The following is a 110,567-nucleotide window of genomic DNA, read 5'->3' on the forward strand; positions in this document are numbered from 1 at the left end:
TACTGCAGGGGGGACCCTGTGGGAGAGTAGGACGCCGCCGAACAATCATTGTGGGAAAGCCCCGCACCTTCTGGTGCGGGGCTTTTCTGCGTTCACGGGACTTTACGCAGGTCCTTGTGCCGGAGAGCCGAAACGGGTCAGGTAGTGCCAGACGCGCTTGAGGGCCTGTTCGTCGTAGCGGCCCGTGCGGGCGGCCTCGCCCAGGATGCGCGGGGTCAGGAGGTCGCCGACGGCGAGGGCGCAGCCGAGGTCCACGAAGTCCTGGCCGCGGTAGTCCGGGTGGCGGCGGAGCTCGGTGACCGTGAGGCGGAAGCCCTGGTGCCATTCCGTGGGGCAGGGGAGCTTCGCGGCGGCGGCCTCGACCTCGGTGCCGCGGTAGCTGGGGTCCAGGACGAGGGCGGCGACGTCGTGGTCCAGCCGTACCGGGGTGTGGACCTGGGCCTCGATGTAGTCGTCGAGCGTGTCCTGGTCGTCGGCCAGGGCCAGCGGGATCAGCGCCATGCGGTCGGCCACGCCGAAGGACTCGGGCTCCAGGTAGCTGTCCGGGTAGCAGAAGGTGGTGCGGGCCAGGGTTTCGGGGCGGAGACGGAAGTGGGCGGAGCCGAAGCGGGGAGCGGCGCCGGCCGGGTTGTGGCGGAAGTTGAGGGCGCCGTACACGGGGCGTTCCTCGGCGGGTGCGTCGTCGTAGGCGCCGCCGAAGATGCGGCTCTCCCAGAGCCAGCGGGCGCCGCCCGGGCGGGCGGTGAGGCCGCCGTTGCTGGTGCCCGTCACGAACTGCGAGCGGTAGACGCCTTCCTCGGCCAGTGCGGTGAGGATCGGGCGGTCGTCGCTGACGCGGTCCGGGTGGAAGTTGAGCGTGACCGTCAGGGTCGGGTCCATCGGGGGGCCGGAGGAGAGGGCGGTGACGTGGGCGAGGGCCCGGGCGTGCGGATGCATGGGTGCAGTGTGCACGAAGCGGGGGACTAGGATCCGCGATTATGGATCAGCATGTGGTGCGGGCCGTACGGGCCGACGAATGGCAGCAGCTCAAGGCGTTGAGGCTGGACGCCCTGCGGGACCCGGCGGCGCCGGTGGCGTTCCTGGAGACGCTGGAGCAGGCGGAGGCACGGCCGGACGGGTTCTGGCAGGACCGGGCGCGGGGGGCCTCGCAGGGGCGGGTCGCGCGGCAGTTCGTGGCGGAGGGGCCCGGCGGGGAGTGGGACGGCTCGGTGAGCGTGCTCGTCGAGGAGGCCGGGAGCACCGACTTCTTCGGCCTGCCCGTGGAGAAGACGCAGGCGCATGTGGTGGGGGTGTTCGTCCGCGCGGAGCGGCGGGGTGCGGGGCTGGCCGAGGCGCTGTTCACGGCGGCGGTGGAGTGGGCGCGGGGGCTGGAGGCGCCGGCGCCGGAGCGCATACGGCTCTTCGTGCACGAGGAGAACGAGCGGGCGGCCGCCTTCTACCGGCGGTTCGGGTTCGTGGCGAGCGGACGCGTGGTGGAGCTGGAGTCGGGGGCGGAAGAGCGCGAGTACGTCCTCGGGCGCTGAAGCGGGGTGCGTTCGCGTCAGCGGGGCGAGTCCAGGGGGGCGTCCGGCCAGCGGGAGCGGGCCTGTTCGCGGCTGCGGCAGAGCGCCAGCAGGGGGAGGGCCCCGTCGTGGAGGAGGTCCGGGAGCTGGGGGACGGGGGCGACGGCCGCGACGTCCTCCAGGACCAGGGTCAGTGGTGGGTCGAGCCGGCCGTGGGATGACCGTGCGGCCATGCGGCGGCCGTGCTCGACCACGTCTGCGGCGAGTGCGGTCAGGAGGGGCATCGCGCCCGGCTGGGCGCGGGGGTCCTCCCGAGGTTCGCCCAGCACGTAGAGGGTGCCCCCTTCGGCGGCGAACGATGCCAGGGTGAGGGAATCCGTACGGTTCGGGTTGCAGGCCTCGCGGATGTGGACCGAGGTCAGGCAGGACAGGGCGCGGGCCGTCAGCTGCTGCGCCTGGTCGCGGCGTCCGGGGTGGGCAATGAGCGCGCTCTCGAGTTCACCGGCGGCGCCGGGGGCCGCGCCGGGGTGGGTGCGCAGGGTGCGGACCGGGTCCTGGGCGCTGGTGCCCTGGGCCCAGCGGGCCAGGTGTTTGAAGGGGAGGCCGTCGAGGGCGGCGGCCTGGAGCCAGCTGCGCAGGAGGGTCTCGGCGGTGTCGGCGACGGCACTGTCCAGGCGGGCCTGGGGGCGTACGGGGGCCAGCAGGGCGACGGCCCGGGCGGCGGCGGTGTCGCGGTCGGCGCAGCCGTCGGCGGGGTTCCAGTGCATGCGGGCGGGGGTGTCGCACAGGTGGGAGGGGTCGTAGAGGAGGACCGGACCGAGTTTCGCCCGGGCGTCCTTGGTCTCCGACCACAGTGCGGGAGACGAGGTGATCACCAGGGCGGCGCCTTCGGCGGCGGCGAGGGCCTGCGTGGCGAGGCGGTGGCGTTCGGCCGGGCCGCCGTAGACGAGGCCGGCGGGCGGTGCGGCGGCCGGTGCGGCGGGCGGTGCCGGGGCGTAGCCGAAGCCGTAGCGGTAGGCGTCCCCGGCCGGTGCGGGGGCCTGGCCGGCGGTGGTGTAGCGGGCGGGGGTCGGTTTCCGGGGCGGGGCGGCCGGTGCGGGGACGGGGGCCGGTGCCGGGGCGGAGACCGGGGCGTGGGCGGCGGGCGGGGCCGGTGTCCGGTCGGGGGCCGGTGCCGGGCCGGGGAGCGGGGTGCGGGCCCCGGCGGGAGGTGCCGGCGCGGGGCCGGGGTGGTCCGCTGCCGAGGCCGGTGCCGGGGCGTCGGTGCGGGGACCGCCCGGTCCCTCGCCCGGCGGCGGGATGTGTACCGGTGCGGGGACGGGGTCGGCGGGGGCCGGCTGGTGTCCGGTGCGGGTGCGGCGGGCCCTCGTACGGGCCACGACGCCCATGGTGAAGATCGTGACGACCAGCAGGACCAGCAGCTGGCTGATGAACAGGCCCCAGAAGAGGCCCCATCCGGAGAGGGCCGCCGGGTCGGTGTCGGGCCAGGCCCCCGCGAGGTCGTGGGGTTGCGTTATCAGGGCGCGGACGGCCTCGGGGGTGCGGGTGAAGGTGACGGTGTCCGGCCAGGCGCCCTTGGTGAAGAGGGCGGCGAGGCCGGTGGCCGACCAGACCAGGACGGCGAGGCCGAGGAGGAAGGCCAGGAGGCCGACGAGGACCCCGTCGGGGACGCCGCCGGCGCGCGCGGGGGGTTCCGTACGTCTCGCGTCGGGCATGGTCAGGCCACCGTGGTCGCTGATCCGGGGCCGGAGCCCCGCTGGCGTTCGATGTACAGGGCTCGTTCCTCCGCTTCGAGTTCGGCGGCCAGCAGTTCCTCGGGGAGCTGCTCGGGGGTGGAGGACTCCGTCATGGCGCGGTCGGTGTAGACGAGGGGGCGTTCGGTTTCGGTGATCAGGTGTTTGACGACCTGGACGTTGCCGTTGACGTCCCAGACGGCGATGCCGGGGGTGAGGGTGGGGATGATCTCCACGGCCCAGCGGGGCAGGCCGAGGACGCGTCCGGTGGCGCGGGCCTCGTCGGCCTTCTGGGCGTAGATGGTGCGGGTGGAGGCCATTTTGAGGATGGCGGCGGCCTCGCGCGCGGCGGCGCCGTCGACGACGTCGGAGAGGTGGTGGACGACGGCGACGAAGGAGAGGCCGAGGCGGCGGCCGAACTTCAGGAGGCGCTGGAAGAGCTGGGCGACGAAGGGGCTGTTGATGATGTGCCAGGCCTCTTCGACGAGGAAGATGCGCTTCTTGCGGTCCGGCCGGATCCAGGTGTGTTCCAGCCACACGCCGACGATCGCCATGAGGATGGGCATGGCGATGGAGTTGCGGTCGATGTGGGAGAGGTCGAAGACGATCAGCGGGGCGTCGAGGTCGATGCCGACGGTGGTGGGGCCGTCGAACATGCCGCGCAGGTCACCGTCGACGAGGCGGTCGAGGACGAGGGCCACGTCGAGGCCCCAGGCCCGGACGTCGTCTATGTCGACGTTCATGGCCAGCGCCGATTCGGCTTCGGGGTGGCGCAGCTGTTCCACGATGTCGGTGAGGACGGGCTGGCGGTCCTGGATGGTCTCGACGACGTAGGCGTGGGCGACCTTGAGGGCGAAGCCGGAGCGTTCGTCGAGGCCGTGGCCCATGGCGACTTCGATGATGGTGCGGAGCAGCGCGAGCTGTCCGGTCGTGGTGATCGCCGGGTCGAGGGGGTTGAGGCGGATCCCGTCGTCGTTGGCGGCGACGGGGTCCAGGCGGATGGGGGTTATCCCCAGCTGCTGGGCGATGAGGTTCCATTCGCCGACGCCGTCCTCGCCCTGGGCGTCGAGGACGACGACCTGCCGGTCGCGGAAGCGGAGCTGGCGCAGGACGTACGTCTTCTCGAGCGCCGACTTGCCGTTTCCGGACTCGCCGAGGACGAGCCAGTGGGGGGCGGGGAGCTGCTGGCCGTAGAGCTGGAAGGGGTCGTAGATGTAGCCCTTGCCGCTGTAGACCTCGCGGCCGATGATCACGCCGGAGTCGCCGAGGCCGGGGGCGGCGGTGGGCAGGTAGACGGCCTGGGCCTGGCCGGTGGAGGTGCGGACGGGCAGGCGGGTGGTCTCGACCTTGCCGAAGAGGAAGCTGGTGAAGGCGTCCGTCAGCGCGGACATGGGATCTCGCATGGGCGGCACTTCCCTCCAGCTAGCGTCGGATGCCGGTGGCGAACGGCAAGGTGTTGACGAAGGCGCGGTGGTGCTCGCGGTCGCACCATTCGAGCTTCAGGTAGGACTTGCCGGCGGAGGCGCGGATGGTGCGCTTGTCGCGGGCGAGGGCTTCGGGTGAACGCGAGGACACCGTGATGTACCCGACGAGGTTGACTCCGGCAGCGCCGCTGGCGAGATCTTCACCCCTCTGGTCGAGGCGGCCGTGGGCGGCGATGTCGCGGGGGTCGACGGTGCGGTTCATCTTGGCGGCGCGGGAGGCGTCGGCCTCGTCGTTGGTCTTCTCGGTGAGCATGCGCTCGATGGCGATCTCGGTGGGTTCGAGGTCCATGGTGACGGCGACGGTGCGGATGACGTCCGGGGTGTGGACGAGGAGGGGGGCGAGGAAGTTGACGCCGACCGGGGTCATCGGCCATTCCTTCACCCAGGCGGTGGCGTGGCACCAGGGGGCGCGGGTGGAGGATTCGCGGGTCTTGGCCTGGAGGTAGGTGGGCTCCACGGCGTCGAGTTCCGCCGGCCAGGCGTTGCGCTTGGTCATGGCCTGGATGTGGTCGATGGGGTGGTCCGGATCGTACATGGAGTGCACGAGGGAGGACAGGCGTCCCTGGCCGAGGGGCTGGCGGACGCGGATGTCGGCTTCGGCGAGGCGGGCGCAGATGTCGGTGAGCTCGCGGGCCATGACGATGGCGAGGCCGGAGTCGCGGTCGAGCTTGCGGCCCTTGTGGCCGCCGGCGCGGGCGATGGCGTTGGCTTCGGCGGCGAGCTCGCGGGTGTAGTGCATGCAGGCGACGAGGTAGGCGCGGTGCTGCTCCGAGGAGGTGGAGACCATCGACTGGAGCTGGTCGTAGGAGTCGCGCAGCCAGGCCGGGGCGTGGGTGTCGCCGCGCTGGGCGACGTCCTTGGCGTGGGCGTCGGGGTCGGCGGGGAGGGTGCGGGCGAGCATCTGGAGGCGGGTGACGAAGCCGTCGCCGTTGGCGACGTGCTTGAGGAGGGTGCCGAAGCGGTCGACGAGGGCTTCCTGGTCCTCGCTGTCGCGCAGGCCGACGCCGGGGCCTTCGATCTCGATGGCGGCCGTGACGGTTCTGCGGTCGGCGTGGAGGAGGACGGCGATCTCGTCGGGGCCGAAGGGGGCGGCGAGCCAGTTGATGCGGCCGATGCCGGGGGGCGGGCCGATCTCGACCTCGCGGCCGTCGCCGGCGCGGGTGCCGGCTTCGACGGCGCCCGAGCGGTACGTCGTACCGCGCCGCAGGATGCGCTTGTAGCTGCGGTTGATCTCGAACCACCGGTAGAAGGTGCGGCCCTTGTAGGGGACGTACACGGCGGCGAGGGCGAGCAGGGGGAAGCCGGCGAGGCTGACGATGCGCAGGGTGAGGTGGGGGACGAGCAGGCCGCTCATCATGCCGAAGAAGGCGCCGGTGATGATCAGCGCGATTTCGCCGGTTTCGCGGTTCTTGCCGATGATCGCGTTCGGCCGGGCCCGGCCGATGAGATACGTACGGCGGGGCGTGACCGGGTGGAGCTGGTGGGACTGGGACGTCAACGCCCGTCACCTCCTGTGTTCCTCGTACTCGAGCCAGTGCGGGGCGGGGGTGCGGCGGGGGGGACGTTCCCGCCGCCGGAGCCGCTGCCGGAGCGGCGGCTGCTGTGGGCGGCCAGGCCTCCGGAGATCTGGTTGGCGTCGCCGCCGCCGGTGTTGCCGCCGCCGGCGCGGTGGGAGCCGCCGCGGCTGCTGTGGGTCTTGATGCCCTGGGAGACGAGGGAGGCCGGGGAGCTGATGACGGCCGCGGCCTGGGCGCCGTCGGTGGCCTTGGAGCGGTTGGTGCGGGCAGTGGCGATCTCGTCGCCGAAGCCGGGGACGAAGCGGTAGATCATCGCCGAGGCGAAGATCGCCAGGAGGATGATGGCGAGGCCGGAGACGACGGCGGAGAAGGCGTTGGGGCCCTTGTCGCCGGCGAGGGCTCCGGCGAGGCCGAGGACGATCACGATGACCGGTTTCACGAGGATGACGGCGATCATGATGCCGGCCCAGCGGCGGACGTGGCCCCACATGTTGCGGTCGACGAGTCCGGCGTAGACGACGGTGCCGAGGAGGGCGCCGACGTAGAGCAGGGCGGCGCGGATGACGAGCTCCAGCCAGAGCACTCCGGCGGCCAGGACGGTGACGAGGGAGACGACGACCAGCATGATCGGGCCGCCGCCGATGTCCTCGCCCTTCTTGAGGGCTTCGGCGAAGGAGCCGAAGAAGACGTCGGTCTGGCTGCCGGTGGCGGCGGCGATGACCTCGGTGATGCCGTCGGTGGCGGAGACGACGGTGTAGAGGATCAGCGGGGTGAAGGCGGAGGCGAGGACGGTCAGCCAGAGGAAGCCGATGGCCTCGGAGAGGGCGGTGCTGAGGGGGACGCCGCGGATGGCGCGCTTGGCGACGGCCAGCAGCCACAGGACGAGGGTCAGGACGGTGGAGGCGGCGAAGACGACGGCGTACTGCTGGAGGAAGGCGGGGTTGGTGAAGTCGACGTTGGCGGTGCTCTTGACCGCTTCGCTGAGCTTGCCGACGATCCAGGCGGCGGCGTCGGCGCAGCCCTTGGCGAGGGAGGCGAGGGGGTTGATGGCGTCCGGGGGGCTGTTCGGGGAGAGGCCGGTGCCGGGTGCGGTGCCGGGGGTGTTGCCGACCTGGCGTTCGCAGTCCTCCTTGAGCGGGCCGATGACGCCTTCGCACTTGGAGGGTGACGGGGTGGCGGAGGGCGAGCCCGAGGGGGTGCCCGACGGGGTCGGGGCCGGGCTGGGGGCGGCGTAGGCGCGGGCGGACAGCAGGACGAGCGCGGTCTGTACGGCGGCCAGGGCGGCGGCGGTACGGGCGGCCGCGCCGCGTGGTGCCCGGCTGGTCCTCGTACCGCTGTCGGGGCGGCGGCTACCGGGCATAGGTGAACCCTCCGAACTCCTGGACGGCCTTGCTGATGTCGTCGGACGTGGAGGCGGGGACGTCGCCGGGGACCGGGGCGGGGCCGTCCTGCTGGCTGTCGGAGGCGACCTTCCAGCCGTCCGCGGTCCAGGTCAGTTCGAAGGTCCAGGTCTTCCAGGTGGTGCGGACCGGGTTGGTGGACTTGGGGCCGGACATGCCGATGAGGCCGGTGTACCAGACGGCGACCTTGGCGGTGGTGGGGCCGTAGCCCTCGACGCGGGTGCCGACGGGGACGGCGCGGGTGACGAAGGTGCTGCCCTGGGGGGCGTTGCCGTTCGCGTCGAGGCCGAGGGTGGCGAGGAACGCGGGGGAGTAGGCCGCGTCCTGGGTGGCCTTGCGCCGTGCAGCGGCCTCGGGGGTGTAGACGCCGTCCACGAGGGCGTGCCGGACGTCCTTCTTGAGCATGCCGTCGGAGCCGAGGGCCACCGTGTAGTTGGCGGCCGCCGACTGGGCGCCCTGCTCGTCGTGGGCGAAGCCCGTGGGGACGCCGGCCGCCCTGCCGGTGACCGGGGCGGTGCCGGTGGGGGCGGTGCTGTCGGCGGCCGGGGGCTTGTCGGAGGACGGGGAGGCGTCGGGAGGGGGGTCCTGGGAGCGGTTCGCGAACGCGATGGCGGCGATCAGCAGGACCACCACCCCGACCACGGTGATCAGGCCGCGGGAGGAGCGGGGGGCGCGGCGCGGGCCGCCGTACGCCTCGGAGGGCGGGTCCGGGAGCCGGGTACGGGTCTGGCCCGTGCCGCCGACCTCGGCGTGGCCGCTGCCGCCGCCGTACTGGTCGTCGTTGCTCATTGCGTGTCCGCCCCCTCCGCGTCGTACGACGGTAGCGCTCGTTTCCGCTCTGGCGCGGTGTGGTGATTCCTCATCAGGGTGCGGCCGGGTGCGGCGCTCCGGCTAGACGGCCATCCCGTAGACGATCGTGAAGAGGGTGCCGAGGGAGCCGATGATGAAGACGCCGGTGAGGCCGGCCACGATCAGGCCCTTGCCCTGTTCCGCGCTGAAGGTGTCGCGCAGGGCGGTCGCGCCGATGCGCTGCTTGGCGGCGCCCCAGATGGCGATGCCGAGGCAGAGGAGGATCGCGACGGCCATGACCACCTCGATCATGACCTTCGCTTCGTTGCCGAGGCTGCCGAACGGCCCCCAGTTCGGGGCGATTCCGCCGATGATGGTGGTGATGTCGCCCTTTTCAGCTGCCAGGATCATGTAACTCACCGCCCCTGTAAGGGTAGTTCCGGTAGCCCGTGCCCGACGGCAGGGGTCACGCACTATCTTCGCTGATGAAACCGGCGCCGTCGTCGACTTGGCCGGTCTCTTTACCCGTTCTCTCGGCCCGCGCCCCGTATGCGCACCCTGAGCAGGTCACTCTGTGTATCACGGGGGGTGACGCCGGGCAATGATTGTCGGCCCGGCGTGCGCGGGGCCTTCCGAGGGCTGGCCGTTCGGACTAATCGGGGGAGTCCGGCGCGGCGGGGGAGCGTACGGAGGCGCGGGGGGCGCATCGGCGCCGGGCGGGCGCCGGTGGGGACGGCGGGGGCAGGGGGAACAGGGGGGACAGGGGCGACGGCGGGTTACGCGGGGAGCCAGTGCGCGGGGCGGGTGAGGTGTGCCGGGATGCGGGTGGCGGGGGTGCCGCGGGCGGCGCCCAGCTGGGGCTGCGTCAGGAAGAGGGTGTCGCGCAGGTCGGCGCCGCTCAGGTCGGCGTCGCGGAAGTCCGCGCCGATCAGGTCGGCGCCGCGCAGGTCGGCGCGGCTGAGGTCGGCGGCGATCAGGTAGGCGCCGCGCAGGCTGGCCCCGCGCAGGTCGGCTCCGGAGAGGCGGGCGCCCATCAGGTCGGCGCCGCGGTGGTTCTTCCTGCGGCCGGGGGTCTTGGCGCGGACCAGCTCGCTGGTCTTGAGGAGCAGGGCGTTGATCTCCTGGCGCAGGGCGGGGAGGTCGAGGGCGGTGAGGGTGGCGGCGTCGGCGCGGGTGAGGGCCTCGGTCTTGGCGAGGGCGGTGCGCAGGGCCGGGTGGAGGGGGGCGGCCGCGGGGCGGGTGAGCGCCTCGGCGGTGTAGAAGAGCAGTTCGTGCAGCTGCCGCATGACCGGGAAGGCCTCGAACATGGCCTCGCGGGTCTCGGGGTGGGCGCGCCAGTCGCGGCCCTCGAAGGTGACCTGGGAGATCTGCTGGCCGGCGCCGAAGCAGTCGAAGACGGTGCAGCCCTGGAACCCTTGGTCGCGCAGCCGGGTGTGGATGCCGCAGCGGAAGTCCGGCCGGAGGTTCCCGCAGGGGGTGCCGGCGGTCTTGTTCGCGGCGAAATCGGCGGACTTGGCGAAGGGCAGCGCGACGCAGCACAGGGCGAAGCAGGCGGAGCAGTCGGCCTGGAGGAGGGGCAGTGCGGTGGTGGACACCCCTCCATTGTGACCGGAGCGTCTTGATCCGTCGGGAGGGGGCGGCGAGCATCCGTACATGACAGAAGTGATCGCAGTCGCCGTCATCACCCTGCTCGCCGTGATCAGTCCCGGTGCGGACTTCGCGATGGTGGTCAGGAACAGTTGTCTGTACGGGCGGCCGACGGGCCTGTTCGCGGCGGCGGGGGTCGCGGCCGGGGTGCTGGTGCACGTGTCGTACACGATGCTCGGGGTCGGTCTGCTGATCGCCTCGTCGACCGCCCTGTTCACGGCGATCAAGCTGGCGGGCGCGGCGTACCTGGTGTGGATCGGGATCCGTACCTTCCGGGCGCGGGCGGAGCTGACCGTGGACCTGGAGTCGGAGCCGGGGCTGACGCGGGCGGGGGCGCTGCGGTCGGGGTTCTTGACCAATGTGCTGAATCCCAAGACGACGCTGTTCGTGGTGTCCACGTTCACCCAGGTGGTCGGCCCGGACACCGCGGCGTGGCAGCAGGCGGGGTACGGGCTGTTCATGTCGGCGGCGCACCTGGTGTGGTTCGGGGCGGTGGCGCTGTTCTTCTCCGGTTCGCGGCTGCGGGACCGGATGCTGCGGGCGCAGAAGACGCTGAACCGGGCGATCGGCTCGGTGCTGGTGGGGCTGGGGGTGGGGCTGGGTTTCGCGCGCTGAGCCGTGCCGGGGGTCTGGCCTCCCGGGTTACCTGTGGGTAACGTGCTGGGGCATGGATGCTGAGGACGGGTTCTACGAGCGGCTCGGTGAGGGCCGCTTCCTGGCCACGGAGGCGACGCGCGGGCCCTGGGATGCGGGCTCCCAGCACGCCGGCCCGCCGGCCGCGCTGCTGGGGCGGGCCGTCGAGGAACGGCCCGGGGCGCGGGCGGACATGAGGATCGCCCGGATCACGTACGAGATCCTGCGCCCGGTGCCGATCGGGGAGCTGGAGGTGACCGCCTCGGTGCTGCGGGCCGGGCGCGGCACCGAGCTGGTCGAGGCGGCCCTCGCCCCGGCGGGCGGGCCGCCGGTGATGCTGGCGCGGGCCCTGCGGATCCGGGTGTCCGGGGAGCCGGTGCCGGCGGTGGTCCCGGCGGCGGTGGTGCCGCCGCCCGGCGAGGTGGGGGTGACGCCGTTCTTCCCCGTGCCGTGGGAGACGGGCTACCACTCCTCGGTGGAGACCCGCTTCACGGAGGGCGCCTTCGCCGAACGGGGACCGGGGACCTGCTGGATGCGGATGCGGGTGCCGCTCGTGGCGGGGGAGGAGGTCCGGCCGCTGGACCGGGTGCTGGTGGCCGCCGACTCGGGCAACGGGATCAGCGCGGTGATGGACTTCGGCCGGTTCGTCTTCGTCAACGGGGACCTCACCGTCCACCTGCACCGCCATCCGGTGGGCGAGTGGGTGTGCGTGGAGGCGCGTACGAGTGTGGACGAGGCGGGGATCGGCCTCGCGGACTCCCGCCTGCACGACGAGAAGGGGCCGGTCGGAAGGGGCGCGCAGAGCCTGTTCGTGGCCCCCCGCTGAGGCCAACCCCCTTTCGGCGCAGGGGAGTCGGTATGGCACCCTCGACCGGATGGAGGCCCTGAGAGAGACCGACCCCGCCCACGTCGGGGCGCACGCGCTGGTGGCCCGGCTGGGGGCCGGAGGCATGGGGCAGGTGTACCTCGGGCGGTCCCCGGGCGGACGCCTGGTGGCCATCAAGGTGATCAAGGAGGAGATCACCGGCCATCCGGAGGCCCTCGCGCGGTTCCGCCGGGAGGCCGAGACGGTGCGTGCGGTGCGGTCGGCCTACACCGCGAACCTGATCGACGCCTCGCTGGCGGCCCCGCCGTACTGGCTGGCCACCGAGTACGTGGCCGGGCCGACGCTCGCCCAGGCGGTGGGCGGCTTCGGCGCCCTGCCCGCCGGCTCCTGCCGCAGGCTGTTCGCCGCGCTCGCGGAGGGCCTGGCGAGCGTGCACGCGTACGGGGTCACCCACCGGGACCTCAAGCCGCAGAACGTCATCCTGGGCGCTCAGGGGCCGCAGCTCATCGACTTCGGGATCGCCAAGGGCGTGGCCGAGACGGCCCTGACGCAGGCCGGTACCGCCCCGGGCACCCCCGGCTACACGGCCCCGGAGGTGCTGCTGCGCGGCGAGGCGGCGGCCGCGGCGGACGTCTTCGCCCTGGGCGCCACCCTCGCGTACGCGGCCACGGGCCGGGCCCCCTACGGCACCGGCGAGCCGACGGCGGTCAACTTCCGCGCGGTGCACGGCGAGATCGACGTCGAGGGCGTGGAGCCGGAACTGGCCGCGCTGATCAGGGCCTGCGTGGTGACGGAGCCGGGCGGCCGGCCCGCCCTGGCCGAGGTCATCCGCCGCTGCGCGGTGGACGCGGCGCTGGTCGACGACCCGGTGTACGCGGCCCTGACCGCCGCCGGCGGCGGGGCGGCGCGGGTGCCGGCGCTGCCGTCGACCATCGGTCCGGGGCTCGGCGCCGCCGGTTCCGGCTACGTGCCGACGTACGTGCCGGCACCCGTGCCGGCGGCCCCGCTGCCCGCCGGTACGGGGGCCCGCCGTGTCCCGCGCCGGGCGTCGGCGGCCGTCGCCGTTCTGGTGGCGGGGGGACTGGCCGCGGGCGGCTACCTGATGAGCGGGGACGGCGAGGGCGGGGAGGCCGGCGGAGGGGGGCGGGCCGCGTCTCCGCCGGGGGCCGGCGCCGGGCCGTCCGGGGGCGTGCCGTCCTCCGTCGGGCAGCCGGCCTCGAGCCCGCCCGTCCCGGCGGGGGTCGGCGCGCCGGGCGCCGTGCCCGACCACATCGAGCCGAACAAGGTGTCGCGGGACCTGTGGAGCGGTACGGGCGGCTGCAACCTGCCCAACGAGGAGCGGGCGGAGTTCCTGCTGGCGTCCGTCGTCGACGCCGACGATCCGCAGGCCCAGACGGTCACCGGCAAGGTCAGGATCCGGGTCTTCCTGAAGCCGTACCACACGGAGAAGGGCACCTATGCCGTCTCGGTCGGCGTGAAACCCCCGCACGAGATCGACGAGAGCACGCGGCGCCCCTTCGAGGCGGTCCGCGACTACAACCACGGCATCGGCTACACGAGCAGGCCGGTCGACCTCACGGACCCGGCGACCGGGGGTTCGGTGGAGCTCACGTATCCGGACGACTTCGTCACGGAGCTGGTGGACAACGAGGGGACGCGGAAGAAGTTCCCGGGCATCCCTACGGCCAACGATCCCGGTGACTGGACCGTGCTGGTGTACCGGGTCCGTGGGGTCCGGGAGTACAGCAGTGTCCACTGCACCGGCTTTCCGGTGAAATAGTGCCGGAACAGACTGGCGAATGCGCTGTCAGACGGCCCGCCATGAGGCAGTGTTGACGGGTGCGCAAGTTCTGGATGGCGAGCGGGATCGGGATCGGCGTGTGCCTGACCTTCGTCGCGCTGCTGGTCGCCGGCACCTATTCGGCGGCGGCGGGCATCGCGAGCGGTGCCCGGCAGGGCGCCGTCGGGCTGGTGAAGGGCGCGGTGCCGGCGGTCTACCAGCCACTGGTGGAGAAGTGGGGGAACCTGTGCCCCGCGCTCAACCCGGCGCTGCTCGCCGCCCAGTTGTACACCGAGAGCCACTGGAAGCCGGACGCGCTCAGCCATGCCGACGCGCGGGGCATCGCCCAGTTCATCCCGGAGACCTGGGCCACGTACGGGGTGGACGGCGACGGTGACGGGGACCGCGACATCTGGGACCCGACGGACGCCATCCCCTCGGCGGCCACCTACGACTGCCAGCTCGCCAAGGACGTCGCGGGAGTCCCGGGCGACCGGTCCGACAACATGCTCGCCGCCTACAACGCCGGCCCCTACCGCGTCATCAAGGCGGGGGGCGTGCCGCCGATCAGCGAGACCCAGGGCTACGTGAAGGCGATCCGCTCCCTGGAGAAGAGCTTCGCGCGGCCCGTCGCCCGGCTCGCCCCGACCCAGCAGGCCAGCGGCGCCATGTACTTCGCGCAGAAGCAGCTCGGGACGCCGTACCTGTGGGGTGGCAACGGGACGGCCGACCAGGACGGGCGGTTCGACTGCTCCGGGCTGACCAAGGCGGCGTACGAGAGCGTGGGGATCGAGCTGCCGCGCGTGGCCAACGACCAGTACAACGCCGGGTCGCACCCCTCGCGCGACGAACTCCTCCCCGGTGATCTGGTCTTCTTCTCCGACGATCTGACGAACTCTCGGGCGATCCGGCACGTCGGGATGTACGTGGGCGGCGGCTACATGATCAACGCTCCGTACACCGGGGCGGTCATCCGGTTCGACAAGATCGACACTCCTGACTACTTCGGGGCGACCCGGGTGACCAAGGACGGGGCCGCGGCCCTTCCGGAGCAGCCCGGGGCGACCCCCAAGCCTTAGCGACTCTCCGTGAAGCCCAGGCCCTGAGCTGCGACGACGAGTCACTCTTGGATAACGTTGGAGTGATCATTCGGTGGAGAGTGGAACGTCCCAGGCAGAACGGGCGTTCCATGGTCACGGGGGTTGATCGGCTGGGGGGTTGAAGGGGCGCACACCGTCGTGCGTCCGCAGGGGACCTAGGCAGGCAAGGGGCCGCGGCGCATGGCTGGACTCACGACCGGTGGGCCGAACGTGGATGTCAGCCTGCTGTACGGAATCAACGCCCTCTCCCGGCGCGCGCCGGACTGGTTCGACCGCGCCGTGGCCTTCGCCGGCTCGTACGGACTGCCGCTGGCCATGGTCCTGCTCGTGCTGTGGTGCTGGCGAGGCACCAGGCGGCAGGACGAGACGACCGCCGCCGAGTCGTTCGCCGCGCTCGTGTGGGCGCCCCTCGCCGCCGGCGTCGCCCTGCTGGTCAACGTACCGCTGCGTCAGTTCGTGGCCCGCCCGCGGCCGTTCCTCCAGCACGACGGCCTGGAAGTGCTCGGCGGCGCGGGCGCGCCCGTCCCCGGCTTCTCCTTCGTCAGCGACCACGCCACCCTCGGGATGGCCCTCGGCGTCGGCGTGTTCCTGGTCAACCGCCGGCTCGGGCTGGTCGGGATCGGCCTGGCGCTGGCCGAGGGGCTGTGCCGGGTGTACCTCGGGGTGCACTACCCGACCGACGTCATCGGCGGGTTCGCGCTCGGCACCGCCGTCGTCCTGCTGCTCGCCCCGCTCGCCATGGCGGCGCTGGCCCCGTTGGTCAGGGCCGTCGCGCGCGCGCCGCGCCTCGGGCGGCTGGTACGGGCCCCCGGGCGGGTGCTGGCCCGCCCCGTCGAGCTGGCGCAGCGCCCGGCCGAGAGCGACCTCGCCGCGTAGGCCCTCCCCGCCGGACGGCTCAGGGGTTCCAGAGGGCGAGCAGCAGCGCCACCAGCAGGCACAGCCCCGCGGCACCGAAGCACAGCCGTACCGCCACCGGACGCGGGCGCGGCGTCACGGGTCGCCGCCCTCGCCGCCCCCGCCCGGATGTTCCGGCTCCGTGCCGTCGCGGCGGTATCGGGAGCGCAGCCACAGCCCGGTGGCCACGGCCGCCACGGTGGTGGCCCCGATGGCGAGCGCCACGTCGGCCGGTCCGTCCGCCGACCCCACCGGGCGGGCCCAGGCCGCCGCGGCCGGGGTGAGCGCGAGCAGCAGGGCCCAGAGGAGGGCCGCGAGGGAGCGTGCGGTACCTGGCATGGAACCAGAGCAACCGCTCGCGGGGCCCCGGGCCAGCCGGGGCGGCCGAACGGACGAAGGGGCGCCGCGGCTACACCGAGGTGTGCCGGGTCGCGTCCCTGCGGGCCAGGTCACGGGAGCGGCGGGCCGGCCCCTTCCAGCCGCAGCCGCACACGGCCAGGCAGAAGGAGCCGCGTTCCGCGGTGCTCGTGGAGTGGCCGGCGGGCGGCTGTGCGGGTTCCGCGGGGTCCCGCGGCAGGGGCACAGCGGTAAGCGGAGCGAGCGGCGTCGGCTTCGTGTGCTGATCCACCCCTCCACCGTACCCGGGCCCGGCCCCGTCCGGTACGGCCCCGGGAGCCGGGCGGCCCGTTACGGGAAACCCCGGACCTCGTTAACCGGAGCGGGTGGGGGCCTCGGGCAAACAGCGGTCTCGCGTTGGGGGTTGGCAGGCGATGGTGGTGCACCAGCACAGGCGGCGGAGAAGGCGTGCGGGTGAGGCGGTGCTCGCGGTCTGTGCGGCGGTGGCCGTCGCGGCGCTGAGCGCGTGCGGAGCGGCGAGCGGCACGGACGCCGGCAGCGGCTCCGGCAAGGGCTCCCGCGGCGGTGACGGCCGGCCCCCTGGCGACCCGGCCGCCGCGGTCCGCGGCGCCGCCGACGCGCTGACCGCCGCCGGGAGCGCGAAGGCCCGTACGGCGATGGAGATGGCGACCGGCGGGACCCGGGTCACCATCCGGGGCGAGGGCGGGGTCGACTTCCGCAAGCGGATGGGCCAGCTGCTGGTGATGCTCCCCGCCGACGTGAAGGGCCAGGCCGAGCACCGGCCCATCACCGAGCTGCTCGTCCCCGGCGCGCTCTACATGAAGAACCGGGGCGCCGGCGTCCCCGACGACAAGTGGGTCCGCCTGGACACCGCCACGCTCTCGGACGGGAACCTCGTCACCGGCGGTGCCACCGATCCGGTGGCCGCGGCCGAGCTGCTGCGGGGCGCGCGGGAGGTGACGTACGTGGGCGAGACCGAGCTGGCCGGCACCAGGGTGAGGCACTACCGGGGTACGACGGAAATCGCGGAGGCCGCGCGGAGCGCCTCGCCGGGGACCAGGGGAGCCCTGGAGGCGGCGGCGAAAGGGTTCAGCAAGGACAGCGTGCCGTTCGACGCGTACCTCGACGAGGAGGGGCGCCTGCGCAAGGTCAGGCACCGGTTCACGTACGTCAAGAATGGCGTGATCGATGTGTCCTCCACCACGCTGCTCTACGGATTCGGGACCCCGGTGACCGTCGTATTGCCCCCAAGCGGGGACATTTACGCCGGGAAGATCGCCGAATAGCCGGCCGGGCGGGGTGAACCGGCGCCTCCGGGCCATGGCCCCGCTATCCGGAAATGGTCCATCCGTGTCATGCGCGGCCGGAGGCCCGCTCCCTAGGCTGGTATGCCGAGCGCCGACGGGCGAGGGCGGCAGAGAGAGGTGACACGCGTGACTCCCGCAGGCGGCATGACGGTGCAGGACCACGTGGCGCTCGCCGAGATCGAGCTGTGCGGTGAGCTGATCATCGCGGCCTCGGCGGCGGCCGAGGAGCGGCTGAGCCAGGACCGGATCGACGAGGTGCTGATGGGGATCCGCCTGTAGCGCGGGGCGCCGTCGGGCGGTTCCGGGCGGTTCCCGCGGCGCCGTCGCCGCGGGCCGCGCGCCCCCGTCCCCGTGCCGGCGCCCGCCGCGTCAGCTGCGCAGCAGGCGCGCGATGGCCTTCGTGGCCTCCTCCACCTTCGCGTCGATCTCGGTGCCGCCCTTGACGGCGGCGTCCGCGACGCAGTGGCGCAGGTGCTCCTCCAGCAGCTGGAGGGCGAAGGACTGGAGGGCCTTCGTACTGGCCGAGACCTGCGTGAGTATGTCGATGCAGTACACGTCCTCGTCGACCAGGCGCTGGAGGCCGCGGATCTGGCCCTCGATCCGGCGCAGCCGCTTGAGGTGCTCGTCCTTCTGGTGGTGGTAGCCGTGGACGGCTCCGGAGCCCTCCGCCTCGATGGTCGTCATCGGTCCTCCCGTGGTCCGGAAAGAGGGGTTATACCCCTCATGGGTATAGGGTACGTCGCCCGGGCCGGGGGGACAGGGGTCCGTGGCTCCCACTCTGCCTGATGGAGGACACTGGGGAACCGCCGGTTAGCCGTGGCCGGGGGATGCGCCTAGCATCAGCCTGACCGAATCCAATGCACCCCGAGGACCTCACGTGCGATTTCGTCTGACCCCCAGGGAGACGAGCTTCTACGACATGTTCGCCGCATCCGCGGACAACATCGTCACGGGCTCCAAGCTCCTGATGGAACTGCTCGGAGCGGAACACTCCGCCCGGGCCGAGATCGCGGAGCGGATGCGGGCGGCGGAACACGCTGGGGACGACGCCACCCACGCGATCTTCCACCAGCTGAACTCCTCCTTCATCACGCCGTTCGACCGGGAGGACATCTACAGCCTCGCCTCGTCGCTCGACGACATCATGGACTTCATGGAGGAGGCGGTCGACCTCGTCGTCCTCTACAACGTGGAGGAGCTGCCCAAGGGCGTCGAGCAGCAGATCGAGGTGCTGGCGCGGGCGGCCGAGCTGACCGCCGAGGCCATGCCGCACCTGCGGACGATGGAGAACCTCACCGAGTACTGGATCGAGGTCAACCGTCTCGAGAACCAGGCCGACCAGATCCACCGCAAGCTGCTCGCGCAGCTCTTCAACGGCAAGTACGACGCCATCGAGGTGCTGAAGCTCAAGCAGATCGTCGACGTCCTCGAAGAGGCCGCCGACGCGTTCGAGCACGTCGCGAACACGGTGGAGACCATCGCCGTCAAGGAGTCCTGAACCCCGTGGACACCTTTGCGCTGGTCGTGACCATCGGTGTCGCGCTCGGCTTCACGTATACGAACGGCTTCCACGACTCCGCGAACGCCATCGCGACCTCCGTCTCGACGCGGGCCCTGACCCCGCGCGCGGCCCTGGCGATGGCCGCCGTCATGAACCTGGCCGGTGCCTTCCTCGGCAGCGGGGTGGCCAAGACGGTCAGCAAGGGCCTGATCGAGACCCCGCACGGCAACAAGGGCATGTGGATCCTCTTCGCGGCCCTGGTCGGCGCGATCGCCTGGAACCTGATCACCTGGTACTTCGGTCTTCCGTCGTCCTCCTCGCACGCCCTGTTCGGCGGCATGGTGGGCGCGGCGCTGGGCGGCGGGACGGAGGTCATCTGGTCCGGCGTGGTCGAGAAGGTCGTCATCCCGATGTTCGTCTCGCCGGTCGTCGGTCTCGTGGCCGGTTACCTGGTGATGGTCTGCATCCTGTGGATGTTCCGCCGGGCCAACCCGCACAAGGCCAAGCGGGGCTTCCGCATCGCGCAGACGGTCTCGGCGGCCGGCATGGCGCTCGGCCACGGTCTCCAGGACGCGCAGAAGACGATGGGCATCGTGGTGATGGCCCTGGTCATCGCCGACGTCCAGGGCGCCGACGAGGCCATCCCGATCTGGGTGAAGGTCGCCTGTGCCGTCATGCTGTCGCTGGGCACGTACGCGGGCGGCTGGCGCATCATGCGCACCCTCGGCCGCAAGATCATCGAGCTGGACCCGCCGCAGGGCTTCGCGGCGGAGACCACCGGCGCCTCGATCATGTTCGGCTCGGCGTTCCTCTTCCACGCGCCGATCTCGACCACCCACGTGATCACCTCGGCGATCATGGGCGTGGGCGCGACCAAGCGGGTGAACGCCGTGCGCTGGGGCGTCGCCAAGAACATCATCCTGGGCTGGTTCATCACCATGCCGGCGGCGGCCGCGGTGGCCGCGGTCAGCTTCTGGATCGTGAACCTGGCCTTCGTGTAGCGCGCCGGAGCGGCGGAGCGCCGTCGCGCCGTAGTGCCGTACGAAAGCGGGCCGGCTCCCCCCACCCAGGGGGAGCCGGCCCTTTTCTTCCGCCCCGCGGCGGCACCGCCATGCAGCGCCGCGGGACGTCCAGGCGGGTTCCGGCGATCAGCCGAAGCGGCCCGAGATGTAGTCCTCCGTCGCCTGGACGGACGGGTTGGAGAAGATCCGGTCCGTGTCGTCGATCTCGACGAGCTTGCCCGGCTGGCCGACGGCGGCGAGGTTGAAGAAGGCGGTGCGGTCCGAGACGCGGGCCGCCTGCTGCATGTTGTGCGTCACGATGACGATCGTGAAGCGCTCCTTCAGCTCCCCGATCAGGTCCTCGATGGCGAGGGTGGAGATCGGGTCGAGGGCGGAGCAGGGCTCGTCCATCAGCAGGACCTGCGGCTCGACCGCGATGGCGCGGGCGATGCACAGGCGCTGCTGCTGGCCGCCGGAGAGGCCGGAGCCCGGCTTGTTCAGGCGGTCCTTGACCTCGTTCCACAGGTTGGCGCCCTTGAGGGACCGCTCGACGATGTCGGCGAGTTCGGCCTTCTTGTAGCTGCCGTTCAGGCGCAGGCCCGCCGCCACGTTGTCGAATATCGACATGGTGGGGAAGGGGTTGGGGCGCTGGAAGACCATGCCGACCGTGCGGCGCACCGCGACGGGGTCCACGCCGGGGCCGTACAGGTTCTCGTCGTCCAGCAGCACCTTGCCCTCGACGCGGCCGCCGGGGGTGACCTCGTGCATGCGGTTCAGGGTGCGCAGGAAGGTCGACTTGCCGCAGCCGGAGGGGCCGATGAAGGCCGTCACGGAGCGGGGTTCCACGGTCATCGAGATGTCGTCGATGGCCTTGTGGCCGCCGTAGAAGGCGGAGAGGCCGCTGACGTCGATTCGCTTGGCCATGAGGGTCACTTCGCTTTCAGTGGGTCACCGCGGCGGAGCCGCTGACGGGCTCGCTCTTAGCGACCGGTCTTCGGGGCCTTCCAGCGGGCGATGCCGCGGGCCACCAGATTGAGGATCATGACGAAGGCGATCAGGACGAGCGCTGCCGCCCAGGCCCGGTCGTAGGAGGCTTCACTGCCGACCTTGTACTGCTCCCAGATGTAGAGCGGGAGCGAGGACTGGGCGCCTTCGAAGGGGTTGCCGTTGATGAGCTGCGAACCGAAGACCAGCAGCATGATCGGCGCGGTCTCACCGGCGATGCGGGCCACCGCCAGCATGACACCGGTGGAGATGCCGCCGATGGCGGTGGGGAGCACCACCTTCAGGATGACGCGCCACTTCGGCACGCCGAGGGCCAGGGCGGCCTCGCGGAGCTCGTTCGGGACGAGCTTGAGCATCTCCTCGGTGGAGCGGACCACGACCGGCATCATCAGGATCGACAGGGCCATCGCGCCGGCGAAGCCGGAGGGGCCGAAGCCGAGCATCAGGTTCCAGGTCGTCAGGATGAACAGGCCCGCGACGATCGAGGGGATGCCGGTCATCACGTCGACGAAGAAGGTGACGGCCTTGGCGAGCCGGCCCTTGCCGTACTCGACCAGGTAGACGGCGGTCAGCAGGCCGATCGGCGCGGCGATCAGGGTGGCCAGGCCGACCTGCTCCAGCGTGCCGAGGAGGGCGTGGTAGACGCCGCCGCCCTGCTCGAAGCTGGTCACGCCGTTCATGGAGTGGCTCAGGAAGGCGCCGTCGAGGACGCCGATGCCGCGGCTGACGGTGGTGATCATCAGGGAGAGCAGCGGGACGACGGCGAGGACGAAGCAGACCCAGACGACGGAGGTCGCGACGCGGTCCTTGGCCTGGCGGCGGTTCTCGACGACCGCGCTGGAGGCGTACGTGATCCCGACGAACAGCAGGGCCGCGATCAGGCCCCACTGGATCTTGCTGTGCAGGCCGAGGACGAGGCCGGCGGCGGTGCCGAGCGCCACGGAGGCGACGGCGGTGCCGGCCGGTGCCCAGCGGGGCAGGCCGCCGCGGGTCAGTCCGGCGGGGGAGGAGGACCTGCGGGCCCCGGCGGGGCGCTGGTCCTGGAGTGCGTGGCTCATCAGGCGTTCGCCCCCGAGAAGTCCTTGCGACGGGCGATGATCAGGCGGGCCGCGCCGTTGACGAGCAGGGTGAGCAGGAAGAGGACCAGGCCGGAGGCGATCAGCGCGTCGCGGCCGAACTCGTTGGCCTCGTCGAACTTCGCGGCGATGTTCTGCGCGAAGGTGCCGCCGCCCGGGTTCAGGACGTGCAGCGAGATGAGGAAGCTCGGGGAGAGGACGGTCGCGACGGCCATGGTCTCGCCGAGCGCGCGGCCGAGGCCCAGCATCGAGGCGGAGATGACGCCGGAGCGGCCGAAGGGCAGCACCGACATCCGGATGACCTCCCAGCGGGTCGCGCCGAGGGCCAGGGCGGCCTCCTCGTTCATGCGCGGGACCTGGAGGAAGACCTCGCGGCTGACGCTGGTCACGATCGGCAGGATCATGATCGCGAGCAGGATGCCGACGGTGAAGAGCGAGCGGGCGACGCCGACCTGGGTCTTCTCGAAGACGTAGGTCCAGCCGAGGTACTCGTCGAGCCAGAGGTTCAGCCCGTTCAGCTGCGGCACCAGGAAGAGGGCGCCCCAGATGCCGTAGACGATCGACGGCACGGCGGCCAGCAGGTCGACGACGTAGGCGAGGGGCGAGGCGAGCTTGCGCGGCGCGTAGTGCGAGATGAACAGGGCGATGCCGACGGCGATCGGGACCGCGATGACCATCGCGATGATCGAGCTGACGACGGTGCCGAAGAGGAGGACGGCTATGCCGAAGACGGGGGGGTTGGCCGAGGCGTTCCAGTCGAAGGTGGTGAGGAAGTTCCCCTCGTTCTTCGACAGCGCGATGGTGGCCCGGTAGGTGAGGAAGGCGGCGATCGACGCCATGATCACCAGGAGCAGGATGCCGGAGCCCTTGGAGAGCCCCGCGAAGACCTTGTCACCGGCGCGGCCGGTGGACCTCGTGCTCGAGGAGACGGGCGGAGCCGCGTCTGTCTGGGTGAAAGTGGTGGAAGCCATGGTCTTTCCGGTCTGTGTGGGGGGCGGGCCCCCTGGCGGCGGTGCACCGGATTTCCCCCGGGTGGTGGGGGAGGGTCCCGGGTCCCGGGGCCGATCGGCGCAGGATCGGCCCCGGGCCGGGAGGGGTGTGGCTAGGCCAGCGACTTGATGACTTCGCGGACCTTGGTGTTGATCTCGGCCGGGATCGGCGCGTAGCCGTTCTCGGTGAGGACCTTCTGGCCCGCGTCCGAGGAGGTGTACTCGAGGAAGGACTTCACGGTGCCGAGCGTCTCGGGCTTGTTGCCCTTGTCGCAGACGACCTCGTACGTGACCAGGACGATCGGGTACGCGCCCTCGGCCTTGGTGGTGTAGTCGAGCTTCAGGGCCAGGTCGGAACCGGTGCCGGCGATCTTCGCGGCGGCGATGGCCTTGGAGGCGTTCTCCGGGGTGGCCTTGACCGGGGTGCCGGCCCCGGTGTTGACGTCGACGGTCTTGATGTTCTGGGAGGTGGCGTACGAGAGCTCGAAGTAGCCGATCGCGCCGTCCACGGCCTTGACCTGGGAGGCGACGCCGGCGGAGCCGGAGGCGGCCTGGCCGCCGGGGGCGGGCCACTTCTTGGAGGCCTCGTAGGACCAGGCGTCGGGGGCGGCGGCCTTGAGGTACTTGCCCAGGTTCTCGGTGGTGCCCGAGTCCTCGGAGCGGTGGAAGGCCTGGATGGCGGTGGAGGGGAGCGTGACGCCGGGGTTCAGCTTCTTGATCGCCTCGTCGTCCCACTTCTTGATCTTGTCGTTGAAGATGTTGGCGAGCGTCGCGGCGTCCAGGTTCAGCTTGTCCACGCCGGAGACGTTGAAGCCGAGGGCGATGGGTCCGCCGACCATCGGCAGGTTGACGCCCTGGCCGCCGGTGCAGATCTTCTTCGACTCCTCGACCTGCTCGGGCTTCAGCGCGGAGTCCGAGCCGGCGAAACCGACGGTGCCCTGGTTGAAGGCGACGATGCCCTCACCGGAGGAGGAGGACTTGTAGTTCACCTCGACGCCGGAGCAGGCGGCCATGTAGTTCTTCACCCACAGGTCGACCGCGTTCTTCTGCGCGGAGGAGCCGGAGGCGAGGAGCTTGCCCTTGGCGCCGTCGCACTTGACGTCGCCGGGGGCGGGGGCCGAGGCCTTCTTGGTGCCGTCGGCGCCGGTCTTCGTGTTGTCGTCCGAACCGCACGCCGTGAGGACCAGGGCGCCGGACACGACGAGGGCCCCGAGGGCGGAGGCACGAAGCCGGTTCTTGCGCTGAAGCTTCACTTTCGGGTGTTCCTTCCGAGGAGCCGCCGGCCGCTTTCTGTATCGGGGCGGCGTGCGAAGAGGACTACGGGGCTGTGGTGGTGCGGCGCCGCGTCTTCCCGGTCGGCTCGCACCGTGCACTACCGAAATTAGGCAGAACAGGTGAAGCCGTCGACCGCGCTTGGTGAACGGGGGGTGAACCGTGGCGGACGGCCTGGTGCGGATGGGGTGGTTTGCGTGGGGGCGTAATCGGTCGTTATCCACCCGTTGTGCCGCGGTTGCCCCTTCCCGGACGTGCGGGCGGGCGTGGCCGGATCCCGCCGTCGCGCCGGGCCGGGCCCGGCCCGGCCCCGCGAGGCGGGGGCGTGGACGGACGGCGGCGCTACGGGCGGAGGACGGCTCCGGCCGGGGCGGGGTGCCAGACCCGGTGGAAGGCGCGGCGGGCCGCCTCCACCGCGTGGCGCTGGTCGGCGTGCAGCACGCCGAGGGCGTACGCGGTCGCCGGGGCGATGCGCGGGGTGCGGGCGGCCGCCGCCGAGGCGGTGGCGGCCTCCGCGGCGTCCCGGTGCAGGTCCAGCGTCTCGCCCGCCGCCGCGAGCCGGGCCACGTCCCCGCCCAGGGCCTCCCGCGCGTACCGGTGCAGCCGCAGCAGGCGGCGTACCTCGTGCCAGGCGGCGTCCTCGTGCGCCGCGTACGGGGTGCCGTGCGCGGCGGGAAGGGCGGAGACGGCCCCCGCCAGGCGGGCGCCGGTGAGCTCCGCCAGCGGTTCCAGCACGTCCCCGGCCCGGCCCCCGGCGGCCACCGGGTCCAGCGGCACCTCCGAGGCCAGCACCGCGACCGCGTCCGCCACCGCGTGGAAGCGGGACGACCCGAGGGCCTGGAGGGTGGCCGAGTGCGCCCGCGTACGCGCCAGCGTGAGCCGGCGCTCCAGCAGGGCGCCCGCCCGGGCCGAGCCCACCGTGAGGGCGCCCGGGGCGCCCGCCCCGCCCCGCGGCGCGGGCAGGTCGGGGGAGCCCGACAGCCGCTGGAGGGCCTCCAGCAGCCGCGACAGCCGGGCGGCGTGGGCGTGCTCGTCGGCCAGGGTGGCCGACAGCCAGACCAGCTCCGTGCGCAGGGAGTCCGCCCAGCCCGTCTCGGTGACCGGCCGGAACGTGCTCAGCGAGCCGGCGATGCGGCGCGCCGCGCTCCGCAGGCCGTACGCCGCCCCGCTGCTCCCGGTGGAGTCGGAATCGGAGCCGCCCGCCGCGCCCGCGTCGTGCAGGCGCAGCGCGCGCAGGAAAGCGGTGGCCTGGGAGCGCAGGTACGCGCCGAGCACGTCCCCCGCGGACAGGTCGTCATGGTTTGGCAGAGCCACGCCGGCGCCTCCGGGCGTCTATGAGCATCTCCTGTACGTGCCGCAGCGGCTGGCCCTCGGCGTCGGTGCTGTGCCGGGTCCATTCGCCGTCCGGGCCCAGGTGCCAGGAGGAGGTGGCGTCGGACATGCCGGTCTCCAGCATCCGGTCCAGTGCCGCGCGGTGGGCCGGGTCGGTGACCCTGACCAGTGCCTCGATGCGGCGGTCGAGGTTGCGGTGCATCATGTCGGCGCTGCCGATCCACACCTCGGGTTCGCCGCCGTTGCCGAAGGCGAAGACCCGGGAGTGCTCCAGGAAGCGGCCGAGGATCGAGCGGACCCGTATGTTCTCCGACAGCCCGGGGACGCCGGGGCGTACGGCGCAGATGCCGCGCACCCAGATGTCGATGGGGACACCGGCCTGGGAGGCCCGGTAGAGGGAGTCGATGAGGGCCTCGTCGACGATCGAGTTCATCTTCAGGCGGACCGACGCCGGGCGGCCGGCCCGGTGGTGGTCGGCCTCCTTGTCTATGCGCGAGATCAGCCCGTCGCGCAGGGACTTCGGGGCGGTCAGCAGCCGGCGGTAGGTCTCGCGGCGGGAGTAGCCGGACAGCCGGTTGAAGAGGTCGGAGAGGTCCGCGCCGACCTGCGGGTCGGCGGTGAGCAGGCCGAGGTCCTCGTACAGGCGGGCGGTCTTGGGGTGGTAGTTGCCGGTGCCGACGTGGCTGTAGCGGCGCAGGGTGTCGCCCTCCTGCCGGACGACGAGGGAGAGCTTGCAGTGGGTCTTGAGGCCGACGAGGCCGTAGACGACGTGGCAGCCGGACTCCTCCAGCTTGCGCGCCCACTTGATGTTGGCCTGCTCGTCGAAGCGGGCCTTGATCTCCACGAGTACGAGGACCTGCTTGCCGGACTCGGCGGCGTCGATCAGGGCGTCCACTATCGGGGAGTCGCCGGAGGTCCGGTACAGGGTCTGCTTGATCGCGAGGACGTCCGGGTCTCCGGCGGCCTGTTCCAGGAAGGCCTGCACGGAGGTGGAGAAGGAGTCGTACGGGTGGTGGAGCAGTACGTCGCGCTCGCGCAGCGCGGCGAATATGTCGGGCGCGGACGCGGACTCCACCTCGGCGAGGTCGCGGTGGGTGCCGGCCACGAACTTGGGGTACTTCAGCTCGGGCCGGTCCAGGGAGGCGATGCCGAAGAGCGCGGTCAGGTCGAGCGGGCCGGGCAGCGGGTACACCTCGGCGGCGCTGACCTTCAGCTCCTGGACGAGGAGGTCCAGGACGCCGGGGTCGATGGACTCCTCCACCTCCAGGCGCACGGGCGGGCCGAAGCGGCGCCGCATGAGCTCCTTCTCCAGGGCCTGGAGGAGGTTCTCGGCGTCGTCCTCCTCGACCTCCAGGTCCTCGTTGCGGGTCACGCGGAACATGTGGTGCGCGAGCACCTCCATGCCGGGGAACAGCTCCTCCAGGTGCGCGGCGATGACGTCCTCCAGGGGGACGTAGCGCTGCGGGGAGGCCTCCAGGAACCGGGAGAGGATCGGCGGGACCTTGACCCGGGCGAAGTGGCGGTGGCCGCTGACCGGGTTGCGCACGACGACGGCCAGGTTGAGGGAGAGGCCGGAGATGTACGGGAACGGGTGCGCGGGGTCCACGGCCAGCGGGGTGAGCACCGGGAAGATCTGGTTGCGGAACAGGGTGAAGAGGCGGGCCTGCTCCTTCTCGGTGAGGTCGGGCCACCGGATGAGGTGGATGCCCTCCTCCGCGAGCTGGGGGGCGATGTCGTGCTGGAAGCAGGCGGCGTGCCGGGCCATGAGCTCGCGCGAGCGGGTCCAGATCAGGTCCAGCACCTCGCGGGGCTGGAGGCCCGAGGCCGAACGGGTGGCGACGCCGGTCGCGATGCGGCGCTTGAGGCCGGCGACGCGGACCATGAAGAACTCGTCGAGGTTGCTCGCGAAGATCGCCAGGAAGTTGGCGCGCTCCAGGAGCGGGGTGGCCGGGTCCTCGGCGAGCTCGAGCACCCGTTCGTTGAAGGCCAGCCAGCTGCGCTCCCGGTCGAGGAAACGGTTCGCGGGGAGCTCGCCGGTCTCGTCCTTGTCCTCGTACGCGTCCAGGTCGGCGTCGAGGTCGGGATCGAGGTCGACGTGGCCGACCACGCGGGCCGCGTGGGGGCGGTGGGCGGCTATGGAACCGATGCGGGGTTTGCCGGCGCCGTCGCCGGTGCCGTTGCCGCCGGTGCTGCCGCTTCCGGTCGCGGGGGTGTGAGACGGGTGCTGGGCGGGGACCCCGGCGGGGCCTGCGCTGGGCTGGTGGCTCATGACTCCATTCTTCCGCGCGCGCGGCAGGACAGGCGCGTCGGAAGTGTCTGCCGTCAGGCGGAGTCGGGGCTGCATGCCGGGAGACTCGCAAGCGCGTCTGAATGCCCGGTTAATGGCGTATGGCTTTCGGGGTCCGCCTGGGGCACGCGGCGGGGCGGGGCGCGCTGCCGCCGGGGGGCGTCCGCCCCTGTCCCGCACCCCGGGGAGGCAGGGCGGCGGGCCTTGCGGCGGGCTCGGGGCGTCCTTCCGGGGGGCCTTCCACGGCCTCCCGGAAGGCCTCGGCGGCCGGGGCTTCATATCCGGCATACGCGGTTCTGTCGGGCTTCTCAGCCGGGACTCAGAATGCTTTCATGATCCGCGGACAGAGTCGGATGCATGACCGAGAGCTTCCGCCGCGAAGGCGAGTACCCCCAGCAGAACCAGGAGAACGGCCCGGACCGCCACGGCGCGCCCTTCGGCGACGACTGGCTGCGGGGGCGCGAGCGGCTGGCAAGGGATGCCGGGGGCGGCGCCGGGGCCGGGGCCGGGGCCTTTCCGCCGCCGCCCCCGTACCCGCCGGCCGCGTCGGCCCCCGGCTGGCACGAGGCGCACCAGCCGCCGGTGCTCCGCGGCGAGACCCTCCCCGCCGGACCGCCCGCCGGACCCGCCGCCGGAACCCCCGCCGGGCCCGCGCACGCGGCCCGGGCCAGGCGTCCCGTCGCACTGCTCGCCGCCGTCGCCCTCGCGGCGGCCGCGGTCGGCGGCGGGACGGCCGTCGCCGTGCAGGAGTTCCTCGGGCGGGGCGCGGCCGCGGGCGGCGGCTTCAGCGGCACCAACGTCTCGCAGTCCGGCAACGGCACCGTCTCCGGGGTCTCCGAGCAGGTCAGCCCGTCCGTCGTCCGCATCGACACCCGCACCGGCTCCGGTCAGGGCACCGGGTCCGGCATCGTGCTCACCGCCGACGGCGAGGTCGCCACCAACAACCACGTCGTCAGCGGCGCCTCCGAGATCCAGGTGACGCTGAGCGACGGGAAGAAGTACCGGGCCGAGGTGGTCGGGACCGATCCCGGCAAGGACCTGGCGCTGATCAGGCTCCAGGGCGCGAGCGGCCTCAGGCCCGCCAAGCTCGGCGACTCCGACCGGCTCAAGGTCGGTGACGAGGTCGTCGCCATCGGCTCCCCCGACCGCCTCACCGGCACCGTGACCAGCGGCATCGTCTCGGCCCTGGACCGCGAGGTGAACGTGCCGAGGTCCGACGACCGGCAGCGGTCCCCGCAGCGGCAGCCCGGCGGCTGGCCGTTCTCCTTCGAGGGCCGGCAGTTCAACGGCGACACCGGCTCCAGCACCACCTCGTACAAGGCCATCCAGACCGACGCCTCCCTCAACCCCGGCAACTCCGGCGGCGCCCTCGTCGACATGAACGGCGAGATCGTCGGCATGCCCTCCGCGATCTACTCGCCGGCCGCCGACGGCGACGGTGCCGGCAGCGTCGGCCTCGGCTTCGCCATCCCGGTCAACACCATCAAGGCCGACCTCGGCTCCCTCCGGAAGGGGGGCACCGGGAGCGGCGGCACCGACAGCGGCGCCACCGGCTCCGGCACCTCCTTCTGACACCCTGGGACGTGCCCCGCGCACCGACCACCACCCTGGGGGACCCCACCATGTCCGCAGCCGCCACCACCGGCGCCGAAGGCGAACCGCAGCGGATCCTCGTCGTGGACGACGAGCCCGCCGTGCGTGAGGCCCTGCGCCGCAGCCTCGCCTTCGAGGGGTACGCCGTCGCGACCGCCGTCGACGGGCTCGACGCCCTCGACCGGGCGGCCTCGTACGCCCCCGACCTGATCGTCCTCGACATCCAGATGCCGCGGATGGACGGGCTGACGGCGGCCCGCCGGCTGCGCGCCTCCGGCAGCGTCACGCCGGTGCTGATGCTGACCGCCCGCGACACCGTGGGCGACCGCGTCACCGGACTCGACGCGGGCGCCGACGACTACCTGGTGAAGCCCTTCGAGTTGGACGAGCTCTTCGCCCGGGTCCGCGCGCTGCTGCGCCGCAGCGCGTACGCCGCCCCCGCCGCCGGCCGGGAACCGGACGGGGACCGCCTCGCCTTCGCCGACCTGCGCATGGACCCCGCCACCCGCGAGGTCACCCGCGGCGGGCGTCCGGTGGAGCTGACGCGTACGGAGTTCACCCTGCTGGAGATGTTCCTGGCGCACCCGCGGCAGGTGCTGACGCGCGAGCAGATCCTCAAGACCGTCTGGGGCTTCGACTTCGAGCCCAGCTCCAACTCCCTGGACGTGTACGTGATGTACCTGCGCCGCAAGACCGAGTCGGGCGGCGAGCCGCGGCTGGTCCACACCGTGCGCGGGGTGGGGTACGTCCTGCGCGCCGGCGAGGGCGGCCCCGAATGACGGGGCCGGCCGCCCGGTTCCGGGCCCTGCCGCTGCGCTCGCGGCTCGCGCTGCTGGTCACCGTCGCGGTGGCGGTCGCGGTGGCGGCGGTGGCGGGGGTGTCCTGGGTGATGGTCCGGGCGCAGCTGAACGACCAGCTCAACCGGTCGCTGAGGGGCACCGACCCCAACGAGCAGGTGCTGCGGACCCTGCGCGAGGGATGCGCGAACCGGCCGGCCCAGACCTCCCCCAACATCGCCGAGGAGCTGAACGCCACGGTCCAGATCGTCACCGCCGACGGCGGCCGCTGCCTGGTCGACGGCCGGCGCGACCTGCCGGTCACCCGGGCCGACCTGGAGGTCGCGGTGACGCCGAACGCCAGCAGGCTGCACGACGTGACGACCGACGACGGCACCGGCATGCGGGTCTACACCCGCTCCGCCAGCCTCGCCGGGGGCCAGCGCTTCGCGATCTCCATCGCCAAACCCCTCGCCGACATCGACAAGCCCCTGTCCACCCTGGCCTGGGTGCTGCTGCTGGTCTCCGGCATCGGTGTGGTCGGCGCCGGCGCGGCCGGGCTGTGGGTGGCCCGTACCGGGCTGCGGCCCGTCGACGAGCTCACCGGCGTCGTCGAGCACGTCGCCCGGACCGAGGACCTGACGGTACGCATCCCCGACGAGGGCGACGACGAGATCGCCCGCCTGTCACGGTCCTTCAACGCGATGACCGCCGCCCTCGCCTCCTCCCAGGAGCGCCAGGCCCAGCTGATCGCGGACGCCGGGCACGAGCTGCGCACACCGCTCACCTCGCTGCGCACCAACGTCGAGCTGCTCGCGCGCAGCGAGGAGACGGGCCGGGCCATCCCGCCCGAGGACCGCAGGGAGCTGCTCGCCTCGGTCAAGGCGCAGATGACGGAACTCGCCGCGCTGATCGGCGACCTCCAGGAGCTGTCCCGCCCGGACGCGGCCCCGCACGCCCCGCTCGGGGTGGTGGCCCTGCACGAGATCGTGGCCTCGGCCCTGTCGAGGGCCCGGCTGCGCGGACCCGAGCTGCGGTTCGGCTCGGCCCTGGAGCCCTGGTACGTACGGGGCGAGGCGGCGGCGCTGGAGCGGGCGGTGGTCAACCTGCTGGACAACGCCGTGAAGTTCAGCCCGCCGGGCGGCGCGGTGGAGGTCTCGCTGCACGCGGGCGAGCTGACCGTGCGCGACCACGGGCCGGGCGTCCCGCCCGAGGACCTCCCGTACGTCTTCGAGCGGTTCTGGCGTTCGGAGTCGGCCCGGGCCCTGCCCGGCAGCGGGCTGGGGCTGTCCATCGTGGCGCGTACGGCGGCCCGCTCGGGCGGCACCGCCGAGCTGCGCGCCGCCCCGGACGGGGCGGGCGGCACGGAGGCGGTCCTGCGGATCCCGGGCGCCCCGGCGCCGCCGCCGTCCTCGCAGCCCGCGGCGGGGCCGTCAGTTGTGCCGGATCAGTGAGGCGACCAGGCCGGAGCGGGTGTTCGGGAAGTCCATCGGGACGATGCCGAGGCCGGTGCGGCCGGCCAGCTCCGTGCCGTCGACGAAGGCGTGGACCTGCGGGTTGAGCCGGTCGGAGTTCCAGCGCGGGGGCATGTACGCGGCGGTGCTCACGTAGTTGACGAAGAGCTTGCCGGGCTGCTGGACCGCCTTGCGGAAGTGGTCCTCGATGCGGACGCGCTTGGCGAAGGGCTCGGTGTTGTAGTCGTCCTGGATGTCGAAGACGGAGCCGTCGCCGTAGCGCAGGCCGGGCAGTCCGGCGTTGTCGGCGAGGAGGACGACCTTGCCGCGGGCCTGCCCGAGGGAGGGCAGGGTGTCGGAGATGCGGAAGAGCGGGCGCCAGCCCCGGTTGTCGAGGTAGTCGTCGAAGACGGCGCGGAAGGTGGCGTCGCTGTCGGAGGAGTACTCCTGCTTGACCCGCATCAGCACCGTCTCAGAAGGGTGCGCGGCGAGGAAGTTCCAGCAGTCGGTGAGGACGTCGCCGAACATCAGGCCCTGGTAGAACGAGCCGTGGTGGATGGCGAAGGAGCCGCCGGTCACCCGGCAGCGGACGTCCAGGAAGCGGATCCCCGAGACGAGCTGCTCGGCGACCGAGGTGTTCTGGCAGGCGACGTACAGGCCGCCCTGGCGGGCTCCGGAGTCATGGGTGCCGGGGATGGTCATCCGCTGGAGGGCGGTGGAGTCGGCGAGGCCGGCCATCCAGTCCTGGGTGCCCAGTGTCCGGGCGGAGGCGGGGGCCGCCGTCCCGAGTCCGAGGAGCGCGCCCGCGCCCGCGGCCGTCGCCCCCGCCAGAAAAGCCCGCCGGTCCCATGCCATGCCCCGCCCCTTCGCCGATCCGGTGATGGGACCGGATTATGGCCTGCGGGACCCCCGTTTACTACCCGTCGGTAGACTCCGGTTCCTCCAGCAACTCCGCCATCCTGCGCAGCCCTTGGGTGAGCTCACGCCCCGTCGGGGCCTGTTCGGGGTCGGTCAGGGCCTGCACCATCACCCCGCTGAGCAGGGCCAGGTGCACGGACCCGAGGGCCCGTACGTCCTCCTCGGTGACGTCCTCCTCGGACACCCCGGCCAGCTGCGCCGCCACCATCCGCCGGGACCGGCGCTGGCCCTCGGCGAGGACCGCGAGCAGCTCGGGCGAGGACTGGGCGTGCACGAAGGCCTCGATGTTGGCGATCCACAGCCAGCGCGTGTCGAGGAAGTCGCGGCTCTTGCGGTCCCAGGTGTCGGCGTACCGCTCGGCCGCGGTGCGGCCCTGCCCGGCGAGCCGGCCGGAGCCGGCGGCCCAGTCGTCCATGGCGGCGAACAGCGCCTGGTTGAGCAGCGCCTCGCGGGATCCGAAGTGGTAGCCGATGGCGGCCATGCTCACCCCGGCGGCCGAGGCGATGTCGCGCACGGTGGTGCGCGCGTACCCCTTCTCCTCGAGGCAGCGGCGCGCGCCGGCCAGCAGGTCCTCGCGATTTCCCATGTCCCGGATGGTATCCGCGCCCCCGCGGCATGCCGCCCCGCTCGTGTTTGGGCAATCGTGCAAGACGAATGTATTGCGCGCTTGCCCAACTCCTGGCAGGGTGATGCCGTCGCCACACGGACCGCGGTCCACGAACGGGGAGAGCCGGAATGCGCCACACGCTGGACATCGAAGGACGCACACTGTCGTACCTGGACCCGGGCGGCAGCGGCCGTCCGCTCCTCGCCCTCCACGGCGGGATGTCCGAAGCCGCCGCCTTCACCGGCCTGGCCGCCGCCCTCGGCGACCGGTGGCGGGTCATCGCCCCCGACCAGCGCGGCCACGGCGACTCCGACCGGGCCCCCCACTACCGCCGCGAGGGGTACGTCGCCGACGCCGTCGCCCTCCTGGACCACCTCGGGCTCACCGGGCCCGTCACCGTCCTCGGCTACTCCCTCGGCGGGCTCAACGCCTACCACCTGGCCGCCGCCCACCCCGGCCGGGTCGGCGCCCTGATCGGCGTGGACGCCACCGTCGACATCCGCGTCCCCGCCGGGCCGCAGTGGTTCGACTTCCTCGAAGCCCTCCCCTACACCGCGCCCACCCGTGAGGAACTCCTCGCCGCCGTCGACCCGGCCGCCCTGCCGTTCGTCGCCGACGGGGTGCGGCCCCTGGCCGACGGGAGCGGCTGGCGGCTGGCCTTCAACGGCGAGGACATGCTCGACTCCATCCGCTCCTGCGAGGGCGACCACTGGGACACCTGGCTCGCCGGCACCTGCCCCGCGCTGCTGGTCCACGGCCGCCACAGCCAGGCGCTCACGCAGACCGTCGCCGACGCCATGGTCGCGCGGCGCCCGGGGACCTCGTACACCGCGCTCGACGGCGACCACTTCGTGCCCTTCACCGACCCCGAGGGCTTCCACACGGCCGTCGCGGCCTTCCTGGCGACCCTCTGACGACACCGCCGCCCCCTCCGGCACGGGGGTGCGGAGGGAGCGGCGGGAACACCCGGGGGGCGGAGGGTGCGGTGAAGCCGAGGGGGGCGGGGAAAGCCCGAGGGGGCGGCGGGCCGTCCGGCCCACCGCCCCCTCGGGACGCATCCGCGTACCGCTACTTGACGACCGTGATCCGGTCCGCCGCCGGCGGGGCGATCGGGCTCGCCGCCGTCGACTTCGCCAGGTAGGCGTTGAAGGCGTCCAGGTCGGACGCGCCCACCAGCTTGTTCTTGTGCTCCTTCAGGACGGTGAACCCGTCGCCGCCGCCCGCGAGGAACTCGTTCATCACGACCCGGTAGGTCCTGGCGGGGTCGATCGCCGCGCCGTTCAGCTTCACCGAGTCCACGACGACGCGGTCCGCGCCCGCCTTCGTCATGTCCAGGGTGTAGGTGAAGCCCTTCGACACCTGGAGGATCTTCGGGTTGGCGCCGTTGACCGGGCCGCTGACCTGCTGCTGGAGCGCGGTGATCAGCTGCGCGCCGGTCAGGTCGACGACGTTCATCAGGTTGTTGAACGGCTGGACCGTGTACGACTCGCCGTACGTGACGACCCCGTCGCCCTCCTCACCCGAGGCCTTGTAGGCCAGGTCGGAACGGATGCCGCCCGGGTTCATGAGGGCCAGCTGCGCGCCGCCCTTGTCCGCCGGGGCCGTGGCCTCCAGCTGCGCGTCCGCGATCAGGTCGCCGAGCGGCTTCTCCGGCGCGTCCAGCCCGCGGCCCGGGATGTCGGCCGAGATGTAGCCCATCGGACGGTTCGCCACCGGCGCGGCGAGCTCCTTCCAGCGGGTGATCAGCTCGGACATGTCCGGGGCCTTCGGCTGCTCACGGCCGACGACCTTGTTCACCGGCTTCGGCGACATGACCGGCGTACGGACGATGTCCTTCGTCGCCCGGTCGTACGTCAGCGTGGTGTCCGTGTACAGACGGCCCAGGGAGGCGGCCGAGGTGACCGTACGCGGGTTGCCCGCCGGGTCGGGGATGTTGCAGGAGTAGGCCTGGTGCGTGTGGCCCGTCACCAGGGCGTCGACCTTCGCGTCGACGTTCTTGGCGATGTCGACGATCGCACCCGAGATGCCGGCACCGGCGCCCGGCACGTCGCAGTCGTAGTTGTACGCGCCGCTCGCGGGCAGCCCGCCCTCGTGGATCAGCGCCACGATCGACTTCACGCCCTGCTTGTTCAGCTCGGCCGCGTACTTGTTGATCGTCTCGACCTCGTCGGCGAACTTCAGGCCCTTGACGCCCTCGGCGGTGACGACGTCCGGCGTGCCCTCCAGGGTGACGCCGATGAAGCCGATCTTCACCTCCCCCTTCTTCCAGACGAAGGTGGGAGACATCATCGGACGCTTGGTCTTCTCGTCCGTGACGTTCGCCGCGAGGTACGGGAACTGCGCTCCCGTGAAGGTCTTGCCGTACTCGAAGCAGCCCTCGACCGGGTGACAGCCGCCGTACGCCATCCGGCGCAGCTCGGCCCGGCCCTCGTCGAACTCGTGGTTGCCGACGCTCGACACGTCGAGGTTCAGCTTGTTGAGCGCCTCGACGGTCGGCTCGTCGTGGAAGAGACCGGACAGCATCGGACTGCCGCCGATCATGTCACCGGCCGCGGCCGTGACGGAGTACTCGTGGCCCTTGCGGGCCTCGCGCAGGCTGGTGGCGAGGTACTCGACCCCGCCCGCCGGTATCGCTTTGGTGGTGCCGTCTGCCTGACGTTCGCTCACGGTGCCGGAAGAGCCCTGCGGGGGCTCCAGCGTGCCGTGGAAGTCGTTGAACGAAAGCATCTGTACGTCGACGGTCCGGCCCTTGGGAGGCGTACCGCCACCACTCGCGGCACCGGCCGGCAGTGCGGCGGCGACCAGCGCGCCGGCACCCGCCGTGAGGGCGAGGGCGCCGAAGGTCAACCGGCGGGCCGAACGGGGCCGTTGTGGCTTCGCTGACATTTAGTCCCCTTTGTGGACAGCGAGACAAGTTGGGAGGTGCCTCGCAGCCTAAGGTCAACGCGCGTAGCACGACAGGGGGTGCCGGGTTGCGAGCTGGTTACGCACGCCCCCCGGCGGCGGCGCCGTAGGCTCGGAACATGACTGACGCAGCAGCGGCCCTGGAGCCGGGACGGCAGATTGAGATCCTCGAGGAACTGACGGAGGAGCAGGCCGACTCCGTACTGGAGCTGATCACGGAGGCGGCCCGCACCGACGGCACCACCGCCGTCTCCGAGCAGGGACGCCTCCAGCTGCGCGGCGGACCGCGCGAGGGGATCCGGCACTTCCTCCTCACCGACGGCGGCCGGCTGTGCGGATACGGGCAACTGGAGGACACCGACCCGGTGGAGGCCCCCGCCGCCGAGCTCGTCGTCCACCCCGCCCTGCGCGGCCGCGGCCACGGCCGCGCCCTGGGCACCGCCCTGCTGCACGCCTCCGGCAAGCGGATCAGGGTGTGGGCCCACGGCGGCAAGTCCGCCGCCCGGCACCTCGCGCAGGTGCTCGGCCTGACCCTCTTCCGCGAACTGCGCCAGCTGCGCCGCCCCCTGGGACCCGACGCGGCACCCCTGCCCGCGCCGGTGCTGCCGGCCGGTGTGACGATTCGCACCTTCGTCCCCGGCCAGGACGACGCCGCCTGGCTGGCCGCCAACGCGGCCGCCTTCGCCCACCACCCGGAGCAGGGCGCCCTGACGCAGCGGGACCTGGACGACCGGATCGCGCAGCCGTGGTTCGACGCCAAGGGCTTCTTCCTCGCGGAGCGGGAGGGCGAACTGGTCGGCTTCCACTGGACCAAGGTCCACGCCGAGGAGCAGCTCGGCGAGGTCTACGTGGTCGGCGTCCGCCCGGGCGCCCAGGGCGGCGGCCTCGGCAAGGCCCTGACGGCGATCGGCCTGCGCCACCTGGCGGAGTCGGGCCTGCCGACGGCGATGCTGTACGTGGACGCGGACAACCCGGCGGCGCTGGCGGTGTACGAGGGGCTGGGCTTCACGACGCACGAGATCGACCTGATGTACCGCACGGAGAGCTGAGCGGAGGCGGGGCGGGGGCGGTAGCCCCAGGGGCGGTGTCAGGGCTGGTTTGGGGGTTTCCCGTCAGTCCCATCGTCCTTCCGTGTCGGGCCGGCCCGTCAAGGGCGCTCCTTCGTCGCGTCGCTGCGCGATGGCCTTCGGCCACCCTTGACCGACCGTCCCGCCCCGGAAAGACAAGGACTGCCGAGAACCCCCCAAAGAAACGGGACGGTCCAGAGAAGAAGGACCCCCGTATCAGCGATGAGACGGGGTGGACGGGCGTCACCCCGCCGGGCATCCGGGCCCCTGACCGCCTGCCCCAGGGTCAGGAGCCTGGCCCTCTCGCCCCCCGCCGACCACAGCAGCGAGGGGGGCGGCCGGGCGCGTCAGATCGCTACGCGCTCCTCCCGGCATGGCGTCCGACGACCGTCCGGGGCTGATACCCGCACGAAATGACGATCAGGGCCCCGTCCGGGACCGGTGAGCGTGTCAGATCGCTACGGGCTTCTCGCATCCCGGCGTCTGACGGCCGTCTGGGGCCGGTCCGTGAGCAGTTGACGGCCGTCGTGGCTTCGCACGTGGGGGCCGTTGCCGTCGAGGGCGTCCAGGAGCCGGACGGCGTAGACCTCGGACATGCGCTCGGCCACCTCGTGTGGCGTGAGCCACTGGACCGCCGTGCTTTCGCGGGAAACGCGTTCTGTGCCGCCGGAAGGCTTGCAGCGGAAGACCAGTGCCACCACTCCAGCCGTGACGTTCTTGTACACACCGGTGAGGTGGTCCACCTCGACATGGATGCCGGTTTCCTCGCGTACTTCCCGGCACACCCCGTCCTCCGGGGTTTCCGTCAGCTCCAGCACTCCGCCGGGCAGCTCCCACATCCCGTTGTCAGCCCGGCGGATGGCCAGCAGTCGGCCGTCATCACGCACCACCACTCCGGCAACCGACACGGAGTGGCGCGGCGTTGACCTGCCCGACGGGACGCTGTTACTCATGTACATGAGCATAGGAGGAAGTGAAGGACCATGGGAGCAGCCGCAGGAGGAGACAAGGCGGTTCCTCGGTACTTGCAGATTGCCGAGGACATCATCCAGCAGGTTCGCACCGGCGTTCTGAAGCCGGGAGACCAGGTGCCGAGCGAGGCCGAGATGGCCGAGTGTTACGGCGTCTCGGGCGGGACGGTGCGCAAGGCGATGCTGGAGATCCGCGCCAGCGGTCTCGTGGACACCCGGCACGGCAAAGGGTCCTACGTGAAGGACCGGCCGCCGGTGCGCCATCGCTCATCTGATCGTTTCCGTCGCTCGCTCCGGCAGGGCGGCAAAGCCGCCTATCTGGCCGAGTCGGAGCAGTCCGGGGCCGCCGCGAAGGTCAGCGTCGTCTACATCGGGCCGGTCAAGGCCCCGGAAACAATCGCCCAGCGGCTTGGCGTGGACGTGGGGACTCAGGTGCTCGCGCGCCGTCGTTTGTACTTCCGCAACGGCATTCCTGTGGAAACCGCGACGTCCTACCTGCCGTGGGACGTGGTGCGCGACATTCCGGAACTCTTCGCCGAGAACCCCGGAGGTGGCGGGATCTATGCCCGCCTCGAGGAGCACGGCCACACCTTCGCCGAGTTCGTGGAGACCTTGCAGGCGCGGCCCGCTGCGAAGGCCGAGGCATCAGAGCTGGCTCTGAGCCCCGGAGCCACTGTGGTGCATCTGTTGAGAAACGCGGTCACCGACACGGGCCGCGTCGTGGAAGTCTGCGACACCCTCATGGCGGCTGACCAGTTCGTCTTCGAGTTCCGTATCCCGGCCACCAGCTGACGGTCACACCGCTTCCCTCAACCCGCTGTGAAGTCACCTTCACGGTGGGTTGACTCATGTATAGGAGTCGGCCACTCTTCTTCATGTCACTCATGTACATGAGTGAAGGAGTCCAACCTCTTTAGAGGAGCGGCCACATGTGTCAGGTCCCCGACCGCCCGGGAGGAACCTCATGTCTCCCGGGCATCGACGACTACACCCCCTCTGTGAGGGTTGTCGCGGCGATCGAGCCGAGCTCGGAACTGCTCGACCGGGCGCTGGCCGGCTGGGAGCGTTTCGTCAGCTCCTTCGAGGGGGCGTCCGGTGAGTGAGTGCTACGCGTACGTGCCCCACCGCCTCCTCCGCCGTCGCGTCCGCGACATCGCCTCGGGCGTCGAGGGCATCCTCATGGCGGTGATCAACGAGAACGTCTCGGACACCGGTGTCGAACGCTGGATGGAGCTCGCGTACATCCGTAACGCCTCGGGTCGTGAGTTCACCACGGCCGTGGGCAACGTCGAGCCCGCCTTCGACCAGCCCCAGACGGCCGTCAGACGCGGGGATGCGAGGAGCGCGTAGCGATCTGACGCGCCCCACCGCTCCCGGATGGGGCTCTGATCGTCATTTCGTGCAGGGATCGGCCCCGGACGGTCGCCGGACGCTATGCCGGGAGGAGCGCGTAGCGATCTGGTGCGTGGAGGTGGACCGCCGGGCCTCTCTGGGGGCCCGCATGTAGGACACGGTCAGGGCCCGGCCTACCCCGCCTCATCGCTGATTCCGGAGTCCTTCCCCTCTGGACCGTCCCGTTTCTTTGGGGGGTTCTCGGCAGTCCTTGTCTTTCCGGGGCGGGACGGTCGGTCAAGGGTGGCCGAAGGCCATCACGCAGTGACGCGACGAAGGAGCGCCCTTGAGGGACCGGCCCGACACGGAAGGACGATGGGACTGACGGGAAACCCCCAAACCGACTGTGACACCGCCCGAGGGGCTACCGCCTCCCCGACCCCGCGAGGCCTACCGGCAGCCGCAGCTGCGGCGGATCACCAGGGCCGACGGGAACTGCTTCAGGCGTTCGCGGCGGGAGCCCGCCACGCGGAGGGCGTCGTCCAGGACGAGGTCCACCGCCGCGCGGGCCATCGCCGGGCGGTCCGAGGCGATCGTCGTCAGCGGCGGGTCCGTGAGGGCGGCCTCCTTGACGTCGTCGAAGCCGGCCACCGCCAACTGCTCGGGCACGTCGATGCGCAGCTCCCGGGCGGCGCGCAGCACCCCGATGGCCTGGTCGTCCGTCGCGCAGAAGATCGCCGTCGGCCGGTCCGGCCGGGCCAGGACCTCCAGGGCGACCCGGTACGCGTCGTAGCGGTTGTACGGGGCCTCGATGAGCCGGCCCTCGACCGGCCGACCGGCCTCCAGCATGGCCCGGCGCCAGCCCTCGACGTGGTCGGCGACCGGGTCGCCGACGGAGGGGGTGTTCTCGATGCCGCCGATGCAGGCGACGTACTCGTGCCCGTGCTCCAGGAGGTGCCGGGTGGCGAGCTGCGCGCCGCCGATGTCGTCGGTGACGACCGCGACGTCGTCGATGGCCTCGGGCCGCTCGTGCAGCAGCACCACCCGTGCGTCCCACGCGTCGATCTCCGACGCGGCGCGCTCGCTCATGCCCTGGCTGACCAGGATCAGTCCCGACACCCGCATGCCCAGGAAGGCACGCAAGTAATGGACCTCTCGCTCGTCCCGGTAGTCGGAGTTCCCGACCAGGACCATCTTTCCGCGCTCGGCCGCGGCCTGCTCGACCGCGTGCGCCATCTCCGCGAAGAACGGCTGGCGGGCATCGGGGACGATCATGCCTATGAGGTCGGTGCGTCGGGACGCCATCGCCTGCGCGACCCGGTCCGGGCGGTAGCCCAGGTCCTTGATCGCGGCGAGTACACGCTCGCGCGTGGCCGGGGCGACCGGCCGGGGTCCGTTGTTGATGACGTAGCTCACGACGGCGGTAGAAGTACCCGCAAGTCGCGCTACGTCATCCCGCGTCACCTTGGCCACGCGCGGAAGTCTACGCGGGGTGACCTACCTCTGGGCAGGGTGTTTGGCCGACGGGATGGTCACAGGAGCTTCCTCCGAACGGGGGACGGCCTCCTCCGTACGGTCCGGGGCCTGCGCCGGAGCCTGCTTGGCGGCCGCCTGGGCCGCGGCCTCGGCGGCCGCCCGCTCCACCTTCTCCGGGGTGACGAAGCGGTAGCCGACGTTGCGGACGGTACCGATCAGGGACTCGTGCTCGGGGCCGAGCTTGGCGCGCAGCCGCCGTACGTGGACGTCCACCGTGCGGGTGCCGCCGAAGTAGTCGTAGCCCCACACCTCCTGGAGGAGCTGCGCACGGGTGAAGACCCGGCCCGGGTGCTGGGCGAGGTACTTCAGGAGCTCGAACTCCTTGAAGGTGAGGTCCAGGACCCGCCCCTTCAGCTTCGCGCTGTACGTCGCCTCGTCGACCGAGAGGTCGCCGTTGCGGATCTCCATGGGGGAGTCGTCCGAACCGAGCTGCTGGCGGCCGGTGGCCAGCCGCAGCCGCGCCTCGACCTCGGCGGGGCCGGCGGTGTCGAGGAGTACGTCGTCGATGCCCCAGTCGGCGGTGACGGCGGCGAGGCCGCCTTCCGTGACGACGAGGACCAGCGGGCAGCCCGGTCCGGTGGACCGCAGCAGCTGGCACAGCGACCGCACCTGCGGCAGGTCGCGGCGGCCGTCGACGAGGATCACGTCCGCGCCGGGGGTGTCCACCAGGGCAGGGCCCTCGGCGGGGGCCACCCTGACGTTGTGCAGCAGCAGGCCGAGTGCGGGCAGCACCTCGGTCGACGGCTGGAGGGCATTGGTCAGCAGGAGGAGAGAGCTCATGCCCGACCACCTGCCCTGGTCCGGCGGCCTTGCTCCTGTTTGCTTCGCTGGTCCATCACGTCGGTTCCTCCTCGGTCCCGTCGAGGACGTGCGTGGTACTGCTTCGTACGTCGTGCCTGGCAGCCGCCGCGTCCCCCGCGCCCTGGGGTCCGGATGGATACCTCTGTTCTCGGTCCGTTCAACGTGCTGAAAGCACAAAAGGACCCGGGGGCTACGTTGCCCGGATCCTCTACGCCGCCAGAATAGCCCACCGGCCCTTTCGGGGCCGAGGGCTGCCGTGCACCGCATTCTGTGGTTCGCGCCACGCCTTCCTCCTGCGTATGCCCTGGTTTCGCCGGATCGAGAGGTCCGCCGGCCCGCCCCGAGGCCCCTCCGGGCGCACGGACGGCGCGCGGAGGCACGCCGTGGTGACGGGCCAGAGGGGTCATCATGGAGGCCGACGGTAGAGAGCCGACGGAGCCGACCGATAGGAGCTGCAGTGGCAACCGGAACCATCCGCTACTGGGCGGCGGCGAAAGCCGCCGCCGAGACGGCGGAGGAGCCGTACTCGGCGCACACACTGGCCGAGGCGCTCGACGCCGTGCGGGACCGCCATCCGGGGGAACTCACCCGGGTCCTGCAGCGCTGCTCCTTCCTCGTGAACGACGAGCCCGTGGGCAAGCGCCCGCACGATGCCGTCCTGCTGACCGAGGGGGGCACCGTCGAGGTGCTCCCGCCGTTCGCGGGCGGGTGAGCGGAAACCGATGAGCACTCCCGAAGAACAGCAACAGCAACAGCAGCGGCAGCGGCAGCAGCAGGACGCCGAGCAGGACCCGTACGCGACGCAGACCTGGCAGTCCGACACGTGGGAGACCGGGTACCAGCCGGTGCAGCCGCCGCTGGGCTCCGTGCCCGGCCAGCCGGCCGCCCAGGCCCAGGCCCAGGCCGCGGGTCCGGGCGCGCAGGGGCAGTGGGGGCAGGGCGTCGGCGGCGCCGTGCCGTGGCCGGACGCCACCGGGGCCGGTGCGGCCGCCGCAGCCGAGACGGCGTACCTGCCGCCGGTACCGGCGCAGCAGCACCAGCCGGACCAGCACCAGCAGCAGCAGCACCAGCAGCACCAGCAGCCCGCCGTGCCCGACGGCTGGTTCCGCGACGAGCCGCAGCAGGCTCCCGCGCAGGGCGGCTGGGCCGCCGACGCCGCCGCGCAGACGGCGTACCTGCCGCCCGTGCCGGCGCAGCAGCAGCACCAGCCGGACCAGCACCAGCACCAGCACCAGCAGTACCACCAGCCCCACCAGCAGCCCGCCGTGCCCGACGGCTGGTTCCGCGACGAGCCGCAGCAGCAGCAACCGCACCACCAGCAGCAACCGCACCACCAGCAACCGCACCACCAGCAACCGCACCAGCCGCAGGCGCCGGCCGCGCCCTGGGCCGACGGCCCGGGCTCCGACGCCGCCGCGGAGACGGCGTACCTCCCGCCGGTGCGCGAGTCCGCCGGTGCCGCCGAGCAGACCGCGTACCTGCCGCCGGTGCCGGCGCAGGGCGCCGCGCCCGACGGCTGGTTCCGGGACGAGCCCCGGACCGCCCCCGCCGCCCCCGACTCCGCCGCCGAGCGGACCGCGTATCTCCCGCCGGTGCGGGAGCAGGGCCCCGCGTCCGGTGCCTGGCCCGCCGGGGCCTTCTCCGACGACGACGCCGTCGCGCAGACGGCGTACCTGCCGCCCGTGCCGGCGGAGTTCGAGCCGGCGGAGCCCGAGCCGGCGGAGCCCGAGCGCCGGCCGCGGTCCGGTCCGGCCGCCGAGTACTCGCCGCCGACCCTCGGCGGCAACACCCTGCGCGCCGTCGACCCCGCCCAGGCCCGCGCCGAGGGCCGGTCGCCGATCATCGACCCGGGACCGCAGTCGGCCATACTGACCGCCGCCCTGGGTCTGCTGATGGCGGGCGCGGCGGCGTTCGGCCAGTGGGCGCTGCTGGTCCCGCTGATCGCCCTCCAGGGGCTCACCGCGGCCGGCTGGTTCCGCCTCAACGGCATGTGGCCGGCCCGTCAGGGCATCGTCCTGGCCTTCGCGGGAGCGCTCGTCGCCGACGGCGCGGTGCTCGCGGTGGACCGTACGTACGGACCCGGCGCGATCATCGGCACCCTCGGGGCCTGGGTGCTGCTGACGCTGGTGCTCCAGCTGCGCAGCCAGGCGGACCCCGACGAGCGGATGTACGGGCTGATGGCGTCGGTGGCCTCCGCCGCGCTGGCCATCGTGTGCGCGGGCTTCCTCGCGGCGGACGGGAAGCCGGTGATCACCGGTGCCGCGGCCGTCGCGGTCGCGGTGTTCGCCCGGGCCCTGCCGCTGCCCACCGTGCCGTCCGTCGGCGTGTCGCTGGCCGCCGCGGCCGGTGCGGGCATCGCGGTGGGCGGACTGACCGGGCTCGGCGCCGGCGGGGCGCTGGTGGGCCTCGCGGCCGGGGTGTGCGCCCTGATCGGGCTGCGCGTGGCCGCGTACGACTACCCGTCCAAGTTCGTCCACATGACGGCCGGTGTCGCGCTGCCGCTGGCCGCGGCGGCTCCGGCCGTGTACCTCATGGGCCGCGTCGTCGGCTGACGCCGGGGCCGGGGGAGCCCGGGAGCCCCGGCGCTGATCCCGCCCTCACGGCCGGTCATGGTCCACTAGAACGCACGTACCGACTAGCAGGGGGAGGGGCACGTGCGTTTCCTACGTGTCGTGGTGATCATCGGCGTGGTGCTGGGAGGGCTGTTCGTGGGCGTCGACCGCTGGGCGGTCGGCTATGCCGAGGACCGGCTGGCCGACCGCGTCCAGGCCCACCAGGGCCTCGCGGGGAGTACCGAGGTCGAGATCCACGGCTTCCCCTTCCTGACCCAGGCGCTCAGCCACGATCTGGACCAGGTCGACCTGAAGGTGGCGGGCGTCGACGTCACCGCCGACGGCCGCAAGACGCGGCTCTCGGAGCTGAAGGCCTCGTTCCACGAGGTGAGGCTGAACGACAGCTACAGCGGCGGCACCGCCGCGCGGGCCGAGGGCACGGCGCTGATCACGTACGAGGACCTCACCAAGGCCTCCCAGAACGGCGTGGTCCTCACCTACGGCGGGGCGCCGAACAAGGTGAAGGTCACCGCGACCGTGGACTTCCTCGGCCGGACGGTCACCCGCAGCGTGGTGTCGACCGTCGCCCTGGTGGACTCCGGCAGCACCAAGGTCGTCCGGGTGCGCGCGGACTCCGTGCCGGGTGAGGGGATCCCGGGGATCGAGAGCGCCGTGCGCAAGCGGACCGACTTCGACCGCCGCATCGACGACGGGCTGCCGGCCGGGCTCAAGCTCGCGTCGCTGACCTCGGACGAGTCCGGCGTCCACCTCGCGCTGAGCGGATCGGACGTGTCCCTGGCCGGATCGTGAGACGACGTGGTCCGATCCGCAGGAGGACGGGCCGCACGAACAGCCCCGGAAGGCCGTGCGACGGCCGTCCGGGGCTTTCTCATCCCGCCATCCGGACGATCCTGTCTCGGTATATGACACGCCGGTGACAGGGCGGCCCGTTCGTCCCTACGATCCATGGCTATGAAGCATCAGCAGGCGGACCTCACGAAGCGGCGGGCAGTGGACCTGTGTCGCGTCGCCGCCATGCTCTGTCGCTCCATGTGAGGCGTGAGCCTTCCGCTCCGCCGGCCGGACCGACGGCCCTTCATCCCGCGTGACCGCACCGCCGCGCACCAGCCTCCCGCCCCCCGACGCCTCCCCGCGCAGGGCCGGAGCGCCGCACCCGGAACGCCACGCACCAGCACCGCCCGCTCGCAGCAGCCCCAGCACGGCCCCGCCGCAACTGCCCCGGAGGAGAACACCATGAGCCGCAGCGACGTCCTCGTAGACGCCGACTGGGTCGAGGCCCACCTGAACGACGCCAACGTCGTGATCGTCGAGGTGGACGAGGACACGTCCGCGTACGACAAGAACCACATCACCAACGCCGTCCGGATCGACTGGAAGCAGGACCTCCAGGACCCGGTCCGCCGCGACTTCGTGGACCAGGAGGGCTTCGAGAAGCTCCTCTCCGCCAAGGGCATCTCCAACGACGACACCGTCGTCCTCTACGGCGGCAACAACAACTGGTTCGCGGCCTACGCCTACTGGTACTTCAAGCTCTACGGCCACCAGGACGTCCGCCTCCTCGACGGCGGCCGCAAGAAGTGGGAGCTCGACTCCCGCGACCTGGTCGACGGCAAGGACGTCCCGAACCGCCCGGCCACCCAGTACAAGGCCAAGCCGCAGGACACCTCGATCCGCGCCTTCCGCGACGACGTCGTCGCCGCGATCGGCTCCCTGAACCTGGTCGACGTCCGCTCGCCCGACGAGTTCTCCGGCAAGCTCCTCGCCCCGGCGCACCTCCCGCAGGAGCAGTCGCAGCGCCCCGGCCACGTGCCGAGCGCCCGCAACATCCCGTGGTCGAAGAACGCCAACGACGACGGCACCTTCAAGTCCGACGAGGAGCTGACCGCCCTCTACCAGGCCGAGCAGGTCGACCTGGCGAAGGACACCATCGCCTACTGCCGCATCGGCGAGCGCTCCGCGCTCACGTGGTTCGTGCTGCACGAGCTCCTGGGCCAGGAGAACGTCAAGAACTACGACGGCTCCTGGACCGAGTACGGCTCGCTCGTCGGCGTGCCGATCGAGCTCGGCCCCAACAAGTAATCCGGCCGGGCACGCGACGCCCGTCCCCGTAGCAGCAGAACTTCTCCAGGACAGGACAGAGAACATGTGTGGAGCACAGATCGGCGGGCCCGACCTCGCGACGCTGAAGCCCGGTGAGACCGCGATCCAGGGCCAGGTGACCAAGGACGGTGAGCCCGTCAGCGGGTACGTCCGCCTGCTGGACTCGACCGGCGAGTTCACCGCCGAGGTCCCCACCTCCGCGACCGGTCAGTTCCGTTTCTACGCGGCCACGGGCTCCTGGACGCTGCGGGCGCTCGTCCCGGGCGCCCAGGCCGACCGCGCCGTCGTGGTCGCCGAGGCCGGCGGCGTGACGGACGTCGCCATCGCGGTCTGATACTCCGGACCGACAGCCGAACCGGCCGAAGGGCCGCACCCCAGGGGGTTGGACGCCACTGGAACGGGGTGCGGCCCTTCGCGCCGTCCGCGTCGGGGCCTACGCTGGAAGCATGTACGCGCGGCGCCGGCGGGCCTATCTCCTGCTGATGGGCGTATGCCTGTTCCTCTTCGTCTCCGCCTGGTCGTACGTGCGCCTGTTCTCGGTCGAGGCGGCGGTCGCGCTGTGCGTGGTCGCCATGGTCATCCCGCCGGTCGCGGCGATGGTCGCGAACCGGCGGGGGCCGGAGGACCGCTGGTGGGACGACCCCTCGGGCGATCCGAAGTCCGACGAGTGGTGGGACGAACTGGACGGGAAACGGCGCCCGGGGGACTGAGTCACTCCTCTATAAGAACGTAATAAGGATGCGTACAACGGGTCCCCGCAGCAGGGTGTCTTGGATGTGCGCGGGCGAACGATCCCGCGGCTCCAGTCCTGTGGGGGGACCCCATTTTGGAAATCGAAAACCGGGATCCGGGCACGCCGGAAACCAAGCCGGTTGACACGGTGATTCCGCCCGTATCCGTCCCGCCCGGTTCCGCCCCGCGCCGCCGCGGGCATACGACGCCCCTGCTCGCCGCGGCCCTGGCGCTGGGCGCGGCCGCCGGCACCGTCACCGGCTACGCGGTCCAGTACCACCGCCCGCCCACGCCCCTGCCGCCTCTGGCGCAGCAGAAGCTGGACTCCCCGAAGCCGCTGGCGCCGGACTACGCGACGACGGCGAAGACGATCAACGCCAACCGCTGGCACAAGACCGACGACGACCTCACGAAGCTCCTGATCGAGGCACCGGCCGGGGCGAAGGTCGAGGAGCGCGGCTATGTCGGCCTCGACTCCTTCGTGACACGTTTCGAGAGTCCGGATTCCGTCCTGCGCAGTTTCGCGAAGGACGGGATCCGCCGCGTCGCGACGACCCTCTGGACGAAGGACGACGTCCTGGTCGAGATCCGGCTGGTGCAGTTCCGCGACTTCTCCGGCGCGAACGGATACCAGAACAGACAAGCCGGCTACATGGACGACAAGGAGTACGCGGGCAACGCCGGCGTGGCGATTCCCGGCGTCCCCGCAGAACTCGGGCATGTCTGGGTGGCATCGGAAGTCCGTCAGGAACCCGGCTACCTCCCCACGCGCGAGGGGCGGGCCCTCGTCCGCCGCGGCGACATCGTCCTGGACCTCTACTACGTCGACACGCGCGGCCGCCGCTTCGCCGAGAACGACGTCATCGACCTGGCCAAGCGACAGCTGGAGCGACTGTGACCGAGCCGCAGACCGAAACGACGGCTTCCAAGACGGTGCGCACGGTGCGCCGCAGGAAGACGGCCGCCCTCGTCGCGGCTCCCGTCGCCGCCGTCCTCGTCGGCGGAGGGATCTGGGCGTCCTCCGCCCTCGCGACCGCCGACCGGACCGCGCCGACCGCCTACTGGGTCGAGGCCGGCGGGAAGCCGCCCGAGGCCACGAAGCCCGAACCGGTACCGGCCAACGCCCTCTCGGGCAGGCTGCTCCCGGTCCCGTCCGGGTTCGTCCTGGGACCAGACCTCGCGGGCGACGGGAACGACTACTACCTCTCCGGGGAGAAGGCCGTCGAGGGCCTCGAGGAGGCCCGCAAGGGTCTGTCCAGCTCGGAACGGAAGAAGCGTGACGACCTGCTGGCCGACCTCAGGCTCAAGGGCCTCGCGGGACGGAGCTACGTCGCCGACACCGGCAGTCCGGTGGTCGAGATCCGCCTCATGCAGGCCGACCCGCAGGCCGTGGGCAAGTTCTCCGAGGTGGCCAAGAAACTTCTCGACTACCCCGGCGGTGAAGGCGGCGCACCGCGGGTGGACGGCTTCCCGGACGCCAAGTGCTCCGGGCTGCCGGTGGGCGAGGGGAAGCGAGCGGGCAACTCCCTCTACTGCGTGGCCGTCCAGGGAGACGTGCTGGTGAACTTCCGCGCCTACGGGTCCACGTTCTCCGTCGACGGAATCGGCACCGAGTTCTCCTGGTCCGAAGCCACCGGGTTCCTCAAGAACCAACTGGCCCACCTGAAGGCCCCCGGGGAGTCCGCGTGACCGAGCAGAACATGCCCGCCGCCCCCCGCGACCGCCGAACCCCGCGCGCCGTGCTGCGCTGGACCGCCGCCGTCCTCGTCTTCGGCGTCGCCGGCGCGGGGACCGCGTACGGGATCACCCGGGCCGAGCGCACCGACGTGCCCGGACTGTCCACCCTGGACGACGGGCGGTGGACCTACCCACCACTGGTCAAGCCCAGCCTGCCCCCCGGCGCGGCGCTGCCCTTCGCCGCCGACAACAAGGACGGCATCCACTTCGCCGGCCTCACCCAGCTGCTCCTCCCGGCCCCGCTCGGATCCGCCCCGGACACCGGCCTGAAGCCGGAGAAGGACTCGGCGGTGAGCGTGGACACCTTCCTGGAGGAGTACGAGGGCTCCGCGCGCGAAGGGATGAAGCAGGGGCTCACCGACAACGGGCTGCGCCAGATCGCAGGCCGCGGCTGGACCACCCCGGACGGCACCCGCACCCGCGTCTACCTGCTGCGTTTCCACGCGTCCGGGTTGGCGGACACCTTCACCGGCTGCGGCCCCGACATGAAGCTGAACGGCGTCCACCCCCTCCAGACCGACGACGCCTGGGGCAAGGCCGGCGTCGCCGAGGGGGCGCCGGACCCCACCGGCGTCACCGTCCTGGAGGAACCCGTTCCGTCCGGCGACGAACAGACCAGGGTCGGGTGCGTCCAGTCGGGGGACATCCAGGCCGTGATCCTCCAGACCCGCAAGGGCGCGGCCGGGGCCGTCCCGCTGCACCAGGCCGTGATCCTCCAGCAGCAGCTGCTGAGCTGAACCGCAGGGGGCCGGTACGGCCCACCTCGCAGCGTGCGCCGGTCCCCGGGCCAGTAGGCTTGGGGACCGGCCCGTCCACCCGCACCGAAACCTCCGAGGAGCACCCCGTGCTTGAGGCAGTCTTCACCTCCCTGCTGGTCCTGGTCTGCGTCGGCGTACTCGCCTTCACCGCCCTGGCCGTCAAGAAGCTGTACCAGGGTCAGCGCTGAGCGTCCGCCCAGCCGACCGCCCCGGAACCCCTCCCACAGATCGCCTGAGCAGCCAAACATGATCCAGATCCCCTCCGACCTGAACCCGGGCCTCGTCCCCCTCGCCTTCCTCCTCGGCAACTGGGAGGGCGCGGGCGTCTTCGACTTCCCCGGTGAGGAGAAGTGCAACTTCGGCCAGGAAGTCGTCTTCAGCCACGACGGCCGGGACTTCCTGGAGTACACCTCCCACACGTGGGTGCTCGACAGCGAGGGCAACAAGGTGCGCCCGCTGGAGTCCGAGTCGGGCTACTGGCGCATCGACAAGGACCGCAAGGTCGAGATCGTCATGGTGCGCGACCAGGGTGTCGTCGAGGTCTGGTACGGCGAGCTCGCCGACCAGAAGCCCCAGATCGACCTGGTCACCGACGCGGTGGCGCGTACGGCCGCGTCCGGCCCGTACAGCGGCGGCAAGCGCCTCTACGGCTACGTGAAGAGCGACCTCATGTGGGTCGGCGAGAAGGCCACCCCCGACGTCGAGCTGCGCCCCTACATGTCGGCCCAGCTCAAGAAGGTCGTCACCCCGGAGGAGATCGCCGACATGGCGCGCAACCTCCCGGAGCTCCCCGAGGACGGCATCGCCTTCTTCCGCTGAGCGACGCACCCGGCACGGGCAGAGGTGAAGGGGACCGCGGGCTGACCGCGGTCCCCTTTCCGCGCTTACACTGGCCGGGTGGTGACCACCGACTGGAAGAGTGACCTGCGGCAGCGCGGCTACCGGCTGACGCCGCAGCGCCAGCTCGTGCTCGAGGCGGTCGACGCCCTGGAGCACGCCAGCCCCGACGAGATCCTGGTGGAGGTCCGCAAGACCGCCTCCGGGGTGAACATCTCCACCGTCTACCGGACCCTGGAGCTCCTGGAGGAGCTCGGGCTGGTCTCCCACGCCCACCTCGGGCACGGGGCCCCGACCTACCACCTCGCCGACCGGCACCACCACATCCACCTCGTCTGCCGCGAGTGCACCGGCGTCATCGAGGCCGACGTGGACATCGCCGACGCGTTCACCGCGAAGCTGCGCGCCACCTTCGGGTTCGAGACCGACATGAAGCACTTCGCGATCTTCGGGCTCTGCGAGAAGTGCGCGGCGGCCGGGCGCCAGGCGGGCACCGCGTAGCGGGGTCGTAGGCTGGTGGCATGACCAGCAGCCCCTTGCTCCATCTCCCCGGCGCCGTAGCGGCCGAAGGCATCGACGAGGGCGTCGCCGCCCACTACGGAGAGCTCTACGGCGAACAGCGCTCCCTCGCCGACGGCCGCGGCTTCGTCGACCTCTCCCACCGCGGGGTCGTCACCGTCACCGGAGCGGACCGGCTGAGCTGGCTGCACCTGCTGCTCACCCAGCACATGAGCGAGCTGCCCGCCGGACGGGCCACCGAGGCGCTGATCCTCTCCGCCCATGGGCACATCGAGCACGCGCTCTACCTCGTCGACGACGGCGAGACGGTCTGGGCGCACGTGGAGCCCGGCACCCGGGAGGCGCTCCTCGGCTACCTGGAGTCGATGAAGTTCTTCTACCGCGTCGAGGTCGCCGACCGCACCGACGACTTCGCCGTCGTCCACCTCCCGGCCGGCTCGATCGCCGAGGTCGCCAAGGAGCACGTCGTGCGCGAGACCGCGCACGGCCGTGACGTCTTCCTGCCCCGCGCCGAGCTGGAGGCCTTCGCCGCCGCCCACGGCCCCGCCGCCGGTCTCCTCGCCTACGAGGCCCTGCGCGTCGAGGCCCACCGGCCGCGCGTCGGCCTGGAGACCGACCACCGCACCATCCCGCACGAGCTGGGCTGGATCGGGACGGCCGTGCACCTGCAGAAGGGCTGCTACCGCGGCCAGGAGACCGTCGCCCGCGTCCACAACCTGGGCAAGCCGCCGCGCCGCCTGGTCTTCCTGCACCTGGACGGCTCCGAGGTGCTGCTCCCGGCGCACGGGACGCCCGTACGGCTCGCCTCGGACGGGGAGGAAGGGCGCCAGCTCGGTTTCGTCACCACCGCCGTGCGCCACCACGAGCTCGGCCCGATCGCCCTCGCGCTGGTCAAGCGGAACGTCCCGGTCGACGCCCCGCTGCTGGCGGGGAACACGGCCGCCGCGCAGGAGGTCGTCGTAGCGCCGTAGGGTCCGGGCCCGGCGGTCAGGTGCCGCTCAGATGTCGATGACGAGGGTGAACGGGCCCTGGTTCGTCAGCGAGACCCGCATGTCCGCGCCGAACCGGCCCGTCGCCACGGTCGCGCCCAGCGCCCGCAGCCGCGCCACGACCTCGTCGACCAGCGGCTCCGCCACCGGCCCCGGCGCGGCCGCGTTCCACGTGGGGCGACGGCCCTTGCGCGCGTCCCCGTACAGCGTGAACTGGGAGATCACCAGCAGCGGCGCGTCCACGTCGCTGCAGGACTTCTCGCCCTCCAGGATCCGTACGGACCAGAGCTTGCGCGCCAGCAGCTCCGCCTTCTCCGGGGTGTCGTCGTGGGTCACCCCCACCAGCACGCACACGCCCTCGCCGACGATCTCGCCGACCGTCTCGCCGGCCACGACGACGCTCGCGCCGTCCACCCTCTGCACCACTGCTCGCATACCACCTGTGTACCAGCTGTGCACCCGTCCGGGGCCGATCGGGTGGACGGAGACTGCGTCCGCACCACGGAGAGTGGCACCATGCACGCAGGCGGTGCCACCAGCACCGGTCGAGGGGACGGATACGAACGTCATGAACACTTCTGGTACCTCCGCACCTGCACCCGCGTCACCCGCGTCACCCGCTCCGGCACCCGCGGCGGGCCCCGCCGGGTGGCCTCCCGCGCAGCGCACCGGCGAGCCGCTGGGGCCGACCACCCCCGCGACCGCCCTCGGGCTGCCCGAGCTGCGCGCGCTGCGGCGCGACGCGCAGCGCGACGAGGCCGACCTGAGCTACGTACGCAGACTCCTGCAGGGCCGCATCGACATCCTGCGGGCCGAGCTCGCCCGCCGTACGGACCCCGAGGCGCCGGTGGTGGACCGGCTCTCGGAGATCCTCGCCGACGCCCCTTCCAGCCGCAGCGCCTCCGCCCGGCACGTCACCCTCGGGACCCCGCACAGCGAGGAGTACCGGCTGCTGGCGGCGGAGATGCTGTCCGACGTGGAACTCTCCGACCTGGAGGCGCGCACCGACGGCGAGCTGCACGAGGCGATGGGCCGCCTGGTCCGCTACGAGCAGCAGGTCTCGCGGCGGCGGCAGCAGCTCCAGCGGATGGCGGACGACTCCAGCGCGGAGATCACCCGCCGCTACCGCGAGGGCGAGGCGCAGGTGGACGACCTGCTGGCGTGACCCGGCGCGCGCGTGCCGGGGCGGTGTGCCCGGGGCACGGCCCGGGGGCACGGCCCGGGGGCACGGCCGGGGCCAGGGTTCGGTGCGCGGTGAAATTCGGGCGACCCGGCCGGTACCCGGCGGTTAGCGTGGCCGGTCATGAGCGCTGACGTGCGGCCGATCGCCGCATCCGAACTGCCCGCCTGGCTCACCACGCTGAACACGGGCTTCCTGACCCCCGGCACCCCCACGGAATCCGATGTGGCCCAGCGCGCCGCGAGCAGCGACCTCGCGCGGGTACAGGGGGCCTTCGACAAGGAGACCGGGCGGTGCGTCGCCACCTTCCGCTCCTTCGCCCAGGAACTGACCGTGCCCGGCGGTGCCGCCGTCGGGTGCAGCGCGGTCTCGAACGTGGCCGTGCTGCCCACCCACCGCCGCCAGGGCCTGCTGACGCGCATGATGGAGGCCGAACTGGCCGCCTCCCACGCGCGCGGCGACGTGCTGTCCACCCTGATCGCCGCCGAGTACCCGATCTACGGGCGCTACGGGTACGGCGCCGCGACCGTCCACGCCGAATGGGAGGTCGACGTGGCGCGCACCGGCCTGGACCGCGGCCGTCCCGCGCCGGTCGGCGGCGGCCGGATCGACCTGGCCGACGCCGCCGAGGTGCGGCGCGTGGGCCCCGCCCTGCACGAGCGGCTGCGAGCCTTCCGCCACGGCCTCGTCGACCGCGACGAGCGCTGGTGGAACCTGGCGACGGGCCTGGAGCAGATGTCCCACCGCCCGTACCGGGAGAAGATGTTCGCGGTGTACCGGGACGCGGACGGCGAGGTGGCGGGCCTCGCCGCGTACCAGGCCGACGACCACTGGACCGATGCCAAGACCCCGCTGAACACCGTCCAGGTGCGGGACTTCCTCGCGCTCACCCCGCAGGCCGAGCGGGCGCTGTGGCACTTCCTGTGCTCCATCGACTGGGTGCTGAAGGTCCGCAGCGGCAACCGGGCCCCCGACGACCTGCTGCCCGAACTGCTGCCCGACGCCCGTGCGGCCCGGCCGGTGTCGGCCGCCGACTTCCTGTGGGTGCGGGTGCTGGACGTCGTACGGGCACTGGGCGCGCGGACGTACGACGTGCCCGGGGTGCTCGTCCTGGACGTCGAGGACCCCACCGGTCCGGCGGGCGGCCGCTACCGGCTGGACGCGGGCGCCGGCACGTGCGCCCGTACCGGGGAGCCGGCCGGCCTGCGGCTCGACGTGTCCGCGCTGGGCTCCCTCTACCTGGGCGACGCGTCGGCGGTGCGGCTGGCCGCGCTGGGCCGGGTCGTGGAGCAGCGGCCGGGCGCGGTCGCGCTCGCCGACGCGGTGTTCCGGACCGCCCGCCGGCCGTGGTGCCCGGACGTCTTCTGAGGCCTATCGTCACCACCGGCCCCGGATGCCGGTGCCGTGCACAACAAGAGGATTGAGCTACGTGACATCGATAGTGGAACGGCTGCGCGCCGCGGGCTGCGTCTTCGCGGAGGAGGAGGCCGGCCTGCTGGCGGCCGCCGCCACCGACGACGCCCACCTGGCGGGCATGGTGGCCCGCCGGGTGGACGGCGAACCCCTGGAGCACGTCGTCGGCTGGGCGGAGTTCTGCGGGCTGCGCGTGGAAGTGGGCGCGGGGGCCTTCGTGCCGCGCCGGCGTACGGAGTTCCTGGTGGAGGAGGCGGTGGAGCTGGCCCGGCCCGGCGCGGTCGTGCTGGACCTGTGCTGCGGGGTCGGTGCCCTCGGCGCGGCGGTGGCGGCCCGGGTCCCGGGCGGGGTCGAGCTGCACGTGGCCGACATCGATCCGGCGGCGCTGGCGTACGCGCGGCGGAACGTGGCCCCGTACGGGGGCTCCGTGTGGGAGGGCGACCTGTACGCGGCGCTCCCCGCGGAGCTGCGGGGGCGGGTGGACGTGCTGCTGGTCAACGCCCCGTACGTGCCAACGGGGGAGATCGGGCTGATGCCGCCCGAGGCCCGCGACCACGAGCCGCTCGTCTCCCTCGACGGGGGCCCGGACGGCCTGGACGTCCACCGCCGGGTCGCGGCGGAGGCGTCGCGGTGGCTCGCGCCGGGCGGACACCTGCTGATCGAGACGAGCGCCCGGCAGGCCCCGCTGACGGCGTCCGCGCTGACCGGGGGCGGCCTCGAGGTGCGGGCGGTCACCTCGGAGGAGCTGTACGCGACGGTCCTCATCGGCCGGGCGCCGGCCGTGGCTCCGGTGCCGTGACCGGGCCCGATGGGCCGTCGCCGGCGGAGCGGTTCGAGGAGCACCGAGGCCATCTGAGGGCGGTCTCCTACCGGATGCTCGGCTCGCTCGGCGAGGCCGACGACGCCGTCCAGGAAGCCTGGCTGCGGCTGGACCGGACCGGCGCGAGCGGGATCGAGAACCTCGGCGGCTGGCTGACGACGGTGGTCTCGCGCATCTGCCTCAACCTGCTGCGCTCGCGCGAGCAGCGGCGCGAGGACCCCGTGGAGCGGCTGGAGACCCGGGTTCCGGACCCCCTCCTCAGCCCCGAGCGGCGGATCGACCCCGAGCAGGAGGTGCTGCTGGCCGACTCGGTCGGGCTGGCACTGATGGTGGTGCTGGAGTCGCTGGCGCCCGCGGAGCGTCTGGCGTTCGTCCTGCACGACATGTTCGCGGTGCCGTTCGAAGAGATCGCCCCGCTGATCGGGAAGTCCGCCGCGGCGACGCGGCAGCTCGCCAGTCGTGCGCGCCGCAAGGTGCGGGGGCAGGCGCCGGCGCCCGACGCGGACCCCGCACGGCAGCGTGAGGCGGTGGACGCGTTCTTCGCCGCCGCGCGGGACGGGGAGTTCGAGGCGCTGGTCGCGGTGCTCGATCCGGACGTGGTGCTGCGCTCCGACGGCGGTGGGGGCGGGGCGCTCACCGCCGTGCTCAGGGGCGCGCGGACGGTGGCGGGCCAGGCGGTCACGTACGGCGCGCTCACCCCGTTCGTACGCCCCGCGCTGGTCAACGGCGCCGCGGGCGTCGTGGTCGTGCGCAAGGACCGGGCCGTGTCGGTGATGGCCTTCACCGTCGTCGGCGGCCGGATCGTCGCGATCGACGTACTGTCCGACCCGGAGCGGCTGGCGCGGCTGGACCTGACGGCCCTGGAGGGCTGAGACGGGGCCGCCGCCCCGCCCCGGTCTCATACGGCCAGGGCGAGGGCGGCGGCCATCGGAGCGGCGTAGACCACCGGGAAGACGACGTGGGCGTAGTCGCGGGCGCGCAGGGTGGTGATGACCGCGCCGGCGAAGTACAGCACCAGGCCGGTACCGGCGGCGATCCCGATGGCCGGCACGGCGAACCCGGCGAGGAGGCCGACGGCTCCGGCGACCTTGGCGGCGCCGAGCCGGTTCCACCAGCCGCGCGGAACCCCGTACTGGACGAGGGGGCCGACGGTGTACGCGGCGCGGGCGAGGAGCGAGACGCCGGAGTGACCGGCCATGAGGGCGGCGACCAGGGTGACGACGGTGGCGGTGGTGGACATCGGGAGCTCCTTCGGGACGGTCCTGTCTGCTTCTGCATCCCTCTGACCCGCCGCCCCGCCCGGATGTGACAGCCCGCCGGAACTATTTTCCGGAGGTTTCCCCGGCACGGGCCGGCACGGCCGTCCTGCCGAGGAGTTCGGCGACGCGGATGAACCCGTCGCCGCCGTGACCGTGGCCGATGGCCCGGCGGGCCAGGCCCTCGGTGGCGCGCATCAGTCCGGCGTCGATGCCGTGCGCCTCGGAGGTGTGGATGATGTGGGCCATGGACGAGGCCGCCGAGGTCAGCGGGTTGATCGCGCCGGAGTAGCCGCCGCCGTCCACGTCCGCGGCCAACTCCGCGAAGAGCGGCGGCAGGATCGCGCCGATGCCCTGGGCGAACGGGGCCAGTTCCCCGGCGCTGACGCCCTCGGCCTTCGCCACCGCCAGGGCGTGGGCGTAGCCGGCCATCGCCGTCCAGAAGATGTCCAGCAGGGCGATGTCGTACGCCGCCGCCCGGCCGATGTCCTCCCCGAGGTGGGTGTGGGTCCCGCCGAGGGCTTCCAGCACCGGCCGGTGCTCGCGGTAGAGGTCCTCGGGGCCGCTGTGGATGAACACCGCGTCCGGGGTGCCGATGGTGGTGGCCGGGGTCATGATCGCGCCGTCGAGGTAGCGGATGCCGTGCGCGGCCGCCCAGGCGCCGCTCTCGCGGGAGCGTTCCGGGGCGTCGGCGGTCAGGTTGACGACGGTGCGCCCCTTGAGCGCGGCGGTGACGTCGTGGGGCCGCAGGACGGCATCGGCGGCCTCGTAGTCGACCACGCAGACCACGGTCAGGGCGCTCGCGGCGACCGCTTCCGAGGCGGACCCGGCGGCGTTCGCACCCCGTGCGACGAGTTCCCGGTCACGGCCGGGGGTGCGGTTCCAGACGGTGGTGCGCAGACCGGCGTCCAGGAAGGCGCCCGCGAGGGCCCGGCCCATCGGGCCGAGGCCCAGTACGGTGACGGTGGGCTGGTGGGTGGACGAAGACATGGCTCAACTCCCGTGAAAACATGAGTGGTACGCGTAGAAGGGGAGGCAGGGGAATGACGCGCAGCCGCGCCCAGGATCCGGACGTCTGTGGAGTGACCGCCGCGATCGCCGTGATCGACGGCAAGTGGAAGACGGCCCTGCTGTGGCTGCTGGAGGACGGCCCCCAGCGTCCGGGTGAACTGCGGCGCCGGCTGCCGGGGCTCAGCGAGAAGGTGCTGACCCAGGCGCTCCGCGAGATGGAGACCGACGGGATCGTGCACCGCGAGGTGCACGACGTACTGCCGTTGAAGACCGAGTACTCCCTGACCGGATTCGGCCGGGAACTCGCCGGGGCGGTGGCGGCCCTGTCCGACTGGGGGCACCGGCGCCTGGAAAGGCTCGCCGCTGCCCGCGCGGCTTCCTGAACCCCTTCCTTCCCTGCCGCCCCACCAGCTTCGCGCGGCGGCCGCGGCTCGCCAAGTACCCACAAAAAGGTGGGTACCTGGCGGGTGCTCAGCCCAGGACGAGCGGCAGCCTGGCGCCCAGCTCCCCGAGGGCGGCCGCCTCGGCGGCGGTGGCGGAGCGCCGGCCGGTGCCGACGAGCAGGGCGTCCTCGTCGGAGAACGACGCCGGGAAGGGCGCCCCGGCGATCCGCTCCAGCAGCGCCCGCGACCCGGCGAGGCCCTCGGCGGGAGGGCGCGGCGCGTGCGGGAGGTGCGCGACCAGGTCGAGGTGGTGCAGCGTCCACTCCAGGACGTACGCGGCCAGGTAGTCGCCGGCGGTGAGCACCTGGTCGCGGGTGGAGACCCGGGCGCGGGGGTCGGCGAGGCCCGCGGCGCGCCCGGCGGCGGAACCGACGTCGTCCAGGTGGAAGGTGAGCAGCCACGGCTCCCCGTACGCGGCGGCCAGCCGCACGGTCAGCGCGTCGAGCGGGTCCTCCCCGTCCGGCACCGCGCCGACCTCCCAGTAGCTCGCCGCGTCCCGGGTGGGCTCCGCGTCGGCGGGGGTGACGAGGGTGATCAGGACGTCCTGGGCGTCGATGACGAGGTGGCACACGAGGTCCCGTACGAGCCAGCCCCGGCAGCCGGAGGGCCGCGCGAAGTCCTCGTCGGAGAGCCCGTCGACCGCGGCGCGCAGCGCGGCCCACGACTGGGAGAAGAGGTCCACGCCCGCAAGCTAGCACCGGCCGGGCGCCCCGGGGCAGTGGGCGGGGCGGCGGCCGGTTGGAGTGGGAGCTATTGCTAGCAAGCGCTTGCAATAGTTAGCAAGGTGCGGCAGGATCGGAGCATGGCATCGCTCAACGTCGGAAACCTCGGCGAATACCTCCGTGAGCAGCGGCGGCAGGCCCAGCTCTCGCTGCGGCAGCTCGCCGACGCGGCGGGGGTGTCGAATCCGTACCTGAGCCAGATCGAGCGCGGGCTGCGCAAGCCGAGCGCGGACATCCTCCAGCAGCTGGCCAAGGCGCTGAGGATCTCCGCGGAGACGCTGTACGTGCAGGCCGGGATCCTCGACGAGCGGGACCGGGACGAGGTGGAGACGCGGGCCGTCATCCTCTCCGACCCGTCGATCAACGAGCGGCAGAAGCAGGTGCTGCTCCAGATCTACGACGCGTTCCGCAAGGAGAACGCGCTGGAGGCCGAAGAGGCCCCCGGCGAGAGCGCCGGCGACGACGCCGCGATGCCCCCTACGAATTGACTGTGATCCGGGAGGACCCGCACATGGCCATCGCCGATGACCTGAAGAAGACCCTCACCGACCCCACCCCCCTCTACTTCGCCGCCGGTACGGCCGACCTCGCCGTCCAGCAGGCCAGGAAGGTGCCCGCGCTCATCGAGCAGCTGCGCGCCGAGGCCCCCGCCCGCATCGAGGCCGTGAAGAACACCGACCCGAAGGCCGTGCAGGAGGCCGTCACCGCCAAGGTCACCGAGGTGTTCGGCTCGATCGACCCGAAGAAGCTCGGCGAGACCGCCCAGGACCTGGCCCTGCGCGGCGTCGGCGTGGCCGCCGAGTACGCCGTCCGGGCGAAGGAGACCTACGACAAGGTCGCCGAGCACGGCGAGCAGGCCGTACGGGCCTGGCGCGGCGAGGTCGCCGACGAGATCGTGGACATCGCCGAGGCCGTGGAGCCCGAGCCCGCCCCCGCCCCGGCCCCCGCCCCGGCGGAGGCCGCTGCCGAGGGCGCCGAGGAGGAGAAGCCCGCGGCGAAGAAGCCCGCCGCGCGCCGCGGCACGGCCAAGAAGGCCGCCGCCGAGACCGTCGAAGAGGCCTGAACGAGCGGAATGCGGACCGGGCACCCGGCGGGTGCCCGGTTCGTTGCCGTGGGGGAAGACGGCTCCGGCGGTAGCGTGGAGTCACTGGTGCCGGATGTGAGAAGGCGGTCGGGACATGCTGATGCAGGGGTTCGATAACGGGGTGCTCCCGTTGCTCGGCTACGCCATGCTGGCGCTGGCCGTCGTGGCCTTCGTGATGGCGCTGCTGGCGCGCGAGGACGCGTACCGGGCCGCCGACAAGCAGACGAAGACCTTCTGGCTGGTGATCCTCGGGGTGACCGTCCTGGTGGACTTCTTCCTCGGCATGCTGTTCCTGCAGATCGCGGGCCTGGTGGCGAGCATCGTGTTCTTCGTCGACGTGCGCCCCGCCCTCAAGCAGGTCTCGGGCGGCGGCCCGCGCCGCGGAGGCAGCAGCAGCGACGGCCCGTACGGCCCGTACAACGGCGGCCGCTGACCGACCCCGTCCCGGCGCCGCGCGGCCGGTCGCGCCGGTCGCGGTACGCGCGGGCAGTGCGGTACGGCGCGGTACGTGCGGTGCTAGCCCGCCGCGCGGGAGAGCAGGACCACGGCGACGTCGTCGGTGAGCTCGCCGCCGTTGAGGCGGCGGGCCTCGGTGACGGACGCCTCCAGCAGAGCCTCGCCGCTCAGTCCGCGCTCGAGGTGCCGGTTGATCATGTCGACCATGCCGTCCTGCCCGAGGCGCTCGCGGCCGTCGCCGACGCGGCCCTCGATGAGGCCGTCGGTGTAGAGCATCAGGCTCCAGGTGCCGCCCAGGTCGACCTGGCGGCGGGGCCAGCGGGCCCGGGGGAGCAGCCCGAGCGCCGGGCCGCTGTTCTCGTACGGGAGCAGCCGCGCGGGCGCGCCGGGCCTGGATATCAGCGGGGCCGGATGCCCGGCCAGGCACAGGCCCGCCCGCCGGCCGTCCGGGGAGATGTCCACCGTGCACAGCGTCGCGAAGATCTCCTCGCAGGGCCGCTCCACCTCCAGGACCTCCTGGAGCGTGGCGAGCAGGTCGTCCCCGCACAGCCCGGCCAGGGTCAGCGCCCGCCAGGCGATGCGCAGCTCGACGCCGAGGGCCGCCTCGTCGGGGCCGTGGCCGCAGACGTCGCCGATCATGGCGTGGACGGTGCCGTCGGGGGTGCGGACGGTGTCGTAGAAGTCGCCGCCCAACAGGGCCCGGCTGCGGCCGGGGCGGTAGCGGGCGGCGAAGCGGAGGTCGGAGCCCTCCAGGAGGGGCGTGGGGAGCAGGCCGCGCTCGAGGCGGGCGTTCTCCTGGGCGCGCAGTTTCGATTCTGCGAGCTTGTACTGGGCGACGTCGGCCCGCTTTCTCTCCACGGCGTAGCGGATGGCGCGGCTCAGCAGCCGCCCGTCGAGCTCGTCGCGGTAGAGGAAGTCCTGCGCGCCGACGCGTACGGCCTCGGCGGCGCGGTCGGCGTCGGCCTCGCCGGTGAGGACGAGGACGGCGTGACCGGGGGCGATGCGGAGGACTTCGCGCAGGGCGCCGAGGCCGTCCTCGCCGGGGCCGGGCAGGGCCAGGTCGAGCAGTACGCAGTGCACGTCGGGGGTGAGCAGCCGCGCGGCCTCGGTGAGGTTGCGGGCGCTGCGGATCCGGATCCGGTGGCCGTCGGCGTCGAGGATCTCGGGGACGGTGAGACCGCCTGCGGGGTCGTCCTCGACCACCAGCAGCGTCAGTGACGGCTGGGGTGCGGGACCGCTGTCCGTGGCGGGGATGTCCCTCTGCCGCGGTACGGGTACGGGCATGGTCTCCGGTTCCTTGCCTCCCCCCGAGGGTGCGCTCATGCGGCTGACCCTAGCGGGCGGGCACGGGCGAGCGGAATGGGAGCGGGGGCGGGCCGGCGTCATATGCCCCTAACGCGGGGGAAAACCGTTCGGCCGGGATGACCAACGTCACGCGCCCGCCGCACCCCGTCCCGCTCCCCGGAACACCGCGCTCACGTTCCGCAGCCACCCCCGCACGCACGGCCCCGCCCACCGCCCGCCCCGCCCGCCCCCGCCACGCGCCGCCCGGCCTGGCCGGGGCCGCCCCGGGGGGTGGGGGTCCGTACGCATCGGCCCGCGCCCGCGCCCGTGACGGCCCACGCCCGGGGCGACGCGGGGTCCCGGGGCCCCCAGGGCCCCGGGTGACGTTCACCGCCCGGCCGGGGCCTACGCGTCGGGGCGGACCACCGCCTTGATCGGCATCGAGCCCGCGCCCGCCATGGTCACCGTGCGTCCCGGGCGCGGGGCGTGCACCATCGCGCCGTCACCGACGTACATGCCGACGTGGCTCGCGTCGTCGAAGTAGATGATCAGGTCCCCCGGTCGCATGTCCTTCAGCGCGACCTTGGGCAGCAGCCGCAGCTGCTCCTGCGAGGTGCGCGGGATCCCCCGCCCCGCCGCCAGCCAGGCCTGCGAGGTCAGGCCGGAGCAGTCGAAGGAGTCCGGTCCCGTCGCGCCCCAGACGTACGGCTTGCCCATCTGCGCGGTGGCCCACTGCACGGCCCGCTTGCCCGCGTCCGTGGCGGCGCCGTTGACGTCCCTCATCGCGCCCGAGGACAGCCATGCCGTCTGCGCCTTGTACTGCGCTTCCTGTTCCAGCTGGATCAGCCGGGCCTTCTCCTCGGCCTCCAGCCTGTTCTCCAGGGCCTCCGCCGTCTTGATCTTCTCCTCGATCTGCTTCTTGGCGGCTTCCTTCTTGGCCCGGTTGTCCTCCATCTTCTGCCAGAGCGCGCCCGCCTCCTTGGCGTACCGCTCCAAATCGGTCTGGGTGCGGTTCAGTTCGGACAGCAGGTCCGTGGTGGCCTTCTCGCCCTGCCGCAACCGGCCCGTCCCGTCGAGGAAGTCGGCCGGGCTGTCGCTCAACGCCAGCCGCGCGCCCGGCGGCAGTCCGCCCGAGCGGTACTGGGCGCGGGCGGCGGCGCCGGCGCGGTCCTTCAGGGAGGAGATCCGGTCCTGGCCGGCCACCACCAGGTTGGCGATCTGGACGATCCGCTCGGACTGCGCCCTGGTCTCGCTCTCCGCGAGGTTGTACGCGTCGGTCGCGCTGCCGGCCTGGCGGTACAGGTCCTCGATCTCCTTGCGGACCTGCTCCAGGGACTTGGCGCCCGGCTCGGGCGCGGGGGCCGCCGGCGCGGCCGGGGCCGACGGGGCCGAGGGCGCGCCCGGAGCCGCGTACGCGGTGGTGGCGAGGCCCGGGGCCGCCAGTATCGCCATGGCGCACAGCAGCGTGAGAGCGGACACTCCCTGCCGACGCGACGACGCTCGCTTCACGGTCCCCATGGCTCCCCCAGGCGCCCCGGGTCAGACCGATGTCACCGGCCGGCGGACCGCCGACTGCCGTTCGCCGGCGGCCGAAGGCCGAGGCCGACGGCCGACCCACCGGAGAACGGCACGAATCGGGCCGGATCGGCCCGGACCGGACCGGACATCAGATCTGACTATCCATCAGTAACTTGGCACTGTCTCCGGGATGGTGCCACGACTCGGTGGATTGCAACACCCTCCGGATGCCCTTCCGATCATGACCAGTCACCCCCCGACCGTCCCAGCCGACTCAACGGACCGCCTCCGACGCCGGTTCCCCACCGCGCCAGGTTCACCCCGCCGGGCGCAACGCCTCCCAGCGCACCGTCAGTTCCCCCTGCCGCCAGCGCCCCGGACCGTCCGCCAGCGGCCAGTCGGCGGCCAGCGCCCGCGCCGTCCGGATCCACCGCTGCCGCGCCCCGTACGAGGCGTACGGCGCGGCCGCCGCCCACGCCCGGTCGAAGTCGCGCAGGAACGCGTACACCGGCTCGCCCGGCACGTTCCGGTGGATCAGCGCCTTCGGCAGCCGCTCCGCCAGGTCCGACGGCCGTTCCAGCGAGCCCAGCCGCGTCGCGAAGGTCACCGTGCGCGGCCCCTCCGGTCCCAGCGCCACCCACACGTGCCGCCGGCCGATCTCGTCACAGGTCCCCTCCACCAGCAGCCCGCCCGGGGCCAGCCGGCCGCAGAGCCGCTGCCACACCTCCGCGACCCGCTCCTCGTCGTATTGGCGCAGGACGTTCGCCGCCCGGATCAGCGCCGGACGCTCCCCGCCCTCCAGCGGCACCTCGAAGCCCCCGTGCCGGAAGCTCAGCCCGTCCCGTTCGTACGGCTTCGCGCCCGCCACCCGCGCCGGCTCGATCTCGATGCCGACCACCCGCACCCCGGGAGCCGCCTCCCGCAGCCGCGCCAGCAGCTCCACCGCCGTCCACGGCGCGGCCCCGTACCCCAGGTCCACCGCCACCGGCGCGTCCGCCCGGCGCAGCGCGGCCCCGTGCGCGGCGGCGATCCAGCGGTCCATGCGGCGCAGCCGGTTCGGGTTCGTCGTCCCGCGCGTCACGGTGCCCTCGGGGCGCTTCGGGGACGGCGGAGTGCTGCGGGAGACCATGCGCCGAGCGTATGCGGAGGGTGCGGCCAAGATAAAAACCCGGCAAACGGACAGGAACTTCCGGGCTCCCGGAATGCGGCGGACCGCCGTCCGGGTTGCACTCCTTGCAGGGCGCCGACCGCGCTCCCGCAGCCATGCCGCCCCACCGGCGCTGCCGACCCGACCGCCGGAGCGGGTCGCAGAGGACCGTCCGCCGCCGTCCGAGCGAGAGGAACTGCTCCCTTGAGCCAGTACGTGTCCCGTCTCGGCGGCAGCATCAGCGGCCGCATCGCCGCCGCCCGCGGTGGCCGTCCCGACGCCCCGCGCCTGCGCCTGCCCGCCGTCGGCCACCACCGCAAACCCCGCCGCGTGGCCATGCTCAGCGTGCACACCTCACCGCTGCACCAGCCGGGCACGGGCGACGCCGGCGGCATGAACGTCTACATCGTCGAGCTCGCCAAGCGCCTCGCCGCGATCAACATAGAAGTCGAGGTGTTCACCCGCGCCACCACCGGCGGCCTGCCCCCCGTGGTCGAGCTCGCGCCCGGCGTCCTCGTGCGGCACGTGGACGCGGGCCCCTACGAGGGCCTCGCCAAGGAGGAGCTGCCCGCGCAGCTGTGCGCCTTCACCCACGGCGTCATGCAGGCCTGGGCCGGCCACCGGCCCGGCTACTACGACCTGGTCCACTCCCACTACTGGCTGTCCGGCCACGTCGGCTGGCTCGCCGCCGAACGCTGGGGCGTACCGCTGGTGCACGCCATGCACACCATGGCCAAGGTCAAGAACGCCGCCCTCGCCGAGGGCGACACCCCCGAGCCCGCGGCCCGCGTCATCGGCGAGACGCAGATCGTCGCCGCCGCCGACCGGCTCATCGCGAACACCGCCGAAGAGGCCGAGGAGCTCGTCCGGCACTACGACGCCGACCCGGGCAAGGTCGCCGTCGTCCACCCCGGCGTCAACCTCGACCGTTTCACCCCCGGCGACGGCCGCGCCGCCGCCCGCGCCCGCCTCGGCCTGCCGCAGGACGCCGTGATCCCGCTGTTCGCGGGCCGCATCCAGCCCCTGAAGGCCCCCGACGTCCTGCTGCGGGCCGTCGCCGAGCTGGTCGACCGCGACCCCGCGCTGCGCGGGCGCCTCTTCGTCCCCGTCGTCGGCGGCCCGAGCGGCAGCGGCCTCGCCAAGCCCGAGGGGCTCCAGAAGCTCGCCGCCAGGCTGGGCATCGCCGACCTCGTCCACTTCCACCCGCCCGTGGCCCAGGACCGGCTCGCCGACTGGTTCCGCGCGGCGTCCGTGCTGGTCATGCCGTCCTACAACGAGTCCTTCGGCCTCGTCGCCATCGAGGCCCAGGCCACCGGTACGCCGGTCCTCGCCGCCGAGGTCGGCGGACTGCCCGTCGCCGTCAACGACGGGGTGACGGGGATCCTCGTACCCGGACACGACCCGGTGGACTACGCGCGCGAGCTGCGGCGCTTCGTCGACGACCCCGGGCTCACCGACCGCATGGGCGCCGAGGCCGCGCGGCACGCGCAGTTCTTCGGCTGGGACACCGCCGCCGGCGGAACCGCAGACGTGTACACCGCGGCCATGCACGATCACCGCCGTCGCGTACGCTCCCACCATGGCTGACACCGCCGCGATCATCGAGTCCACGCTGGCCGGCGCCGGGCTGAGCTGGGAGAGCCCCGAGCCGGGCTCGTACGTCGTCCAGCTGCCGGGCACGCGCAAGCTGAGCACCACCTGCTCCCTGCGGATCGGCCGGCACTCGCTGTCGGTCAACGCCTTCGTCATCCGCCACCCCGACGAGAACGAGGCCGGGGTCCACCGCTGGCTGCTGGAGCGCAACCTCAAGCTGTACGGGATGGCGTACGCGGTCGACCCGCTCGGCGACGTCTACCTCACGGCCCGGCTCCCGCTGTCGGTGATCACCCCGGACGACCTCGACCGCCTCCTGGGCACCGTCCTGGAGGCGGCGGACGGCGCCTTCAACACCCTCCTGGAACTGGGCTTCGCGAGCGCGATCCGGCGCGAGTACGAATGGCGCGTCTCGCGCGGCGAGTCGACCCGCAACCTGGACGCCTTCAAGCACCTGACCCAGCCGTCCCCGTCCTGACACCTCGCCGCGTGCGCGGTGCGGGCACGGGTGCCGGCGCGGCGGCGCCAGAGCCCGCCGAGGGCTCCGGGCACAGCCCGGCGCGGCCCCAGGGCGGAGAGGGGCCGGCCCCGCACACCGGGCCGGCCCGTCCCCCGGCGGTTATGCCTCCGAGGCGACCGCCACCGGGTCGGCGGGCTTCGCCACCGCGGGTGCCGCCGGCGCGGCGGGGCCAGAGCCTGCGGTCTCGGCCATCACCCCGGCGGTATCCGGGGCCGCTCCCGCAGCGGGCTTCGCCGGCGCGGCGGCGGCAGGGCCCACGCCGGCGCCCCCGCCCGCGGCCGCGACTCCGCCCTCCTTGGAGAGTCCCCGCATCAGGAGCCAGTACCCGGCCGCCGCCAGCGTGCCCAGTACGCCCGTGGCCGCCCACAGCCACCCCGCCCCGTACCGGTCGATCACGAAGCCGGCCATCAGCGGAGCCACCAGCGCCGCCACCGCCCACGACATCGTGTACATCCCCTGGTAGCGGCCCCGCCCGTGCACCGGCGACAGCCGCACCACCAGCCCCATCTGCGTCGGCGAGTTCACGATCTCCGCCAGCGTCCACACGCACACCGTCAGCGCGTACGCCCACAACGCCCCCGCGAAGGCCGTCATCGCGAACCCGTACCCCGCCAGCAGCGCCGAGGCCACCAGCAGCCGGCGCGGGTCGCGGTGCTCGATCCACCGCGTCACCGGGATCTGGAGGATCACGATCAGCAGCCCGTTCACCGCGATGACCAGCCCGTAGTCCCCGGGCGAGAAGCCCGCCCGGCCCATCGCCACCGGCAACGCCACCGAACCCTGCGTGAAGATCAGCGATATCACGAACGACAGCCCGACCACCGCCATGAACCGGCCGTCCCGCAGTACGGTCCCCAGCCCGATCTCCGGCTCCGCGTCCGCCGCCGCGCCGACGTCCGCGTCCTTCACCGGGCGCGACTCCGGGAGCTTCGCGAACACCAGCACCGCGCACAGCAGCGTCAGCGCCGCCTCGCCCAGGAAGCCGGCCAGGTAGCTGTACTCCGCCACCACGCCCGCCACCACCGAGCTGATCCCGAAGCCCAGGTTGATCGCCCAGTAGTTCAGCGCGAAGGCGCGTACCCGGTCCCGCTCCGGGACGATGTCCGCCATCATCGCGGAGACCGCGGGCCGCGAGGCGTTCGCGGCCATCCCGACCAGCCCCGCCACCGCCGCGATCGCCGCCGGGTGTTCCATGAACCCGAGCAGCGCCACCGACAGCCCCGTCGACACGTTCGCCGCCAGCATCGTCGGCCGCCGCCCCAGCCGGTCGGTCATGACGCCCGCCACCAGCGAGGACATGACCCCGCCCAGCCCGTGCAGGGCGACCACGAGCCCCGCGAACGAGGCCGAGTAGCCCCGGTCCAGGGTCAGGTACAAGGTCATGAACGTGGCGACGAAGGCCCCGAGCCGGTTCACCAGCGTGCTGGCCCACAGCCACCAGAACGCGGGCGGCAGGCCCGAGACGCTCTCCCGGGCGGCCCGGCCCCAACGGGCGGCAGCTGACATGTGGATTCCCCCGATGATGTAAGTGCCACTGGAACCCCCGGCACATTACGAGCGGGGTCCCCCGGCGTCCACTGAATTGACGCCGCCAGTCAATCGGAGGCCGCCTCCGGAGCCCCCGGGACCGCGCGCGGGCGCCCCACGGCGTCCACTAGGCTCGTACGCATGGCCGACGCACCGTACAAGCTGATCCTCCTCCGCCACGGCGAGAGCGAATGGAACGCGAAGAACCTGTTCACCGGCTGGGTGGACGTCAACCTCAACGAAAAGGGCGAGAAGGAGGCGGTCCGCGGCGGTGAGCTGCTCAAGGACGCCGGCCTGCTCCCCGATGTCGTGCACACCTCCCTCCAGAAGCGCGCGATCCGCACCGCGCAGCTGGCCCTGGAGGCCGCCGACCGCCACTGGATCCCCGTCCACCGCTCCTGGCGCCTGAACGAGCGCCACTACGGCGCCCTCCAGGGCAAGGACAAGGCCCAGACGCTCGCCGAGTTCGGCGAGGAGCAGTTCATGCTGTGGCGCCGCTCCTACGACACCCCGCCGCCGGCCCTCGAGGACGGCACGGAGTTCTCCCAGTCCGACGACCCGCGCTACGCCTCGATCCCGCCGGAGCTGCGCCCGCGCACCGAGTGCCTCAAGGACGTCGTCGTCCGCATGCTGCCGTACTGGTACGACTCGATCGTCCCGGACCTCCTCGACGGCCGCACCGTCCTGGTCGCCGCCCACGGCAACAGCCTGCGCGCGCTGGTCAAGCACCTGGACGGCATCTCCGACGCCGACATCGCGGGCCTGAACATCCCCACCGGCATCCCGCTCTCCTACGAGCTGGACGCCGACTTCAAGCCCGTCACCCCGGGCGGCACCTACCTCGACCCGGCCGCCGCGGCCGCCGCCATCGAGGCCGTCAAGAACCAGGGCAAGAAGTAACCCCGAAGCACGAAACAACCCCCCACCTGCCGTCTCCCGGCGAGTGGGGGGCTTCTCGTTGGGCTGGGGCCGTCTGTGGGCCGTCAGGCGCGCCGGGCCTGCCGACGGATGCGGATCTGCGCTGCGACCAGGACGGCCACGGGCAGGGCGGCGGCCGGGGGGACGTCGGTCCACGCGGGCAGGGCTGCTGCGCCCGCGCTGATGGCTAGGAACGGTAGTTCGCGTAGCGAGATGTCGATGGTCAAACCTGGGCGTGGCACCATGGAGCCCTCTCCTGATGTGCTGGTGTGTGTCGGCAATTGCGATGGTCGTGCAGCGCAAACGGAGCGAGAGCCGCCCCTGCCAGGGCGGCTCTCTTTTGCTGTGGTGACTTTACCGAGGGGTCTATCGGTGTCACAAACTCCCAGGTGGTGCGCGGTTAGACCTGTTAGGCATGTTGCGCAAACCGCTATTTCCGTCTAGAAGTTTCTAGAGGTTACTGGCAGTTCCTAGTAGGAGCGACGCCCCTGTTGAGGGGCCGTGGCCTACTGTGACATTTCTACTGTGTAGGTAGCGGTTCGCTCCTGAGTGGAGTTGCTAGCTAGCTCGCTAGCGGTGTGGCCGAAGCTTATATAGCTCGCGGACGGCCGCTTCTGGGTTTTCGACTTACCGGATACGGAAAGTCGGAAACCGATCCGCTAGGGCGTGCGTTCGTAGATCTGTGCTACCGCATTACGGGTCCGATCCCGACTGCTGGGCATCAGATGCGCATACACACGCAACGTCAGACCGGGGTCTGAGTGACCCAGGTATTCGGCCAGTGCCTTGATGTTTTCACCAGCATCCAGCAACACCGATGCGTAGAAGTGCCGGAGGGCATGCATGCCGTGCTCGTGAGCGGAGGCGTAGATCTCTTCCCCTCCTCCCGCTCTTCGATGACGCCCGCGGCTGCAAGGGCAGGCTTCCACTGGTCGGTGTTGAACATGCCCCGCCACACATGGCCGCCCAGCGGTGCGGTGAAGACGAGCCGCTTCGTCACCAGGGGTCCGCCGGCCACGCCCCAGGGCAGAGTGATGGAGACGGGCGGGCACCGCTTGATGTGGGTCCGCAGCGCATCAGCCACCGGGCCCGGCAGCGGGACGTCTCGGAGCTTGCCGCCCGCCGAGCAGGCCCGCGAGGTCGACCGGAGTGAAGTAGCGCTCAGGGAGAAGATGGGGCACGGTCACCACTCCTCTTGGACGTCGATCTGTGTCAGGGCTTCGCGGGCGGTCTGGCGGTTGAGCTGAATGTCGCGCGCGATGGTGGCGGCGAGGACGGCTTCGCCGGTGCTGTGGCCGTGGCCGGCGTACTGCCAGGAGGCCAGGACGAGCACCGTGTCCGGCTCGACGCCGTCGAGGCCGTGGGCTTGGTGTTCCTGGGCTGCGCGGTAGTCGGCGCGGGTCTGGCGGAGGGCGCCGAGGAGTGGTCGAGTACCGCCTCGACTTCGTGGAGAAGTGGCCCCCGAAGCCGAGCATGTGGGCCCAGGCCGCGAGCCGACGGTCCGGGTACAGCGGGTCCAGGTCGAGGGAGGCTTCGACCAAGCGGTCGGTGTGCGCCGGGACGTCGAGGAGGACGAGTGCCTCGCGGTTGCCGATCCGGCGGTCGAGGGTGCCGGTGTCCTCGGCGGCCTTGGTCGCGTACTTGGCGACGTACGAGGCCACGGCCTGTTCGGTGATGTCGGAGCCGTCACCGAAGACCTTGACGGTGCGGATGTCGAGCTGGGTGCCCCACCTGAAAGTGCGGGTCGGCTGGTCGCCCGCCGCCGGGACGGTGACCGAGGTGTAGGCATGCCCCACTGCGGCTCGGATCGAGCGGTCGAGGAGTTTGGTGCTGGCCCAGGAGGGCGGTGGGCTGGCGGGCCCGTCGGGTCCGTCGAGGCGGATCACGGCGTGGAAGCGGACGGCCCCGCGCTTCTGGAACTCGGCGACCTTGCTGTAGGAGATCCGGGCCACCTCCTTCAGCTCCCGCTGGGTCAGCCCGGCGTGGGCGGCGATCTCGCGGCGGAGCCGGGTGGTGAAGCGCTGCCAGAGCTGACCGGCGTGGTTGCTGAAGAGGACGGCGGCGGCGTAGTCGTACGTGGTCGGGTCGAGGGCGGTGCCCAGTTCGGCGGCGTCCTCCTGGTGGTGTGTGCCCTACTTCATCAAGGGCGATTCCGCCGCCAAGCCGGCGTCGCGCGCCCGTCACCCCGGGCCTGCGCTCCTGTCTCCGACCTGCTCTGGCCCGGCCGCCCGCCGCGCGCCACTGTGGCGCAGGGCTCGCTGGGGTGAACCGAGCCGATCCGTCGGCTGCCGGTCAGAACGAATGCCTCCGGAGGGGGCGCTCCGGCTCCGGGATGGTCGGGGCCGGTTTCTGCGTCTGCCGGCCGGTTCGTGGTTCGGGTGGGGAGCGACGGCCGATTCGCCACTTAGCTCCCCTGCGGCGAACAACCGGTCCATACTGATGCGACAGCAGACGATCTAGGGGGGACATGCCGAAGCAGCTTGCGCTCAAGGAGGAATCGGTGGGGCTTCAGGAAGAGATCGAGCAGCGCTCTCGGGAGATCCATACTGATCGATACAGTATGGCAATCAACGAAGCGCTTTCCATGTATGAAAATTCAGACCTGGAGATCCACCCAGAGTTCCAGCGGATTTTCCGATGGAGCATTCAACAGCAATCCCGTCTCATCGAGAGTGTCTTCCTCGGGATCCCTATCCCGCCAATCTTCGTGGCTGCACGAAAAGACGGGGTCTGGGACGTCGTGGATGGGGTTCAACGCCTCTCGACGCTCTTCCGCTTCATGGGGACCCTGCGAAATCCGGATGGAGAGATCGACAAACCGGAGCCGCTGATCGCAGGGGATTACCTGAAGAGCCTTGAAGGAGTCGTCTGGAACGACTCGCTCGTAGCTGCGTCACAGGTCGACCTCACCAGCCTGTCGGAGGCGCAGCAGCGTTTTTTTAAGCGCGCGCGACTAGATTTTCAGATCGTCGAGCACACTAGCGACGAACAGGCTAAATTTGACCTATTTCAGCGACTGAATAGCGGGGCGCACCTCTCGGAACAGGAGGCTCGAAACTGTCTCGCTGTAATGCTGGATCCCAGTTTCTTCCGGTGGCTCCAGCAGCTTGCCCTTCATTCAGACTTCTCGCAAACTGTTAGTATCAGTGAACGACAGGAGGAAGAAGCGTACGGAGTAGAGCTAGCTCTCCGATACCTTTCGATCGTCACTGCAGAACGTTCAGACCTGTCCGGGCTTTCTGACGTGAGTGAGTTCCTGACGTCCCGGATGCGCGGTTTCATCGAATCGTCAGATTTTGACCGCGATTTCGAGCGCAATCGTTTCATTGACATTTTCTCCTGGCTTAACGAGGCCCTGGGTGAGTCTTCATTCAAGCGCTGGGATCTGGCAAAGAACAAGTTCAGTGGCCGCTTCACCGTCTCCGCCTTCGAAGCGGTAACAGCTGGCCTAGGTCTCAACTACGGGCAGTGGAAGTTGCTCGAGAGCGGACCGCGCTCAGCCCTACTCCAACAGCGAGTTCGAGCAGTTTGGAACGACGAGACTTTCCAGAAGCGCACGGGCGCCGGAAAATCTGCTGACCTCAGGATCCCGTACATGTTTGAGGTAGGTCAGAAGGTATTCTCGTTGGGGGAGTAATGCGCACACTGAGCGAACTGCAAGACTCCCTCGACGAGGATCTGGCTTGGCGTCGCAGCGAACTGCATAGTTTCCTGGGAAATATTCGAAGGGTGCAAGCCGAAAGTACGGCTCAGCGGTCGCTGTGTAGAGCTGGAGTCCCTCTTCTGTATGCACATTGGGAGGGATACGCCAAACACTGCCTGTCAATCTACCTCCACTACGTAGGGCGCCGCCGCCTGACGTATGGTGAGCTGCATCCAGCATTTGTTGCCCTGGGGCACGAGGCGGCCTTGGAGTCCCAGGAAGGAATGTCCGCGACCAAGAAAATGGTGCGCAGGGTCCAGGCACTTCTATCGGAAGATGGCGAGCGCGCGAAGATACCTTGGCGGAAGGGTGTCGACACTCAATCCAACCTCAATAGCACGCGATGCTTCGATCTCTTCGAATCCCTAGGCCTCGACGCTTCGCCGATCGCAACCAAGGCAAGGCTGATCGATTACGAACTGTTGCGTGTGCGGAATGAAATTGCGCACGGGCAATATTTGAGCATTGGTGCCGCCTCATATGAAGAACTTCATCAGGAAGTTCTAGGAATTATGGACTTCGTTCGCAACACGGTAAGTGCGGCTGCCGAAAATCAATCTTACCGGCGAATTTGACCACCAGTCATAGGTGTGCACACGGCTATTCGTGGATCGATGAAGCTCGATGAGGCGCGCTCGCGCCCATGACCTGGGGAAATGAGCGAGACGCACGGGCCTTCGGAGTCGTGTGCGCAACACGGCAGGGCGGCCCTGTGGAGTGGCTCGGCTAGTGGAGCGCTGGCGGGCGGCGAAATTCTTCGGGGTCGCTGAGGGGGGAGAGGCGGTGGCCGCAGTTCTGGGCTACTCGGACGGCGGCGCGGAGGCACAACGGTGAGGGCCCCGTCCGGGTCGGACGGGGCCCTCGCGGCTGGGTGGCCGGGTCAGCCGCCGCACTGGCACGGGGCGCCGGACTGGCAGCCGCAGCCGCAGCCCGAGCCGCAGCCGCAGGCCGCGAGCAGCGGGAGGCGCAGCGGCTCCGGACGGGGCGGCTGCTCCTGTTCCGGGGTGATGGGGACAGGGCTTTCGGGCATGGTGCCTCCTCGCAGGCGGCGTACGGGAAGTCGTGGTGCCTTCGCCTCATTCATGCCCAGCCGTACGGGCGCGTCAACGGCGCATTGGGGCGTGCCGCGCGCCAGGGGTCAGACGCCCTCGGCCGGCGTCGGCTGCTGGAGCTCGTCCGCGTGCTCGCCCGTCACCAGGTACACCACGCGCTTCGCCACCGACACGGCGTGGTCCGCGAACCGCTCGTAGTAGCGGCCCAGCAGGGTCACGTCGACGGCCGTCTCGATGCCGTGCTTCCAGCGGTCGTCCATCAGGTGCTGGAACAGCGTGCGGTGGAGCTGGTCCATCTCGTCGTCGTCCTGCTCCAGCTGGAGGGCGAGGTCCACGTCCTTGGTGATGATGACCTCGGCCGCCTTCGCCATCAGGCGCTGCGCCAGCTGCCCCATCTCCAGGATCGTCGCGTGCAGGTCGCGGGGGACCGCCCGCTCCGGGAACCGCAGCCGCGCCAGCTTCGCCACGTGCTGCGCCAGGTCGCCGGAACGCTCGAGGTCGGCGCTCATCCGCAGCGAGGTCACGACGATCCGCAGGTCGGTGGCGACCGGCTGCTGCCGGGCCAGCAGCGCGATGGCGCGCGCCTCAAGGTCGTGCTGGAGGTCGTCCACCTTCTGGTCGGCGGCGATGACGCTCTCCGCGAGCTTCAGGTCGGCGTCCAGCATGGAGGTCGTGGCCCGCCCGATCGCGGAACCGACGAGCCGGGCCATCTCGACCAGGCTTTCTCCGATCGAGTCCAGTTCCTCGTGGTACGCGTCGCGCATGGTGTCCCTCTCTTGCTTGCCTGCTTGCCTGCTCGCCACTCTCGTGGGGACCGTTCGGCCCCACGCTGACACGTTCGGACGCGAACGCGTCCGTCTCCGGCACCGCAAGTGAATCAGCCCCGTCGTCAGGGTGAACTCTGGGCGACGACTGTTCGAGGTGCCACCCGAACGGCTGTGGAAGTGTCCCCGGGCCTGCTTAACCTGGATCCATGGACGTGAACGCGGCGGTCGCCGCAGCTGCGGCGACCGCCGGTCTCTGTACCGGTGTCATCGCCATGCTGGCGTTCCGCTGGAGCGAGCGCGACCAGGCCCGCCCCACCCGGAGTTCCATGCGCCCCGACATCAACGCGGTGCTCCCGCCGGGAGTGGACACGGTCCTGTCGGTGCTCCGCTCCTCCGCCGTCGTCCTCGACGAGGGCGACGCGGTGGTCAAGGCCAGCTCGGCCGCGTACGCGCTCGGGCTGGTCCGCGGCGGCAAGCTGGCCGTGGAGCCCATGCTCCACATGGCCCGCGACACCCGCCGGGACGGCGAGATACGCCAGATCGAGCTCGACCTGCCCCGGCGCGGCACCGGCCGCGGTGAAGCCCTCGCGGTCTCGGCCCGGGTCGCCCCGCTGGGCTCCCGGCTGGTGCTGCTGCTGGTCGAGGACCTCACCGAGGCCCGCCGCATCGAAGCGGTGCGCCGCGACTTCGTCGCGAACGTCTCGCACGAGCTGAAGACCCCGGTCGGCGCGATCTCCCTGCTCTCCGAGGCGGTCATGGACGCCGCCGACGACCCGGAGGCGGTCAGCCGCTTCGCGGGCCGCATGCAGATCGAGGCCACCCGCCTGATCAACCTCGTGCAGGAGCTCATCGACCTCTCCCGGGTGCAGAACGACGACCCGCTGGAGGACGCCGAGCCCGTGCGGGTGGACACGCTGGTGGCGGAGGCCATCGACCGGTGCCGCCACACGGCCACCTCGAAGCAGATCACCATGGCCGCCGGAGGCACCTCCGACCTGCGCGTCTGGGGCAACCGCGGCCAGCTGGCCGCGGCCCTGGGCAACCTGGTGGAGAACGCCGTCAACTACAGTCCCGCCCGCACCCGCGTCGGCATCGCGGCGCGCAGGGTGACGGCGCCGGGCGGAGACTTGATCGAGATAGCCGTGACCGACCAGGGCATCGGCATCCCGGAGAAGGACCGCGAGCGCATCTTCGAGCGCTTCTACCGCGTCGACCCGGCCCGCTCCCGCGCCACGGGAGGAACCGGACTGGGCCTCGCGATCGTGAAGCACGTGGCGGCCTCGCACGGCGGAGAGGTGTCGGTATGGAGCTCCGAGGGCCAGGGCTCCACGTTCACCCTGCGGCTCCCCGAGGCGGCCGCGCCGGCCCCGGCGGCCGCCTCGGGGCCCGCCACACCCCTGCTTGACCCAGAACCAGTCATCCCTGCCCCGGAGGTCCTTCCGTGACCCGAGTGCTCGTCGTCGAGGATGAGGAATCCTTCAGCGACGCCCTGTCCTACATGCTGCGCAAGGAGGGTTTCGAGGTCGCCATCGCCGCGACGGGGCCCGACGGGCTCGACGAGTTCGAGCGCAACGGCGCCGACCTCGTCCTCCTCGACCTGATGCTGCCCGGCCTGCCGGGCACGGAGGTCTGCCGGCAGCTGCGCGGGCGCTCCAACGTCCCCGTGATCATGGTGACCGCCAAGGACAGCGAGATCGACAAGGTCGTGGGTCTGGAGATAGGAGCCGACGACTACGTCACCAAGCCCTTCTCCTCCCGGGAGCTGGTCGCCCGCATCCGCGCGGTCCTGCGCCGCCGGGGCGAGCCGGAGGAGGTGACGCCGGCGGCCCTGGAGGCGGGTCCCGTACGGATGGACGTGGACCGGCACGTGGTCACCGTCGCCGGGGCCAAGGTCGACCTCCCGCTGAAGGAGTTCGACCTGCTGGAGATGCTCCTGCGCAACGCGGGCCGCGTCCTGACGCGCATGCAGCTGATCGACCGGGTCTGGGGCGCGGACTACGTCGGGGACACCAAGACCCTGGACGTCCACGTCAAGCGGCTCCGCGCCAAGATCGAGCCGGACCCGGGCGCGCCGCGCTACCTGGTCACGGTCCGCGGCCTGGGCTACAAGTTCGAGCCGTAGGCCGCCCGGCGGACCGGGAGGTCCGTGACACGGGGGAGCGCACGGGGAAGGCCCCGGCCGCATCGCGGCCGGGGCCTTCCCCGTGTCACGGCGCCGCTCGGGCGCTCAGTGCCCGGCGCTGCGCGACGGCGAGGCGGACGCGGAGCCCGACGGCGTGGCACCGGCGGCCGGGGAGCCGGAGGCGGCCGGGGCGCCCGACGCGGCGGGGGAGCCCGACGCGCCCGGGGAGGCCGGGGCCGAGGGGGAGCCGGACGGGACGGGGCCCGGCGCGGCGGCGGGGGCCTCGGTCGGTCCGTAGCCGGCGTACATGCCGGTGGCCGGGACGACGAACGCGCCCAGCTCCACGTCGCCCGCGGTGCTCAGCTGGAAGACGACGTCCTGCACGTTGCCGTTCTGGACGGCCTCGCGGCCGCCCTCGATGACGGCGGAGGCGTTGCCCTTGCCGCCCAGCACCACGGAGCCGCCGGCGGGCACGGTGATCTTGCCGGAGCCCTCGGCCGGCTTCAGGACCACCTTGGACTTGCCACCCTTGAGGGTGATCCCGTCCAGGGTCTGGGCCTTGCCGCCGGAGTTGAAGAGGGTCGCCGAGACGGCGGCCGGCCCCTTCTTGTCCTTCTCGCCCTTGGTGATCACCAGGGCGTTCTGGATCCTGATGTCGCCCTTGGTGACGGCGGCGTTGTCCGGCTTGATCTGGAGAGTCTGCGCGTCATTGCCCGCGCCGCACGCGGCGAGCGAGGCAAGGGAGAACACGACGGCGGTAGCGGCGAGAGCGCCGCGTCGAAGGCTGCGGCTCACGGCGGCGGCAACTCCTTGGACGTACGGACGGGACGGGTGGAGGCTCGGAGCGGCCGAGGTAAAGCCGCCCTAAGGGTGTGTCAGCGCGCTTAGGTTACCGAGCCGCCGCCCCGCCCCCGCACCCGACCCTCCGCAGCGCGCGCGCCGTGCCGCACCCGCCCCGTGATCTCGCATTCCGCTATCCGGTCCCGGCCCCCCGTGTGATCAATTCCGGGATTCCTTCGAACACGGCTCCGTGATCAATTCCAGATTGGGCCGGAACCCACCGCGTACGGGTGGCCGCCAGTCGAACGGAGTACGTCGGTTTCCGGTCCGGGAAACCGGCAAAACGGGACGTACGTCACACTCGTCGTCGTGTCCGCCAGGTGTAGCGTGGTCGTTTCGCCCGGTCCGCACAGCGCCTCCGACCTGCGAATACCCCCTTCCGGAAGCCTTCCGCAGCACGTTCGTGTCGCTGTTGTCAAGCCCCGAGATGTGCCCTGACCTGCGAAAACGCCATTCATAACAGTCAGTTCTCGTGTTACCCTGGATAGCCACGGAAGGGGTACCTGTCACATGACGTTCAAGGTTGGCGACACCGTGGTCTATCCCCATCACGGGGCCGCGCTGATCGAGGCCATCGAAACTCGCCAGATCAAAGGCGTGGACAAGACCTACTTGGTGCTCAAGGTCGCCCAGGGCGACCTGACGGTTCGTGTGCCTGCGGACAATGCGGAGTTCGTCGGCGTTCGCGACGTAGTCGGCCAGGACGGGCTGGACCGGGTCTTCGAGGTGCTCCGCGCACCGTACGCAGAAGAGCCCACGAACTGGTCCCGTCGTTACAAGGCGAATCTGGAGAAGCTCGCTTCTGGCGATGTCATCAAGGTCGCCGAGGTAGTGCGCGACCTGTGGCGTCGTGAGCGTGAGCGCGGTCTGTCCGCCGGTGAGAAGCGCATGCTCGCCAAGGCGCGGCAGATCCTGGTGAGCGAGCTCGCGCTCGCCGAGAACACCAACGAGGACAAGGCCGAGGCCCTCCTCGACGAGGTTCTTGCGTCCTGACGCTCGAACCGGCCACAGTGTGCCGCGGTGCCCGATGACCCGCCCTCTCTTACGAGAGGGCTGTTGCCGGGCGCTGCGGCATGTCCGCATCCAGCACCGCACACCGGCGCCGTCCCGCGGCGTCGGCCGCACACCGGCGCCACCACGCGCCGCGGTGCACCCCCTCGCCTCCACCCACACCCGTGTGGGTCACTCGCCACGCCCGGCCGCCGCCCGCGCCGGCTCCCGCTCCACACCCCGCGCTCTTCCCGCCGTACCCTGCGGGTGCACACCCGCACGGTCCCGTACCGGCGCGCCGGGTCCGGGCAGCCGGCTCGACCGGTCGTCACGGAAGGGGCGAGGGCGTCGCACCCGGCACTCCCGCCGACCAGCGCCGGGGGCATGCCCAAGGCCATACCCATGTCGGCCGAAGTCACAAACCTGGCTCGGAGCTACTGATGTCTGACGAATCCCGTCCCCACCGCACCGCCGCGGTGATCCCGGCCGCGGGCCGCGGGGTACGCCTCGGGCCCGGCGCCCCCAAGGCCCTGCGGGCCCTCGGCGGGACCCCGATGCTGATCCACGCCGTCCGCGCCATGGCCCGCTCCCGCGCGGTCGCCCTGGTCGTGGTCGTCGCCCCGCCCGACGGGGCCGCCGAGGTGCGCCACCTCCTGGACGAGCACGCCCTGCCCGACCGCACCGAGGTCCTGGTCGTGCCCGGCGGCGACACCCGCCAGGAGTCCGTGCGGGCCGGCCTGGCCGCCCTCCCGGCCGACATCACCTCCGTACTGATCCACGACGCGGCCCGCCCCCTGGTCCCCGTCGACACCGTGGACTCCGTCGTCGAGGCCGTCCGCGGCGGAGCCCCCGCCGTGGTGCCGGCCCTGCCCCTGGCCGACACCGTCAAGGAGGTCGACCCCCGGGGGCCCGGCGAGCCCGAGCCGGTCGTCGCCACGCCCGAGCGGGCCCGGCTGCGCGCCGTGCAGACCCCGCAGGGCTTCGACCTCGCCACGCTGCTGCGCGCGCACGAGGCCATCGCCGTCAGCGGCGAGGGCGCCACCGACGACGCCGGCATGGTGGAGCGCACCGGGGTCACCGTCGTGACCGTCCCCGGCCACGAAGAGGCCTTCAAGGTCACCCGCCCGCTCGACCTGGTCCTCGCCGAGGCCGTACTCGCCCGCAGGAGGGCCACCGATGTCTACTGACCTGCCCCTGATCCCCCTCGTCGGCATCGGCACCGACGTGCACGCCTTCGAGGCCGGCCGTGAGCTGTGGTGCGCCGGACTGCTGTGGGAGGGCGAGGACGGCCTCGCCGGCCACTCCGACGGAGACGTCGCCGCCCACGCCGCCTGCGACGCCCTCTTCTCCGCCGCCGGTGCCGGCGACCTCGGCGCGCACTTCGGGACCTCCCGCCCCGAGTGGTCCGGCGCCGCCGGGGTCACCCTCCTGGCGGAAGCCGCCCGGATCGTGCGGGCCGAGGGCTTCGAGATCGGCAACATCGCGATCCAGGTGATCGGCGTGCGCCCGAAGATCGGCAAACGGCGCGAGGAAGCGCAGAAGGCGCTCGCGGCGGCGGCGGGCGCCCCCGTCTCCGTCTCCGGCACCACCACCGACGGACTCGGCCTCACCGGCCGCGCCGAAGGGCTGGCCGCCATCGCCACCGCCCTCGTCTACCGGACGGACCGGGGCTGAGCGCGGCGCGGGGCCGCCCCGCGGGCGTCGCCGACGTCACCTCTTCGGCAACAAACCGTCCGGGCGCCCTCAAACGGTCGCGGGGCACTGCCGCAGGCGCACTACCCTGGATGCCGTGACTATTCGCCTGTACGACACCAGCGCCCGGCAGATCCGCGACTTCACCCCGCTCGTCCCGGGCTGCGTCTCGATCTACCTCTGCGGTGCCACCGTGCAGGCGGCACCGCACATCGGGCACATCCGGTCCTACCTGAACTTCGACGTCATGCGCCGCTGGTTCGCGTACCGCGGCTACGACGTCACCTTCATCCGCAACGTCACCGACATCGACGACAAGATCATCGCGAAGTCGGCCGAGCAGGGCCGCCCCTGGTGGTCCATCGGGTACGACAACGAGCTGGCCTTCAACACCGGCTACGACGCCCTCGGCTGCCTGCGGCCGACGTACGAGCCGCGCGCCACCGGCCACGTCCCCGAGATGATCGAGATGATGCGCGGCCTCATCGAGCGCGGCCACGCGTACGAGTCGGAGGGCAACGTCTACTTCGACGTGAAGTCCTTCCCGGGCTACCTCTCGCTCTCCCGCCAGGAGCTCGACAACATCCGTCAGCCGGAGTCCACCGGCGAGACCGGCAAGCGCGACCCCCGCGACTTCGCGATGTGGAAGTCCGCCAAGCCCGGGGAGCCTTCCTGGGAGACCCCCTGGGGCCGCGGCCGTCCGGGCTGGCACCTGGAGTGCTCCGCCATGGCGCACAAGTACCTGGGGGAGGCCTTCGACATCCACGGCGGCGGCCTGGACCTGATCTTCCCGCACCACGAGAACGAGATCGCCCAGGCCAAGGCCTTCGGCGACGAGTTCGCCCGGTACTGGGTGCACAACGCCTGGGTCACCATGTCCGGCGAGAAGATGTCGAAGTCCCTCGGCAACTCCGTCCTCGTCTCCGAGATGGTCAAGCAGTGGCGTCCGATCGTCCTGCGCTACTACCTCGGCACCCCGCACTACCGGTCGATGATCGAGTACAGCGAGGAGGCGCTGCGCGAGGCGGAGTCGGCGTTCGCCCGCATCGAGGGCTTCTACCAGCGCGTCACCGAGAAGGCGGGCGGGGCCGTCGAGGCCGCCGCCGAGGTGCCGCCGGCCTTCGCCGAGGCGATGGACGACGACCTGGGCGTCCCGCAGGCGCTCGCGATCGTCCACACCACGGTCCGCCAGGGCAACAGCGCGCTCGCCGCCGACGACAAGGACGCGGCCATCGCCCGCCTGTCCGAGGTGCGCGCCATGCTGGGCGTCCTCGGACTGGACCCGCTCGACCCGCACTGGGCGGGCGAGTCCGACCGCGGCGAGGACCTGCACGGCGCCGTCGACACCCTCGTACGCCTCGTCCTGGAGCAGCGCGAGTCCGCCCGCGCCCGCAAGGACTGGGCGACCGCCGACGCCATCCGCGACCAGCTCCAGCAGTCGGGTCTGGTCATCGAGGACGGTCCGGCCGGTCCGCGCTGGACGCTCGGCCCGCGCTGACGCCGGGCGCCCCGGTCCGACGCCGGTCGCACCGGCTTGGTGGCCGCCCGGCCGTCCGGGCGGCACACTCTTCATACGTACATATCGCAGCACGAACGAAAACAGGTAGAGGTCATGGCCGGTAACAGCCAGCGCAGGAACCGCCGCACGTCCAACAAGAAGGGCGCGACGGTCGGCAGCGGTGGCCAGCGGCGCAAGGGTCTGGAAGGCAAGGGCCCCACGCCCAAGGCCGAGGACCGCAAGAAGCACAAGGCGAACCGCATCGCCAACGCCATGGCCCGCCAGGCCGCCAAGCGCCGCCCCGCCCCCCGCCGCGGCGGCCCCAAGGGCACCAGCGAGATGGTGGTCGGCCGCAACTCCGTCTTCGAGGCACTGCGCGACGGCGTCCCCGCCACGACCCTCTACGTCCAGCAGTTCATCGACAACGACGAGCGCGTCCGCGACGCCCTCAAGCTCGCCGGCGAGCGCGGCAACATCAACCTGATGGAGGCCCCCCGCCCCGAGCTCGACCGGATGACCAACGGGCTCAACCACCAGGGCCTGGTCCTCCAGGTCCCGCCGTACGAGTACGCGCACCCCGAGGACCTCACCGACGCCGCCCACGACAACGGCGAGGACCCGCTGATCGTCGCCCTCGACGGGGTGACCGACCCGCGCAACCTCGGTGCGATCGTCCGCTCCGTCTCCGCCTTCGGCGGCCACGGCGTGGTCATCCCCGAGCGCCGCGCCGCGGGCATGACCGCCGGGGCCTGGAAGACCTCCGCCGGCACCGCCGCCCGCACCCCGGTCTCCCGCGTCACCAACCTGACCCGGGCCCTCCAGGAGTACAAGAAGGCCGGCATCGCCATCGTCGGCCTGGCCGCCGAGGGCACCCACGAGGTGCAGGACCTGGACGCCCTCTCCGGTCCGGTCGTCATCGTCGTCGGCTCCGAGGGCAAGGGCCTCGGCCGCCTCGTCGGCGAGAACTGCGACTACCTCGTCCGCATCCCGATGCCCGGCGGCGCCGAGTCCCTCAACGCCGGTGTCGCCGCCGGCGTCGTCCTCTACGAGGCCGCCCGCAAGCGCGCCCAGCGCGGCCGCGTCTGACCCGGACGGCCGCCGGCGCTTGATCCACCTGGCCCACGGGACATGACCCGTGAGCGTGTCGCCCCGCCCCTCACGGGCGGGGCGACTTGATCTTGACGGGTCTCGGACAGATCCCTCGTGTCAAGGCAGTGTCCTAAACACCCATCACTCGGTTAGATGAGTGTGGACACCAGAACGTCAGGGTTCGACGACCAGCCCGCGCTGAGCATGGTCAAGGTGCCGTGCGACCCCGCACAGGTCATCGTCAACCACGCCAGCTTCCGCGTGCGGCTCGCACCGAGCCCGAGCGCGCGTTCCAAGCCCGCGAATGCCCCCGGCCGCGCGCCCCTCCTCGGCGCCGCCGCCGTCGCGACCGCCGGAGCCACCCGCCGCCGCGCCCCCGTCGTCTGGAGCGGCAAGTCCGCGCCCGGCGACGCCGCGGCCATGGGAGGGCTCCTCCAGGCGGTGCGCGAAGCCGGCCGCGGCCACGACGACTACGACGGCGGAGCCGCCACCCAGACCATCCCCCGGGTCGACCTGGCACACGACCTGGTCGAGGACACCCTCGCCACCCCCACCGTCATCGGCCAGCGCACCTACGGCGACCCGGACGAGACGCGCCCCCTCGCCGCCGTACGCGACCTGCCGCGCCGGCCCCACCCGCCGTACGGGGGCCACGACGCCCACGACGGCGACCACCCGGGACCCGGCACCGGGCCCGAGAGCCGGCGCCCCGCCGCCGACGCCCGCGGCCAGGCCTCCTACTACCCGGGCCGCCGCATGAACCTCGGCGTCGTCCTGCTCCCCCTGCGCGTCTTCCTCGGCTTCATCTCCATCTACGCCGGCATGGGCAAACTCTGCGACCCCGTCTACTTCGACGGCGGCGAACGCGGATCCATGGTCACCTGGCTGCAGACCCTGCACCCCTGGGCCCTCGCCGAACCCCTGCGCGACTTCGCGCTCGCCCACCCCGTCGGAGCCGGACTCAGCGTCGCCTTCCTCCAGGTGATCGTCGGCGTGCTGACCGTCTTCGGCCTGTGGCAGCGCTTCGCCGCCTGCATCGGCGCCCTGCTCTCCGCCGCGCTCCTCATGACGGTCAGCTGGAAGACCGTCCCCGCCTACGACGCCCCCGACATCATCTACCTCGCCGCCTGGAGCCCGCTGATCATCGCGGGCGCTCCCGTCTACTCCCTCGACGCCCGCCTCACCGGCGAGGCGTGGCGCACCCTCGGCCCCCGCTCCGAGGTCTGGCGGCTGCGCCGCCGGGTCCTGCGGCGCGGTGCCGTCATGGCCACCGTCGTCTGCGGACTCACCCTGCTCATCGGCTCGCTCCTCGGCGGCGCCGTCCGCTCCTCCACCGTCGTCACCGTCCCCGGCCCCGGCGAGGCCCCCAGCAACTACCTCCCCGGCAGCCCCCTCCCGCAGGCCCCCGCCAAGCAGTCCGCCCCCGGCAGGCAGCCCTCGAAGCAGGCCTCGCCGTCGGCGACCCCCTCCGAGCCGGCCGCCCGGTCCGGCCGCACCGGCAGCAGCGCCCCGAGCCGCGACAGCTCCTCGACCGGCTCCGGAGCGCCCAGCGCCACGAAGACCTCCGGCAGCCAGACCCCGCGCAGCAGCACCCCGAAGCAGTCCAGTCCGCAGCAGCCGCCGGCCACCACCTCGGGTACCCGCAGCGGCTCCGACACCCAGACCAGGAAGCCCGGCCTCGTCGGCGGCCTCCTGGGCTGAGCGGCCCCGGCCGACGACCGGAGGGCCCGGCGCGCGTACGGCGCGCCGGGCCCTTCCGCGTGCCGGGGCACGGGGAGACGTAGCAGTACGGAAACGGCTCAGACGGCGCCCTGCGCCGCCAACTCCCTTGCCGCCTCGGTCAGGTCCTTCGCCGTGTCGATCGCCCGCCAGTAGGCCCCCTGCGGCAGTGTGAAGCCCGCCAGCCGCCGCTCCCGCGCCAGCCGGGGGAACGTCGTCCGCTCGTGGTCCCCCAAGTCGGGGAGCAGCGCGGTGAATTCGGGAGCGAACACGTACACCCCGGCGTTGACGGGATAGGGCGACGGCGGGGCCTCGATGAAGTCCAGCACCTGCCCGAACTCGTTCGTGTCGACCACCCCCCACGGCATCCGCGGCCGCGCCAGGGCCAGCGTCGCCAGCGCCTCCCGCTCCTCGTGGAAGGCGGCCATCTCCCGCAGCGGGAAACGCGTCCACACGTCGCCGTTGGTCGCGTACCAGGCCCGGTCCGGGCGGGGCAGCCGCCGCGCCGCGTACTTCAGACCGCCCCCGCGGCCCAGCGGCTCCTCCTCGACCACCGTCGTCACCCGCAGCGGCAGCGGAGCCCGCGTCAGCCACTCCTGGAGCACCTCCGCGAGGTGTCCGCACGACACCACCGCGTCGGTCACCCCCTCCGCCGCCAGCCAGGCCAACTGGTGCCCGATGATGGGCAGTCCGGTGCCCGGGATCTCCACCATCGGCTTGGGCCGGTCGTCCGTGTACGGCCGCAGCCGCGAACCCTGCCCGCCCGCCAGGACGACCGCCTGGGTGGGAAGGGCCGGGAACGCGGCCGCGTCATCGGTGGATCGGGGTGGCGCCGGGGCCGTGTCGGTCATGGCCGCCAGCGTAGGACCGGCCCCCCGGCCGGTCCGGGCAGGCGCGGCGGGCGGGTCAGCCCATCGAGGCGACGCCCGACGCGTACGAGGTGTCGCAGACGGGGCGCGCGTAGGACTGGGCCTTCGTCGGCCCGTAGGCCTCCACGGCGGCCCGCCCCAGGGCCCGCGCGATGCTCACGCAGTGCTCCGCCAGCGACGGACGGCCGTTCACCTCCTGCTGGAGGTGCGTGAGGACGACGCCCGGCTGCTCGCCCTGCTGGAGCTCACCGAGGAGCTTGTCGCGCAGCAGCTCGTGCGGCGCGGCCGGCTTCTTCGGGAGGGAGACGTCCTCGGCGGAGGCGGTCAGGATCTGGGAGGAGTGATCCGCCCAGGGGACCATGGTGACCGCGAGGGTCCCGGACAGGACCAGGACGACGGGCAGGACCAGGGCGAGGGAACGGCCGATACGGCGGGCAGTGTGGGTCACGAGGGCGAGAGTAGCGCTCGGTGAAGATTTGGCGACATTCAGTCACCCGGTCGGGGGATGGTTCGACGTGGTTTTTCGATTTATGGGTTGACGAGTGCGGCCGAATGGCCCGGTCTGCCGGGGTTCGTGGAGCCCGCCGCCCGCAACTGCCGCGGCGGGGGCGCCCCTTGGCGGAGCGCCCCCGTGACTCGGACGGTCGCGCCCCTACTTCGACAGCCGTGCGCCGGAGGAGGTGGAGAAGACGTGGATCTCGTCGGCGCGCGGCACCACGTGCAGCGACGAGCCCTTCTCGGGCACGTGGCGGCCGTTCACGCGGACCACGATGTCCTGGCCGTCGTGGCTGCCGTAGACGTAGCCGTCGGCGCCCAGTTCCTCGACCACGTTCACGGTGATCGTCAGGCCGCCGGTGTCGCCGATGTCGAAGTGCTCGGGGCGCACGCCGACCGTGACGGTGCGGTCGCCCGCGTCGGCGGCGGCGGAGAGCGCGTCGCGCGACACCGGGACCACGCTCTCGCCGAACTTCACGCCGCCGTCGGTGATCGGCACCTCGACCAGGTTCATCGCGGGCGAGCCGATGAACCCGGCGACGAAGAGGTTCGCCGGCCGGTCGTACATGTTGCGCGGGGTGTCGACCTGCTGGAGCAGACCGTCCTTGAGGACCGCGACGCGGTCGCCCATGGTCATGGCCTCGACCTGGTCGTGGGTGACGTACACGGTGGTGATGCCGAGGTCGCGCTGGAGCGCCGCGATCTGCGTACGGGTGGAGACGCGCAGCTTCGCGTCGAGGTTGGACAGCGGTTCGTCCATGAGGAAGACCTGCGGCTTGCGCACGATGGCCCGGCCCATGGCCACGCGCTGGCGCTGGCCGCCGGAGAGGGCCTTCGGCTTGCGGTCGAGGTACTGGGTGAGGTCCAGCATCTTCGCCGCCTCCTCCACCTTGCGGCGGATGGTGGCCTTGTCCTCGCCGGCGATCTTGAGCGCGAAGCCCATGTTGTCGGCGACGCTCATGTGCGGGTACAGCGCGTAGTTCTGGAACACCATCGCGATGTCCCGGTCCTTGGGCGGCAGGTGCGTGACGTCGCGGTCGCCGATGCGGATGGCGCCGCCGTTGACGTCCTCGAGGCCCGCGAGCATGCGCAGGGAGGTCGACTTGCCGCAGCCGGAGGGGCCGACGAGGACGAGGAACTCGCCGTCCTCGATCTCCAGCTCCAGCTGGTCGACGGCGGGCTTGTCGCCGCCCGGGTAGAGGCGGGTCGCCTTGTCGAAGGTGACAGAAGCCATGGTGGTGAATCCCTTCTACCGGCAGGAACGTGCCGGACGATCCGAGTGGAAGGTCTAGTCCAGTCAGCTGGACTCCGGACGACGCTACCTGGCGGGGACGGCTCCTGTCAGCACTTCTGACGGCCCGGATGGTCCGGCGGGGCCCCGGCCGCTGCGCGTGTCGGGTGCCCGGGTGCGGCGCGAATGCGATGGCCCGGGGAATCGGGCGCTGTGTAGAGTGATGGCGGCTCCACGCGCAGCGGTCCCGCGGGTGGTGTTGTGCCGCCTTAGCTCAGTTGGCTAGAGCGCTTGACTTGTAATCTTGAGGTCGTCGGTTCGATTCCGACAGGCGGCTCCGCCCCAGGTCAGAGCGGTAGCGACCAAGGGGATTCGTACAGAGGCGGAAGGCTCCGGGTGATCACCCGGAGCCTTTTCGCGTGCCGTCAGGCGCGGCCCGAGACGCGGTCGGCGAGGCGGGCCAGGGGCGTCGTCGCCGGGCGCCCGGTGGCCGTTTCGCGGCGGTCCGCCGCGCGGTAGGCGGCGTAGAGGGCGTGGACGCCGAGCCAGCGGAAGGGCTCCGGTTCCCAGCGGCGGACGCGGTGGTGCACCCAGGGCAGGGACGTCAGGTCGGTGCGGTCGCCGAGGACCAGGTCGCGCAGGGTGCGGCCGGCGAGGTTGGCGGTGGCCACGCCGGAGCCGACGTATCCGCCGGCCCAGCCCAGGCCCGTGGCCGCGTCCAGGGTGACGGTGGCGCACCAGTCGCGGGGGACGCCGAGGACGCCCGACCAGGCGTGCGTGATCTCCGTGCCGGCCAGGACCGGGAAGAAGGAGAACAGGAGGTCGCGCAGCGAGGCGATGGTGGCCGGCTGGGTGCGGCCGTCGTGGTCGGTGCGGGAGCCGAAGCGGTACGGGACGCCGCGGCCGCCGATCGCGATGCGGTCGTCGGCGGTGCGCTGCGCGTACATGTAGGCGTGGGCCGTGTCGCCGAGGAGCGGGGCGTCCCGCCAGGCGAGCCGCTCCCAGACCGAGGGCGGCAGGGGCGCCGTGACGATCATCGAGGAGTTCATGGGGAGCCAGGTGCGCCGGTGGCCCTTGAGGGCGGCGGTGAAGCCCTCGGTGCAGCGCAGGACGTACGGGGCGCGGACGGTGCCGTACGGGGTGACGGCGCGGCGGGGGGCGATCTCGGTGACGGGGGTGGACTCGTGGACGGTGACGCCGAGGCGTTCGCAGGCCGCGGCGAGGCCCCGGACGAGTTTGAGGGGGTGGACGCGGGCGCCGTGCGGGGTCCAGCTGGAGCCGAGGGCTCCGGCGACGTCGACACGGGCGCGGGTGGCGTCGGCGTCGTACAGCTCGCGGTCGGTCTCGCCGAAGGAGAGCTCGGCGGTGTGGAACGTCTTGAGGCGGCCGAGCTGGGCGGGGGTGCGGGCGACTTCGAGGACTCCGCCGCGGTGGACGTCGGCGTCGATGCCCTCCCCGGCGGCGACGCGGATGACTTCGGCGACGGTGTCGTTCATGGCCCGCTGGAGGCGGCGGGCGGCGTCGTGGCCGTGGAGGGCGGCGTAGCGGTCGCGGCCGGCGATGCCGTTGTAGAGCCAGCCGCCGTTGCGGCCGGAGGCGCCGTAGCCGCAGAACCTCTGCTCCAGGACGGTGACGCGGAGGTCCGGGGCGGCGCGCTTGAGGTAGTAGGCCGTCCACAGGCCGGTGTAGCCGCCGCCGACGATGACGACGTCGGCCGTGGCATCGCCGGTGAGGGGGGCGCGGGGTGGCTGGTGGGCGGTGGCGCCGGTCGCGTACCAGAAGGAGATGCCGCCGTTGATCGTCATGGGGGAGTTGGTACCGGGGCTGCCGCAGGGGTGTCCAGGGGGCGGGGTGTCGCGTTTCGGGCGGAACGGCGGACGGCGTGGCCGGTGCGGGGGTGGCGCGGGGGGTGTAGGGCGGCTCGGGGGAGGCGCGGGCCGTGGGGCGGCGGGCCGGGTCGCTGTCAGTGCGGTGGGCCACGATGGGCGCATGGCGCGGAACGGGCAGGGAACGCGGGCGGGCCGGGCGACGGTGAAGGCGGCGCGGCTTCCGGAGGTGCGGTTGCCGGAGACGGCGGTGTGGGAGGGGGGTGCCCTGGAGCCGGACGGGGATTACGACGGGCTGGAGTTCGCGGACCTGGACCTGACGGGGCAGGACGCGGCCGGGGCCCGGTTCATGGACTGCGCGCTGCGGCGGTGTGCGCTGGACGAGGCCGGTCTCGCGAGGGCACGGGTGCTGGATTCGGTGCTGGAGCAGGTCCGGGGGGTCGGCACGGACCTGTCGGGGGCCTCGCTGCGGGACGTGGAGCTGGTGGAGGCCCGGCTGGGCGGGGCGCAGGCGCACGGGGCGGTGCTGGAGCGGGTCCTCGTACGGGGCGGGAAGATCGACTACGTGAACCTGCGCACGGCACGGCTCAGGGACGTGGTCTTCGAGGGATGCGTGCTGGTGGAGCCGGACTTCGGGCGTGCGGTGCTGGAGCGGGTGGAGTTCCGGGACTGTGTGGTGCGGGGGGCCGACTTCTCGGGGGCGCGGCTGTCGGAGGTGGATCTGCGGGGTGCGTCGGAGCTGGGGATCGCGCGGGGGGTGGAGGCGCTGGCGGGGGCGGTGATCAGCCCTGGGCAGCTGTTCGAGCTGGCCCCGGCGATGGCGGCGCAGCTGGGGGTGCGGGTGCTGGGGTAGCCGGGGCGGCGCGGCGCGGCCCGTGCGCGGGGTGCGTACGGGCCGGGCCGCCGGGGACGTCAGTGCTTCTTCGGCTGCTCGGCGTTGCGCCAGACGGTGAGGTCGACCGTGACGTAGTTGCTCGCGTCCTTCGTGTCCGACTTGCCGCGGTACGTCGCCACGGCGATGTGTCCGGCGTCGCTGAGCACGCAGATCTCCGACCCGTCGGTGAGCTGGTCGAGGCTGACCTTCTCGGTGTAGCGGGTCTCGGTGCGGCAGGTCTCCAGCGAGCCCTTCTGCGCGTTGTTCAGGACGACCAGCTTGCCGTTGTCGGTGCCGAGCCGCTTCTCGCCGAACAGGCTGTCGAAGTAGTAGTACAGGTCTCCGTGGCTGTACGAGACGCCGGAGCTGTTGCCCGCGGTGGGGCGCGGCGGGTTGTCGGCCAGCATGAGCTGGTAGTTGGCCGTCATGTTGATGCCCTGGTACGAGGCCGGGGCCGGGTCCGGGCGCTGCTGGTTCTTGTTCTGGGAGGCCCCGGGGCCGGGGGTGGCGCCGCGGCTGTCGCCGGTGGCGGCGCCGCCACTGCCCCTGCCGCCCTTGGCGGAGCCGTCCGGCAGCAGGGAGCCGATGACCGCGAGGCCGATGACCGTGCCCACGATCGCTCCGGCGATGATCAGCCCCTTGCGCCGGGAGGCCTGCGGGGCGGGCGGCGGGAAGCCGGTCTGCGGGAAGCCCGTCTGGTGGAGCGGCGGCGGCGTGGGGTGGCCGGGGGCGAACCCGGGCTGCGGCGTGGGGTACCCGGGCGCCGGGGTCGGGTAGCCGGGGGGCGGCGTGTGGTAACCGGGGGGCGGGGTCGGGTAGCCGGGCGGGACGGTACCCGGCGCCGGGGCGGCCGGCGCGGCCTGCGTCGGCGCGTACGCCACGCCCGCGGCCGTGGGGGGCTGGGGCGGCGCGGAGAGCTCCGTCGGGGTGGGCGCGGCGGCGGGCTGCGGCGGCGGGGTCCTGGCCGGTTCGGGCAGCCGGAGCCGTTCGGTGATGGAGCCGGCGACGTCCTTGGGGAGCCAGTCCTCGCCCTGGCGCAGCGGGTCGGGCGAGAGGCCGTGGCACATCTCGATGACCTCGGTGAGGGAGGGCCGGCCGGCGGGGTCCCGGCTCAGGCAGCGGGCCACCAGGGGCCGCAGCTCCTCCGGCAGGGCGCTGAGGTCGGGGTCCTCGTGCACGATCCGGTAGAGGACGGCGTGTGAGTTCCCGTCTCCGTAGACCGGGGCGCCGATCGCCGCGAAGGCGATGATCTGGCCGAGGGCGAAGATGTCGGTGGCGGCGGTGACCGCTCCGGCGGAGGCCTGCTCGGGCGCCATGAACGCGGGCGTGCCGACGTAGACGCCGCTGCTGGTCAGGGACGTGGCGTCGGCCGCGCGGGCGATGCCGAAATCGATCACGCGGGGGCCGTCGGAGGCGAGGAGCACGTTCGCCGGCTTCAGGTCGCGGTGGACGATGCCCGCGCCGTGGATGACGTGCAGCGCCTCGGCGACCCCGATGGCCAGCAGCAGGACGCTGCGCAGCGGCAGCCGGCCGTGCCGGATCACGGCGTGCGCGAGGGAGGGGCCGGGTACGTAGGAGGTGGCGAGCCAGGGCTGTGCGCCCTCGGTGTCGAAGTCGATGACGGGGGCGGTGTACAGGCCCTGCACCCGCTGGGCGGCCCGTACTTCCTGCTGGAAGCGCCGCCGGAACTCCGGGTCCTCGCTGAACTCGGGCCGGATCACCTTGAGGGCGACGGGCCGTCCGCCGAGGGTGTAGGAGAGGTACACCTTGCCCATGCCGCCCGCGCCCAGTACGGCCACGAGCCGGTAACCGCCCACCGTGGCCGGGTCCTCCGGCCTGAGCGGCTGGAAGAGCTCGGCTGAAGGTGCACCGCTACCGCTCATGAAAAACCGTCCCTTATCGGGCAGTTCACAGCCTGCCGACGCCCTGGAGCCACCGAGAGAGTACCGGACAGCCCCGCTCCTGGACGGGCGTGGTGCGAAGACCCTTCAACGGACCGGCAGGGGGCGGCGGCGCCGGTGGTGGCCGAGGGCGAGGGCGAGGATCAGGGGGCCCCAGAGGGCGAACAGGCCGCTGACGGTGAGGGCGAGGGCCCGCCACCAGCCGTTGGTGTAGCCCACGTCGGAGAATCCGGCGAGGTGGAAGACGCAGAGCACCCAGTCGACGAGGAGCCAGGTGAACCCGAGTCCGGCGAGGGTGGCGGGCACGGTGACCGCGTGACGGGGGATGCGACGGCCGCCGAGTACGGGGACCCGGGCGGGGACGGTTTCACCCCAGGGGCGTACGAGGCCGGCGCAGAGCAGGGCGAAGGCCTCGGAGAGCAGGCTGAGGGCGAGGACGTAGGGGACGGTGACCAGGAGCGGCTGCCCGGCGGGTGGCAGGTCCATGCCCATCTGGAAGCCGAAGCCGACGGGCAGCCTCCACAGGCACACCGGCAGGGCCAGCAGGGGCAGGAGGCGGGCGGTCGTCCGCGCCCAGCGCGGGACGGGGCGTTCGGTGGTGGCGTGGCTCATGCGGCCAGCCTTCCGGCCGCGCGGCGGCCCGACATCGGGCACGCGGGCGATCCGGCTCCCCCGGGCGGGGGAGGGGACGGCCCGGGCGGGTCCGGTCAGGCGGGTACGCGGGGGAAGCGCGACTGGAGGGTCCAGATGACCGGGTTGTCGGCGAGGCCCTCGTGCATGTCGACGAGGTCGGCGATCAGGTCGTGGAGGAAGTCGCGGGCCTCGCGGCGCAGCAGGCGGTGGCTGAAGGTGAGGGGCTCCTCCTCCGGGGTCATCCAGTCGGCTTCGATGTCGACCCAGCCGAAGCGGCGTTCGAAGAGCATGCGGTCGGCGGACTCGGTGAAGTCGAGCTCCGCGAACCGGCGGTCCGCGGAGCGGCTGCCGCGCGGGTCCTCGTCGAGCTGCTCGACGATGTCGCACAGCGCCCAGGCGAAGTCGAGTACCGGTACCCATCCCCAGGCTGTGGACACTTCCGTGTCCTTGTCGGTGTCCGCGAGGTAGACGTCCCCGCAGAACAGGTCGTGGCGCAGGGTGTGGACGTCCGCCGAGCGGTAGTCGGTCTGCGGGGGGTCGGGGAAGCGCCGGGAGAGGGAGTAGCCGATGTCGAGCACGCTCCCGATGGTGTCACGGGTGCCCCTCCGGCGGCGCGGGGGGCGGCCTCCGGCCCCTGCGGCCGCCGCCGGACCCCCGGCGCCCCCGGAGCCCCGGGCGCCGGGCGGGGCGCCGCCGACGCCGGGCCGTGGGCGGTGCCGGCCGTGAGCGGGGTCACGAGGGCAGCAGGCGCTGTTCCTTGGCCACCGCCACCGCGCCGGCGCGGGTGTCGACGCCGAGCTTGTCGTAGATGCGGCCCAGGTGGGTCTTGACCGTGGCCTCGCTGATGAACAGGGCCCGGGCGATGTCGCGGTTGCCCAGCCCCCGGGCCAGCTGGCCGAGGATGTCGAGTTCGCGGTCGGTGAGGGTGGGGCGGGTTCCGCGCATGTGGGCCATGACCCGGCTCGCGACGGGCGCCGACAGGGTGGTGCGGCCCGCCGCCGCCGAGTGGATGGCGGCGAACAGTTCCTCGGGCCGTTCCGCCTTGAGCAGGTAGCCCGTCGCGCCGGCCCCGATCGCCCGGGTGATGTCCGCGTCCGTGTCGTACGTCGTGAGGACCAGGACGTGTGGCGGGGAGGGGAGGGCCGTGATGCGGCGGGTGGCCTCGACGCCGTCGATGCCCTCGCCCAGCTGGAGGTCCATCAGGACGACGTCCGGCCGGAGCCTGGCGGCCAGCGCGACCGCCTCCTCGCCGCTGCCCGCCTCGCCGAGCACCTCGATGTCCGGTTCGCTGCCGAGGAGGGCGAGGAGTCCGGCGCGGACCACCACGTGGTCGTCGCAGAGGAGGATCGTGGTCATCCTGTGGGCTCCAGGGGGATTGAGGCCGAGAGGACGGTGCCCTCGCCGGGGGTGGATTCGATCGTCAGGGTGCCGCCGAGCTGGCGCACGCGGGCGCGCATCGCCGGGAGGCCGTGGCCGCGTTCGGGGCCGGCGCCGGCGGGGGCGGGGGCGGTGAAGCCGGCGCCGTCGTCCGCGACGTCCAGGACCACCTGGTCGCCGAGGAAGCTGAGGGTCAGGGCGGCGGTGTGCGCGTGCGCGTGTTCGCGGACGTTGGCCAGGGCGCCCTGGGCGATGCGCAGGAGGGCCGATTCGGTGCGGTCCGGGAGGGGCGCGGGTACGCCCTCCAGGTGGAAGCGGACCTCGACGCCGGGGCCGGCGTCCAGGGCGCGCAGGGCGTCGGCGAGGCCCGCGCCGTCGGCCAGCTCGGGCGGGGCCAGGTCGTGGACCAGGCGGCGGGCCTCGGCGAGGCCGCGGGCCGCGATGCCGGTGGCGGTACGGACGTGCGCGCGGGCGGTGGCCGGGTCGCTGTCCCAGGTGCGGTCCGCGGCCTGGAGCAGCATCTGCTGGCTGGACAGGTGCTGGGCCAGGGTGTCGTGGATCTCCATGGACAGCCGCTGCCGCTCGGCGAGGGTGCCTTCGCGGCGTTCGGTGGCGGCGAGTTCCCGGCGGGTGCGGATCAGGTCGTCGATCAGTGCGCGCTGGGCGCGGGCCTGGCGCTCCATGTGGACGAAGACGGCCGTGGCCAGGGCGGCGATGGCGGGCGGGGCCAGCAGGAGGTTGGGGTCGAAGGCGGTGGAGAGCCTCAGCTGGGCCGCCACGACGAAGACGGTCAGTACGCCGACCAGGACGACGGCGGCGCGCGGCGGCAGGGTGCGCAGGGCCGTGAAGAACAGCGGGACGGCGCACCAGGCGAAGCTCGGAGCGAGCACGACGAGGACGACCCAGGTGGCCACGACCAGGCCCAGCCAGAGCCGGCGGCGAAGGGTCGGGGGCGCGGGGGCGCCGGGGGCGGGGGAGGCCGGAGTGACGCCGACGGCGGGGCCGAGGACGTAGAGCAGGGCGAGGGCGATGCCGAGGGAGATCACCCAGGGGGTGCGGGGTTCTCCGGGGTGGCGGAGCAGGAACCGGGCCACCGAGGCGCCGAGCAGCAGGAAGAACGCGGCGTGCATGACGGCGGTGAGGGTGCGGGTGTCGGGGGCGGTCGCGGGGTGCCGGCTCACGGCGTGGCTCCTGGGGGTGGGCGGGGGTTTCCATGCTGCCGCAGCCCCGCCCGGACCGCGGCCCGGGCCCGGACGGATGCCCGGGCCCGGACGGATGCCCGGGCCCGGACGGATGCCCGGGCGGCAGGGTCCCCCGGCGCGCCGGTTCCGGTGCGCGGCGGTCCGGCGGGGTGGCGGGGTCGCCGTCCACCGGTGGTCCGCGCCCCTCCCGGGGCCCCGGTGGACGGTGCCCCCGGCCCGTGGACGGCGCCGGTGCGCTGCCGGTCCGGCCTCGCGCGGGGCGTGTGACCAGGGAAGCCGGGCGGCCCGCCCCGCCGCATCGGCCGATCGGATGATGCCCGGGTCAACCGGTGCGCCGGGCGGGGCGAGCCGGTACGGGGACGGCCCGGGGCGGGGTCGGGGGCCAGGCTTGGAGAGAGCCAGCCGACGACCCACCAGGAGCTGAAATGAACACCCGCACCCGCGTCCTCACCGGCACCGCCCTCGCCGTCGTCCTCGGCGCCGGCACCTTCGGCGCCGTCAGCGCGAGCGCCACCCCCGCCGCGCCGGCCAAGAAGGACTCCGACAAGAACTTCACCACCTCGACGCACCTCACCATCGGTGCCGCCACCCGCGCCGCGCAGGCCGCGCTGGAGGCCGCCGAGAAGGAGAACCAGAAGGTCACCGTCGCCGTGGTCGACCGCAACGGCAACACCATCGTCACCCTGCGCGGCGACGGCGCCGGCCCGCAGTCCTACGAGTCGGCGGAGCGCAAGGCGTTCACCGCCGTGTCCTGGAACGCGCCGACCTCCGTCCTCGCCGGCCGCCTCGCGCAGACCCCGAACCTGAAGGACATCCCGGGCACCCTCTTCCTCGGCGGCGGCGCCCCCGTCCAGGCGGACGGCGCGCCCGTCGCCGGCATCGGCGTCGCCGGCGCCCCGAGCGGCGACCTGGACGAGAAGTTCGCCAAGGCCGGCGTGGAGTCCCTGAAGCAGTAGGGTCCGGCTCCGCCGCGGGCCACCCCCTCGCGGGCCACCCCCTCGCGGATCACCCGCTTAGGATCGGCGCGTGGAACTCAAGCGCCTGGCCGCCCCCGCCGTCACCGCCCTGCTCGTCCTCACCACGGGATGTACGGGCGCGACGGTGCAGGGGCGGCCCGGCGCGTCCGGACTGCGCGACCCGTTCTTCCCCCGGGCGGGCAACGGCGGCTACCAGGTCGACCACTACGCGCTGGACCTCGCCTACGACCCCGCCGACGGGCTGCTGCACGGCACGGCCGTCATCACCGCCCGCGCCGGCCAGGGCCTCAGCTCCTTCAACCTCGACTTCAGCGGCCTCAAGGTCGAGGCGGTGGACGTGCAGGGTGCCGCCGCCCGGTACAACCGGACCGGCAACGAGCTGACGGTGCGCCCGGCCAAGGACCTGAAGAAGGGCGAGGTCTTCCGTACGACGGTTGACTACTCCGGGCGGCCGAAGCCGGTCGTCGATCCGGACGGGTCCGAGGAGGGCTGGATCACCGCCGAGGACGGTGCGGTCGCCGTCGGCGAGCCGGTGGGGTCGATGGGCTGGTTCCCCGGCAACCACCACCCGAGCGACAAGGCCGCGTACGACGTGACGGTTACCGTGCCGGACGGGTACGAGGCCGTGTCCAACGGGCGGCTGCGCTCCCGGCGGGCGACGGGGGACGGACGGACCGCGTTCGCGTGGCACAGCCCGGAGCCGATGGCGAGCTACCTGGCGACCGTCGCCGTCGGGAGGTTCAGGGTGAGCACCGGGCGGACCCCTTCCGGGGTGGAGGTCTACCACGCCGTCGACGGCGGTGAGGCGGCCGGCAGCGAGGCGGCGCTGAAGCGGCTGCCCGAGATGGTGGAGTGGGGGAGCGCCAGGTTCGGCCCCTACCCGTTCGGCACGGCCGGTTCGATCGTGATGCCCGCGGGGACCCTCGAGTACGCGCTGGAGACCCAGACCAAGCCGGTCTACTCCGGCGCGCCCGCCGAGGACCTGGTGCTGCACGAGCTGGCCCACCAGTGGTTCGGCAATTCCGTCTCGCCGAAGTCCTGGAAGGACATGTGGCTCAACGAGGGCTTCGCCACGTACGCGGAGTGGCTGTGGTCCGAGGACCGGGGCGGGATCACCGCGCAGCGCCGTTTCGAGGCGTTCCTGGCGGGTGACACCTCGGTCGACGCGCAGGCCGGGGGCGGCTGGGACGCCTTTCCGCCCGCCGCGCCGCCCGGCGCGGCCCAGGTGTCCGACGCGCCCGTGTACTACCGGGGGGCCATGGTCCTGCACCGGATCCGGCAGGAGGTGGGCGACGAGGAGTTCTTCGGTCTGCTGCGCGGCTGGGCCGCCGAGCACCGGCACGGCACCGCGAGCACCGCGGACTTCACCGCGTACGCGCAGCGGCGGACGGGCCACGACCTGAAGAAGGTGTGGGACGTGTGGCTGTACGGAGCGGGCCGTCCCCGCGCTTAGGGAGGGTCAGGCAAGATCCGGAAGAGAAGGCCTAGGCCCGGGCGCCGGCCGGGCCCCCGCCCGGAGGTCCGGGGAGGGGCTTCGGCCCGGCGGGCGGCGGTCAGACGTTGACGCCGAAGTCCTGGGCGATGCCGACGAGGCCGGAGGCGTAACCCTGGCCGACCGCGCGGAACTTCCACTCGGCGCCGTTGCGGTAGAGCTCGCCGAAGACCATGGCGGTCTCGGTGGCGGCGTCCTCGGAGAGGTCGTAGCGGGCGATCTCGGCGCCGCCGGCCTGGTTCACGACGCGGATGTAGGCGTTGCGGACCTGGCCGAAGTTCTGGCTGCGGTTCTCGGCGTCGTAGATGGAGACCGGGAAGACGATCTTGTCCACGTCGGCGGGGAGGCCGGCGAGGTTGACGTTGATGGCCTCGTCGTCGCCCGAGCCCTCACCGGTGCGGTTGTCGCCGGTGTGGACGATGGTCTGGTCCGGGGTGGACTTGTTGTTGAAGAAGACGAAGTGACCGTCGGAGACGACCTTGCCCGTCGCGTTGACCGCGATGGCGGAGGCGTCCAGGTCGAAGTCGACACCGGTGGTGGTACGGACGTCCCAGCCGAGGCCGACCGTGACGGCGCTGAGGCCGGGGGCCTCCTTGGAGAGCGAGACGTTGCCGCCCTTGGACAGGCTTACTGCCATTTTGACTGGTGTCCTTCCTCGTCACATGACCGCGATGTGGGGTCAAGCTACCGCTGCCGTTATAACGCGGGCAGGGGGCGCGAAGGTTCCACGGCCGCGGAAATGGGGTGACGCGGCGCGGGCGGGGGCCGATCATAGGGCCATGCCTGGTCCCCATGTCATCCGCGGTTCCGTCGTGCTCCCCGAGGCGGAGCTCGCCTGGCGGTTCTCGCGTTCCTCCGGGCCGGGCGGGCAGCACGTCAACACCTCCGACTCGCGGGTGGAGCTGATGTTCGACCTGGCGGCGACCGAGGCGCTGCCGCAGGTGTGGAAGGAGCGGGCGCTGGAGCGGCTCGCGTCCCGGCTGGTCGACGGCGTGGTGACGGTACGGGCCTCCGAGCACCGCTCGCAGTTCCGCAACCGGGAGATGGCGATGGTCCGGCTGGCCTCCCTGCTGGCGGAGGCCACGGCCCCGCCGCCGAAGCCGCGCCGGGCGACGAAGATCCCCCGGGGGATCAACGAGCGGCGCCTGCGGGAGAAGAAGGCCCGGGGCGAGACGAAACGGAACCGCAGCGGGCGCGACTGGTAGCGCGGCCGGCGCCGCCCGGCCTACGGGGCCAGGTGCCGGTAGCGGCCGCGGAAGTAGGTCAGCGGCGGGGCGTCCGGCACCGGGAGGCCGGCGGCGAGGACGCGGCCGACGACCAGGGTGTGGTCGCCCGCGGTGACGCGGGACTCGGTGCGGCACTCCAGGGTGGCCAGCGCGCCCGACAGCAGCGGCGCGCCCGACAGGGCGCCGCGTACGTACGGGACCCCCTCGAACAGCAGCCGGTCGCTGATCCGGCCCTTCATCGCGAAGCGGCTCGCGACCTGGAGCTGGCTGTCCGCGAGGAGGGAGACCGCCCACAGCGGCTGCTCGGCGAGCAGGTCGTCCATGCGGGAGTCCTCGCGCACGCTCACCAGCACCAGCGGCGGGTCCAGGGAGACCGACATGAAGGCGGTGGCCGTCATGCCGACGTCCTCGCCGCGGGGTCCGCCGGCGGTCAGGGGCGGCTCGTGCGCGGTGATCAGGCACACGCCGGCGGCCAGCCGGGACATGGCGGCACGGAACTCGTCGTTGCTCACCCCTTCAGGATGGGGGGTGACGGGCGGGGGAGCCGGGTCGGCGGGCGTCGTCTTGGGCACGTACCGAACGCTAGTCCCGCGCCGGCGCGGCGCACATCGGCCCCCGGTACCAGTCGCGCCCCGGACCGGGGTCCTAGGCCGTCTCTTCCGGGTCTTGTCTGACCCGCGTCGCCCGGCACCGCACCTCGCCGCGTTGTCGAGGCACCCGAGGACGTCCAGTGATCGGGAGCCCCTCCGCCTTGCGATGCACGGCACCGGACGACGCGGGCTTAACCGGCAAGATCCGAAAGAGCCGGCCAGTCCACGGTGCGAAAGTCGGCCCGTCCGGCGGCGGTTCCACGCCGCGGTGCGCGCCCAGGCCGTATCGTTTGCCGCCGGGAACGGGAGGGAGCGTTCCCACTCCACGGCTCCTCCTCGGCACGCCCTTGTTCATCTCATGTGACTTGAGTCACAGAGGGCAAGATTTGTTGACCCTGTGTACCTGCCGCACAGCTCACTGTGATTCAGTGGACGGGACACCGCAACGAAACGCCGATGACATACCTGGAGTTGCTGTCGAGGTCTCGGGGAGAGCGAGCAATGGAGACCGAGTCGGAGCCGTACGTCCGTCTTGCGACCTTGCGGCAGCTGCACCAGGCGGTGGCCGAGCTCAACACGGCGCGGAGCCTGGCGGACACCCTGCAGACCGTCGTGGACGGGATCGTCAGGGGCCTCGGCTACGAACTCGCCTGTGTCAACCTCGTACGCCCTGACGGGGATCTCGTGGTCGCGGCCTTCGCCGGCGACCCCGCCGCCGAAGCCCTCATCACCGGCCGCGTCGGCTCCCGCCCCGCCTGGGAACGCCGCCTGACCATGGGCGAGGACTGGGACGGCCTGCGCTTCATCCCGCACACCGAGGGCTGGGTCCTCCTCGAGGACGACGTCCCCCAGTGGCACACCGACGGGCCCGATCCGCGCTTCCAGGACGAGTGGCACCCCGAGGACCGGCTCTACGCCCCCATGTACGCGGCGGGCGGGGAACTGCTGGGCGTCATCTCGGTGGACAGGCCGCGCAACGGGCGGCGCCCCGGCGCGTGGGGGCGCGAAGCGCTCCAGATGTACGCCTTCCAGGCCGCCATTGCGATCAGCAACGCCAGGCTCCGCGCGAACATGCAGCGCGCGCTGGTCCGGCTGGAGCGGGAGCAGCAGGCGCTGCGCGCCAGCGAGGAGTCGTTCCGGCAGGCCTTCGAGTACGCGCCCAGCGGCATGGCCATCGCCGAGATGGGCGGCGACCAGCACGGCCGCCTGCTGCGCACCAACGACGCCCTGTGCCGCCTCCTGGGCCGGCCCGCCTCCGTGCTGCGCCGCTACTCCTTCTCCGACCTCGTCCACCCCGAGGACATCGGGACCCTGCTGCGCACCTCCGCCGAGGGCGGCCGCGCCGAGCTGCGCCTCGGGCGGCGCGACGGCACGTACGTCTGGGTCTCGCTGCGCAACTCGGTGGTCGCGGACGCCGCCGACGGGCCCCGCTTCCTGCTCACGCACGTCGAGGACATCGAGGAGCGCAAGCGGCACGAGCTCCAGCTCGCCCACCGGGCCAGCCACGACTCCCTCACCGGACTGCCCAACAGCGCCGAGCTGCGCTCCCGGCTCGGGGCGCGCCTGTGCCGGCGGCCCCAGTCGGTACGGGCCAGCGCGGTGGAGGCGCTGGACGCGGCGTACGAGGGCCGCCCCGGGGCGGGTGGTGCCGGCGAGCACGGCTTTCCGGCCGAGGGGCAGCAGCACGGGTACGGCGGCGGGTACCCCGCCGGGCCGGCCGCCGCGCAGACGGGCGACTCCTTCGACTTCCCCGGCCCGCTCCCGGGCCGGCCGGACGGCCCGTACGACCACCACGTGCACACGGTGGCGCCCGACGGCGACATCGACGACGGCACGAAGGGGCTCGCGGTGCTCTTCTGCGACCTCGACGGCTTCAAGTCGATCAACGACCGGTTCGGCCACCACACCGGCGACGCCGTCCTGATCGAGGTGGCCCGGCGGCTGACGACGGGCGTCAGGGACGGTGACACCGTCGCCCGGCTGGGTGGTGACGAGTTCGTCGTCCTCGCCGACGGGCTGGGCGCGGCCGACGCCGCCGACCTCGCCGTGCGGCTGCGCAACGCGATCATCCCGCCGATCCGGGTGGACGGCCGCGCGGTGCGCGTGGGGGCGAGTTTCGGGATCGGCTGGGCCAGCTGCGGGATGTCCGCGGAAGAGGTGCTGCGCTCCGCCGACCAGCGGATGTACATCGAGAAGCGGTCCCGTTCCAAGGCCCACCGGCGGGCCGGCTGATCACGCGGGCCGCCCGTGGGCGCACGTGTTCGGGGTAGGCTCCCGTGGGTCGAAAGGAGTGACCTGCGATGACGACGCCCGCGAACAACGGCCCGCACGGTGGGGCGAACAAGCCCGAGGACGATGACCCGTTCGGCTACCTCTACGCGGACGGCCAGGCCGCCGGAGCCACCCCGCCCGGTCAGGGCGGCGGATACGGCTACCCCGGCCCGACGGCCGGCGGACCGTCCGGTGCGCAGCCCGGCGTCCCCCGGACCTCGTACAACCAGGTGCGCACGGTCGGCGAGCGGACCTACGGCGGCCAGCGCGGCGCCGTTCCGCAGCAGCAGGCCCCGCAGGCCTACCAGGCCCAGTACCAGGCGCCCGAAGCCCTCCAGGCGAACGGCTACGGCGTCCCGCAGCAGCCGTCCGCGCCGACGGCGCACCACCAGCCCGTCCCGCCCCGGGGCGGCGGCCGCGGCGGTGGCTCCAGCCGCCGGGGCATGGTGATCGCGGCGATCGCGGTGGTCGCCGCCGTCGGCATCGGCATCGGCGCGGCCGTGGTCTTCGGCAAGAAGAACGACAAGGACGGCAAGAACCAGGCGACGGGCCCGACCCAGTCGGCGGCGCCCTCGCAGAAGTCCGATCCGGAGCCGAGCAGTTCGCCGCAGCCCTCGCAGGCCCCGCTGCCGAAGGCGGACGCCTCCGGTGCGGGCATGGCCCTGACGGGCGGCGCGGCGCTCCAGGCCACCGTGCCCGGCGCGAAGAGCGCGGGCGGCCAGTACGTCGGCAACTTCAACCAGACCGGCGCGGCCGTCACATGGACGCTGGACGTGCCCAAGGCGGCCCAGTACAAGCTGAAGATGACGTACGCGGTGCCCGGCAAGGACGCCAGCACCACGCTGACCGTCAACGGCGAGGCGCAGACCCGGCCGATAAACATGAAGAACTTCGCGCAGGCCAAGCCCGGTGAGTGGGGCTGGACGTACACGCACTCGCTGGTGCAGCTGAAGAAGGGCACCAACACGGTCAAGATCTCGTGCGAGACCGGCAACCAGTGCGAGATCAACATCGACCAGCTCTGGCTCGAACAGGGCTGACCGGCGCTGCTCCGGCGCCTGCGGCTACAGGGCCGTGACCTTCACCGACCCCCGTACCTCCTCGTAGGTGCGGGGGTCGAAGTCTCCCGCCGTCGGGGCGTGGACGGTGGCGGCGGAGAGGGCCACCGCGCGGGTGAGGCGCTCGGGCCAGTCCAGGCCCCGGGTGAGGGCGGAGAGCAGGCCCGCCACCGCGGAGTCGCCCGCGCCGGTGGGGTTGCCGCGCAGCGGGCGGGGCGGGGCCGCCTCCCAGGTGCCCTCGGGGGTGGCGGCGAGCAGACCGGCGGGGCCCAGGGAGGTGACCACGGCGTGGGCGCCGCGGCGGCGGGCGTCGCGGGTGGCGGGCAGCGGGTCGCGGGAGCCGGTCAGCTCCGCCAGCTCGGCGGCGTTTGGCTTGATGACCTCCGGCCGGGCGGCGACCCCGCGGCGCAGGGCCTCGCCGCTGGTGTCGAGCAGCACGGGGACGCCGGCCGCGCGGGCCGCCCGTACCAGGACCGCGTACGCGCCGACCGGCACGCCCGGGGGCAGGCTGCCGCAGAGGGCCACCGCGCGCGCCCCGGTGAGGAGTCCGGCGTACCGGTCGAGGAAGGCGGCCCATTCGGCGGCGGAGATCTGCGGGCCGGGCTCGTTGAACTGGGTGGTGTCGCCCGTGCTCTCGTCGACGACGGCCAGGGTGCGCCGGGTGGTGCCGGCGCAGGGGACGAGGGCGTCGACCACCCCGGGCGTGCCCGCCAGGAGTTCGCGTACGACCTGTCCGGCCGGGCCGCCGGCGAAGCCCGTCGCCGTGACCTCGTCGCCGAGCGCGGCGAGCACCCGGGCCACGTTCAGGCCCTTGCCGCCGGGGCGTTCGGTGACGCCGGTGACCCGGTGGGAGGTGTGCGGCAGCAGTCGCGGCACCCGGTGGGTGACGTCGAGGGCGGTGTTGAGCGTCACGGTGAGGATCATGGCAAGTCCCGGTCTCGGTGTGTGCCGGGATCATGCCAAATCGAGGGCGGCCGGCCCAGTCCCGCGGGCCGGCCGCCTCCGTCGTGCCGTGCGGACGGCCGCTTCAGGACGCCGGGCTGACGATCCATTCGCCGCGCCGCATGACGCCCTTGACGTCGAACGCCGCGTCGAGGACCACCAGGTCGGCGTACTTCCCGGGTTCCAGCGAGCCGACCTCGTCGTAGAGGCCCAGCAGCTTGGCCGGGTTGGCGGAGATCGCCTGGACCACGGACTCGACGGGCAGCCGGTCCACCGTCACCGACCGCTTGAACGCGGTGTCCAGGGTCAGTGTGGAACCGGCGATGGAGCCGCCCTCCACGAGCCGGGCGACGCCTTCGCGGACCTCCACCTCCAGCGGGCCGAGGTGGTAGGTGCCGTCGCCGAAGCCGGCCGCGTCCATGGCGTCGGTGATCAGCGCGACGCGGTGCGCGCCCGCGTGGTGGAAGGCCAGCTCCAGCATCGCCGGGTGCAGGTGGGTGCCGTCGTTGATCAGCTCGACGGTGACCCGTTCGTCCTCCAGCAGCGCGGCGATCGGGCCGGGGGCGCGGTGTTCCAGGCCCGGCATGGCGTTGTAGAGGTGGGTGGCGACGGTCGCGCCGGCCTCGATGGCCCGGCGGGTCTCGTCGTACGTGGAGTCGGTGTGGCCGATGGCGGCGATGACCCCGTGCTCGGCCAGCAGCCGTACGGAGTCCAGGCCGCCGGGGAGTTCGGTGGCGAGGGTGACCATGCGGGCGGCGCCGTGCGCGGCGTCGACCAGCTTGCGGACCTCGGCCGGGTCGGGGTCGCGCAGCAGGTCCTCCTTGTGCGCGCCCTTGCGGCAGGGGTTGATGAAGGGGCCCTCGAAGTGGATGCCGGCGATCTCGCCCTGCTGGGTGAGTTCGGCGAGCAGTCCCGCGCGGCGGGCCAGTTCGTCCAGGCCGCCGGTGACGGTGGAGGCGACGAGGGTGGTGGTGCCGTGTTCGCGGTGGGTGCGTACGCCCTGGAGGACCTCCTCGGCGGTGCCGGAGGTGAAGGAGGCCCCGCCCCCGCCGTGGTTGTGCATGTCCACGAAGCCGGGGACGATCCAGTGCCCGGACAGGTCGGTGACGTCCGCGTCCTCGCGGGCGCTGCCCGCGATGCGGCCGCCCTCGACGATGACGCGGCCGCCCGCCACGATCCCGGTGGGCAGCACCACCCTCGCGCCGGAGAGAACGGTGCTGTGTGCGCTTCCGGACATCAGGCAGGTACCTCCGTGGCGAGTAGGTCCCAGGCGAGCAGCCCCGCGCCCAGGCATCCGGCGGTGTCCCCGAGGGCAGCCGGAACGATCTCGGGCAGCCGCTGGAACGTCACGCGTTCCTCGACGGCGGTCCTCAGTGGTGCGAACAACGTTTCCCCGGCCTCGGCGAGCCCGCCACCGATGATCAGCGTGTTCGGGTCCAGCAGGGTGATGGCGGTGACCAGACCGTCGGCGAGGGCGCCGATGGCGGTCAGCCAGACCTCCCGGGCGGCCGCGTCCCCGGACTCGACGGCCTTGGCGCAGTCGGCGGCGTCCGCCGCCGGGTCGCCGGAGGCGGCGGCCCAGGCGCGGCTGACGGCGGAGGCGGAGGCCAGGGTCTCCAGGCAGCCGTGCTGGCCGCAGCCGCAGGCGGGGCCGCCGGGGCGGACCACGATGTGCCCGATCTCACCCGCGTAGCCGTGGGCGCCGGCCTCGATCCGGCCCGCGATGCCGATGGCGCCGGCGATGCCGGTGCCGAGCGGGACGAAGAGGAAGCGGTCGGCGCCCAGTCCGGCGCCGATGCGGCCCTCGGCGAGCCCGCCCGTGCGGACGTCGTGGCCGAGGGCGACCGGGATCCCGCCGAGGCGGGCGCCCAGCAGCTCGCGCATCGGTACGTCGCGCCAGCCCAGGTTCGCCGCGTACACGGCGATGCCCCGTTCGGCGTCGACGATGCCGGGGACGGCGACGCCGGCGGCCGAGGCGGCCGTGCCGAAGCGGTCACGGCCCAGGCCGAGGAGCTCGCGGGCGAAGTCCAGGATCGTCTCGACGACGGCTTCGGGGCCCCGCTCGCGGCCGGTGGCGCGGCGTGCCTCGTGCAGCAGGGTGCCGTCCGCCCCGATGAGGGCGGCCTTGATCCCGGTGCCGCCCACATCGAGGGCGATGACGTGTTTCACGGGTTTCACAGGTGACAGTCTCGCGTGCTCGGCGGGGAAAGGTCTAGTCCATTGGAGGGGATTGTTGAGCGGCCATACAAATCCGGGCCGCCGCCCGGACACGGTCCGGACACAGTCCGCGGCGAGCCCCGTTCCGGATGTGGAGGAGCCGCCAAAGTGGTGTAGACCTTACGTCGGATCGTACGTACAACCTGGGGTGGATCAAGAACTGTGAAGGGCCGTTACCTGAGGCCGGCGGCGACCGGCGCCGCGCTGTGCCTGACCGTGGCGACGCTGGCGGGCTGCGGAACCGTCTCCGGCCTCACCGGGGACAACGAGGTGACCCTGCGGGTCGTGGCGGCCGACTACGGGGACAATCCGCAGAACTCCTCCGCCGGCTACTGGAAGGACATCGCCGAGGACTTCGAGAAGGACAACCCCGGCGTCCACGTCGAGGTCAGCGTCTACTCCTGGTCGGAGGTCGACGCCAAGGTCGCCGCCATGGTCAAGGCCGGCAAGGCCCCCGACATCGCGCAGATCGGCGCCTACGCCGACTACGCGGAGGCCGGCAAGCTCTACACCGCCGACGAGCTGCTCTCCGTGAACACCGAGGCCGACTTCCTCGCCCCGCTCGCCGACGCGGGCAAGGTCAAGCGGGTCCAGTACGGCATGCCCTTCGTGGCCAGCACCCGGCTGCTCTTCTACAACCAGAAGCTGCTCGGCGACGCCGGGGTCATCCCCAAGGACGCCAACGCCTCCTGGCAGCCCAAGAGCTGGGCGGATCTGGAGGCGGCCGCCAAGAAGCTCAAGGCCGCGAACGTCCCGACCCCCTTCGCGCTGCCGCTCGGCCGCGAGGAGGCCCAGGCCGAGACGATGATGTGGATGCTCGCCGGCGGCGGCGGCTACACCGACAACGAGGAGGCGTACGCGATCGACTCCCCGGAGAACGTCAAGTCGCTGGAGTTCCTCCGCGACAAGATGGTCGGCCAGCAGCTCACCGGCCCGGTGGAGCCCGGCAGGCTGGACCGCCAGGCCGCGTTCGACGCCTTCACGCGCGGCGAGGTGGGCATGCTCAACGGCCACCCGACGCTCCTGAAGCAGGCCGCCGGCAAGGGCCTGAGGTTCGGCATGGTCGCCATGCCGACCGCCGACGGCACCGACCACTCCACGATGGGCGTCGCCGACTGGGTGATGGCCTTCAAGAACGGCCACAAGAAGGAGTCCGGGAAGTTCCTGGACCACCTGTTCTCCGCGAAGAACGTGACCGCCTTCACCAACCGGTACGACCTGCTGCCGGTCACCACCAGCGGCTACCGGGCCATGGCCGCCGGCACCGGCGGCACGGCCACCCAGCTGAGGACCTTCCTGAACGCCCTGCCCAGCGCCCGGCTCTACCCCGTCGGCAAGAAGTCCTGGGCCGGCGTCAGCGAGGACGTCAAGCAGAACATCGGCAAGGCCGTGCAGCCGGGCGGACAGCCCGCGAAGGTCCTGGAGGAGATCGCCACCAAGGCGCGCAAGGCGGACGGCGAACGCTGACCCCCGGCCCGCCGCACACCGCTCCGGCCCGCTCCGGGCCGGAGCGGGCCGGAGCGGTGTCGGTGGGCGGCGTTAATCTGGCCGTATGACGGACGGCGGCCAGGCGGGTGAGACGGCGGGGAACGGCGCGGCGGAGACGGCACACGGCCGGCTGACCGCCGCCGAGGCCGCCGTGCTCGCCTACGAGGGCCGCAGCTGGCCCGGTCCCGGAGCCAAGGAGCGGGCCGTGCGCGAGGGCCTCGGGCTCACCCCGGTCCGCTACTACCAGCTGCTCAACGCCCTCATGGACGACCCGCGCGCCCTCGCCCACGCCCCCGGCACCGTCCATCGCCTGCGCCGCATCCGCGAGGCCCAGCGGGCCCGGCGGTAGGGCGGGCCGGCCCCGGCTCGGGGGAAGGCTGGGCGACGCCGCGGCCGCCCCGGTAGGGTCATCCGTATGGGGAGCCAGCCGCACGACCTGCCACCGATGCCCGTGCCCGCCACCGCAGCCGGACGCGAGGGACTCGAAGCCCTCCTCCGCGCACCCCGCAGAGCCGTGATCGCCCTCGATTTCGACGGCACCCTCGCCGAGATCGTCCCCGACCCCGACCAGGCCCGCGCCCACCCCTCCGCCGTACCGGCGCTGGCCGCGCTGGCACCGCGGGTGGAGGCCGTGGCGGTCATCACCGGCCGGCCCGCCGGTGTCGCCGTCCGCCACGGCGGCTTCGCCGGGGTCCCGGGACTGGAGCACCTGGTGGTCCTGGGCCACTACGGCGCCGAACGCTGGGACGCGGTCACCGGCAACGTCCACGCCCCCGCCGAACACCCCGGAGTCGCCGCCGTACGGGCGGAGCTGCCGGGGTTCCTCGACGCGATCGGTGCGTGGCGCGGGACCTGGATCGAGGAGAAGGGCCGGGCGCTGGCCGTCCACACCCGCCGCGCCGAGGACCCGGCCGCCGCCTTCGAGGCCCTGCGCGAACCCCTCGCGGAACTCGCCGCTCGGCACGGGCTGATGGTCGAGCCGGGGCGCGCCGTGCTGGAGCTGCGTCCGCCGGGCACGGACAAGGGCGTCGCCCTGACCGAGTTCCTGGAGGAGCGGGACGCCGGCGCCGTGCTGTACGCGGGCGACGACCTGGGCGACCTCGCGGCGTACTCGGCGGTCGAGAAGCGGCGCGCCGAGGGCCTGCCGGGGCTGCTGGTGTGCAGCGGCTCGGCGGAGGTCCCCGAACTCGCGGCCCGCGCCGACCTGGTCCTGCCGGGCCCGGCGGCGGTGACGGCCTTCCTGGCGCGGCTGGCGGCCGCCCTCACTCCCTGACGGGCGGGGGCGCGGACCGCGCCCCCACCCGCCTCACCCGCGCAGCGCGTCCAGCTGGGCCGTGAACCAGGCCGTCGGGGGGAGGGCCGTCGCGGCCGCCGCCAGGCGCTTGGTGCGTTCCGCGCGCTCCGCCGGCGGCATGGTCAGGGCCGCGTGGAGGGCCTCGGCCGTCGCCGAGACGTCGTACGGGTTGACCGTCAGCGCGTCCCCGCGGAGCTCCCCGTACGCGCCCGCCCCGGTGGACAGCACCAGCGCGCAGCCCGCCTCCGACACCACCGGGATCTCCTTGGCGACCAGGTTCATCCCGTCCCGCACCGGGTTGATCAGCGCCACGTCCGCCAGGCGGTACGCGGCCAGGGAGCGGGCGAAGTCGTCCTCCACCGAGAGGAGGACCGGCTGCCAGTCCTCCGTGCCGAACTCCTCGTTGATCTCCGCCGCCAGCTCGCGCACCGACGCCGTGTACGCCCGGTACACCTCCAGGTCCTGCCGCGAGGGGTACGCGGACGCCAGGTGCACCACGCGGCCCCGCCACTCGGGGTGGACGGTCAGCAGCTCCCGGTAGGCCAGCAGGCCGCGCAGGACGTTCTTCGACAGTTCCGTGCGGTCGACCCGGACGATGGTCCTGCGGTCGCCGACCTCCGCCCTCAGCGCGGCCAGCTTGTCGTCGACCTCCGGCCGGTGCGCGAGCGCGCGCAGGTCCTCCTCGTCCACGCCGAGGGCGAAGACCGCGACGTCCGTCCGCTTGTGCCGCACCGGGCCCGTGGGGCTCTTGTCGACGTAGCGGGACTTCGACGGCTCCACCCCGGCGGGGAACCTGGGCTCGGCGATGCCCCGCTCGTCGTCCAGCTGCGCGCCGGCCATGAAGCTGTGCGCCCACGCCCAGGTGTGGAAGCCGACCACGTCCGCCCCGAGCATCCCCCACACCAGCCGGCTGCGGATGTCGTCCGGGAGCATCTCCAGGAACTCCCGCGAGGCCCACGGCGTGTGCGTGAAGTGCGCGATCCGCAGGTCCGGGCGCAGTTCGCGCAGGGCCCCGGGGACCAGGGCGAGGTGGTAGTCCTGCACCAGGACCGAGGCGCCCTCCGCCGCCTCCTCCGCCAGGGCCTCGGCGAAGGCCTGGTTGTACGCGGTGTACGAGTCCCAGCGGCGGCGGAACGCGGCGTCGAAGACCGGCTCGCGCGGGACGTCGTACAGGTGGTGGTGGGTGAACCAGAGCACGGAGTTCGCGATGCCGTTGTAGGCGTCGTCGTACACCTCGGGATCGATGTCCAGCATCCGGACGCCGGGCTCGGAGACGCCCCGGCGGACCGCCTCCCGGTCCGCGTCGGACAGGGCCGCGCAGATCCACAGGGCGTCCGGCTGCGCGGCGAGCGCCGCGGACAGGCCGGAGACGAGGCCGCCGCCGCCGCGCCGGGAGCTGAGGGTGCCGTCGGCGTCGAGGGCGTACGAGAGCGGGCCGCGGTTGGCGGCGACGAGAACCTGAGAAGCCATACGGGAAGCCATGCGGCGAACCTAGCCCGGCCGGTCCTCGCTCAAACGTCCGGTAATTGTCCGGTTCGTCACGTCCTGGCCGGCCGGGGGCTCACGCCACCCGCCGGACCGCGTACTCCTCGACCTCCAGCATCGGCGGCCGTTCCTCCGTGTCCACCGCGTAGGTGCGCGGAACGAACCCGTCCGGCCCCCGCTCGAACTGCGTCAGCCTCGGCCGCACCCGGGGGTGCCCCCAGCGGTGGCCGGGGGAGTGCCCGGCCGCGAGCCGCAGCTGCGCGGTGCGGTAGATCGCCGCGGCCATCCGGCCCAGCGCCTGCCCGTCCTGGTGCCGGTGCAGCCGGACCCCGACGTCCACCTGGGCCAGCGCGTCCAGCCCGACCGTGTGCAGCGCGTCCACCAGCAGGCCCAGCTCCACCCCGTACCCGACGGGGAAGGGCAGCCGTTCCAGCAGGGAGCGGCGTACGGCGTACTCGCCGCCCAGCGGCTGGACGAAGCCGGCCAGCTGGGGCCAGTGGAGGTTGAGCAGGGGACGCGCCACCAGCTCCGTGACGCGCCCGCCCTGGCCCGGGGCGTCGCCCAGCGGGCGGTCGTACATCGCCTTGACGAACTGCACCGGCGGGTCGGTCAGCAGCGGTCCGACGATCCCGGAGACGAAGGCCGAGTCGAAGTCCCGCAGGTCGGCGTCCACGAAGCAGACGATGTCCCCGGTGGTGGCCAGCAGCGAGCGCCACAGCACCTCGCCCTTGCCGGGCACGGCCGGGATCCGCGGCAGCACCGAGTCCCGGTGCACCACCCGGGCGCCGGCCCTCGCCGCGACCTCGGCCGTCCGGTCCGTGGAGCCGGAGTCGACCACCACCAGCTCGTCCACCAGGGGGACCGGGAGGCCCTCGATCAGATCGCGCCGGATCACCTCCACGATCTGCCCGACCGTGGCCTCCTCGTCGAGCGCGGGCAGCACCACGCTCACCGTCGTGCCGGACGCCCGTTTCCGGTCGAGCAGCCGGTCGAGCGGTCGGTCCGCGGCGGACCAGGAGCGGGCTGCCAGCCAGCGCTCCACGTCATCCAGCACTCTCAGCACTCCCTGGGCTTTCTCTGCGGCACGCGCCCGGCACCCGGCACGCACTCGGCACCCGG

The 110,567-nt window shown here is 72.5% G+C and carries 110 protein-coding genes, 1 tRNA gene and 2 pseudogenes; 61 read left to right on the forward strand and 52 right to left on the reverse strand.

Translation table 11 applies throughout. The features are described 5' to 3' along the window. Positions 1-102 precede the first annotated feature (102 nt). The gene (locus tag ACZ514_RS26550) at positions 103-936 is read right to left on the reverse strand and encodes a DUF3626 domain-containing protein (protein ID WP_469125849.1); all 834 of its coding nucleotides are present in this window, start codon (positions 934-936) and stop codon (positions 103-105) included. A 41-nt stretch (positions 937-977) separates the two neighbouring features. On the opposite strand from ACZ514_RS26550, the gene ACZ514_RS26555 reads away from it, so the two are divergent. After that, positions 978-1,523: a GNAT family N-acetyltransferase gene (locus ACZ514_RS26555; protein WP_468174247.1), complete on the forward strand. Its 546-nt coding sequence runs from the start codon at positions 978-980 to the stop codon at positions 1,521-1,523. A gap of 17 nt (positions 1,524-1,540) precedes the next feature. On the opposite strand, the gene ACZ514_RS26560 is transcribed toward ACZ514_RS26555, so the two are convergent. The 7 genes from ACZ514_RS26560 to ACZ514_RS26590 all read right to left on the reverse strand — a co-directional run bounded on the left by ACZ514_RS26560 (position 1,541) and on the right by ACZ514_RS26590 (position 10,020). Further along, positions 1,541-3,217: a type VI secretion protein gene (locus ACZ514_RS26560; protein ID WP_469125850.1), complete on the reverse strand. Its 1,677-nt coding sequence runs from the start codon at positions 3,215-3,217 to the stop codon at positions 1,541-1,543. Positions 3,218-3,219: 2 nt separating this feature from the next. Continuing rightward, positions 3,220-4,638: an ATP-binding protein gene (locus ACZ514_RS26565; RefSeq protein ID WP_468174243.1), complete on the reverse strand. Its 1,419-nt coding sequence runs from the start codon at positions 4,636-4,638 to the stop codon at positions 3,220-3,222. A 19-nt stretch (positions 4,639-4,657) separates the two neighbouring features. Beyond that, complete coding sequence (locus ACZ514_RS26570) at positions 4,658-6,217, reverse strand: SCO6880 family protein (protein ID WP_468174241.1); 1,560 nt, start codon at positions 6,215-6,217, stop codon at positions 4,658-4,660. After that, positions 6,214-7,596, reverse strand: a complete 1,383-nt coding sequence (locus ACZ514_RS26575) for a hypothetical protein (RefSeq protein ID WP_468174239.1) — start codon at positions 7,594-7,596, stop codon at positions 6,214-6,216. The genes ACZ514_RS26570 and ACZ514_RS26575 overlap by 4 nt, the downstream gene beginning before the upstream one ends. Further along, positions 7,586-8,425, reverse strand: coding sequence for a DUF8175 domain-containg protein (locus tag ACZ514_RS26580; protein ID WP_468174237.1), 840 nt, complete (start codon positions 8,423-8,425; stop codon positions 7,586-7,588). Before ACZ514_RS26580 ends, ACZ514_RS26575 begins: the two co-directional genes overlap by 11 nt. A 102-nt stretch (positions 8,426-8,527) precedes the next feature. After that, positions 8,528-8,836: a hypothetical protein gene (locus ACZ514_RS26585; RefSeq protein ID WP_008742356.1), complete on the reverse strand. Its 309-nt coding sequence runs from the start codon at positions 8,834-8,836 to the stop codon at positions 8,528-8,530. Between the two features lie 365 nt (positions 8,837-9,201). After that, the gene (locus ACZ514_RS26590) at positions 9,202-10,020 is read right to left on the reverse strand and encodes a pentapeptide repeat-containing protein (RefSeq protein WP_468174235.1); all 819 of its coding nucleotides are present in this window, start codon (positions 10,018-10,020) and stop codon (positions 9,202-9,204) included. A gap of 58 nt (positions 10,021-10,078) precedes the next feature. Here ACZ514_RS26590 and ACZ514_RS26595 point away from each other — a divergent pair, with 58 nt between their 5' ends. The 5 genes from ACZ514_RS26595 (at position 10,079) to ACZ514_RS26615 (ending at position 15,287) form a co-directional block, all read left to right on the forward strand. Further along, positions 10,079-10,687, forward strand: coding sequence for a LysE family translocator (locus tag ACZ514_RS26595; protein WP_468174233.1), 609 nt, complete (start codon positions 10,079-10,081; stop codon positions 10,685-10,687). Between the two features lie 52 nt (positions 10,688-10,739). After that, entirely contained in the window at positions 10,740-11,531 is a 792-nt protein-coding gene (locus tag ACZ514_RS26600) for a thioesterase family protein (protein WP_468174231.1), read from the forward strand. 49 nt (positions 11,532-11,580) lie between these two features. Then, entirely contained in the window at positions 11,581-13,311 is a 1,731-nt protein-coding gene (locus tag ACZ514_RS26605) for a serine/threonine-protein kinase (RefSeq protein ID WP_468702017.1), read from the forward strand. Between the two features lie 59 nt (positions 13,312-13,370). Beyond that, positions 13,371-14,390 (forward strand): C40 family peptidase, encoded by a 1,020-nt coding sequence (locus ACZ514_RS26610; RefSeq protein WP_468702015.1) that lies wholly within the window; start codon positions 13,371-13,373, stop codon positions 14,388-14,390. Between the two features lie 201 nt (positions 14,391-14,591). After that, on the forward strand, positions 14,592-15,287 hold the full coding sequence (locus ACZ514_RS26615; RefSeq protein ID WP_468174225.1) for a phosphatase PAP2 family protein: 696 nt from the start codon (positions 14,592-14,594) through the stop codon (positions 15,285-15,287). A gap of 114 nt (positions 15,288-15,401) precedes the next feature. On the opposite strand, the gene ACZ514_RS26620 is transcribed toward ACZ514_RS26615, so the two are convergent. After that, positions 15,402-15,644 carry a hypothetical protein gene (locus ACZ514_RS26620; RefSeq protein ID WP_468702012.1) on the reverse strand — a complete coding sequence of 81 codons (243 nt, stop codon included), beginning with the start codon at positions 15,642-15,644 and terminating at the stop codon, positions 15,402-15,404. Between the two features lie 70 nt (positions 15,645-15,714). Next, positions 15,715-15,933, reverse strand: coding sequence for a hypothetical protein (locus ACZ514_RS26625; RefSeq protein ID WP_469125851.1), 219 nt, complete (start codon positions 15,931-15,933; stop codon positions 15,715-15,717). 142 nt (positions 15,934-16,075) lie between these two features. On the opposite strand from ACZ514_RS26625, the gene ACZ514_RS26630 reads away from it, so the two are divergent. Together ACZ514_RS26630 and ACZ514_RS26635 are read left to right on the forward strand one after the other, a co-directional pair. Then, complete coding sequence (locus ACZ514_RS26630) at positions 16,076-16,948, forward strand: SCO4651 family lipoprotein (protein ID WP_469125852.1); 873 nt, start codon at positions 16,076-16,078, stop codon at positions 16,946-16,948. Positions 16,949-17,095: 147 nt separating this feature from the next. Next, positions 17,096-17,248: a hypothetical protein gene (locus tag ACZ514_RS26635; protein ID WP_467895684.1), complete on the forward strand. Its 153-nt coding sequence runs from the start codon at positions 17,096-17,098 to the stop codon at positions 17,246-17,248. Between the two features lie 90 nt (positions 17,249-17,338). On the opposite strand, the gene ACZ514_RS26640 is transcribed toward ACZ514_RS26635, so the two are convergent. Then, positions 17,339-17,653, reverse strand: coding sequence for a metal-sensitive transcriptional regulator (locus ACZ514_RS26640; protein ID WP_042801353.1), 315 nt, complete (start codon positions 17,651-17,653; stop codon positions 17,339-17,341). Positions 17,654-17,846: 193 nt separating this feature from the next. On the opposite strand from ACZ514_RS26640, the gene ACZ514_RS26645 reads away from it, so the two are divergent. Together ACZ514_RS26645 and ACZ514_RS26650 are read left to right on the forward strand one after the other, a co-directional pair. Next, entirely contained in the window at positions 17,847-18,467 is a 621-nt protein-coding gene (locus ACZ514_RS26645; RefSeq protein ID WP_388945876.1) for a DUF47 domain-containing protein, read from the forward strand. A 5-nt stretch (positions 18,468-18,472) separates the two neighbouring features. Further along, positions 18,473-19,471 carry an inorganic phosphate transporter gene (locus ACZ514_RS26650; protein WP_469125853.1) on the forward strand — a complete coding sequence of 333 codons (999 nt, stop codon included), beginning with the start codon at positions 18,473-18,475 and terminating at the stop codon, positions 19,469-19,471. A 147-nt stretch (positions 19,472-19,618) separates the two neighbouring features. Here the strand turns inward: ACZ514_RS26650 and pstB are convergent, their stop codons facing one another. The 6 genes from pstB to ACZ514_RS26680 form a co-directional block, all read right to left on the reverse strand. Beyond that, positions 19,619-20,395, reverse strand: coding sequence for a phosphate ABC transporter ATP-binding protein PstB (gene pstB, locus ACZ514_RS26655; protein WP_468174218.1), 777 nt, complete (start codon positions 20,393-20,395; stop codon positions 19,619-19,621). 56 nt (positions 20,396-20,451) lie between these two features. After that, a complete protein-coding gene (gene pstA, locus ACZ514_RS26660; protein ID WP_469125854.1) occupies positions 20,452-21,534 on the reverse strand; it encodes a phosphate ABC transporter permease PstA in 1,083 nt (360 codons plus the stop codon). After that, positions 21,534-22,523 (reverse strand): phosphate ABC transporter permease subunit PstC, encoded by a 990-nt coding sequence (gene pstC / locus ACZ514_RS26665; protein WP_468174214.1) that lies wholly within the window; start codon positions 22,521-22,523, stop codon positions 21,534-21,536. The genes pstA and pstC overlap by 1 nt, the downstream gene beginning before the upstream one ends. A 131-nt stretch (positions 22,524-22,654) precedes the next feature. Then, positions 22,655-23,794 carry a phosphate ABC transporter substrate-binding protein PstS gene (pstS, locus tag ACZ514_RS26670; protein WP_468174212.1) on the reverse strand — a complete coding sequence of 380 codons (1,140 nt, stop codon included), beginning with the start codon at positions 23,792-23,794 and terminating at the stop codon, positions 22,655-22,657. 361 nt (positions 23,795-24,155) lie between these two features. Continuing rightward, complete coding sequence (locus ACZ514_RS26675; protein ID WP_468174210.1) at positions 24,156-25,127, reverse strand: CHAD domain-containing protein; 972 nt, start codon at positions 25,125-25,127, stop codon at positions 24,156-24,158. Further along, a complete protein-coding gene (locus ACZ514_RS26680) occupies positions 25,108-27,414 on the reverse strand; it encodes an RNA degradosome polyphosphate kinase (RefSeq protein ID WP_468702001.1) in 2,307 nt (768 codons plus the stop codon). Before ACZ514_RS26680 ends, ACZ514_RS26675 begins: the two co-directional genes overlap by 20 nt. A gap of 375 nt (positions 27,415-27,789) precedes the next feature. Between ACZ514_RS26680 and ACZ514_RS26685 the strand changes: the two genes are divergently transcribed. Genes ACZ514_RS26685 through ACZ514_RS26695 form a run of 3 tightly spaced genes read left to right on the forward strand, consistent with a single transcriptional unit; the run spans position 27,790 to position 31,255 of the window. Beyond that, the gene (locus ACZ514_RS26685) at positions 27,790-29,004 is read left to right on the forward strand and encodes a S1C family serine protease (protein ID WP_469125855.1); all 1,215 of its coding nucleotides are present in this window, start codon (positions 27,790-27,792) and stop codon (positions 29,002-29,004) included. A gap of 50 nt (positions 29,005-29,054) precedes the next feature. Then, entirely contained in the window at positions 29,055-29,804 is a 750-nt protein-coding gene (locus tag ACZ514_RS26690; RefSeq protein WP_469125883.1) for a response regulator transcription factor, read from the forward strand. After that, entirely contained in the window at positions 29,801-31,255 is a 1,455-nt protein-coding gene (locus ACZ514_RS26695) for a sensor histidine kinase (RefSeq protein WP_468701997.1), read from the forward strand. Before ACZ514_RS26690 ends, ACZ514_RS26695 begins: the two co-directional genes overlap by 4 nt. On the opposite strand, the gene ACZ514_RS26700 is transcribed toward ACZ514_RS26695, so the two are convergent. Together ACZ514_RS26700 and ACZ514_RS26705 are read right to left on the reverse strand one after the other, a co-directional pair. Continuing rightward, on the reverse strand, positions 31,235-32,110 hold the full coding sequence (locus ACZ514_RS26700; RefSeq protein ID WP_468701995.1) for a phosphatidylinositol-specific phospholipase C: 876 nt from the start codon (positions 32,108-32,110) through the stop codon (positions 31,235-31,237). The genes ACZ514_RS26695 and ACZ514_RS26700 overlap by 21 nt on opposite strands. A gap of 61 nt (positions 32,111-32,171) precedes the next feature. Continuing rightward, entirely contained in the window at positions 32,172-32,759 is a 588-nt protein-coding gene (locus ACZ514_RS26705; protein WP_469125856.1) for a TetR/AcrR family transcriptional regulator, read from the reverse strand. A gap of 149 nt (positions 32,760-32,908) precedes the next feature. Here ACZ514_RS26705 and ACZ514_RS26710 point away from each other — a divergent pair, with 149 nt between their 5' ends. Next, on the forward strand, positions 32,909-33,694 hold the full coding sequence (locus ACZ514_RS26710) for an alpha/beta fold hydrolase (RefSeq protein WP_468701991.1): 786 nt from the start codon (positions 32,909-32,911) through the stop codon (positions 33,692-33,694). A gap of 154 nt (positions 33,695-33,848) precedes the next feature. Here ACZ514_RS26710 and ACZ514_RS26715 read toward each other — a convergent pair whose 3' ends face one another. After that, on the reverse strand, positions 33,849-35,666 hold the full coding sequence (locus ACZ514_RS26715; RefSeq protein ID WP_468174204.1) for a bifunctional metallophosphatase/5'-nucleotidase: 1,818 nt from the start codon (positions 35,664-35,666) through the stop codon (positions 33,849-33,851). A 137-nt stretch (positions 35,667-35,803) separates the two neighbouring features. Here ACZ514_RS26715 and mshD point away from each other — a divergent pair, with 137 nt between their 5' ends. After that, the gene (mshD, locus tag ACZ514_RS26720; protein ID WP_468174206.1) at positions 35,804-36,733 is read left to right on the forward strand and encodes a mycothiol synthase; all 930 of its coding nucleotides are present in this window, start codon (positions 35,804-35,806) and stop codon (positions 36,731-36,733) included. A gap of 476 nt (positions 36,734-37,209) precedes the next feature. Here the strand turns inward: mshD and ACZ514_RS26725 are convergent, their stop codons facing one another. Beyond that, positions 37,210-37,716, reverse strand: coding sequence for an NUDIX hydrolase (locus ACZ514_RS26725; RefSeq protein WP_469125857.1), 507 nt, complete (start codon positions 37,714-37,716; stop codon positions 37,210-37,212). Positions 37,717-37,734: 18 nt separating this feature from the next. On the opposite strand from ACZ514_RS26725, the gene ACZ514_RS26730 reads away from it, so the two are divergent. Both ACZ514_RS26730 and ACZ514_RS26735 read left to right on the forward strand, forming a co-directional pair. Beyond that, positions 37,735-38,514 (forward strand): GntR family transcriptional regulator, encoded by a 780-nt coding sequence (locus ACZ514_RS26730; protein WP_468701986.1) that lies wholly within the window; start codon positions 37,735-37,737, stop codon positions 38,512-38,514. Positions 38,515-38,817: 303 nt separating this feature from the next. Beyond that, on the forward strand, positions 38,818-39,072 hold the full coding sequence (locus tag ACZ514_RS26735) for a hypothetical protein (RefSeq protein ID WP_469125858.1): 255 nt from the start codon (positions 38,818-38,820) through the stop codon (positions 39,070-39,072). 432 nt (positions 39,073-39,504) lie between these two features. Here ACZ514_RS26735 and ACZ514_RS26740 read toward each other — a convergent pair whose 3' ends face one another. Next, positions 39,505-40,527 (reverse strand): LacI family DNA-binding transcriptional regulator, encoded by a 1,023-nt coding sequence (locus ACZ514_RS26740; protein WP_468701672.1) that lies wholly within the window; start codon positions 40,525-40,527, stop codon positions 39,505-39,507. Positions 40,528-40,551: 24 nt separating this feature from the next. Continuing rightward, on the reverse strand, positions 40,552-41,370 hold the full coding sequence (locus ACZ514_RS26745) for a response regulator transcription factor (protein WP_468701670.1): 819 nt from the start codon (positions 41,368-41,370) through the stop codon (positions 40,552-40,554). A 478-nt stretch (positions 41,371-41,848) separates the two neighbouring features. On the opposite strand from ACZ514_RS26745, the gene ACZ514_RS26750 reads away from it, so the two are divergent. The 13 genes from ACZ514_RS26750 (at position 41,849) to ygfZ (ending at position 51,618) form a co-directional block, all read left to right on the forward strand. Then, positions 41,849-42,103, forward strand: coding sequence for a MoaD/ThiS family protein (locus tag ACZ514_RS26750; protein WP_361608620.1), 255 nt, complete (start codon positions 41,849-41,851; stop codon positions 42,101-42,103). A 10-nt stretch (positions 42,104-42,113) separates the two neighbouring features. Further along, positions 42,114-43,943: a hypothetical protein gene (locus tag ACZ514_RS26755; protein WP_469125859.1), complete on the forward strand. Its 1,830-nt coding sequence runs from the start codon at positions 42,114-42,116 to the stop codon at positions 43,941-43,943. Between the two features lie 102 nt (positions 43,944-44,045). Continuing rightward, entirely contained in the window at positions 44,046-44,753 is a 708-nt protein-coding gene (locus tag ACZ514_RS26760; RefSeq protein WP_468174183.1) for an LmeA family phospholipid-binding protein, read from the forward strand. Positions 44,754-44,915: 162 nt separating this feature from the next. Beyond that, on the forward strand, positions 44,916-44,999 hold the full coding sequence (locus ACZ514_RS26765; RefSeq protein WP_350206375.1) for a putative leader peptide: 84 nt from the start codon (positions 44,916-44,918) through the stop codon (positions 44,997-44,999). A 198-nt stretch (positions 45,000-45,197) separates the two neighbouring features. After that, positions 45,198-46,043: a sulfurtransferase gene (locus tag ACZ514_RS26770; RefSeq protein ID WP_468174181.1), complete on the forward strand. Its 846-nt coding sequence runs from the start codon at positions 45,198-45,200 to the stop codon at positions 46,041-46,043. A gap of 64 nt (positions 46,044-46,107) precedes the next feature. Continuing rightward, positions 46,108-46,398, forward strand: coding sequence for a DUF1416 domain-containing protein (locus tag ACZ514_RS26775; protein WP_030030422.1), 291 nt, complete (start codon positions 46,108-46,110; stop codon positions 46,396-46,398). 112 nt (positions 46,399-46,510) lie between these two features. Continuing rightward, positions 46,511-46,774, forward strand: a complete 264-nt coding sequence (locus ACZ514_RS26780; protein WP_468701665.1) for a DUF3099 domain-containing protein — start codon at positions 46,511-46,513, stop codon at positions 46,772-46,774. A gap of 170 nt (positions 46,775-46,944) precedes the next feature. After that, on the forward strand, positions 46,945-47,694 hold the full coding sequence (locus tag ACZ514_RS26785; RefSeq protein ID WP_469125860.1) for a hypothetical protein: 750 nt from the start codon (positions 46,945-46,947) through the stop codon (positions 47,692-47,694). Then, positions 47,691-48,485 (forward strand): hypothetical protein, encoded by a 795-nt coding sequence (locus ACZ514_RS26790; protein WP_469125861.1) that lies wholly within the window; start codon positions 47,691-47,693, stop codon positions 48,483-48,485. The genes ACZ514_RS26785 and ACZ514_RS26790 overlap by 4 nt, the downstream gene beginning before the upstream one ends. Further along, a complete protein-coding gene (locus ACZ514_RS26795) occupies positions 48,482-49,270 on the forward strand; it encodes a hypothetical protein (RefSeq protein WP_469125862.1) in 789 nt (262 codons plus the stop codon). Before ACZ514_RS26790 ends, ACZ514_RS26795 begins: the two co-directional genes overlap by 4 nt. A gap of 267 nt (positions 49,271-49,537) precedes the next feature. Then, entirely contained in the window at positions 49,538-50,110 is a 573-nt protein-coding gene (locus ACZ514_RS26800) for a heme-binding beta-barrel domain-containing protein (protein WP_467895598.1), read from the forward strand. A gap of 78 nt (positions 50,111-50,188) precedes the next feature. Next, on the forward strand, positions 50,189-50,629 hold the full coding sequence (locus ACZ514_RS26805) for a Fur family transcriptional regulator (protein WP_468174172.1): 441 nt from the start codon (positions 50,189-50,191) through the stop codon (positions 50,627-50,629). 20 nt (positions 50,630-50,649) lie between these two features. Further along, entirely contained in the window at positions 50,650-51,618 is a 969-nt protein-coding gene (gene ygfZ / locus ACZ514_RS26810) for a CAF17-like 4Fe-4S cluster assembly/insertion protein YgfZ (protein ID WP_468174170.1), read from the forward strand. Between the two features lie 27 nt (positions 51,619-51,645). Here ygfZ and dtd read toward each other — a convergent pair whose 3' ends face one another. Then, complete coding sequence (gene dtd, locus ACZ514_RS26815) at positions 51,646-52,071, reverse strand: D-aminoacyl-tRNA deacylase (RefSeq protein ID WP_468174168.1); 426 nt, start codon at positions 52,069-52,071, stop codon at positions 51,646-51,648. 133 nt (positions 52,072-52,204) lie between these two features. On the opposite strand from dtd, the gene ACZ514_RS26820 reads away from it, so the two are divergent. The 4 genes from ACZ514_RS26820 to ACZ514_RS26835 all read left to right on the forward strand — a co-directional run bounded on the left by ACZ514_RS26820 (position 52,205) and on the right by ACZ514_RS26835 (position 55,921). Then, positions 52,205-52,801, forward strand: a complete 597-nt coding sequence (locus ACZ514_RS26820; RefSeq protein ID WP_469125863.1) for an RsiG family protein — start codon at positions 52,205-52,207, stop codon at positions 52,799-52,801. A 138-nt stretch (positions 52,802-52,939) separates the two neighbouring features. Continuing rightward, entirely contained in the window at positions 52,940-54,184 is a 1,245-nt protein-coding gene (locus ACZ514_RS26825; RefSeq protein WP_468174164.1) for a GNAT family N-acetyltransferase, read from the forward strand. A 25-nt stretch (positions 54,185-54,209) separates the two neighbouring features. Further along, entirely contained in the window at positions 54,210-55,028 is an 819-nt protein-coding gene (locus tag ACZ514_RS26830) for a putative protein N(5)-glutamine methyltransferase (protein ID WP_469125864.1), read from the forward strand. Beyond that, positions 55,025-55,921, forward strand: a complete 897-nt coding sequence (locus tag ACZ514_RS26835; protein ID WP_469125865.1) for a sigma-70 family RNA polymerase sigma factor — start codon at positions 55,025-55,027, stop codon at positions 55,919-55,921. The genes ACZ514_RS26830 and ACZ514_RS26835 overlap by 4 nt, the downstream gene beginning before the upstream one ends. Positions 55,922-55,947: 26 nt before the next feature. Here the strand turns inward: ACZ514_RS26835 and ACZ514_RS26840 are convergent, their stop codons facing one another. Together ACZ514_RS26840 and ACZ514_RS26845 are read right to left on the reverse strand one after the other, a co-directional pair. Next, the gene (locus ACZ514_RS26840; protein WP_468174158.1) at positions 55,948-56,289 is read right to left on the reverse strand and encodes a DoxX family protein; all 342 of its coding nucleotides are present in this window, start codon (positions 56,287-56,289) and stop codon (positions 55,948-55,950) included. Positions 56,290-56,371: 82 nt separating this feature from the next. After that, positions 56,372-57,295: an NAD(P)-dependent oxidoreductase gene (locus tag ACZ514_RS26845; RefSeq protein WP_469125866.1), complete on the reverse strand. Its 924-nt coding sequence runs from the start codon at positions 57,293-57,295 to the stop codon at positions 56,372-56,374. Positions 57,296-57,348: 53 nt separating this feature from the next. On the opposite strand from ACZ514_RS26845, the gene ACZ514_RS26850 reads away from it, so the two are divergent. Beyond that, positions 57,349-57,699 carry a winged helix-turn-helix transcriptional regulator gene (locus ACZ514_RS26850; RefSeq protein WP_468701645.1) on the forward strand — a complete coding sequence of 117 codons (351 nt, stop codon included), beginning with the start codon at positions 57,349-57,351 and terminating at the stop codon, positions 57,697-57,699. Positions 57,700-57,787: 88 nt separating this feature from the next. Here ACZ514_RS26850 and ACZ514_RS26855 read toward each other — a convergent pair whose 3' ends face one another. Continuing rightward, on the reverse strand, positions 57,788-58,441 hold the full coding sequence (locus tag ACZ514_RS26855; protein ID WP_469125867.1) for a maleylpyruvate isomerase N-terminal domain-containing protein: 654 nt from the start codon (positions 58,439-58,441) through the stop codon (positions 57,788-57,790). A gap of 120 nt (positions 58,442-58,561) precedes the next feature. Here ACZ514_RS26855 and ACZ514_RS26860 point away from each other — a divergent pair, with 120 nt between their 5' ends. From ACZ514_RS26860 to ACZ514_RS26870, 3 genes are all read left to right on the forward strand, one after another. Continuing rightward, positions 58,562-58,969 carry a helix-turn-helix domain-containing protein gene (locus ACZ514_RS26860; protein ID WP_468174150.1) on the forward strand — a complete coding sequence of 136 codons (408 nt, stop codon included), beginning with the start codon at positions 58,562-58,564 and terminating at the stop codon, positions 58,967-58,969. A gap of 23 nt (positions 58,970-58,992) precedes the next feature. Next, positions 58,993-59,544 (forward strand): hypothetical protein, encoded by a 552-nt coding sequence (locus ACZ514_RS26865; RefSeq protein ID WP_468701641.1) that lies wholly within the window; start codon positions 58,993-58,995, stop codon positions 59,542-59,544. Positions 59,545-59,659: 115 nt separating this feature from the next. Then, positions 59,660-59,998, forward strand: coding sequence for a DUF2516 family protein (locus ACZ514_RS26870; RefSeq protein ID WP_468174146.1), 339 nt, complete (start codon positions 59,660-59,662; stop codon positions 59,996-59,998). An 83-nt stretch (positions 59,999-60,081) separates the two neighbouring features. Here the strand turns inward: ACZ514_RS26870 and ACZ514_RS26875 are convergent, their stop codons facing one another. The 3 genes from ACZ514_RS26875 to ACZ514_RS26885 all read right to left on the reverse strand — a co-directional run bounded on the left by ACZ514_RS26875 (position 60,082) and on the right by ACZ514_RS26885 (position 63,952). Further along, positions 60,082-61,344 (reverse strand): PP2C family protein-serine/threonine phosphatase, encoded by a 1,263-nt coding sequence (locus ACZ514_RS26875; protein WP_468174144.1) that lies wholly within the window; start codon positions 61,342-61,344, stop codon positions 60,082-60,084. Between the two features lie 366 nt (positions 61,345-61,710). Beyond that, positions 61,711-62,823, reverse strand: coding sequence for a C40 family peptidase (locus ACZ514_RS26880; RefSeq protein WP_468701637.1), 1,113 nt, complete (start codon positions 62,821-62,823; stop codon positions 61,711-61,713). A 316-nt stretch (positions 62,824-63,139) separates the two neighbouring features. Then, on the reverse strand, positions 63,140-63,952 hold the full coding sequence (locus ACZ514_RS26885) for a class I SAM-dependent methyltransferase (RefSeq protein ID WP_468174140.1): 813 nt from the start codon (positions 63,950-63,952) through the stop codon (positions 63,140-63,142). Positions 63,953-64,174: 222 nt separating this feature from the next. Here ACZ514_RS26885 and mshA point away from each other — a divergent pair, with 222 nt between their 5' ends. Together mshA and ACZ514_RS26895 are read left to right on the forward strand one after the other, a co-directional pair. After that, on the forward strand, positions 64,175-65,557 hold the full coding sequence (gene mshA / locus ACZ514_RS26890; protein ID WP_468174138.1) for a D-inositol-3-phosphate glycosyltransferase: 1,383 nt from the start codon (positions 64,175-64,177) through the stop codon (positions 65,555-65,557). Further along, entirely contained in the window at positions 65,550-66,041 is a 492-nt protein-coding gene (locus tag ACZ514_RS26895; protein ID WP_467895649.1) for a type III secretion system chaperone family protein, read from the forward strand. Before mshA ends, ACZ514_RS26895 begins: the two co-directional genes overlap by 8 nt. A gap of 141 nt (positions 66,042-66,182) precedes the next feature. On the opposite strand, the gene ACZ514_RS26900 is transcribed toward ACZ514_RS26895, so the two are convergent. After that, positions 66,183-67,589, reverse strand: a complete 1,407-nt coding sequence (locus tag ACZ514_RS26900; RefSeq protein WP_469125868.1) for an MDR family MFS transporter — start codon at positions 67,587-67,589, stop codon at positions 66,183-66,185. Positions 67,590-67,751: 162 nt separating this feature from the next. On the opposite strand from ACZ514_RS26900, the gene ACZ514_RS26905 reads away from it, so the two are divergent. Next, entirely contained in the window at positions 67,752-68,510 is a 759-nt protein-coding gene (locus ACZ514_RS26905) for a phosphoglyceromutase (RefSeq protein ID WP_468701629.1), read from the forward strand. A 677-nt stretch (positions 68,511-69,187) separates the two neighbouring features. Here ACZ514_RS26905 and ACZ514_RS26910 read toward each other — a convergent pair. Together ACZ514_RS26910 and ACZ514_RS26915 are read right to left on the reverse strand one after the other, a co-directional pair. Beyond that, positions 69,188-69,648, reverse strand: a pseudogene (locus ACZ514_RS26910) (tyrosine-type recombinase/integrase); the annotation flags it as partial. A 63-nt stretch (positions 69,649-69,711) separates the two neighbouring features. Next, positions 69,712-70,660: pseudogene (locus ACZ514_RS26915) on the reverse strand (replication initiator); the annotation flags it as partial. A gap of 335 nt (positions 70,661-70,995) precedes the next feature. Here ACZ514_RS26915 and ACZ514_RS26920 point away from each other — a divergent pair. Together ACZ514_RS26920 and ACZ514_RS26925 are read left to right on the forward strand one after the other, a co-directional pair. Next, positions 70,996-72,165 (forward strand): GmrSD restriction endonuclease domain-containing protein, encoded by a 1,170-nt coding sequence (locus ACZ514_RS26920; protein ID WP_469125869.1) that lies wholly within the window; start codon positions 70,996-70,998, stop codon positions 72,163-72,165. Continuing rightward, positions 72,165-72,806 (forward strand): MAE_28990/MAE_18760 family HEPN-like nuclease, encoded by a 642-nt coding sequence (locus ACZ514_RS26925; RefSeq protein ID WP_469125870.1) that lies wholly within the window; start codon positions 72,165-72,167, stop codon positions 72,804-72,806. Before ACZ514_RS26920 ends, ACZ514_RS26925 begins: the two co-directional genes overlap by 1 nt. A 305-nt stretch (positions 72,807-73,111) precedes the next feature. Here ACZ514_RS26925 and ACZ514_RS26930 read toward each other — a convergent pair whose 3' ends face one another. Both ACZ514_RS26930 and phoU read right to left on the reverse strand, forming a co-directional pair. Continuing rightward, positions 73,112-73,261 (reverse strand): hypothetical protein, encoded by a 150-nt coding sequence (locus ACZ514_RS26930; protein WP_351889844.1) that lies wholly within the window; start codon positions 73,259-73,261, stop codon positions 73,112-73,114. Between the two features lie 108 nt (positions 73,262-73,369). Further along, positions 73,370-74,047 (reverse strand): phosphate signaling complex protein PhoU, encoded by a 678-nt coding sequence (gene phoU, locus ACZ514_RS26935; protein WP_468174110.1) that lies wholly within the window; start codon positions 74,045-74,047, stop codon positions 73,370-73,372. A 209-nt stretch (positions 74,048-74,256) separates the two neighbouring features. Between phoU and phoR the strand changes: the two genes are divergently transcribed. Together phoR and phoP are read left to right on the forward strand one after the other, a co-directional pair. Continuing rightward, the gene (gene phoR / locus ACZ514_RS26940; RefSeq protein ID WP_468174108.1) at positions 74,257-75,495 is read left to right on the forward strand and encodes a two-component system sensor histidine kinase PhoR; all 1,239 of its coding nucleotides are present in this window, start codon (positions 74,257-74,259) and stop codon (positions 75,493-75,495) included. A 5-nt stretch (positions 75,496-75,500) separates the two neighbouring features. Further along, positions 75,501-76,172 carry a two-component system response regulator PhoP gene (gene phoP / locus ACZ514_RS26945; RefSeq protein WP_466527820.1) on the forward strand — a complete coding sequence of 224 codons (672 nt, stop codon included), beginning with the start codon at positions 75,501-75,503 and terminating at the stop codon, positions 76,170-76,172. A 105-nt stretch (positions 76,173-76,277) separates the two neighbouring features. On the opposite strand, the gene ACZ514_RS26950 is transcribed toward phoP, so the two are convergent. Further along, positions 76,278-76,967, reverse strand: coding sequence for a DUF461 domain-containing protein (locus tag ACZ514_RS26950; protein WP_469125871.1), 690 nt, complete (start codon positions 76,965-76,967; stop codon positions 76,278-76,280). A gap of 555 nt (positions 76,968-77,522) precedes the next feature. Here ACZ514_RS26950 and ACZ514_RS26955 point away from each other — a divergent pair. From ACZ514_RS26955 to ACZ514_RS26980, 6 genes are all read left to right on the forward strand, one after another. After that, a complete protein-coding gene (locus ACZ514_RS26955; protein WP_003953493.1) occupies positions 77,523-78,005 on the forward strand; it encodes a CarD family transcriptional regulator in 483 nt (160 codons plus the stop codon). 437 nt (positions 78,006-78,442) lie between these two features. After that, positions 78,443-79,189 (forward strand): 2-C-methyl-D-erythritol 4-phosphate cytidylyltransferase, encoded by a 747-nt coding sequence (gene ispD, locus ACZ514_RS26960; RefSeq protein WP_468174104.1) that lies wholly within the window; start codon positions 78,443-78,445, stop codon positions 79,187-79,189. Then, entirely contained in the window at positions 79,179-79,676 is a 498-nt protein-coding gene (gene ispF / locus ACZ514_RS26965) for a 2-C-methyl-D-erythritol 2,4-cyclodiphosphate synthase (protein ID WP_388942445.1), read from the forward strand. The genes ispD and ispF overlap by 11 nt, the downstream gene beginning before the upstream one ends. Before the next feature lie 115 nt (positions 79,677-79,791). Next, a complete protein-coding gene (gene cysS / locus ACZ514_RS26970) occupies positions 79,792-81,192 on the forward strand; it encodes a cysteine--tRNA ligase (protein WP_468174102.1) in 1,401 nt (466 codons plus the stop codon). A gap of 114 nt (positions 81,193-81,306) precedes the next feature. Next, entirely contained in the window at positions 81,307-82,278 is a 972-nt protein-coding gene (rlmB, locus tag ACZ514_RS26975) for a 23S rRNA (guanosine(2251)-2'-O)-methyltransferase RlmB (RefSeq protein WP_468174100.1), read from the forward strand. Between the two features lie 156 nt (positions 82,279-82,434). Further along, a complete protein-coding gene (locus ACZ514_RS26980; RefSeq protein ID WP_468701620.1) occupies positions 82,435-83,982 on the forward strand; it encodes a DoxX family membrane protein in 1,548 nt (515 codons plus the stop codon). A 98-nt stretch (positions 83,983-84,080) separates the two neighbouring features. On the opposite strand, the gene ACZ514_RS26985 is transcribed toward ACZ514_RS26980, so the two are convergent. From ACZ514_RS26985 to ACZ514_RS26995, 3 genes are all read right to left on the reverse strand, one after another. Beyond that, positions 84,081-84,851 carry a nucleotidyltransferase family protein gene (locus tag ACZ514_RS26985; RefSeq protein ID WP_469125872.1) on the reverse strand — a complete coding sequence of 257 codons (771 nt, stop codon included), beginning with the start codon at positions 84,849-84,851 and terminating at the stop codon, positions 84,081-84,083. 55 nt (positions 84,852-84,906) lie between these two features. Next, complete coding sequence (locus ACZ514_RS26990; RefSeq protein WP_388942430.1) at positions 84,907-85,317, reverse strand: hypothetical protein; 411 nt, start codon at positions 85,315-85,317, stop codon at positions 84,907-84,909. A gap of 204 nt (positions 85,318-85,521) precedes the next feature. Then, positions 85,522-86,598, reverse strand: coding sequence for an ABC transporter ATP-binding protein (locus tag ACZ514_RS26995; protein WP_388942427.1), 1,077 nt, complete (start codon positions 86,596-86,598; stop codon positions 85,522-85,524). Positions 86,599-86,858: 260 nt separating this feature from the next. Here ACZ514_RS26995 and ACZ514_RS27000 point away from each other — a divergent pair. After that, positions 86,859-86,932 (forward strand) — tRNA-Thr (locus ACZ514_RS27000). 88 nt (positions 86,933-87,020) lie between these two features. On the opposite strand, the gene ACZ514_RS27005 is transcribed toward ACZ514_RS27000, so the two are convergent. Beyond that, positions 87,021-88,400, reverse strand: coding sequence for an NAD(P)/FAD-dependent oxidoreductase (locus ACZ514_RS27005; RefSeq protein WP_469125873.1), 1,380 nt, complete (start codon positions 88,398-88,400; stop codon positions 87,021-87,023). A 184-nt stretch (positions 88,401-88,584) separates the two neighbouring features. Between ACZ514_RS27005 and ACZ514_RS27010 the strand changes: the two genes are divergently transcribed. Then, entirely contained in the window at positions 88,585-89,274 is a 690-nt protein-coding gene (locus ACZ514_RS27010; protein WP_468174092.1) for a pentapeptide repeat-containing protein, read from the forward strand. A gap of 59 nt (positions 89,275-89,333) precedes the next feature. On the opposite strand, the gene ACZ514_RS27015 is transcribed toward ACZ514_RS27010, so the two are convergent. The 5 genes from ACZ514_RS27015 to ACZ514_RS27035 form a co-directional block, all read right to left on the reverse strand. Further along, complete coding sequence (locus ACZ514_RS27015) at positions 89,334-91,178, reverse strand: serine/threonine-protein kinase (RefSeq protein ID WP_469125874.1); 1,845 nt, start codon at positions 91,176-91,178, stop codon at positions 89,334-89,336. A 105-nt stretch (positions 91,179-91,283) separates the two neighbouring features. Continuing rightward, entirely contained in the window at positions 91,284-91,808 is a 525-nt protein-coding gene (locus ACZ514_RS27020; RefSeq protein ID WP_468174088.1) for a hypothetical protein, read from the reverse strand. A 95-nt stretch (positions 91,809-91,903) separates the two neighbouring features. Continuing rightward, positions 91,904-92,407: a hypothetical protein gene (locus ACZ514_RS27025; protein WP_469125875.1), complete on the reverse strand. Its 504-nt coding sequence runs from the start codon at positions 92,405-92,407 to the stop codon at positions 91,904-91,906. A 154-nt stretch (positions 92,408-92,561) separates the two neighbouring features. Next, positions 92,562-93,185 (reverse strand): response regulator, encoded by a 624-nt coding sequence (locus tag ACZ514_RS27030; protein ID WP_468174085.1) that lies wholly within the window; start codon positions 93,183-93,185, stop codon positions 92,562-92,564. Beyond that, a complete protein-coding gene (locus ACZ514_RS27035) occupies positions 93,182-94,336 on the reverse strand; it encodes a sensor histidine kinase (RefSeq protein WP_469125884.1) in 1,155 nt (384 codons plus the stop codon). The genes ACZ514_RS27030 and ACZ514_RS27035 overlap by 4 nt, the downstream gene beginning before the upstream one ends. Before the next feature lie 497 nt (positions 94,337-94,833). Between ACZ514_RS27035 and ACZ514_RS27040 the strand changes: the two genes are divergently transcribed. Next, positions 94,834-95,364 carry a GlcG/HbpS family heme-binding protein gene (locus ACZ514_RS27040; RefSeq protein ID WP_468174084.1) on the forward strand — a complete coding sequence of 177 codons (531 nt, stop codon included), beginning with the start codon at positions 94,834-94,836 and terminating at the stop codon, positions 95,362-95,364. A gap of 70 nt (positions 95,365-95,434) precedes the next feature. Further along, entirely contained in the window at positions 95,435-96,838 is a 1,404-nt protein-coding gene (locus ACZ514_RS27045; RefSeq protein WP_469125876.1) for a M1 family metallopeptidase, read from the forward strand. A gap of 100 nt (positions 96,839-96,938) precedes the next feature. On the opposite strand, the gene ACZ514_RS27050 is transcribed toward ACZ514_RS27045, so the two are convergent. Then, entirely contained in the window at positions 96,939-97,514 is a 576-nt protein-coding gene (locus ACZ514_RS27050; RefSeq protein WP_388942398.1) for a TerD family protein, read from the reverse strand. Positions 97,515-97,656: 142 nt separating this feature from the next. Between ACZ514_RS27050 and arfB the strand changes: the two genes are divergently transcribed. Further along, entirely contained in the window at positions 97,657-98,082 is a 426-nt protein-coding gene (arfB, locus tag ACZ514_RS27055; protein ID WP_468174082.1) for an alternative ribosome rescue aminoacyl-tRNA hydrolase ArfB, read from the forward strand. 20 nt (positions 98,083-98,102) lie between these two features. On the opposite strand, the gene ACZ514_RS27060 is transcribed toward arfB, so the two are convergent. Then, complete coding sequence (locus ACZ514_RS27060; RefSeq protein WP_468174081.1) at positions 98,103-98,675, reverse strand: flavin reductase family protein; 573 nt, start codon at positions 98,673-98,675, stop codon at positions 98,103-98,105. 519 nt (positions 98,676-99,194) lie between these two features. Between ACZ514_RS27060 and cdgB the strand changes: the two genes are divergently transcribed. Both cdgB and ACZ514_RS27070 read left to right on the forward strand, forming a co-directional pair. Continuing rightward, positions 99,195-100,925 (forward strand): diguanylate cyclase CdgB, encoded by a 1,731-nt coding sequence (gene cdgB, locus ACZ514_RS27065; RefSeq protein ID WP_468175870.1) that lies wholly within the window; start codon positions 99,195-99,197, stop codon positions 100,923-100,925. 68 nt (positions 100,926-100,993) lie between these two features. Continuing rightward, complete coding sequence (locus ACZ514_RS27070; protein WP_468175867.1) at positions 100,994-102,004, forward strand: CBM35 domain-containing protein; 1,011 nt, start codon at positions 100,994-100,996, stop codon at positions 102,002-102,004. A gap of 24 nt (positions 102,005-102,028) precedes the next feature. On the opposite strand, the gene ACZ514_RS27075 is transcribed toward ACZ514_RS27070, so the two are convergent. The 3 genes from ACZ514_RS27075 to ACZ514_RS27085 form a co-directional block, all read right to left on the reverse strand. Beyond that, a complete protein-coding gene (locus tag ACZ514_RS27075; RefSeq protein ID WP_468175864.1) occupies positions 102,029-102,946 on the reverse strand; it encodes a 1-phosphofructokinase family hexose kinase in 918 nt (305 codons plus the stop codon). A gap of 103 nt (positions 102,947-103,049) precedes the next feature. Then, complete coding sequence (nagA, locus tag ACZ514_RS27080) at positions 103,050-104,201, reverse strand: N-acetylglucosamine-6-phosphate deacetylase (RefSeq protein ID WP_468175861.1); 1,152 nt, start codon at positions 104,199-104,201, stop codon at positions 103,050-103,052. Continuing rightward, on the reverse strand, positions 104,201-105,133 hold the full coding sequence (locus tag ACZ514_RS27085) for an ROK family protein (RefSeq protein WP_468175874.1): 933 nt from the start codon (positions 105,131-105,133) through the stop codon (positions 104,201-104,203). Before ACZ514_RS27085 ends, nagA begins: the two co-directional genes overlap by 1 nt. A gap of 210 nt (positions 105,134-105,343) precedes the next feature. On the opposite strand from ACZ514_RS27085, the gene ACZ514_RS27090 reads away from it, so the two are divergent. The 3 genes from ACZ514_RS27090 (at position 105,344) to otsB (ending at position 107,942) form a co-directional block, all read left to right on the forward strand. Continuing rightward, positions 105,344-106,648, forward strand: a complete 1,305-nt coding sequence (locus tag ACZ514_RS27090; protein ID WP_468175858.1) for an extracellular solute-binding protein — start codon at positions 105,344-105,346, stop codon at positions 106,646-106,648. 85 nt (positions 106,649-106,733) lie between these two features. Further along, on the forward strand, positions 106,734-107,018 hold the full coding sequence (locus tag ACZ514_RS27095; RefSeq protein ID WP_468175855.1) for a DUF3263 domain-containing protein: 285 nt from the start codon (positions 106,734-106,736) through the stop codon (positions 107,016-107,018). A gap of 66 nt (positions 107,019-107,084) precedes the next feature. Then, positions 107,085-107,942, forward strand: coding sequence for a trehalose-phosphatase (gene otsB, locus ACZ514_RS27100; RefSeq protein WP_468702105.1), 858 nt, complete (start codon positions 107,085-107,087; stop codon positions 107,940-107,942). A 33-nt stretch (positions 107,943-107,975) separates the two neighbouring features. Here otsB and ACZ514_RS27105 read toward each other — a convergent pair whose 3' ends face one another. Together ACZ514_RS27105 and ACZ514_RS27110 are read right to left on the reverse strand one after the other, a co-directional pair. Further along, positions 107,976-109,433: an alpha,alpha-trehalose-phosphate synthase (UDP-forming) gene (locus ACZ514_RS27105; protein WP_468175849.1), complete on the reverse strand. Its 1,458-nt coding sequence runs from the start codon at positions 109,431-109,433 to the stop codon at positions 107,976-107,978. Between the two features lie 91 nt (positions 109,434-109,524). After that, entirely contained in the window at positions 109,525-110,502 is a 978-nt protein-coding gene (locus ACZ514_RS27110) for a glucosyl-3-phosphoglycerate synthase (RefSeq protein ID WP_468175846.1), read from the reverse strand. Between the last annotated feature and the right edge of the window lie 65 nt (positions 110,503-110,567).

It is taken from the genome of Streptomyces sp. NPDC034086 (assembly GCF_055575515.1).

Bases quoted from the DNA above. Each gene is read 5' to 3' on its own strand.
- ACZ514_RS26555 (WP_468174247.1), top strand. From the start codon at position 978: ATGGATCAGCATGTGGTGCGGGCCGTACGGGCCGACGAATGGCAGCAG.
- ACZ514_RS26615 (WP_468174225.1), top strand. From the start codon at position 14,592: ATGGCTGGACTCACGACCGGTGGGCCGAACGTGGATGTCAGCCTGCTG.
- cdgB (WP_468175870.1), top strand. From the start codon at position 99,195: ATGGAGACCGAGTCGGAGCCGTACGTCCGTCTTGCGACCTTGCGGCAG.
- ACZ514_RS27105 (WP_468175849.1), bottom strand. From the start codon at position 109,433: ATGGCTTCTCAGGTTCTCGTCGCCGCCAACCGCGGCCCGCTCTCGTAC.
- ACZ514_RS26920 (WP_469125869.1), top strand. From the start codon at position 70,996: ATGCCGAAGCAGCTTGCGCTCAAGGAGGAATCGGTGGGGCTTCAGGAA.
- ACZ514_RS26715 (WP_468174204.1), bottom strand. From the start codon at position 35,666: ATGTCAGCGAAGCCACAACGGCCCCGTTCGGCCCGCCGGTTGACCTTC.
- ACZ514_RS26865 (WP_468701641.1), top strand. From the start codon at position 58,993: ATGGCCATCGCCGATGACCTGAAGAAGACCCTCACCGACCCCACCCCC.
- ACZ514_RS26580 (WP_468174237.1), bottom strand. From the start codon at position 8,425: ATGAGCAACGACGACCAGTACGGCGGCGGCAGCGGCCACGCCGAGGTC.
- mshD (WP_468174206.1), top strand. From the start codon at position 35,804: ATGACTGACGCAGCAGCGGCCCTGGAGCCGGGACGGCAGATTGAGATC.
- ACZ514_RS26895 (WP_467895649.1), top strand. From the start codon at position 65,550: ATGGCTGACACCGCCGCGATCATCGAGTCCACGCTGGCCGGCGCCGGG.
- ACZ514_RS26705 (WP_469125856.1), bottom strand. From the start codon at position 32,759: ATGGGAAATCGCGAGGACCTGCTGGCCGGCGCGCGCCGCTGCCTCGAG.
- ACZ514_RS26600 (WP_468174231.1), top strand. From the start codon at position 10,740: ATGGATGCTGAGGACGGGTTCTACGAGCGGCTCGGTGAGGGCCGCTTC.
- ACZ514_RS26995 (WP_388942427.1), bottom strand. From the start codon at position 86,598: ATGGCTTCTGTCACCTTCGACAAGGCGACCCGCCTCTACCCGGGCGGC.
- ACZ514_RS27020 (WP_468174088.1), bottom strand. From the start codon at position 91,808: ATGAGCCACGCCACCACCGAACGCCCCGTCCCGCGCTGGGCGCGGACG.
- rlmB (WP_468174100.1), top strand. From the start codon at position 81,307: ATGGCCGGTAACAGCCAGCGCAGGAACCGCCGCACGTCCAACAAGAAG.
- arfB (WP_468174082.1), top strand. From the start codon at position 97,657: ATGCCTGGTCCCCATGTCATCCGCGGTTCCGTCGTGCTCCCCGAGGCG.
- ACZ514_RS26595 (WP_468174233.1), top strand. From the start codon at position 10,079: ATGACAGAAGTGATCGCAGTCGCCGTCATCACCCTGCTCGCCGTGATC.
- ACZ514_RS26640 (WP_042801353.1), bottom strand. From the start codon at position 17,653: ATGACGACCATCGAGGCGGAGGGCTCCGGAGCCGTCCACGGCTACCAC.
- ACZ514_RS26680 (WP_468702001.1), bottom strand. From the start codon at position 27,414: ATGAGCCACCAGCCCAGCGCAGGCCCCGCCGGGGTCCCCGCCCAGCAC.
- ACZ514_RS26830 (WP_469125864.1), top strand. From the start codon at position 54,210: ATGCCGGTGCCGTGCACAACAAGAGGATTGAGCTACGTGACATCGATA.
- ACZ514_RS26885 (WP_468174140.1), bottom strand. From the start codon at position 63,952: ATGGTCTCCCGCAGCACTCCGCCGTCCCCGAAGCGCCCCGAGGGCACC.
- ACZ514_RS26585 (WP_008742356.1), bottom strand. From the start codon at position 8,836: ATGATCCTGGCAGCTGAAAAGGGCGACATCACCACCATCATCGGCGGA.
- ACZ514_RS26925 (WP_469125870.1), top strand. From the start codon at position 72,165: ATGCGCACACTGAGCGAACTGCAAGACTCCCTCGACGAGGATCTGGCT.
- ispF (WP_388942445.1), top strand. From the start codon at position 79,179: ATGTCTACTGACCTGCCCCTGATCCCCCTCGTCGGCATCGGCACCGAC.
- ACZ514_RS27070 (WP_468175867.1), top strand. From the start codon at position 100,994: ATGACGACGCCCGCGAACAACGGCCCGCACGGTGGGGCGAACAAGCCC.
- ACZ514_RS26955 (WP_003953493.1), top strand. From the start codon at position 77,523: ATGACGTTCAAGGTTGGCGACACCGTGGTCTATCCCCATCACGGGGCC.
- ispD (WP_468174104.1), top strand. From the start codon at position 78,443: ATGTCTGACGAATCCCGTCCCCACCGCACCGCCGCGGTGATCCCGGCC.
- ACZ514_RS27035 (WP_469125884.1), bottom strand. From the start codon at position 94,336: ATGCACGCCGCGTTCTTCCTGCTGCTCGGCGCCTCGGTGGCCCGGTTC.
- ACZ514_RS26730 (WP_468701986.1), top strand. From the start codon at position 37,735: ATGGGAGCAGCCGCAGGAGGAGACAAGGCGGTTCCTCGGTACTTGCAG.
- ACZ514_RS26690 (WP_469125883.1), top strand. From the start codon at position 29,055: ATGTCCGCAGCCGCCACCACCGGCGCCGAAGGCGAACCGCAGCGGATC.
- dtd (WP_468174168.1), bottom strand. From the start codon at position 52,071: ATGCGAGCAGTGGTGCAGAGGGTGGACGGCGCGAGCGTCGTCGTGGCC.
- ACZ514_RS26605 (WP_468702017.1), top strand. From the start codon at position 11,581: ATGGAGGCCCTGAGAGAGACCGACCCCGCCCACGTCGGGGCGCACGCG.
- ACZ514_RS26800 (WP_467895598.1), top strand. From the start codon at position 49,538: ATGATCCAGATCCCCTCCGACCTGAACCCGGGCCTCGTCCCCCTCGCC.
- ACZ514_RS26770 (WP_468174181.1), top strand. From the start codon at position 45,198: ATGAGCCGCAGCGACGTCCTCGTAGACGCCGACTGGGTCGAGGCCCAC.
- ACZ514_RS26780 (WP_468701665.1), top strand. From the start codon at position 46,511: ATGTACGCGCGGCGCCGGCGGGCCTATCTCCTGCTGATGGGCGTATGC.
- ACZ514_RS26745 (WP_468701670.1), bottom strand. From the start codon at position 41,370: ATGAGCTCTCTCCTCCTGCTGACCAATGCCCTCCAGCCGTCGACCGAG.
- ACZ514_RS26755 (WP_469125859.1), top strand. From the start codon at position 42,114: ATGAGCACTCCCGAAGAACAGCAACAGCAACAGCAGCGGCAGCGGCAG.
- ACZ514_RS26980 (WP_468701620.1), top strand. From the start codon at position 82,435: ATGAGTGTGGACACCAGAACGTCAGGGTTCGACGACCAGCCCGCGCTG.
- ACZ514_RS27010 (WP_468174092.1), top strand. From the start codon at position 88,585: ATGGCGCGGAACGGGCAGGGAACGCGGGCGGGCCGGGCGACGGTGAAG.
- ACZ514_RS26630 (WP_469125852.1), top strand. From the start codon at position 16,076: ATGGTGGTGCACCAGCACAGGCGGCGGAGAAGGCGTGCGGGTGAGGCG.
- ACZ514_RS26710 (WP_468701991.1), top strand. From the start codon at position 32,909: ATGCGCCACACGCTGGACATCGAAGGACGCACACTGTCGTACCTGGAC.
- ACZ514_RS26840 (WP_468174158.1), bottom strand. From the start codon at position 56,289: ATGTCCACCACCGCCACCGTCGTCACCCTGGTCGCCGCCCTCATGGCC.
- ACZ514_RS27075 (WP_468175864.1), bottom strand. From the start codon at position 102,946: ATGATCCTCACCGTGACGCTCAACACCGCCCTCGACGTCACCCACCGG.
- ACZ514_RS26695 (WP_468701997.1), top strand. From the start codon at position 29,801: ATGACGGGGCCGGCCGCCCGGTTCCGGGCCCTGCCGCTGCGCTCGCGG.
- ACZ514_RS26900 (WP_469125868.1), bottom strand. From the start codon at position 67,589: ATGTCAGCTGCCGCCCGTTGGGGCCGGGCCGCCCGGGAGAGCGTCTCG.
- phoR (WP_468174108.1), top strand. From the start codon at position 74,257: ATGGACGTGAACGCGGCGGTCGCCGCAGCTGCGGCGACCGCCGGTCTC.
- ACZ514_RS26875 (WP_468174144.1), bottom strand. From the start codon at position 61,344: ATGAGCGCACCCTCGGGGGGAGGCAAGGAACCGGAGACCATGCCCGTA.
- ACZ514_RS26860 (WP_468174150.1), top strand. From the start codon at position 58,562: ATGGCATCGCTCAACGTCGGAAACCTCGGCGAATACCTCCGTGAGCAG.
- ACZ514_RS27030 (WP_468174085.1), bottom strand. From the start codon at position 93,185: ATGACCACGATCCTCCTCTGCGACGACCACGTGGTGGTCCGCGCCGGA.
- ACZ514_RS26820 (WP_469125863.1), top strand. From the start codon at position 52,205: ATGAACACTTCTGGTACCTCCGCACCTGCACCCGCGTCACCCGCGTCA.
- ygfZ (WP_468174170.1), top strand. From the start codon at position 50,650: ATGACCAGCAGCCCCTTGCTCCATCTCCCCGGCGCCGTAGCGGCCGAA.
- nagA (WP_468175861.1), bottom strand. From the start codon at position 104,201: ATGTCCGGAAGCGCACACAGCACCGTTCTCTCCGGCGCGAGGGTGGTG.
- ACZ514_RS26985 (WP_469125872.1), bottom strand. From the start codon at position 84,851: ATGACCGACACGGCCCCGGCGCCACCCCGATCCACCGATGACGCGGCC.
- ACZ514_RS26685 (WP_469125855.1), top strand. From the start codon at position 27,790: ATGACCGAGAGCTTCCGCCGCGAAGGCGAGTACCCCCAGCAGAACCAG.
- pstC (WP_468174214.1), bottom strand. From the start codon at position 22,523: ATGGCTTCCACCACTTTCACCCAGACAGACGCGGCTCCGCCCGTCTCC.
- ACZ514_RS26930 (WP_351889844.1), bottom strand. From the start codon at position 73,261: ATGCCCGAAAGCCCTGTCCCCATCACCCCGGAACAGGAGCAGCCGCCC.
- ACZ514_RS26775 (WP_030030422.1), top strand. From the start codon at position 46,108: ATGTGTGGAGCACAGATCGGCGGGCCCGACCTCGCGACGCTGAAGCCC.
- ACZ514_RS26575 (WP_468174239.1), bottom strand. From the start codon at position 7,596: ATGCCCGGTAGCCGCCGCCCCGACAGCGGTACGAGGACCAGCCGGGCA.
- ACZ514_RS26725 (WP_469125857.1), bottom strand. From the start codon at position 37,716: ATGCTCATGTACATGAGTAACAGCGTCCCGTCGGGCAGGTCAACGCCG.
- ACZ514_RS27040 (WP_468174084.1), top strand. From the start codon at position 94,834: ATGAACACCCGCACCCGCGTCCTCACCGGCACCGCCCTCGCCGTCGTC.
- ACZ514_RS27015 (WP_469125874.1), bottom strand. From the start codon at position 91,178: ATGAGCGGTAGCGGTGCACCTTCAGCCGAGCTCTTCCAGCCGCTCAGG.
- ACZ514_RS26700 (WP_468701995.1), bottom strand. From the start codon at position 32,110: ATGGCATGGGACCGGCGGGCTTTTCTGGCGGGGGCGACGGCCGCGGGC.
- pstA (WP_469125854.1), bottom strand. From the start codon at position 21,534: ATGAGCCACGCACTCCAGGACCAGCGCCCCGCCGGGGCCCGCAGGTCC.
- ACZ514_RS26560 (WP_469125850.1), bottom strand. From the start codon at position 3,217: ATGCCCGACGCGAGACGTACGGAACCCCCCGCGCGCGCCGGCGGCGTC.
- ACZ514_RS27050 (WP_388942398.1), bottom strand. From the start codon at position 97,514: ATGGCAGTAAGCCTGTCCAAGGGCGGCAACGTCTCGCTCTCCAAGGAG.
- pstB (WP_468174218.1), bottom strand. From the start codon at position 20,395: ATGGCCAAGCGAATCGACGTCAGCGGCCTCTCCGCCTTCTACGGCGGC.
- ACZ514_RS26550 (WP_469125849.1), bottom strand. From the start codon at position 936: ATGCATCCGCACGCCCGGGCCCTCGCCCACGTCACCGCCCTCTCCTCC.
- ACZ514_RS26620 (WP_468702012.1), bottom strand. From the start codon at position 15,644: ATGCCAGGTACCGCACGCTCCCTCGCGGCCCTCCTCTGGGCCCTGCTG.
- ACZ514_RS26845 (WP_469125866.1), bottom strand. From the start codon at position 57,295: ATGTCTTCGTCCACCCACCAGCCCACCGTCACCGTACTGGGCCTCGGC.
- ACZ514_RS26870 (WP_468174146.1), top strand. From the start codon at position 59,660: ATGCTGATGCAGGGGTTCGATAACGGGGTGCTCCCGTTGCTCGGCTAC.
- ACZ514_RS26880 (WP_468701637.1), bottom strand. From the start codon at position 62,823: ATGGGGACCGTGAAGCGAGCGTCGTCGCGTCGGCAGGGAGTGTCCGCT.
- phoU (WP_468174110.1), bottom strand. From the start codon at position 74,047: ATGCGCGACGCGTACCACGAGGAACTGGACTCGATCGGAGAAAGCCTG.
- ACZ514_RS26765 (WP_350206375.1), top strand. From the start codon at position 44,916: ATGAAGCATCAGCAGGCGGACCTCACGAAGCGGCGGGCAGTGGACCTG.
- ACZ514_RS27005 (WP_469125873.1), bottom strand. From the start codon at position 88,400: ATGACGATCAACGGCGGCATCTCCTTCTGGTACGCGACCGGCGCCACC.
- ACZ514_RS26825 (WP_468174164.1), top strand. From the start codon at position 52,940: ATGAGCGCTGACGTGCGGCCGATCGCCGCATCCGAACTGCCCGCCTGG.
- ACZ514_RS26850 (WP_468701645.1), top strand. From the start codon at position 57,349: ATGACGCGCAGCCGCGCCCAGGATCCGGACGTCTGTGGAGTGACCGCC.
- ACZ514_RS26905 (WP_468701629.1), top strand. From the start codon at position 67,752: ATGGCCGACGCACCGTACAAGCTGATCCTCCTCCGCCACGGCGAGAGC.
- ACZ514_RS27095 (WP_468175855.1), top strand. From the start codon at position 106,734: ATGACGGACGGCGGCCAGGCGGGTGAGACGGCGGGGAACGGCGCGGCG.
- otsB (WP_468702105.1), top strand. From the start codon at position 107,085: ATGGGGAGCCAGCCGCACGACCTGCCACCGATGCCCGTGCCCGCCACC.
- ACZ514_RS26565 (WP_468174243.1), bottom strand. From the start codon at position 4,638: ATGCGAGATCCCATGTCCGCGCTGACGGACGCCTTCACCAGCTTCCTC.